This window comes from Streptomyces sp. NPDC005302 (genome assembly GCF_040607345.1).
In the GTDB taxonomy this organism is placed as follows: domain Bacteria; phylum Actinomycetota; class Actinomycetes; order Streptomycetales; family Streptomycetaceae; genus Streptomyces.
This window is the reverse complement of the sequence record NZ_JBEXGN010000025.1, coordinates 1-104,071: the sequence shown is the minus strand read 5'-3', so window position 1 is coordinate 104,071 and position 104,071 is coordinate 1. Positions and strand designations below refer to the sequence as shown.

The following is a 104,071-nucleotide window of genomic DNA, read 5'->3' as shown; positions in this document are numbered from 1 at the left end:
ACGCACCATGGTCCACTGGGCCATGGCTAACAAAACCAGCCGTGAACTCACCGGAGAATCCGCACCAACCTGGCGAATCGAAACCGGCGATTCCGACAATCCAGCCTGAACCTTGATCAGATGCTCTCTAAGGACCTCGGCGTGCACGGTGGAATCGGCGGACGCCTCAGATCGCCTGAGACGGGGGAGTGGATGCTGAGAGTGACACCGCACGTAGATGTGACGTTCAACGGTCAACTGCACTCGGTCGAGTGAAGACCACGCCACCACGGAACCCCTCTGAATGTCTCGGCGTGGTGCTGAGCATGGAATCGATCAACGGGACGCACGTGATGAGACTGCGGGGTGAGCCATGAACGGCTGCCCTGTGTGCACGGAGGTACGGAGCTCCAGTCTCCACCTGGCGTGGGCCGGTCTTTCGGGGTGGGTAGCAGCGGTTACTCCGGTCAGGACACGAGTTGATGCTCCTCTGCCAGTCAATCTGCGACCACTGAATTGACCGAAACCGCCCGACCGCTGCTGGCCGCAGTTCTACGATGACGGCCCGTTCTGGGTGCTCATCCGTCTCACCCCCCCCAAGCACTCCCGCACGTCACGCCCCTCCACCCAGGGGAGATTCGGAGCAGTTCGACCGTGTACCTCACTCGTTTCTCCGTCTGCGGTTTCCGCTCGTTAGCACTGGTGGAGAACATTCCCGTCAGCAGCCCGACGATCCTGGCCGGACGCAATGACGGTGGTAAGAGCGCTGTACTGACAGCGCTGGCCTTCCTTCTGGGGGAACATCGGTTGACGGACGAGGACCGTACGTACGTCCAGTTGGAGGGGGCCGCAGGCGGCCGCTGCTCCCCGACATGGGTCGAGGGCGTCTTTGCCCTTGACGCCGGAGAACAAGCGGCCACCGCCCTGCCGCAGACCGCCCGGATCCGACGCATTGCTGAAGAGGGCCAGACAGCCCGGTGGGAGTACTTCGGCTCCCGGCCCGCGGACAGCCGTCTCCATGACGTCGGGAGAATGCTGAAGGGCGAACTGGCCGAGCTGGCGGCCGAGTTCTCGCTGACCCCGGCCGGGTCCTTGAAGGAAGATCTGGTGCAGGCCCTCAACGCCTATGCGGCCACGGCGCCCCAGGTAGAGCAGTGGCAGCCCCTTGCCAAGGAACTCCAGGAGAGATTGCCCCGACTGCTGTCGTTCGGAGGCAGGGACGAGAGCCCGGACGCTGCCGTTCGCACCGCGCTGAACAGTTGCTACGAGACGTACCTGGAGGACGAGACCCTTCAGGGGCGGGTGCGGGAGATCGAAGCGGAAGTCACCCAGCGTCTGGAGAAGGAAGCAGATTCCCTGTGTCAGCACATCCGCCGGCACTGCGGTGAATTTGTCGGTGTGCAGGTCAAGCCTGAGGTCTCCTTCAAGGGCGGCTTCAAGCGTGCCCCGCTGGAGGTGTCCAAAGCCGACGGGGAACCCGTCGATCTCACGCGCTCCGGCCAGGGCAGCAACCGCCGGATCGCGCTTGCCGTGTGGGAGTGGACCAGCAATCTGCTGGAGAGCAGCGAACTGACGGCGGGGGAGCGGGGTGAGCAGGAGCCGACCCAGACCATTGTTGTCTACGACGAGCCCGACACCCACCTCGACTACCGCCACCAGCGCACCGTCATGGACATCATCCGCAAACAGTGCACCCTGCCCCACGTCAGCGTCGTGGTCGCCACCCACTCGATGAACCTCATCGACGGTGTCGACATCGCCGACGTGGTCCACCTCCGCCTCAGCGAGAGCGGCCGCACCATCGTCGAGCGCCTGGCGGACGAGTCCCACGACGGCGTCGACTTCCACCTCGGCCAGATCGCCGCCGCGGTGGGGCTACGCAACTCCGTCCTCCTGCACGAGCGGTGCTTCCTCGCCGTGGAAGGCCCCACCGAACAGCAGTGCCTGCCACTGCTGTTCCGCCTCTCCCAGGGCCTCTCCCTCCAGGCGGCCGGTATCGCCCTGTGGGCCTGCGGCAACAACGAGGGAGCCCTGCACCTGGCCGGCTACCTCGTCAAGAACCGCCGTACCGTCATGCTGATGGTCGATGCGGATAGCCGCACCAACAAGCACTTCAAGACCGAACGCCTCATCCGGACAGGACTCGACCTGGCCACCCAGGTCTCCTACGTCGGGGAGGCCGACGGATTCAACGAACTCGAGGAACTGTTCACCGATGCCCAGTGGGCCGCGGCCGCCAATACGCACTGGCCCCGGCCCACGGGTTCGGATTGGACCACCGGGCACTTCGCCGCGCATCGCGGCGGGAAGTTCAGCGGCGCTGTTCTGACCATGATCAAAGAGCAGGCGGCGCAGACAAGTCCTGACGGCAAGGACGACATGCTCTACGCGCTGGTGACCACGCTTGCCAAGGCCGAGGATGTCCCGTCACAGCTCAGGAACGCTTTCAGGAGCATCCAGGACCTGGCTTCCTGACCAGCCTGTCGGCGCGGCGCTGCAGCATGCGTTCCTTGCGCTGCTGCAGCGTCGGAGCCGTCCACGCGTGCCAGCCCGCCTCCGCCACATGCTGGCGGCCGTGACCGCGGGCCTCGATCCCGCACCAGCGGCAACCGTTCGGAGCCACAGCAGATCCAGCGTTGGTAGAACGCGATAACGACATCACATCCTCCTTCCCCCTGACGACCATCTTGCCCCCTGCCACTGACAATCACCCGGTGGCATCGCCCACGCCAGTGACCCTCGGCGAGGCCAGTGAAACACCACCGCCACCGGCCCCCCGGCTCACAGCCGAGACAGCATTTATCAGGAAACCCGCCCGCCACCGCCCTCCCGCTGGTTACGGTCTGTGCTCATGCGGTTCCTGCACACTTCGGACTGGCACCTAGGGCGCCGGTTCCACGAAGCCGACGTGATCGACGCGCAGCGCGCCTTCCTCACCCACATCCACGCCACGGCCCGGGACAGAGAAGTCGACGCCATCCTCGTGGCCGGCGACATCTATGACCGGGCCATTCCCAGCCTCGACGCCGTACGTCTCTTCGACAGCGCACTGACCCAGCTCGCCGAGCTCCACATCCCCATCATCATGATCAGCGGCAATCACGACTCAGCCCACCGGCTCGGCGTCGGCGCCAGCGTCCTGGCGCGGGCCGGCGTGCACCTGCGGACCGACCCGGACAGCGCCTGCACCCGCCCCGTCCTGCTCGAGGACGAACACGGCACCGTCGCCGTCTACAGCATCCCCTACCTCGAGCCGTCCCTGACCCACGAGGGCCTCGACGCCGACAAGAGCCACCAGGCCGTGACCACCGCGGCCATGGACCGCATCCGCGCCGACCTCGCCTCCTACCCGCCCAACACCCGCAGCATCGTCATCGCCCACGCCTTCGTCGCAGGCGGCGAGAGCTCCACCAGCGAACGCGACATCACCGTCGGGGGACTCGACTACGTCGCTGCCAGCACCTTCCACGACATCGACTACGTCGCCCTCGGCCACCTTCACGGCGCGCAGAACGTCAACGACCGCATCCACTACAGCGGTTCACCGCTCGCGTACTCCTTCTCCGAAGCCCACCACACCAAGACCCTGACCATCGTCGACATGGCCGCCGACGGCACCGTCACTCTCGACCGCGTGAACACCCCCGTCCCGCGCCCCCTGGCCTGCCTCAAAGGCACCCTCAAGGACCTGCTGACCGACCCCGCCCACGAGCCCTTGACCGGCAGCTGGCTGCAGGTCACCCTCACTGACCCTGCCTTGCCCTACGAACCGATGTCCCAGCTGCGCCGCCGCTTCCCCTACGTCCTGTCCCTGGTGCCACCCGACCCCGGCCAGCGGAGACGGACAGGGGAGCACTCCACCTACACCCAGCGCCTGCAAGGCCGCAACGACCTCGACATCGCCTGCGACTTCGTCACGAAGGTCCGCGGCGACGCCCCCACCCCCGCCGAACACGTCCTGCTGCGCCAGGCCGTCGAACACGCCCAGCACACTGCACACGAGGAGACGGTCTGACGTGCGCCTGCACAGCCTGACCCTGCAGGCCTTCGGCCCCTTCGCGGGAACCCACACCATCGACTTCGAGTCCCTCACCGGCGAAGGCCTCTTCCTGCTGCACGGAGCTACCGGAGCCGGCAAGAGCACCGTCTTCGACGCCATCTGCTACGCCCTGTACGGCAAAACACCCGGCGACAGAGACCAACTCCTGCGCAGCGACCACGCCGCCGACCATCTGCTCACCGAGGTGACCCTCGACGTCACTCTCTCCGGCCACCGCTTGGAGATCACTCGCAGCCCCCGCCAGCAGCGACCCAAAGCCCGCGGCGCCGGATACACCTGGCACAACGCCAAAACGCTCATGCGTGAGCTCAAGCACGACGACACCACAGGCCAGGACCGGTGGGAGTCCGCCAGCAAAGCCCACGACGAGATCGGCGACCACCTCCAGGCACTGCTGGGGATGAGCCGCGACCAGTTCTGCCAGGTCGTCCTCCTGCCGCAGAACCAGTTCACCCAGTTCCTGCGCGCCAAAGCACCCGCCCGCAAGGACCTCCTCAGCAAACTGTTCCGCACCAGCCGCTTCACCGACATCGACACCTGGCTGCTCAACCGCAGCCGCGAAGCGGAAAAAGACCTCAAGGCCGCTCGCAGCGACGTCATCAGCCTTGTCGACCGCATCCACCAAGCCGCCACCGGCCTCGACCACGAATCCGACGCTCCCGCCACAGACGACCCGCAGACCCTGCCCGACGCCGCCCCCACGTGGGCAACCGTGCTGATGCGGACCGCAGCCGCACACCTCGAGACGGCCGACACGCAGATGCAGACCGCGGCCGCAGACCTGACCGAGCAGCAGGCGCACGAGCGGACCGTGGACCTGCTGCACCAGCAGCAGACCGAACACCGCACCGCAGCCGAGCAACTGGAACAACTGGACCAGCAAGCACCCCGCCAGCAGTACATCACCGACCAGCGCCAGCAAGCACGCCGCGCCGCGAAACTCGCGGCGGTCCTGCACGCCGCCCACACCGCCGCCGACGAGCACACACGCGCGGAGATCCTCGAAAGACAAGCCCGCGACACGCTGCGCGCCCCGCACGCCACCGCATCCGCCGAGGAACTCGCCACCGCCGAACAGCAGACACGGGCCCAAGCCACACTCGTCGAGGCCCTCCTGCCCCAAGAAGCCGCCATACGGCAAATGGCACAAGACCTCCGACAGCTGGACACCGAACGCCAGGCACTGGCAGCCGACCAGCTCGAAGCCGGCGAATGGCTGGGCAACGAACCTGGCCGCCGTGCCGAACTGACCGCGCGCCTGCACGCCGCGCAACGCGCCGAAACCGACAACGTCCACCAGCAGACCTCCCTCGCGGACCTGCAGCGCCGCCTCACGGCAGCCCAACAGCGTGATGACCGCCTCGCCGACGTCGCCTCCCGCGAACAGCTCTGGGAGAAAGCTGGCAAGGCAGTCGGCGAGGCCGCCCAGGCCTACATCACCCTGCGCCGGCAGCGCACCGAAGGCATGGCGGCAGAACTGGCCGCAGACCTCACCGAAGGAACACCCTGCCCGGTATGCGGCTCATGCACTCACCCCGCCAAGGCCGCTCCTCACGCCGGGCAGCCCACCCGCGAGGACGAACAGAAGGCCGAAACCCGCCACCTCGAGGCCGAGAAGACCAAGGAAGACGCCGCAGCCGCACTCCACGAGGCACGGGAACTGCTCGCCCAGGCCCGCGCCCAGGCCGGCGACACCCCGCTGGACGACATCCGGACCCTCCTGGCCAACGCCCAGACCGACCTCGAAGCGACCCTGAAGACAGCCTCCGATGCCGGACCCGCGCGCGAAGCACTCGCGGCTCTCAACCGCGACCACACGGCCATGACAGACCAGGCCACCACCGCCGGCGAACACCTAGCCGCCCGCAACACCGCATACGACCACCTCGCGACCCAGCTGGCCGAACTCCAAAGCCAACTGGACCAGGCACGCCAGCAAGCCCCCTCCATCACCGACCGCCTGACCGACCTCCACCGCACCGCCGGACAGCTCAAGACGGCCACCGGCGCCGCCACCGCCACCCTGCGGCTGGAAGCGGAGCGCACCCTGCGCGCCGACGAGGCCGAAACCGCGGCACACGAGCAGAACTTCCCCACGGCCCGCGCAGCAGAAAAAGCTCTCCTCGACGACGACGCCCTGCACACCATCGAAGAAGAGATCAAAAACTTCAGTCACCAGCGCGCCGTGCACACCGCCACCCTTGATCGCCCCGACCTCGCCCAGGCAGCAGCCCAGCCACCCGCTGACCTCGAAGGCGCCCGTCAACTGAACAAGACAGCAGCCCAACGCCACACCGACGCTGTCGCCGCCACCGCCGCAGCCCGCACCCGCCACGACCAGCTCACCGAGCTCACCACCCGCCTCACCGACAGCATCCAGCGCCTGCACCCCCTCCAAGAGGCCTACGACACCGTCCACCACCTCCACGAGGTCATCCACGGCACCTCAACGAGCAACCGCGACCGCATGGAACTCGAGGCCTACGTCCTCGCCGCCCGACTCGAACAGATCGTCGACGCCGCCAACACGCGACTGCGCCTCATGTCCGACCACCGCTACACCCTCGCCCACAGCGACGACCGCGCCTCGAACGGCGCCCGCTCCGGCCTGGGCCTGAAAATCACTGATGCCTGGACCGGCCGGGACCGAACCACCGACACCCTCTCCGGCGGAGAGTCCTTCTTCGCCTCCCTCGCCCTCGCCCTGGGCCTGGCCGACGTGGTCACCTACGAGGCAGGCGGACGCGTCCTGAACACCCTCTTCATCGACGAGGGCTTCGGCACGCTGGACGACGACACCCTCCACCATGTCCTCGACGTCCTTGACTCCCTACGCGCCCACGACCGCACCGTCGGCCTCATCAGCCACGTCCCAGAACTACGCCGGCGCATCACCAGCCAGCTCCACGTCCGAAAGGGCACCGACGGTTCCACCCTGCACCCGGTCTCCCACACCGCCGAGTAATCCCCTGACTTGCATCGCACGTCAGCAGCCGAACGTCGCGGTCGCCGGAGCCCTGGATGGACGGTGGTGCTGCGCCGGGTCTTCAGCCGCCTTGCCTGACCCGCACCGGCTCCACACGCACAGACGGCGGGCACACCCGGTCCGGCCTCAACAGCCGTACCACGGCGCCGGGATGCTCTGCCTACAGCTCTGACAAATCCACGAAGGATCACTGCATGAGTGATGCGGTGAGCTGCTGATCGTTACAGGATTTCTGGTCGTCGTGCCGTATTGATCTGAGCTGGGGATTCCGTGGAGGTTCAAAAGTCGAAGAGCCCTCTGAAGTGCGAGTTCAGTGATCATTCCGGAATCTAGTGATCGTCAAAAAATTCTCGGCCGGTGTGCATGGACCACACAGCGACCTGACCGCTCGTCGATTTGAGCTCGGCCTCCGCCACTTCATCCCAGGCGGCCCGGTCCTGCTGGGGCGGCGGCCCGTCCCAGACCTCGACATGGACCGCGGCGGTGTGGGTATGGCCGACGCTGGTGATGTCCAGGCGCCCTGGGTGAGTGCTCAGGAAAGCGTGCCGGTCGAAGTCTTCCGGGAAAGGAACCGGCAGATCCGCGTCGTCGGACTCCTGCAACCCGAAGGCGTGGAAGCCCACGTACGCAGCTACATCCTGCTGCCGTACAAGTGCAGCCATGAGCATCCTTCCGCCATCACACACCACAGACCATCCCCGAGATCCTAGGCCGGTAGGCGGGGGCGCTAACCCTTCTCGTCAGCGCCGCTGAAGGACATCGGACCCTGAGTTCGGCACTTCAATGCAGGTCGGAAGGTAGCTGCAAGGCTGCGTGGGCACACGGCAGCCGCTGTCCGACGCCGTGTGACTTTACGGTTCTGGAGTCTTCGTGCTGTCTGCTTTGTAGCGTGAAGCTGCTGCCTTCTCTTCCGCGCCAGCTAGGTCGTACGCACTGGCGGATTCAGTCCACGCTTCGTGGATCTGGAGAGGGTCGGCGTCAACAGCAGTCAGGGTTCTAGCCAACTCACCCCACGCTTCACCGGAAAGGAACCGGTCCTGGGCCGCGGTCAACATGGCAACGGCCTGTCGGCCAGCTGTGATGGCCTCGTCAAAGCGGTCTAGGTCACGGTAAGCAGTGCCGAGGTTGTTCCAGACGGTGGCCTCAGGGTGAGATTCGCCGATCTGCTGGAACTGGTTGACGGCTGTTTGGTGTGCGTGGAGTGCCTCGTCGAAGCGCCGCAACTCCTTCAGCGTGAGACCGAGGTTGTCCCAGGCGGTGGCTTCGCCATGGATGTTGCTGATCTGCTGATGGAGGTTGACGGCTGTGTGGTGTGCATGGATTGCTTCGTCGAAGCGCCGCAACTCCCTGAAAGCGACACCGAGGTTGTTCCAGGCGGTGGCCTCGCCCGGGGGGTCATTAATCTGCTGGAAGTGATTGATGGCCGTTTGTTGGGCGTTTAGTGCCTCATCAAAGCGCCCCAATTCTTTAAGCGTAATGCTGAGGTTGTTTCCGGCCGTTGCTTGACCGTATGCATCGTTGATCTGTTGGAATTGGTTAAGGGCGGTTTCGTGTGCGTGGAGCGCCTCGTCGAACCGCCGCAACTCCTGCAGTACATTTCCGAGATTGGTCCATGCGCCCGCTTCGTTGTAGGTGTCCCCGATCTCCTGGCAGTGCTTGAGATCTTCCCGGTGTGCGTGGAGTGCTTCGTCGAACCGCCGCAACTTCCGCAGGGCAGTGCCGAGGTTGTTCCAGGCTTTGGCTTCGTTGTCGGAGTCTCCGAGTGCTTGGCAGGCGTCGAGGGTGAGGGAACGTACGACGAGGAGGTCCTGGAGGCGGCGCCGCCACTCCAGATAGAAACCTAGAGTGAAGCCAAGACGGAAGCTGGCTTGCGGGCTGGTGTGGGCGGTGGCGATGAGGTTTTCGCGTTCGGCGTCAAACCATGCCAGCGCTTGGTTCCGGTCGGCGTACCGAGGCGACAGTGTTCCGCCGTGCGGGTGGAGATGAGTGTTGGCCTCCCGGGCGTATTGCACGTAGTGGTCGATGAGCCGTTGGTGTGCCTGTTCGTAGCGGCGGCGTGGGATGCGGCTGTGGGCCATGGTGGCTTGGGCTTGTTCGTGGGCGTAGGCGCGGAGAAGGTCGTGCATCTGCCAGCGGTTGCGGATTACAGGGTTGCGTTCAATGAGGTGGCTAGCGGCGAGTCGTCCGAGGAGCCGTTCGGTGGCCAGCTGCGGCTGGTCGGCCAGAACGGCGGCGGCGGAGGAGGAGATGTCAGGCCCAGGGTTAAGGGACAACAAGCGGAACAGGTCCTGCTCCTGAGGCAGGAGGCGTTCAAGGGACTGGTCGAAGGTAGTTCGCAGGCTGCGTTCTCCATCGTTCAGCCCGTCCAGGACACCCTCTGCCTGGCCGAGGGCCTCGGCTCGCTCGGAGAGAGGCTGGCCGGGGTCCTGAGCCAGAAGCGCAGCGGTGATCTGTAGGGCCAGCGGCAGATACCCGCACGCTAGCGCGACCTGTTCGGCCGCTTCCGGGTCCTGCTCGACCCGCGTGTCGCCTGGGTCATTGTTCTTCAGCGCACTATCCAGCAGGTCGACGGCGTCTTCGGGCTGAAGACGGTTGACGGTTCGCAGCCGGCCGATCCCGGTAAGGCTGTTCCGGGACGTCACGAGCATCCCGTGATGCCCGGGCGGCAGTAGAGGCTGGACCTGGGCAACCGCGGAAGCGTTGTCGGCGACTACCAGCAACCGCTCTCCCGCCTCCTGACGGGCATTCAACTGCGAACGGTAGAGCGCCTCCTGGCCCGCCCCAGGTGGCGGCAGGTGCTCGGGCCGTACGCCGAGCGAGCGCAGCAACGCCTCCAACGCGTCCGCGGCCTGCGCAGGGTGAGCGTCGTAGCCGTGCAGGTCGACCAACAGAACGCCGGTGAACCAGCCCTTCTTCTGCGCGGCATGCCCTGCGGCATAGGCGAGTGTCGTCTTCCCGACCCCGCCCCAACCGGACAGGACGGCCACCGCAGGCCCGCTGCTGGGGCGGTCAGGATCCAGGACACCCTGGATGAACGCGATGTCCTCGTCACGACCGGTGAACCCCGCCGGCGGCTGAGGCAAGGCGTCCAGCGCGGTGGGCACAGGCGCGTACTGCTGCACATACGTCTTCACCGCCATGGTGCCGTGACCCAACACCTGACTGCCCCGGAACTCTGAACCACGAAAGTCATTCCGGGCTCCGCCGCTCACTCGCCCCTGTTTTTGCGAGTTCCCGCTCTTCTTGCCCTTGCGCTTGGCGCTGCCCTTACCCCCCACGATACTGACCTACTTGTCGTAGTTGTTCGTCACCGTCATACTCCCGCTGCCCTGAACCTGACTGTTCGTGAACGTCGCACTGCGGAAGTCGTTGTGTACGGTCTCCGCCGGCTTAGCAGCCTCGGCCTGCGCGACCAAGGCCTGCAGCTCGGCCACCACCTGCTGCTGCTCCGCCTCGGGCAGTTCCTCAAGGAGAGTCTCGAGACGGGTCTGCCATCTGGAGACCTGCGCGACCTGTACCCGCTCCGCCTCATCACCCTCCCGCGCCGCCTCGAGCACAGCACGCGTCTGGTCCAAACGCTCCAGCTCTGCCTGCTCGCGTCCGGCCTCCCCGCGCCCAAAGATGCGGGCGAACCCGCCCCGGATCCCGTTCCACGCGTCTGTCCCCGCAGCCTGCACAATCGCCCCTCCGCCAGCAGCGGCTACGGCGACAAGTCCCTCGACCAACATTGACGTCCCCCAAGATCCATCAGACTCGAAGCACCAGCGTAGTGCGGCACAGTCATCAGACTCAGTGAAATCACGACAACCGGCATCCTGCAGATCGAGTCCAAGGCGGGGCGATGCCCGTTGACCAAGAGCTCAGCGAGGCCGTGCGTCCGGTGGCCCGGCGATCCACACGCAGGTAGCCCGTTTCGTCCACCAGATCAGGCCCACCGCATCCCCAGTTCGTCGAGTTCCGCCCGACGCTCCGTGCTGAGCTTGTCCGCCCGGCGGCGCGTGTTGTCCAACCACCCCCCAAGCCGCAGGCCGACGACCTGTCCGTCGTCACCCGCCATCTCTTCCACGTGCTTACGCGGGACGCGCAGGTGGCCCTCACGGGCGTGGAACTGCCGGGCCGCGGCGAGATGGGTGGCCCACCGGTCCGCCTGCGACTTCCGCACCGGCTGCAGCTCACCCTCACCCGCGGGCTCCAGCCCGAGGACGCTGTCGAGCATCCACTGCTGGACCGGCGTCAGCTTGTCCCACCCGACCCGCTGCGCGATCGCCCAAGCCCCGAGGTCTTCACCCTGCACGATCACCTCGCCCGACTTCTCCGGCAGGACGCCGGCGGAGCGCAGGTACTGCAGGGTGAGGTGAAATCCGCGCTGCCAGTCAATCCCCCACCCCGGACACCAGGCCGGGTCGATGGCATCCAGCGCCTCCAGACGGCTCTCCGACAGCTCACCAGCCGCGGAGATGCCCGTTTCCCCGGCGGCACGCCGTTTGGCGTTCTCACGCGTCTTGCGAGCGGCTGTGTGAAGTGCCGCTCAAATGGCAGGGGATGCATGTCACCTCCCTGTCATCGTTGGGATCTTCGAGTCAGCCGTTCGAACTGGTGTAACTGTTCTCGATCTACTGGCGTCCAGTGACATCATGCAATGTCAGGAAGTGGCATCAGCCCAGGACAGCTTCATGGCACTTCCTATGGAGCCCACTGAGGCTTGATGGCCCGGGTGCAGGTCGTAGGCGGCATCAGCGGCTCTGAGTCTCGGGCGGTCCCGGCCGTGACGATCAAAAGCAATGAAGCGTGGCTGGTGCCGGTGGCGGGTTCCGCCGCCCGGCCCGAGGGGCCATTCGGCTCCGGTACCTCCGCACGTGGGTGTTCACAGTTTCGCTGTTCTGGGGAACTGTTCGGTGGCTGAGGCTGGCAGCGGTGCGGGGGAGGGGATAGTTCAACCTGCCGGTCTTGCTGGCGGGTGGGGTGTAGCGGTCCGACCTGAGCTGACGCGGATGAGTTGGCCCAGCCCTATCGGTAGCTTGCTCGGTAACTCGACCATTTCCATCTTCCCCTAGCCGATGGGGAGTGTCGGCGTCGGCAACGCCTGGACCCCGGGCTTCCTCGTCACCCTGGCGGGCCGGGTGGGATTGATCGAAGTCGGCGGCCTTCCCCAGTAGAAGCGGTTTGCTGCGGACGCTATGCGCGACCGGCAGTGGCGCATGAGCGGGATCGAGCGCATCCTGGTCGAGGAGACCAGCGCCGATGCCGAACTTGACGCTCTCGTCCAGCAGTTCTTCACACGGCGGAGCGTGTTTCGCTGGTAGCCGGACCGGTCACCGCGCGCATCACGGTGACAGGGTCCCGAACGCGGCATTGGCCGTACAGTCCTCTGTACGGCGGGGGAGCGCGCGATCGAACACGCGTTTCTAGGCTGTACGAGACCCGGTATCCAGGTCCTGCCGTGGGGGGCCGGGACTGTTCCGGCCCCCCGCACTGCTCAGGTGTCAGGCGACGTTCCGCATGGCCTGCTGCAGGTCGAACTGGCCCAGGTCGGGGCGGATGGGGCTGGTGAGGGGCCCGGCCGGGTCGACGCCCAGGTCGTTCAGGCAATGGGTGATGATGAGGTCCTGGCCCGGTACGGCACGGGGGAGCACGGGCCGCCAGCTTTCCAGATCGTAGGTGTCCCCGGTGATCCACTTGCTGCCTTCGCGGGGCAGGGCGAGCCAGGAATTGAGCTGGTGGCACTCCAGTTGGTCCCAGATGGTGTCGGCCAGCCCGCCGTAGAGCCCGGGCACGCAGGCCTGGATCGCGTGCCACTGTTCGACGACCGCGTTGCGGGGAGCCGGCGAGAGGGCTGCGTCCCAGCGGGCCTGCGATGTGGGGGTGAGCACGATCTGGAACTGATCGTTGCTCCATGAAGCGACTTCGATCTTCTCGACGTACTTGCTCGGGCCGCAGTAGGCGGGAGCAGCGTGGGCGGACGGCGCGAGCCCGATCAGGCCGATGGCGGCCGCCGCTGCGATGAGGGCTGCGGCCGGTTTGCGGCCGGTCCGGCGAAGCAGCGTTGCTCGTTTCACGGGATGGGTTCCTTCCGAAGGCCGGGCAGGGTGCCCTGGGGTGCGGAGTGGATGGATCCAGCATGGCGGCCACAGCCACTTCTGGTGAGCGGATACCGGGCAATACGTCCTGGTCGGACAGCAACTGGACGATTGTGAACAAGTGAACTCATGGGCATGGGCGGCTGTAGCCGCGATCGGCGGGCAGGTACGTGGCCCATTCCTCGGAGGTCAGAGGATCACCTGTCGTGCGGCAGATCAGTGCAATCGCGTCGTCGACGTCCGTGGTCCAGATCCACGCTTTCCTCTCGTCGCCGCCGGCGACGAGGATCCGTGTACGCGGCTGGTAGTTGATCGGATACATCGCGCCGGTGCTCATCCGCAGCGTCGCGTAGACCGTGGGGGGATCCTCGCCGTGCAGGTTCCACAGCCACACCGAGCCGTCGCCGGCCGTCGCGGCCAGGGCCGTGCCGTCGGAGGGGAAGGCGAGGGAGAAAACGTAGCCGTGTGGGCCTGACAGGGGCTTCCCGACGGCTTTCAGATGGCTCGGGTCGCTGATGTCGTACAGGCGGACGGTGCTATCGGCCAGGCCGACGGCCAGCCGCGTGCTGTCGGGGTTGAATACGGCCGCGTAGACGTAGTGCCGGGCGGGTGTGAGGGGTTCGCCGAGCGGCCGTGGCGTCCTGGGATCGCTGACGTCCCAGAGGCGGACCGTCTTGTCTGCGCTCGCGGCCACCAGAAGCCGCCCGTTGCGGCTGAAGCCGACGTCGGTCACCATGCCGCCGAAGGTGCCGGCTGTAGCCACCCTCTGGGGATGGCCGGGTTTTCGAACGTCCCACAGGTGTACGGCTCCATCGCGTGCGCCGGTGGCAAGGACGGTGCTGTCCGGACTGAAGGCCAGGGTCTCCACCTGCAGGGGATGTGCTTTGAAGGGTGGTCCCAGGCGGGTCAGGGGGGCAGAGCCGTCATGTCTCCACAGTTGAACCTTTCCGGATCTGCCGTGTCCCTGGGCGAGCAGCCGGCCGTTGGGTGCGAAGGCGACCGTGCCGGAGAACCCGTCGGGGTTGGTCAGAAAAGGCCCGAGTCGACGGGGGCTCTGAAGGTTGCCGACGTCAAGGATCTGCAGGTCGCTGCTGCCCAGGGCCAAGGTCTTGCCGTCCGGGCTGAACCTTGCCGCGCTGACGGTGTACGTCATGCCCTCCAACTGCGGGGACGTCACAGGCCACAGGCGGGCGATGCCGTCGTTCGCCCCGGTGAAGACGCGTTTGCCGTCGGGGCTGAACTTGACCGAGGTCACCGGGGCAGGGTGCGGCAGCGTGGCCAGGGTGCGGCGGCTGGCGATGTCGACGAGCCGCAGCCCTTTGCTGCTGTCAGAACTGGCGATGGCCAGGGTGGCCGCGTCGGGGGAGAAAGCGATGGCGTTGATGTAAGAGGCGGCGCCTGCGATCGCCTTCCCTTGTGGGCGCAGACGACGTCCATCGTCTGTCGACCACAGATGGACCAGGTTGTCGGCGCCTCCGGCGGCGAGGAACTTGCCGTTCGGGCTGAAGGCCAACTGGCCGATCGCCTTCCTCGTGCCGGGAACGGCGATCGGGCCGCTGGGACGGGCAGGATCGCTGATGTTCCACAGCTGCACAGTTCCGTCGTCGCCCCCCACGGCGAGCTGCTCGCCGCCGGGATGGAACGACACGGACTTGGCCGGTGACTTTCTGCTGACCCTCAGGACCGTGTCCAGGGGTTTCACCGACGAACCTTTCAGCGCCCACAGACGCACGCTGCCGGGGGTACGCCCCTTCGCCGGCCGATCCGCGATGGCCGCTGCCATCAGCTGGCTGTCCGAACTGAAGGCCACGGAGTAGACCTTCACTCCGAGCGAGGTGAGGGAGGGCAGCGGGCGCGGAACGGCCGGGTCGTCGGTGTCCCACAGATGGATACTGCCATCGGCACAGGAAGCGACCAGCAGGCTTCCGTCCGGAGAGAACGTCAAGGCATAGATCTTCCGGCACACCGTACCGGCCCGGTACGGCAGCGCCCGGGGGTGGCCTGCGGCGGTCAGATCCCACAGCCGCACCGTGTCTTCTACCGCTGCCGCGGCAACCGAACCACCCGGGTGGATGCCCACCGCGTACATGATGCGGGCGTCCCTGGCGCCGACCATGCGCACCGCTGGAGGAAGCGCCGTTGCTTCGATGAGGGCGGATCGGGCCTCGGGGGTCGGCGAGATACGGTACGCGACCAGCGCGAGCTGGCGCGCGACGTTGACGTCCTTGAGCCGCACGATGCTCGACTGGCTCGCCAGCATCCGTGACTGAGCCTCATCGCGCTGTTCACGCAGGTCGTTGGCTTGATAGGACACCAGGCCCGCCAGTCCGCCCGCCAACAAGACCAGGACAGCCAGCACGACAGCCGTCGTCTTCAGCTGGCGCGCCTTTCTGTGCCACTGCCTGACGGACGCATCGATGAATTCGCCCGCCAGCGCGCTGACATCGCTCGGGTGGTTCGCCCGCCAGTCCCTCGCCTGCTGGAGCCGGGTCGCGGAGTACAGATCCGACCGGGGCCGTTTGGCCTTGTCCCAGGCCCGCGCATCGGCGGCGATCTGCTGGGCGACCAGGCGGCTTCCACGGTCGACGTCGAGCCACCTGCGCAGCTGGGGCCATGCCGCCATGAGCGCCTCATGCGTGATCTCTACGTCGACCTCGTCAACGGTCAACAGCCTGCCGGCCACGAAGCGGTCAAGTACCTCTTCCGCTTCGGCCCTGCTCTGCCCGATGTCATCGAGGAGTTCGCTCTGCGTTACCTGCCGGCGGGTAGCGGTTCCAGAAGGCGAGACATGCACGAGACTCAAGAACATTCTCCGTGCGTCAGCCTGCTGGTCCGCCGACAGGCTCGCGTAGATGCTCTCGGCGGTTTCCCGCAGCGCGCCCTCCACGCCGCCCACGGCCCGGTAGTTGGCTACCGTCATTTCTCTGCCGCTGCCACGCTGCCAGGTCATCTGCAGTGCGTGGGAGAGCAGGGGAAGGACCCCTGCTTGATGCGCGAACCTGCCCCCGCGCGCAGAGATCTCGCCGAGCACGGTCTCGACGAAGCCGGCTTCCGGATGGACGTTGAACGCCCGGGCCGGCCGTCCGACGATACTGGCCAGGTCTTCCTCGCTCATGGGTTCGACCACGACAGGCGGTCTTCCGCCCGTCAGGGTGCGCGGCGCATCGCGCAGGATCGCCGCGTCGAGAAAGTCCAGGCGAACAGCCAAGACCACAAGTGCGGCCGTGGGTGCCGACGCCATCAGGCGCAGCACGGCAAAGAACGCGTCGAGGGTTTCCTCGCTGCCGGGACCGTCCTCGGCGCTGACCAGGGCGCGTTCGAACTGGTCGATGATGATCACGACCCGGCCCTCTGTCTCCGGCCGTTCCTGGCCGCCCGCGTCCGCGCCGTGATACACGTCGGTGATCTGGCGCAGCAGGCACTGCACGGCCTTCGCTCCGCCGCGCAGGCGGTCGGCAGTCTCACCGGTGTCCGCGTTCAGGTAGGCGGCCGCAGATGCGGCCAGGCCGTTCAGCGGATCCGGCTCGCTGCTTTCCGAGATGACACTCAGCACTGGCCAGCCGGCGCTGCCGCGAAGTCGGTCCTCGCTCAAGGCGGGGACGAGGCCGGCGCGCAGAATCGATGATTTGCCCGATCCGGAAGCTCCCGTCAGCAGGAGAGCGCCGCCATCCGCCTGCAGGTCCCCGAGTTCGTCCAGCAGACGCTTGATGATCGCGTTCCGCCCGAAGAAGACCTGGGCGTATGCGGTGTCGTAGCTTTCCAGGCCGCGGTAGGGCTCGGCGATGAAAGGCGACGGGCGCGGCCGGGCCCGCAAGTTGCGGGCGCTGTGCAGCCATGCGTCCACATTGGCCTGATCGGCCACCCCGAAAGTCTGGAGCACGTGTACGAATGCCGGCTCGTTGCTTTCTCTGACGATGCCGCCCTTTTCCCAGTTCTCAATGGTCGAATGAGCAATGGGATGGACGGCCGCGCATGCCCTCGATGCCTGACGCAACGAAAACCTGGCATGTACGCGTAATCGGCGGAGAGTGTCCCCGAAAGCGTAGGGATCTTGAAACCCGCCGGGCGGCGGGGATATCTGCGGCAGTAGTTCGCTCACGGGTCTCCTCGTTGAGCACCACAAAGCAATGGGCGTGACTGTACTGGGTCATACGCACCTCTGGCATCGCACGAGCGTCCAATCTCTGTCCGATCCACCGGCCACCCCGGTCAACACCACGAGAACAAGCAGCTGTGGATCAGAAGCGAGGACGGAGAAACTGCGCAGAACACCGCGGCATGACCACGGTCATCCTCGTGCCGATCCTGCCGACGCCGCAGGCCGCCTGAGCCCTGTTGCGCACGCCGGCGCACCGTCCGACATCTGTCGCCCCGAAGCGCTCAGCCAGACGGCGACTGTCCGATCCGGCCGGCACCGTCGCTTGGACAGCCATCTCTCTCCTCGACGGACGCCGGCACCCATACGGTGGCCTGGTCCCGCAGTTACCGGCCGTCAGTTCCCGTCATCTGCAAGGAGAATCACGGTGGCCCCTCTCTCACCGGCGCCGGGCCGTTCCGGCTCCGCCCGCCCCACGCCGCCGGCCGACACCGTTACCTGGCCGCACGTCGCCAAAACACTCGGCATCCTGCTCTTCATCGGCTGGATGCTCACCCACGGATACAATTGGTACCTGACCCTCGCGATCACCAGCGGCGCCGTCACCATCGCCACAGGCCTGCCGCGAATTCCTGTGCTTTTGACGCGCATCGTGCAAACCCTCGGCACAGACCCGCATTGACTTGCTCCTCGGGCTGAAGCCCGAGGATTCTGGCCTTCTCGATCGTTGGTGTGCCGCTACGCGGCACGGGCTTGGGTCGGGAATCCGTGGCTTCCTGTTTCTTCGCGCTGTGCCGGGATTGCTCCTGGTCTCACCGGTGCTCCGCAGGCTGATACCGCCAGTCCGGCGGCCGTCTTCACGTTGATCGCGGCATTCCGGTAGCAACTGCGACGGTCGTACACCTGTCCGCATTCGTTTCAGAGGGATGCCGCCGAGCGTGGCCCTGGTCCGTGTCCGGCGACGGCTTGCGAAGGAAGACCGGCGCGCAGGACGTCTTCGTTGATCCCGGCCAGTGGATTCACCGGGTCCGCTACAAAGACTGCATGCGTGGCTCGAAGGGCCTGCTGCTGGCGGCGAAATGAGTCAGTCAGCGGGATCCCGACGTAGCCGACGGCCGTTCCGTCCGGAAGGCAAGGATCGGCGACGCCTTGGTCGGTGAGACACCAGGCATGCTCGAAACAGCTGAACGGTGCCGCTGACGGCACGAGGACATAGCCCTCCACGTATGTCCAGCCGGCGCGCTCGGCCCACTGGCTTGCCGTGCTGAAGCACTGTCCAGGACGCTGCAAGCCGTCGTGAACCCAGGGCGAGGGCTGCTGGTAGAAGCCGTGGTCGCTCACCAGTTGCGCGAAGCTGCGGTACGCCCAGGAGGCATCTCCTACCTGAAGCTTCGCGTACAGCGCCAGCCAGCGGCGCAGTTCCCGCGCCCGGGCGGGCGAGTCCATCCCGGTCCCGTCTGCGAAAGCCTTCGTCAAGATCGTCTCTCCCGCTAGCCGCGGCCCTGCCCAGCTCCGGGACGGACAGCCAGATCGCTGCGGATTCTGCCGATCTTGTCCATCAGGCGGGTGGCGTCGGCCCCGGGCTGATGGACGTCTGCCTGCCCGTGGTCGGCGGCCTCGGTGCCTGAGTCGAACAGCGCCACAGGCGAGTGGTACTGGGCGGCGGCGCGGAAGGTGGCCTCGTCAATCCAGCCCCGGAGCAAGGCCACCCGCAGGCCCAGCAGCTCTTCTCCGTGACAGCCGGCCCACCCCGCGCAGATCCGGCCCGGCGAGCCGGCATCGTTCTGGTGGCACTGGAAGAGAGCGGACGGCTGTTCAGCAGTGACAGCGTCGTACCGGCGCAGCTTCTCGTATTCCTCGTGCGTCCACACGCCGGGCGGCACGTCGCGGCGATACGGGCAGCTGTCGCACGGGCGCGGCGCGGGAGGACGCAGAGGCGGAGGCACCAGCCGAGTATTCCTCACGGCCAGCCGGCCATGTGGCGCTCCATCTCCCGCCACTGGCCGCGGCCCCGGGCGGCATGGTCATGAGCCTGCGATTGGCCCGGCCGGGTGCAGTTCGTGGCAAGGTTCCCGCGCTGCTGCAGCCCCGTACGGCTTGCCGACGCTGCCATCTTTCACCAGTGTCCGATGCCGGCGCAGCCGCCCGATCCGTTCGTGGCGAGCCCCGCGCTGCGGTTGCCTGCCAGCCCCAGTGACCTCCCGCAGGTACCGGTCGTTTAAGCGGACGTGGCGCGGCGCGGGCCGGGAGAGCGGACGTGGGGGAGGTCCTCACGGCTCTCGTCCTCGGCGAGAGCGGTTTCGGGCAGGCGACGGTAGCGGTGCAGCAGGACAGTCAACTGTTCGGGCTGTGGGTCGGCGGCTGCCACCAGGGCGGCGAGCAGTTCGGCGCGCGAGGTGCGTTCACCGGCCGCTGTGGCGGCACGGACCAGGATGTTCAGGTGCCGGTCGATGTCCTCGGGCCACTGCACAGAAGTCGTGCGGCGCTGCTGCTGACGGTGCAGCAACTCCATGGATCCTCCTTCGTGACAGTTGACCTATAACGAATATATATTGCGTCCATGGTGACGTTGCTGCAAGACCGTCTGACGGCCGCCGGCCAGGACGCGCCGCCGGGACGGGTGCGGGTGGCCGGCCGGGAGCTGCGCCCGACGCCGGTGTTCGACACCTACTGGCGGTTCGCGGCGGCCCGGCAGTCGGTCTACGAAGCCCGTCTGGAGGGCCGGGAACAGCCGTGGACCAATGACCCGATCCTTGCCCGGCACCGTTTCACCAACTGCTACCGGGCGGCGGACCGCGTCAGCCAGGCGCTGATCGCTGACGTGATCTACAGCGGGCCGCAGGCCTGGGAGGACGTGTTTTTCCGCACCCTGCTGTTCAAGATCTTCAACAAGGAGTCCACCTGGCGGCTGCTGAGCCGCGAGCTGGGCGAAGTGTGCTGGAGCGGCTATACGTTCGCGGCGTACGACCGGGTGCTGTCAGCGGCATTCGCGCGGGGGGAGCGACTGTATTCGGCTGCCTACATCGTTCCGCCTCCGCAGCTGGGGGAGGGCCGCAAGCATCGCAATCATCTGCGGCTACTGGAGATGATGATGACCAGCGGGGCGCCCGAGCGCGTCGCCGAGGCGGTGACGATGCAGGACGCCTACGAAGTGCTGCTGAGCTACCCGGCACTCGGCCCGTTCCTCGCCTACCAGTTCACCATCGACCTCAACTACGCGCCGCAGCTTGCGTTCTCGGAGATGGACTTCGTGGTGCCGGGTCCGGGAGCGCGCGACGGCATCCGTAAATGCTTCGGTTCGGCGGCCGACGGGATCGAAGCCGACGTCATCCGCTACATGGCCGCTTCCCAGGAGGAGCAGTTCGCCCGGCTGGGGCTGTCCTTCACGGGGCTCAAAGGCAGAGCGCTGCAACTGATCGACTGCCAGAACCTGTTCTGCGAGGTCGACAAGTACGCGAGGGTGGCCCACCCGGATATCGCCGGCATCAGCGGTCGCACCCGTATCAAGCAGGCCTACCGCCGGGACGCCGCCGCGGTGCGAGCCGCCTGGTTCCCCCCGAAATGGGGCCTGAACACCTAGGGTCCGTCGTCCCGCCCCCGGCCGGAACGGCTGCGGCTAGGCTCCCAGGCCGAACAGTGGTGTGGTCACAGCGTCCTGGAGGGCGCCGAGCTCCGACTTGGTGCAGTCCAGGCGGGCGCAGCCAGACATGACGCTCACCGTGCCGGGCGTGAGGCCGGCATGGCGGGCGACCCAGGCGCACAGATGTCCCAGGGCCAGGTAGTTTCCGTAGGCACGGTCGAACATGTAGTGGCTGCGGTAGTAGGCGGCGAGATGGACGGTGTTCGTGGCGCTGTCGAACTGGAAGGAACAGTGGCTCAGGCAGGGGAAGTCCCGGGGCTGCGTGTCCAGCGAGGCGGCCCGGATGACAGCCTCGGGTCCGGCGTCAGATGCGTCCGCCCCCTCCAGCATGCCTTCGTCGCCGTCCCCGACGTGGGCGGTGCCCGCCTCATAGACGGCGCTCCACTTCGCCGTGGTGCGCAGCTTGTTCAGGCGCCTGATCACGCGGGCGAGCTGGTCCACTGGCTCGGGCTTGTCGGGAGTGCCGGGGTAGGAGACGAGTCGGCCGAAGTAAGTGCCGTGAACGTTGCGCCGGACCTCCCTCTGCAGACGTGGGTAGAGGGCCCGGTAGCGTTCGCTGAGCTGCTCGTGCGTCGTACACGTGGCGGCGAGCGCCACCGGGAACAGTGTGTTGACGACCGTGTCGACGGGATACAGCGGCGGTGTGGTGCGAGCTGCGCGCAGCCGGTCCAGTTCCGCCCGCAGATGAGGATCCTCCTGCAGCGGGCGGGCGATCCGGACCATGGTGTGGAAGGCCTTCTTGCCGGGGATCTCCGACAGGCGGGTGCAGGCTTCCAGCCAGGCGCGGGAGATGTCGGGGGCGTCGACGGTGATCGTGTGCATCGGCTCGCTCCTTGATCGACAGTCGTCGGGGGGTGCGGCAGGGTGCGTTCACGCCCAGAAGGCGTCGGAGCCCTCGCGCCCTGGGGTGCGCCGCAGCGTCACCCGGAACACGTCGGCGGCGTGCGTTGTGGCGGTGACGCGAGTGTCGCCCGCCATGTCCTCGTCCACCCATGCGACGGCCCGCTGCCGGGGGACAAGGTCCGGCAGCGGCAGCTGGCTGCCGTCACCGGGCGGCACGGGCATCAGCCCGCAGGGCAGCGGGTCGAACACCGCCGAAGGGACGTCCAGCAGCAGGCAGTCACCGGCGGCCACGTGCAACAGCGCGTCGTGGGCGGCGGCGGTCAGGACGTGGGCGTGCGCATGCGGCCCGAGCGGCAGACCGCTGGTGAGGTCCGCCTTCAGCGACGCCGGAGAGTGCTTGAGCCACATGGCCTCAGCGGACCGGTCGATCATCTTCAGCCGGACCAGATGGCGGACCGTGGTGGCATACGGTGTGCCCAGCCACCGTGCCATCCGGTAGACGTCCACCGGGGATTCGGGGCGCCGCAGTCCGCACTGCGCCAGCGCGGCGCGAGCGGCAGGGCGCGGCATCAAAAACCACGAGGCGAAGGCCTCGGCCTCCTTCTCGTGCTGCGGCCAGCCCTCGCCCCAGCGCCCCGACGACTGCTCCTCGTGATCGATGCTGGTTCCGTGGCCCATCCGGTGATGACCCAACTCGTGGGCGACCGTGTGCCGCATCGCCACCTCTTCCAGGCCCGTGTTCAGCAGACACGCAGGCCCCCCGGCAGAGCGGTCCACGTACAGACCGAGCAGGCCGCCCAGTGCGCGCCCCACCACCTCCACCCCCGCGCTGCCCATGGCGGCGAAGACGTCGACGTACTCACCGCTTGCCGTCCCCAGAGCCGCATGGGCCTGGGCAGCCGCGATCATCGCCGCACCGTGTGCGTCGTTCCAGCTCACGCACGGCCCTTGGAGGCCGGGGACACCGCACTGGTCTGCTCTTCCTCGGCCTGGCGCCGGGCCTGCAGGTACTGGATGAACTTCGTCACCTCGATGCGGTCGCCTTCGCTGAGCGTCCGTCCCGTGCGGGGAAGGCCGGCCAACGCGTGTTCTCCAGCGTCGGCCGAGTCCTCCTCGTCCAGGAAGTAGGAGGCCGGCAGCCGGTAGAGCCGGGCGAGCTTTTGGAGCTCCATCACCTCCACTTTGCGCATGCCGCGCTCGATGTCGCTGACGGCCGAGCGCACGATGCCGGTGCGCTCGGCGACCTGCTGCTGGGACAGCCCGAGGTACTCGCGGGTGGCCTTCAGACGCTGGCCCAGTCGGATGCGCTGGTCGGCATCCTCGGCGGGGGAGGGGGCTTTGTCGTTCATGGCTGGTGCTCCTTGGCCTGCTGCATGGTGTCGTGCACGGTCTCGGCGAACGCCCACACCGAACGCAGGGAGCGCCCGGCTTCGGCATCGGCGGGAACACGGACACCGAAACGTTCCTCGACGCGCGCCAGTATCTCCATGACCAGCACGGAGTCGACCGGCAAGTCCGTTCCCCGGGCCGCCAGTTCCTCGTACACCTCTTCAACTGGCCTGTCCTGGTACTCGGCCAGGAGATCGATCACGATGTCCACGATCTCCTGAACGCTGTGTGACGGCATGCTCTGCTATCCCTCCCTTCACACAACTCCCGGACAGCCAGCCCGGCATGACTTACTGTAGAGCGATGTCGGGAAATCCGACAACCTTGTTGGAAGATCCTTCACGGGAGTGTGAGTGCATCTCGCCCGCTATCAGCAAGCAGCCCTCAAAACCCTGCAGCCTCCCGCCGACGGCACCGACCCCGTCCTCATACCGCTGCTCGGACTGGTCGGTGAAACCGGCTCCGTCGCCACCGCCTACAAAAAACGCCTACGGGACGGAGCCGACGCCAGCCCGTCCAAACAACAACTGCGCGAGGAACTCGGCGACGTCCTCTGGTACACCGCCACCCTCACCCACCTACTCGGCCTCGACCTCGAAGACGTCGCCGCCGCCAGCCTCGAAAAGACCAAAGACCGCTGGCGCGCCACCCCAGGCGACCAACGCCCCCGCTTCGACACCGACTACCCGACCCACGAACAACTGCCCCGACGCACCACCGTCACCTTCACCCCCACCCGCCACACCGACGGCCGCACCGTCATCAAACTGACCCGCGAAGACGGAACCCCCGCCGGCGACCCTCTGACCAGCGCCAGCCACATCGAAGACGACTACCGCTTCCACGACGCCTTCCACCTCGCCCACGCCACGGTCCTGGGATGGTCACCCGTCAGCCGCTTCCTGCTCGACCGCAAACGCCGCAGCCGTCCCGCCACCGACGAAGCCGAGGACGGCGGCCGCGCCATCGCCATCGAAGAAGGCATCACCGCACTGGTCTTCTCCTATGCCAGCCGCCACCAGTACTTCGAGAACCTCCGCCACGTCGACCACGAACTACTGATCACCATCGACCACATGACCGCCCACCTCGAAGTGAGCGTCCTGCGAGCCGCCGACTGGGAACACGCCATCATGACCGGCTACGCCGCCTGGCGGCAGCTGCGCAAACACGGCGGCGGACACCTCGAACTCGACCTCGACGCACAGACACTGACCTTCATCGAACCCTGACGGCGGTCCTTGCTGCACCAACCCGCACGCGACGCCCCTCCTGCATAGCGCGACCGTGCCAGAGCGTGGACGGCAGGCCAGGGGGCGTCGCACGCGGCCACCTTCCCGAGAACCTGGCAACCGCGGCGTCCTGGCGCGAGGAGAGCAATGGGCACGGAACAAGCAGAGACGAGACCATGCGGAACCGCACGACACGTCCCCACGGGACATCCTGTTTCCCAAGCTCGGACGCAGGCCACGCCCGCGACCGCAGCCCCGTTCCCGCACCGCGGGGCTCGAGCTCGTACGGCACGTGACGCGCAGCCGGGGCCGCGGAGGAAACCCGTGCCGCGGGATCCCATCTTTCCGCCGTTCGACAACACCACCCTCAAACCCGTGACCATCGTCGTCACCTCTGACGACGATCCTCAGTTCATGCGCTTGGCGTTGGCATCCCACCAGCCCCGCTACCACATCACCGTGCATCCCACTCCCCGCGGAGGAGACGCAGTTCACCTGGCTCACGACCTGATCCGGAGCTTGGGCAAGCACCTGCCGCTGCTCGACGACCAGAACAGCGGGATGTCGGTGTTCAGCGGCACATATGCCAGTTGGCGTATCGCCGCCGCCTGGTGCCTGGCCCTGAGCATCGACCGCCTGACTGTCTGCCGAGCCCATTTGCTCCGTCTGCCGAATTGGCAGCATCTGCTGGCATTCAGCGCCCGCACAGGTACCCATCTCACCCTGCTGTGCAATGGCCCGATCCCCCGAGAGGTGCTCCTACTGCTGAACGCTGTTGAGCATCGAATCCTGGACACTTCAGGTGCGGCAGCAGAGCACTGGCGAACGACCGCTGGTCTCGAAGAAATGGAAGGCCACCCCTGGTGGCAGCATCAGGCGGTATTTCCGCCACTCGACGACGAACCGTGGTTTCTGCCGCCGCCCCAGCCACGGCGCCGCCTGACGGCAAGGCACAGGTTCCAGCAAGCTCCGGCAGCACGAAGACCGCAGGAACCGGCCGTTGAGCACGGACACTGCGACATCACGGTGGTCGCAGACCGAATCCACACCCGCATCGCCCACCCCGTGTTCGCCGCGTGCGTTGCCATACATGCCCTCACCGGCCACCGACCCCATCAGATCCCGGCCTTCTACGAAGACGCCAGCATCCGATTTCCCTTCATCCCGCCCTGGGCAGCCCTCCTCGTGGACGCCGCTCGCTGCCTGCAAGACGTGGGAGGACCTCCCGGTATCTCCTCCAGTTTCCTTAGCGCCACCCAGGAAGACTCGGACATCAGCAAGGCACTCCTTGACTGCCGCCTCGTGACCACCTAAGGACGGTGTTCCCCTGCCGGCTACGCAGTCCCGGCCGGCACCCACGCCTCCCGTACCAGCTGCCTAGAGGCGCAACCCGCGAAAGGAATCTGAGCACGCGACGGCAGCGCCCCGGCCGATGCTGGCCGGCAGTTGCCCGCACGGCCCACTCTTCGTCCCTGCTCGCTTGCCATCGAGGCCTGGTTAGTGGACGTTGCGCAGCGGTGACTGCTTTGACGGTGGTGTTGTTCTCCTGAAAGCCACTGGCCGCGTGGCCGAAACTCAGGGTCCGGTAGATGCGTTGGCCGCATGCCAGGGTGCAGCGGCGGGTTCACGGTTTCACAGATGGCGTGGCGGTGCAGAGATCAGAAGGCGACTGGGTCGGTCAGGGGATGGCCTTCGCCGAGTGGCTGTGCCGCTACATGGTCGGCCAAGAGGCGACCGGCTGGGGCAGCGCTGTCTTCTATCCGGGTCCCGTTGACCTGGAGTTCCCGCGTGTAGGACCGGGCCAACGCACCGAGGTGACCGACGGGCCAGAGCGTGGAATGTGAGCAGCACACCAACCGAGACGGTCTTTAGGTACCGCAGTGTCTCGCGGTGAACCTATGCGGTCACAGCGCTAGGTAATACATCTAAATCGGTGCATTTTTCGTATATGTGGCAGGGGTCAAGCCTAGGTAAATGATCAACGCGGCCACACGTGTTGGATGGCTGAAACTCGCCCTTGCCGCGTGGCGATCCATCCGTTTATGCGCGCAATGAGTCTACTCAAACCAAGATATTTGCTATTTGTATTGAAATGCTCCTGTTGGCTGAATGGTCATCTCTCGCCAATCCGAGGCCGAATGCTCACAGTTTCCGCTCTTGACGTGCACAAGTAATGCTCAGTTAAAGTCCGATCACTTTTTGTCATAGATGTGGCTCCGGGGCGGGGACTCGTGGAGTCGGTAAGGCGGGGGGATGGGTGCGTTCATGCTGCCTGTTGGCGGCAGAGCTCTTCTTGTAGCGGTTGCGAGCATGGTCCTGGCGGGTGCGCTACAACCTGCTGCCGTTGCGGCTCCGGACGAGAAGGCGACGACCGGAGCCACGGGTGGACGGCAGGCATCCGTGGCAACACGAACCCTGCAGGGGGCCCAGAAGGCCGCCGAAGCAGGCGACACGAATGTCGAAGTGACCTCGCTTCGCAGTGAAGCGGGCGAGGTGTACGCCACACCGGAAGGCAACTTTGAGGCTGTCCAGCATCTGCGACCGGTACGCACGCGGGTAGACGGCGAGTGGAAATCGATCGACGACACCCTGGCCAAGCAGTCCGACGGCAGTGTGGCGCCCCGCGCCTCGGCCGTGGGCATGGAGTTCTCCGGAGGCGGAACGGATCCGCTGGTGACGCTCGAACGCACCGGCAAAAGGCTGTCGTTCTCATGGCCGACATCCCTTCCTGCTCCGACGCTGGACGGTGACACGGCCACCTACGCGAATGTCCTTCCGGACATCGACCTCAAGCTACGCGCGTCCACCGACGGCTTTTCGCAGCTGCTCGTCGTGAACAGCGCTGAGGCGGCGAAGAACCCGAAGCTGGCAGAACTCAAGATGGGTGTCGAATCTCCGGGGCTCGATCTGCAGAGCACCGCCGCCGGCGGGATCGAGGCTGTGGACGAAACAGCCGGCGGCGTCGTGTTCCAGGCCGCCCAACCCCTCATGTGGGACTCAGGGCAGGCAGAAGGAACGAAAACGCAGCTGGTCCGAGGTCCGCGGACGACAGCCGCAACGGCCGCGGACTCCGCGTCCGATGGCGACGAAGGCCCCGGGGACGGCGCGAACATCGCCCCGATCGGCGTCGAAGTGGAAAACAGCGGAACCGAGTTGAGGCTGACGCCGGACAAGGACCTGCTGACGGACCCCGCAACGACCTTCCCCGTCTACATCGACCCGCAGACCTACACCCCTAAAGCGGGGGAGTGGACCATGGTGTCGCGGTACTGGGCCAATACCCCTCAGTGGCGCTTCAACGACGCTTCCGACGCCGGCGTCGGCTACTGCGGCTGGGACTACTGCGCCCCCTACGACCTCAAGAGAGTGTTCTACCGGATCCCGACCGGCACCTTCAGCGGTAAGACGATCCTGAAGGCGACCTTCACCGCGCACGAGACGCACTCCGCCTCTTGCGACGCGCGATCGGTGCAGTTCTGGCGGACGAAGGGGATCACCTCGTCGACGACGTGGAACGACCAGCTGGCCAGCGGCTTTTGGATCGACAACATCGACTCTCGGTCAGTGGCCAAAGGGGCCTCCGGCTGCCCCGCCGGTGACGTGGAGTTCGACGCCACGGCAGGCGTGAAGTACGCAGCGTCGCACAACTCCTCCTACACGACGTTCGGGCTTCGGGCCGCCACGGAGGACGACAAGTACGGCTGGAAGCGGTTTTCGGACGACGCTTCCCTGCGCGTGACGTACAACCTGCCGCCCAAGCAGGTCGCAATGTCGCAGCTCACATCCACGCCCGGCACGACCTGCAGGAAGCCGGATAAGAAGGTCAGCATCCGGTCGCTCCCGAAGCTGGAAGCCAGCAGGGTGAAGGATCCTGACAACGACAAAGTGAGTGTGCAGTTCCAGCTCTGGTGGGACGCCGGCAGCGGCTTCAAGAGCCAGTGGACCTCGGACAAGATGACGCCGAAGAGCTCCACAGGGGATGGAGGGGATTTCAGCACGCAGCTGACGGAGACTCTGTCCAACAAGAAGACGATTCCCCAGAACAAGACACTGGCCTGGTACGTGCGGGCCATCGACTACGAAGACGGCAAGTACTACAGCTACTCCCCGTGGTCGGGGGCAGGATCGGCGACCGGCTGCTACTTCGTCTGGGACAAGAGTGTGCCCGAAGGGCCGAAGATCACCTCTGGAGACTATCCCGCAGAGGACGACAACAATCCGGACGACCCCGTCTACGACGGAGTCGGACGCTACGGCACCTTCACCATCGACGCCCCGAACCCTGACGTCACCAAGTACTGGTTCGGAGTCAACGAAGACCCCTCCGACGACAACGAGGTGTCCACCTCCGCAGGCGCCGCCCGGACCGTGAGCTTCCGGCCGACCAGAGCCGGCACGAACTTCGTGACCGCCCAGGCATTCGACGCCGCGGGCAACGGCAGCGAACCCGTCACCTACAAGTTCCGCGTAAAGACCGGCCAACCCACCCGCGCAGAGTGGAAACTCGACGAGGCGACCGGTACGCGCCAGGCAGCCGGAACGTCCGGGACACGCACACTCGACCTGAAGGGCACCCCGACACTCGGTGCGACAGGAGTCAAGGACACCGCGGTCTCTCTGGACGGCGTGGACGACTACCTAGTCTCGGAGATTCCAACAGTGGACACGTCCACCGGGTTCTCCGTGTCCGCCTGGGTGAAGCCGAGCAAAATCCCGGACGGTGCTGCCGTCATCGCAGCCCAGCCAGGGAACAACGCCCCGGGCTTCGAGCTGTACTACTCCAAGACGTACGACCGGTGGGCGTTCAACCAGTACACATCCGATACAGCGTCCGCGACGCCGGTCAGGGTCATGCAAGCGGCCGCCGGCGGAGTCAAGGCGGGAGAATGGGTCCTTCTCACCGGCACCTACAGCTCCTCAACCGACCTGTTGTCGTTGTACGTTGACGGCTCCCTCGCGGGATCTGCGGCATACTCCACGCCGTGGGATGCCCGGCGCGGTCTGCAGATCGGTGCCGGATCCTACGGCGGAGCGCCCGGCAGCTTCTTCCCCGGCACGATCGACGATGTCCGGATCTACGACAAGCCGCTGGCGGCAGGCGAAGTCATCAACCTCTTCAACAAGCAGCCGATCGGAACGGGCCGCCCGGCTCGCGCCGTGTTTCCCCTCGACGAGCCGCCCACCGATACGGACGGCAAGGCCACCACTGCGGTGTCCGGGCACGCCGACGTGAACCCCGCCGTGCTCAAGGGCGGTGCGAAACTCGGAGAAGCGGGCAGGGCGGGCAAAGCCCTGAGCCTGGACGGTGTCGACGACTACGCCACCACCACCCCGCACGTGAACAACCAGCGCAGCTTCTCCGTGGTCGCCTGGGCGAAGCTGCCCAAGACCAAACCCACCCACGCCGCCGTCATCGCCACCCAGACCAGCACCGTCAAGCCCGGCTTCGAGCTGTACTACTCACCCACCTACGGCTGGTCGTTCAACCAGTACTCGCAGGACAACGCGAACGGCACACCGATGCGAGCCGCCCAGGGCGACCCCGGGCTTGCTCCCGGCGGTGAGTGGACACAGGTGGCCGGAACCTACGACGCCGTGGACAACTACCTGCGGCTGTATGTCCAGGGCACCTACGTGTCACGGGTGAACTTCGATTCTCCGTTCTACGGCGGGGGCCCCGTACAGATCGGTGCCGGCAACTACAGTGGTGCTGCCGACAGCTTCTTCCCGGGCCAGATCTCGGACGTGCAACTCTACGACCGGGCCCTGTCCGCCGGGGAGATGGCCGACATGTTCGACAGCAGACCGACCGTGGAGGGCCGTTGGCGCCTAGACTCCTCATCTGGCAGCCCCGCCGTCTCCCCTGACGACCTGGCCCGCGAGGACCACACCACTCACCCGTTGACCCTGGGCAGCGGCGCGAAGGTCGATGTCACGGGCGGCAGCAACATGGTCGGCGACGGCGGACTGCTCCTCAACGGCACCAGCACCGGATACGCCCAGACCGGGCCCTCGGCCAGTCCCTCGCCGATCGACACCAGCCGCAGCTTCACCGTCTCAGCCTGGGCAACGGCCCCCGCGCGGCCCCAAAAGCCAGTCACCGTCATGAGCATGGCCGGGGCGAACCGCAACGGATTCGCGGTCCGCTACGTCCCCGACGAAAGCAGTCCGGCGACTGCCGGACGCTGGCAACTGGTGACGGTGAGCGCGGACTCGTCCACAGCACAGGTCTCCACGGCAGAGGACACCCTTTTCCAGAACACCGATGCGTGGAGCCACATCGCAGTCGTCTACGACGCCTACGCGGGACAGATGCGTCTCTACGTCGACGGAAACCTACAGGTCAGGCCCTGCCTCGATGACGATGATGACGGCGAGCCCGACGTTCCTACCTGCACCGAGCAGGTGTCCTGGGACTCGTCCGTCGTGCCCTTCGCCGCGGCCAAGGGCCTTCAGCTGGGCAGGCTGAAGACTGGCTCCAGCACGTGGGGCGAGTACTGGAGTGGAGCCATCGACGACGTCTGGGCCCTTCAGGGCGCAGCCAGCGACACCCAGATCGCAGCACTCGCTGACAGGAGCGGTACGGGTCTGTCCACCATCCCAGGCCCCTGAGTTTGGCCCGGTGGGGCCATCCGTTTACGGATGGCCCCACCGGCCGGCCAGCGACCAGGACTAGAAGTACATCCACAGCGGGACCCCACACGGCGGTGCGAGCAACACGTGCGTGGCGCAGGACGGGCAAAATGATGAGGCGAGAAATGACAGCGAAGGTACACAGACGCGTGCGGGCACGCATCGCCGTAACAGTATCGGCGGTATTGGTCGGCACTCTGCTGCAAGCCACGGCCGTCCAGGCCGTACAGGCCGCGAGCACGCTGCCGAAGGTACCGGCTTCCGAGAAGCCTGTACCCACTCATCAGGTGAAGCCGACGCCTCGCAAGGGCGATCACGCGCCCAAGGTGCCCCGGACCCCGCCAAAGACGGCGTGGCCAGGCGCGGGCTCTGCCACGGTGACGCTGCCGTCCAAGGCCACGGCGAAAGGCGTTCGCGCAGGCGATCTGCCCGTCTCGCTCACCACCACCAAGCAGTCCAGCAACGCCAAAAGTGCCCGTGTGCCGCTTTCCGGACAGGCCACTGTCCGGGTGCTCAGCCACCAGACAGCCGACCACGCCGGGGTAGACGGCCTTCTGCTCTCCGTGCAACGCAAGGCGGACACGCGAGGCAACGCCTTCGGTCTCACAGTGGACTACACAAAGTTCGCCCAGGCAGGCGGAGGCGCGTACGCGTCAAGGTTGCGTCTGGTGAAGCTGCCTGCCTGCGCACTGACGCAGCCCAAAGCCACCAAATGCGCTACCGGTACACCGATTCCCACGGACAACGATCCGAAGGCGAAAACGCTCAGGGCAACCGGACTGTCACTGCCGACCGCCGACAGCCCCAAGGCAACCGGGATGTTGCTCGCCGTGACAGCGGGCACATCAAGCGACCACGGCGACTACAAGGCCACACAACTCTCCGCGTCCTCCGCCTGGAAAACCAACCTCAACACCGGTGACTTCGCCTGGTCCTACGACATGCCGGCACCCGACGTGCCCGGCTCCTTCGTCCCCAAGGTGAGCTTGTCCTACTCGTCCGGCGGAATCGACGGGCGGACCGCCAACAGCAACAACCAGGCATCCTGGGCTGGCGACGGATTCGACCTCTGGCCCGGCTTCATCGACCGCAGCTACAAATCGTGCGCCGATGAAGGAGTCAAGAACTCAGCCGGCACCAAAGTAGGCGACCAGTGCTGGGCCTACGACAACGCCACCCTGTCGTTCAACGGCCACTCGGGCGAACTCATCGCCACCGGCACGAACTCGTTCCGGATCAAGGGAGACGACGGCACCAAAGTCGACCGCCTCTACGGCTCGGACACCAACGTACGAGCCAACGGAGCCCTCAAGGACGAGTACTGGCGGGTCACCACAACGGATGGCACCCGCTACTACTTCGGCTACAACCGGCTCACCGGATGGGCAACCGGCAATCCGGAAACCAACTCCACCTGGACCACGCCGGTCTTCGGCAACGACGACAAAGAGCCCTGCCACGCCGCCACCTTCGCCGACTCATGGTGCCAGCAGGGATGGCGCTGGAACCTCGACTACGCCGTCGACGCCCACGGCAACAGCATCGCCTACTACTACAACAAGGAAACCAACTACTACGGCCGCAACCTGAAGGCTTCGGACGAGACCGTCTACGTGCGTGGTGGCTCCCTGGACCACATCGAGTACGGCCTGCGCAACACCTCGAACTACTCGGCCAAGGCACTGGGCAAAGTCGACTTCACCACCACCGAGCGCTGCCTGCCCGAAACCGGGGTGACCTGCGCGGCCTCCACCATCGACGACAAGTCGTTCTATTGGTACGACACTCCCTGGGACCTGAACTGCAAATCCGGTGTGGACTGCGTCAAGACGGTCTCACCCTCCTTCTGGACCCGTAAACGACTGACCGGCGTCGCCACCAGCGTGCTGAAGTCGGACGGCACCTACACGCCGATCGACTCCTGGAAGCTCGAGCACCGCTGGGGCACGTCCGACATCGACTACCAGCTGATCCTCGACTCCATCCAGCACACCGGCTCCTCCGCGAGCCCCGCCATCACACTGCCCAAGGTCACCCTCGGCTACGACCAGCGCGCCAACCGTCTCAAGATCAGCGGGGACGACACAGCGCCGTTCATCAAGGAACGGCTGTCGTCTATCACGGACGAGTCCGGCGGAGAGACCGACGTCAACTACTCGACGTCCGCCTGTGATGCCTCCAGCCTGCCCACGGCGGAGACGAACACCACACGCTGCTACCCGGTGTACTTCACCAAGGAAGGGGACGCGGATCCGACGAAGCAGTGGTTCAACAAGTACGTGGTCGACTCCGTCACCCAGACCGACCGCACGCTGTCCTCGCCGGACATGGTCACCCGCTACAGCTATCTGGACGGCGCGGCCTGGCACTACGACGATGACGACGGCCTGACCAAGGAGAAGTACAAGACCTGGTCGACCTGGCGCGGATACGGCCATGTCCGGGTGCATACCGGCGGCCAGGACCCCGTCGGCATGAAGTCCCAGACGGATCACTACTTCCTGCGCGGCATGAACGGCGACCGGGCCACCCCCAGCGGCGGGACCAAGACCGCGACCGTCTCCGACGACAACGGCGGCACCATCACCGACGACGACGCGGTGGCGGGCTTCGAATACAAGACCGAGAAGTACAGCGGCCCCAGCGGCAAGGTGCTGGAAAAGACCGTCAACACGCCCTGGCTCCACGAAACAGCCAAGCGCACCCGCTCCTGGGGCACCACCGCCGCCGACCTGACCGGAACCGCGGCCACACGGATCTGGACCTCCCTCGACGCGGGGGCCGGCAGCAAATGGCGCCAGACGTACAAAACCAACAGCTTCGAGAACGTCGCAGGGCGTGTCACCCAGACGGATGACTTCGGCGACAACACCACGTCGGCCGACAATCAGTGCACCCGCATCACCTACGTCGACAACACCGCGGACTGGATACTTGACCTGCCCGCGCGTGCCGAGGCCGTCGCCGTGAAGTGCGCCGACACCCCCCACCGGTCCACGGACGTCCTGTCCGATGTCCGCACCGCATACGACGGACAGGCCTACGGGACGGCACCGGCCAAGGGTGACGTCACCCGCACCGCCACGCTGCAAAAGCACGACGGCACCACCGCCACCTACCTGGAGTCCGAAGACACCTACGACACCTACGGACGCCAGCTCACCGACAAGGACATCTCCGCGGTCGTTACCGCAGTCGAGGGCGCCACACCCACACGCACCGCACGCACCGACGGCCGCACTACCACCACGGCCTACACGCCCACCACGGGCTTCCCCACCACCTCCACGGTGACCAGCCCACCCGCCACCCCTGGGACGGCGTCCAGCGCACAAACCACAACGACGACCTACGACACCACGCGCGGGCAGCCCCTGACCGTCCTCGACACCAACAACAAGCGCACCGACACGACGTACGACGCCCTCGGCCGCAGTCTGAAGATCTGGCTGCCCAACCGATCCAAGGACAACAGCGACACACCCAACTACCAGTACGTCTACACCATTGACGGAACCGGTTCCCCCACCGTCGCGACCAGGGCGCTCAACGTCGACGGCTCCCAGCGAACCTCCTATACGCTGATGGACGGCTTCCTGCGGACCCGGCAGACCCAGGACCCCGGCCCCTCCGGCGGCACCCTGCTCACCGACACGTTCTACGACGAACGCGGCCTCACCTCCAAGACCTTCGCGCCCTACTACAGCACCGCGGCCCCCTCAGCCACGCTGCTCAAGCCGGACAACGCGCTCGCGGTCGAGAGCCAGACCTGGAACAACTACGACGGCCTGGGCCAGATCACCAAAACACAGCAGATCGCTGGCAACGGCGACGACACTAAGGTCCTGAACACAACAGCCACCGAGTACGGCGGTGACCGCGTCACCGTCACCCCGCCCAGGGGCGGGACCCCCTTCACCACCCTCGTGGACGCCCGCGGCAACAACACCGACCTGCGGCAGTACAAGACGTCCACGGCCACCGGCGCCTACGACCAGACCCACTACGACTACACACCCGCCGGGAAGCTCTCCAACATCACCGACCCTGCTGGCAACGCCTGGTCCTTCCAATACGACCAACACGGCAACCAGATCCTCGCCAAGGACCCGGACAAGGGCCAGACCGACTCGAAGTACGACGACCGCGACCAACTGCTGTTCACCTCCGACGCCCGCGGCAAGAAGATCACCCACGTCTACGACGGTCTCGGCCGCGAGACCGAGACCCACGACGGAGACGCCTCCGGGCCCCTGCTCACGCAGAACGTGTGGGACCCCACCGGCTTCGAAGGTCAACTGGCCACCGCGACCCGCTACGTAGGCGGCGCAAGCGGAGCGGCCTACAAGACGACCTACAGCCTCTACGACAACCTGTACCGGCCCCAGCGCACCACCACCACCATCCCCTCCATCACCGGAGAGGAAGCCCTGGCAGGGTCCTACCAGAGCAGCATCAGCTACAACCTCGACAACACGATTCGCTCGACGAGCTACCCCGCCGCAGGCGCCCTGCCCAGCGAGACCCTGACACCCACCTACGACGAGGTACTGCGCCCCAAGAAACTCACTGCAGGCAGCGGCACCACCTACATCGCCGACACCGTATACAGCTACACCGGCAAGCCACTCCAGTACCTCTACCAGGGCGCAACCAAAAAGACCCAGATCAACAACACCTACGAGTGGGGCACCCAGCGCCTGGCCAACACCAGCGTGAACCGCGAAGACATCGCCGGCACCGACAAATCCTCCACTTTCAGCTACGACGAGACCGGAAACGTCACCTCAATCTCCGACGTGTCCCGCTCAGGCACCGACAACCAGTGCTTCCAGTACGACTACCTGGCCCGCCTCACCGAAGCCTGGGCCCAGAACACCACCACCTGCGCCACCACCCCAACCTCATCCGTCCTTGGCGGCCCAGCCCCGTACTGGCAGTCCTACACACACGACGCCGTCGGAAACCGCAAGACCGAAACCCTTCACGACACCACAGGCGACACCAGCAAGGACGTCGTCCGCTCCTATGACTACTCTCCAGCCGGCGGGCCCCGTCCCCACGCCGTAAGCCAGGTGCAGACAAGCAACCAAGGCAGCACAGCGCTGGACAGCTACACCTACGACGACGCAGGCAACACCCACACCCGCACGATCGGCGGCGACGAACAGACACTGGACTGGGATACCGAAGGACACCTCAAGCAAGTAACCGTCCCCAGCGCCGGCAGCCCGAAGACCACGTCCTACGTCTACGGCGCCGACGGCAGCCGACTGCTACAGCGGACTAACACCGAAACCACCCTCTACCTCGGCTCCACCGAAGTCACCCTCACCAAGGGCGCCACCACCGCCAAGGCCACGCGCTACTACGACCTCGGCAGCGGCAACCAGGCAATACGCACCAACGACAACAAACTCAGCCTCCTCGTCGGCGACCACCACGGCACCTCCGAACTCGCCATAGGCACCGCTGACCAGACCATCCAGCAGCGCCGGTCCACACCCTTCGGCGCCCCCCGCGGGCCTCAGCCCACTGCGTGGCCCGGCACCAAGGGCTTCATCGGCGGCACCCAGGACGCCACCGGCCTCGTCCACCTCGGCGCCCGTGAATACGACCCCGACACGGGCCGCTTCATCAGCGTCGACCCGGTCCTCATCCCGACCGACCCCCAGCAACTCAACGCGTACGCCTACGCCAACAACAGCCCCGTCACCTCGTCCGACCCCTCCGGACTGTGCCGCCGAGACATCTGCGGCGACGGATACCCGATCGCCGGCGACGGAAAGCGAGCTGGATACACAGGCCAGCACAAGAGCGATATCCCCTGCACTTCGTGCAATACGCAAAACGTGAGCTACTACAACCCGGATGAAATATTCCCAGGAGTCTTCGTCCCTGCAAAGTGGAAGGGACGAAAGGCCTTCATCGAGCGCTTCTACTCCAACTACCTGGACGGCGTTCGAGGGACCAACGGTTGGTTGCCCGGCTACCTCACCGACGGAACAAACCCGGAAGCTGCACGCCAGCAGCTGGGATACTGGGCGCTTCAGGTCTGCTATGACATGCGGTCTTGTCCGCAGAGTCTGATGGGCGGCTTCCGGGACATGCAAATGGGATTCGGTGAAAGGGTCTCTTCCATTGCCGGAGCTAGCCATGACGGTCGTGGAGTTAGTGCAGAGCTCCCCAAAACCGGTTCGGGTGAATCGGGCGAATTGCTCAAGGGTGCATGTAGTTTTAGCTCGGATACACCGGTTCTTCTGAAGAGCGGGAAGACCAAAGAAATTGGTGATATCGAACTTGGTGACAAGGTCGTAACCGCTAATCCTGAGACCGGGAAACGTCAAGGATCCCGGAGTGTTTCGGCCCTTCTCGTACATCATGATGACGATCTCATCGACCTGAAAATTATTGAAAAGAACGGTGATGTCGGTACACTTCATACGACGTCTCGTCATCCTTTCTGGGACAAGTTGGCGCGAGCTTGGGTCCCTGCCGGCAAACTGGTTCCTGGCCGCCGACTCAGTACAGCTACCAACGATGACGTCGTGGTCAGCGCGGTCCGGGTTGTCGGTGGTGCTGCCGACATGTACAACCTGACGGTGGAACAACTCCACACGTACTATGTGCTGGCGGGGGCTACGCCGGTCCTGGTTCACAATTCCGGCGGGTGGTGTGGTCCAGGCATTAGAACTGCGCCAGAGGCGGGTATCGCACCCAATGATGCGAGGCGAATCCAGAATGCTGCCAACAAGACACGTCAGACGATCATCGTGGTCGGAAGTCGAGCGGGTAACGGGAACCTCAACCCAACTTCTGACTGGGATTATATATTGACCGGTCCGTCCCGGGCTCGTAGTAGCGTCAAGAACTCCCTGCCTCAGGGGATGGGTGATGGAGAGGGTGGAAGTGGGCGTGGCCGGGACTTCTATCAGAGCTACAATCCAAACGCCAAGCAGTACACGGAATTGGATAGGGATAGGCCTTACGTGGTCTTCGAGCCCAGGGGGTAGGTGACGTGACCGAATTGCGGGCCTCGGAACGGATGATCAACGAGGTGGCCCAGGAGTTGCACAGTCTGGAGGAAGGCGTGGAGTGGTTCTCCGCGTTCGCTCCAGAGGAGCAGAAGTCCGTTCTGCACGAGATAGCCCTCTATCTGATGCAGGCGCATGTCACTGTCGAAGATGGGCGTAAGGGCCTCGAGAAATCAGGGGTGAAGGCGACCATGACCCCTGCGGTTCTCATTGTTCGGGAGCCGATCCTCGAGCAAATTGGGAAGATTGAAAGGTTGCCGCAGCAGGAATACTCGAAGGCGTTCCGTGTCCTCATGTCCACGTTTGCGGTGGCTGATACGCGACGAAGAGAAACGGAGTGCCGAGGAACTTGTAGCCACGCCTGGCACAACCTGTCGTAGGCGCCGACGTCCCCGGTGCCTCAGAGAGGGCGTTGCCGGGGATTCCTGAGTCCGCTTGGACGCACATTGAGAGCCCCCGCCGAGTCGGTACTCGGCGGGGGCTCCTGGGCATTGACGGCAACGCTGACGGCAACGTCGGCGGACGAGCGCCGCGGCAGGTGAATCGTAAGGCGGCTCCTCGGTGCCGTTCAGAGCGTTGTTGAGGCAGTCGACGGCTTGGCGTTGGAGGCGGAGGCGTACGTGGGCGTAGAGGCCGGCCGTGACGCCGATATGGGCGTGGCCGAGAAGTTCCTTGATGACGACGAGATCGACGCCTTGTTCCAGGAGCAGGGTGGCCGTCGAGTGGCCGAGGTCGTGGAAGCGGATCGTCCGGAGTCCTGCCTTGTGGAGGAGGCGGTGGAAGCGGCGGGTGAGGTTAGGGGCGTCGTCGTCTGCGCCCTCGGCTCCCGGGTGAACTGTCGGCTCGGTCTGGTCCTTGAGGCCCCGGTGGCGGGGTCCGCGCGTACTGCCTGGCCTGCCGGACCAGCTCGAGCAGGGGAGTGACATCTGCCCCAGGGCTCTGCAGATCACGACGACGGTGTCCGCCGTCGGCACCTTCGTTCCCTTGCGGGCGTTGAGCGCGTTGCTGACGGTCGTCCGAGCCAGGCGAGAGCCGCACCTGTTGACCAGCTGGTTGACGTTCCAGCCCTTCGCCAGCCTCAACTGGGTGAGGCGCGCCTTGAGTTCCTCCAGCGGATCCGTCGCCATACCTTCCTCCCCGCAGCTGTTGCTTGTTCACCTCTGTGCAGCATTGAACACCGTGAACAAAAAGTGCCGATCTTGGAGGGAGTCTGGAGCCCAGAAATCGACGAAGGAGGTTGTGGTGGCGCACGCGTATGTCGTCATCTGGGTCCTGAGCGCGGCGGTTGCACTGCTGCTGGCCGTGATCTGCGGAGTGACCGCCGGAATCCTGCACCATCTCGACGGCAACCATCTGCCGTCCGTATTGATGAAGGCCGGTGCAGCGTTCGGGTGCTGCCTCACCCTGAGCATCGCGCTCGTCGGCCTCACGACGCGACGGCGCGGGGTGCCGGCTCGAGCCCTTGAGCAACCTGTCCTCCAAAGCCCGGTCGTGCAGAGCCGTCATCCCTGACCGCTTCCAGGCCGCGCAGTACGGAGCACGGTGTGTATGTCGTTCGTCGGCGCATCGCGCGCCCTGGCACGGTCTGCCCGTCGCAGTGTGCTCAAGGGCCGCCATGGGCGGAGAGGTGCAGACGGCGTGCAGGCGGCTTCGCCGGTACCTGGAGTGTGAAGTGCTGGGCGTGGATGCGATCCAAGGGCCGGGAATCCGGGGCGCGTTGGGCTTGCAGCTCGTTCGTGCTCGCTGCCTCAGGACTCGTACAGGTGACCGGTGACGGTCTGCTGGTGAGAATCAGCCAACCCGCATCGCTGTCACGCTGCGGTCGGGAGAGTTACCCCTGGTAGTCGCTGAAGAAGCGAGGCGCATTGTCAGACCCCGCCGCTAAACTTCCCGACCCGGTTCGCGGTCCGAGCGCGGGATGGATTCACCGACAGGGTTCACGCGCACGCCCGGGCGGGGGTGGAGGCGGGGGAGGGGCTGGCCGGTTGGCCTGCGGCGCGCACGAGCATCTCCCCTCGGTCCGGCCGGGCGGACACGGCAGGTAAAGGTGCAGGAACCTGCCCCCTTGCTGCGCTCTTTCGCCGGATGACCCCCGAAGTGCCACGGCCCGCCCGGCGTCTGGACCGCCTGTATACGCCAGAGGCGCAGCCGGTCCTCCCTTCCCCCCGCAGGCAGAGCCGGCGCGCCTCCGCGTGGTAGCTGGTGCAGACCATTCCGATCGTCGACGAGGGCGGTAATAGGCAGTTATGTCCCTCCATTGCGGTGACGACCGGAAGTTGTAGTGCCAATGATCCAGCCGCCCTAAGTTGCCATGCACGAAGCCTCACCCTCGGCCTTCGAAAGCACCCGTCATGTCTCCAACTCTCCAGACATGCAAGGCGTGTTGCGGCTCCAGCATGCGCCACCCGCGCTGCCCATCCATCGATGCCTCAGGCCCCGCGACCGGATGAGAACCCACACCGCCGGCACGGCCCCCTTCCGCCGCGCCAAGGACTACCGGACGACAGCACAGAACATCAGGAGACGACCGCCATGGGATTCGGACGACTCGGAGCCCAAGGAGTACCCGGGGAAGTGGCGCTCATCGCCACCCTCGACCAGATAGCCCAGGTCACCGCCCCCTACAACACACCGCAGGCACGCTTCAGCCGCAACCTGCTCTACCTGACCCGCTCACCGGACGGCTACACCCTGATGCGCGACTGCGGGATCCGTCTCGACAGACGCAAGATCACCGCCTGGCTTGCGGGGGAGCGGGCCCCCACCCCCCAGCAGCAGGCGCGCCTGGAGGAAGCCTTCCGCAGACTGCGCCGACGCAACATGCGGCCCAGCCTCACCCACCGCCTGAACGCAGACGGCGGCACGCGCGTTGAGATCTACCCCGCCGACCAGGACGACGTCGAGCCTCAACATCAGCGCACCGCCCGTTGGCGTCACAAGAACATCTACCGCTGGGACCCCATCGTCGCGGCCTGGTCCCGCAGCGATCTCCAGGACCTGAGCCACCAATGGCGGTACGTCATCACCGAACTGGGATCGGACTGGCGCCGCTACGAACACGTCACCCACCTCGGCTTCTGGGCCTGAGCCCCCGCACAGCCCGATCACGCAAGGAGCCTTCCAACGCCGTGCACGCCGAACCACACCCACCACTCAACGCCCAGGACACGGCCCGCAGACGCCGCGAACGCGAAGAACTCATGGGGCCCGCCGTGCGAGCGCTGCTGCAGCTCGCCGAGCGCGGCGAACTCACCACCGCCCACGTCGAACTGTCCGCCCACACGCTCGGCGTCCACGTCCGTACCGTGTGGCGCAACCTGGCCCGCGCCCGCCGCGGCGAGCTCCTGCGACGGACCCGGCAGCGGTTCGAAGTCAACGACGAGATCCGTGTCCTCCTCGCCTACTACCGCGGCAACGTCAAACGCGTCCACGAAGAACTCGAACGCGACGCGAAAAAAGCCGGTCACGAACCGGTGAGCCTGTCGACCCTGCACCGCGCCATCCGCAAGGACCTGCCCCCCGGCGACCGAGCCGGTCTGCGGGCGGGCCTGCCCGCCTCCCGGAGCCACGACCCACACCTGCGCCGCCCGCCCACCACCCGCAACGAGGAATGGGAAGGCGACCACAAACAAGCCCCCGTCTGGGTCTGGGCCGGTAACCAGCTCGTCAAACCGTGGGTGACATGGTTCTGCGACTGCCACACCGGCATGATCATGGGCTGGGCCGTCACCCCGCACTACCCGCACCGCGGCTCCATCCTTGCCGCCCTGCGCGCCTGCATCCTGCCAACCGGCACCCACGGACCGGCCGGAGGCCTGCCCACACGCATCCGCATCGACCGCGGCAAAGACTTCCTGTCCAACGCCGTCAAGGAAGCCCTCGGCGCCTTCGCCGTCCACGTCGACGTCCTACCGCCCTACACCCCCCACCTCAAAGGCAGCATCGAAAACCTCAACCACACAGCCACCAGCAGGTTCTTCTCCACGCTGCCCCGCTACACCGGCGCCCAGAAACTCAACACCCGCCGCAGGTCGGGCGAGAACGACCCCGCGCTGACCTTCGAAAGCTTCACCGAACGGTTCGCCACCTGGGTCACCGCCCACAACGCCGAACATCCCATGGCCGCTGACGGCGATCTGACCGCGCTGGAATGGTGGAACAACGACCCCACCCCCCTGCGCGAGGTTCCGGCAGAGGACCTGCACGCCTTCCTCCTCGAAAGCGACCGCTCCACCCGGGTCATCACCGGCCACGGCATCCGCTTCAAAAGCCGCGACTACATGGCCGGCTGGATGACCGGCCGCTCCGGCACCCGCGTCCACATCCGCTTCCAGCCCCACCAACTGGAAGAGATCCACGTCTTCGACGCCGACAACCGGCAGCACCTGGGCACCGCCTACCTCGCCGACCAAGCCAGCGAGGAACAGATCGAAGAGGTCTACCGCGCCCGCGGCGAACGGGCCGGCCGCCTGCGCCGCGACCTGCGCCGGGCCGAGGCCCTGCGCAGGCGCCGCTTCAAGCCGTCCACCACCGCCGGCCCCGCCCGCACCACGGAAGTCATGACCCGCAAACAGGCCACCAGCGAACTACGCAGCCAGCGTTCGTCCCGCCACGACGATGACCTGCCCGCCAACTACATGCCCCGCCGGATCACCCCCTCCAGCCGCTGGGCCGTCCCCGATGCCGCACCCACCCCACCCGAGGAACGCAGGTGACCACCCGCTCAGGCCCCCCGGGGCCCGCCCACCGCTGCCACGCGGACCATCCGAGGCCAAGAGGGGTGACGAGGCCGCCCCCGCACGGCAGCCCGGATGGCCGCACACGCCCAGTACCAAGGGCTCGCAGTGGCCGACGTACACGCCACCGCCACCAGCCATCCGCTGAGCACCGCCCACGCCGTACCGCCCACACCTGACGGCACCCCTGCCGCCCCGACGACCATGAGGACATGCGCATGACCGACACCGACGCCCCGACACCCCGTCCCGACCAGGACGACGTCGTCGGCGAACCCGACTTCTATCTCAACCTCGCCGGCGCCCGCATCGTCGCCACCGAGGCCCTCCTCGAAGCCAGCGAGAACATCGCCGACACCATCGAAGCCCGCGCCATGTCCTGCATCTACGGAGACGCCGGCCTCGGCAAGACCTTCTCCGTCCTGGCCGCCCTGAAAGAGATCTCCGCCGACCGCGTCCTACTCCTTCAGTTCCGCTCCCGCCCAACCCCCCGCGACATCCGCCAGGAACTGTTCAACGAACTCAACCTCGAAGGCGAACCACCCTCCCACCCCAGCGAATTCGACCGCCTCCTCAAGCGAACCCTGGCCCGCAAGCCCTACGTCCTGGTCTGCGACGAAGCCCAGCAATTCAGCCGGGAGTGCTTCGAGTTCGTCCGCCACCTGTGGGACACCGGCAACGGTAAGAACCGCCCGGCCGTGCTCTTCGTCGGCGGCGAAGAGGCCTACAAAACCCTCTACAGCGAACCCGCCCTCGCCTCCCGCATCTACATCTGGCAGGAGTTCGCCCCCATGGAGATGGACGAGGTCCAGAAAAACATCCCCCTCTTTCACCCCATCTGGGCAGACGCCTCGCCCGAACTCATCGAGTACGTCTACGACGAAGGAGCGGGCGGCACCTTCCGCGTCTGGTCCAAGATCACCTACCACGTCATCGAAGGAATGAAGCGCCGCGGCCTGGAACACGTCGACGAGACCGTCGCACGCTGGGCCCTGCGCCGTGCCCTGCCCCACCGGCGCGGATCCCGCCGCCAGCACCAGGACGCCGGGTGACCCAGCCGCCCAAGACCCCAGAGGCGCCCCACCACCTCAACCTGCCCGGCGCCCGCACCGTCACCACCTCGGCGGTGAGGGGCGCCGCCCACACTCTCGACCAGGCCCTGAGTACACAGAGCATGATCTGCCTGACCGCAGACCCCGGAGTCGGCAAGACCTACACCCTGCAGCTCCTGTGCGAACAGCGCTCCGACCTCCCTGCCCTGAGGCTGCTACCGCGTCCCCAGGCCCGCCCCGACGATCTGCGCCACAGCCTCTACCGCGAACTCGGCCTGCCCGCCGACCCACCCGACGACCCCGGCATCTGCGACGACTACCTCCGACACGCCCTGGCCCGAACCCGCCACCTCCTGGTCATCGACGAAGCCCACCAACTGTCGGCCGCCTGCATCGAATACGTGCGCTACCTCTACGACGATCCCGGCCCCCAGGTCACCATCGTGCTCCTCGCCAGCCGACCTCGCCTCAGAGCCCTGCGCTCCCAGCCCACCCTGATCAACCGGGTCACCACCTGGCACCACATGGAGCCCCTCGACGTGAACGAAGTCCCCACCGCTCTGCGCACCTTCCACCCTCTGTGGTGCGACACCCCAAGCCGCGCCCTTACCCGCCTGGACAGCCTGTGGGCACACGGCAACCTCCGACGCTGGGCCGCCCTGACCCACCAGCTCCAAGCCACGCTGCACCGCCACCCCGACCGCCCGGCCGACCCGGAAACGCTCCTGCGCCGCCTCCGGCCCCGACTGCCCCGCCCCGCATGACCCCGACGCCCCCCGCCGCCGCGCCGGAAACCCGCGCCCGGTGGCAGGCCACCTGGTCACCGGGCAAGACCGACCCCGGCCTGCCGCCGATCACCCTGATCACCGACCCCCACGACCACCCCGACTACACCATCACCGCACTCGCCGCTCACCAGCCCGCCGCAGGCCGGATCGCTGTCCACCCCACCCCCCTGGCCACCGCACCCGCCTACCTCGCCCAGGACCTCATCCGCGCTCTGGGCAAACACCTCCTGCTCCCGGACGCCGAAGCACCCTGGTGGACCGGCAACGCCGACGAATCCTGGCGTGTGGCGGTGGCATGGACCCAAGCCCTCGGGATCAGCCACTACGTCATCTGCCGAGCACACCGCATCACCGCCCGCCACCTCGAACACCTCATGGCCCTGCGCGAACACACCCGCATCCAGCTCACCCTCGTCGTCAGCGGACCGACACCAGCCGCTCTGGCCTCCGTCCTCAAGACCGTCTCCCACCACCACACCGACACCCTCGAAAGCGCCCGGCTTCATCTGCAGACCGGCCAGCAGCAGACGCTCACACCTGCGGGCGACTACCCCTGGTGGCACCCTGCCCCGCTCCCTGCCCCCGAGGACGAGCCCTGGTACGAACTGCCGCCGCGCCCCCGGCGCCCGACCGTCGTCACCCCCCGCCAGGACGCGCCTGCCCAGCCCTCCGCCAACCGCCCCCACCCGACCGTGATCGCCTTGCCGGCCTTCACCCATCCCGACTACCCGGGCACCAGCCATCAGGCCGTGGCCATGCGCATCCACACCCGTATCGCCCACCCCGTGCACGCCGCAGTCGTCGCCGCCCGCGTCCTGACCGGATACGACACCGACCAGCTGTCCAAGATCACCCTCCCCACGCCACAACGACCGACCGCCGACCTGCCAGCCACCCTGCCCGCGTGGATGCTCCCTCTCAAGGAAGCCGCCCAAATCTTCAACGAACTGCAGGGCTACATCCGCCCCGACCTGCCTGCCCACCTCTCAGGAGCCGACCAGCCCTTCAAGGTCCCCTCCTGGGAGCAAGACACCGTCGCTCACGCCACCGAAACCTGCCGCCTCATCCCCGCCCCCACCCGCAAGCGCCCCAGCAACCCCAGAAAGAAGAGACCATGAATGTCTATCCAGCCCTCGACGCGCTGCTCGCCGCGCACACCCCCCTGCCCGCCCACCCCGAACGCGCCCGCACACGCAGCACTCTCGGCATCAGCCTCGAACACCTTGCCCACGCCATCGGGACCAGCACCAGCACACTGCAGGCATGGGAAGAAGGGTTAGCCGAACCAGACGGCCATCTGCGCAACGCCTACGCCCACTTCCTCCTCTCTGCGCACACAGTGACCGACTACCGTGCCCGAGCCGTCACCCCCACGCATCCCACGCCGGCGCCCGACACCACACCCCGGCCCGCGCTGTGCGTCCTGTGCGGCAAACCCGCCACTGAGCAAGTTGCCGGCTATCCGCAACACCTCACGGCCGAGGAGTGCACACAAGCAGACGCTCCCGCACCAGCCTCTCCGGCCACCGAGTTACAGCCCCAGCACACCATTCCCCGCCCCCGCCGTCACAGCTCCCCGGGCCAGGACCCGATCCGTGATGCCGTCGTCGCCGCGCTGGACGCACACGACGGCGACCCGCAACAAGCCACCGCAGCACTCACCGCCAGTGCAATTCCCGACGCCATGCGCCTCCTCAACACCCTGCGCGTCGGCGGCCGCTACGACATCGTCCACCACCCAGCCCTGCCCGACATGCTCCGCAAGCCCTCCCCCCAGGCCCCCAACCTCATCTGGGAGGCCCGCCCCAACTGGCAACGCGCGACAGATCCCCAGCAAGCCGACCTGGTGGTGGCCCTCGACATCAACGGCGCCTACCTGTCCGCCCTCAAAACCCACCTGCCCCTGGGACAACTCCAGCCCACCCCACCCCAGCCCCACGACAAACGCCGCGCAGGCATCCACCTCATCACGCCCCCGGCCTGGGAGCACGACGCCCACCTGCCCAACCCCCTGGGCCCTCGACAGGAATTCGGCCCCCTGTGGATCACCGAACCCACCCTGAGACTCCTACTGCGCCTGTCAGGGCCCCAACACGCACTGTGCGACCCTCCCGTCGTCCACGAGTCCTACACCTCCGGATCCACCGAGAACCTGCTCGAAAGATTCCGCACCACACTGCGCGACGCCCGGGCACGAGCCCTCGACGAGGACGACGCCGTAACCTTGGAGTATGTGAAAGCGCTCTACTCCAAGTTCGTCTCCACCTTGGGCGAATCGACCTACAACAGGGAACTGCGCCGACCCGACTGGATGCACATCATCCGCGCGCAGGCCTTTGCCAACCTCTGGTCCAAGGCCCACAAAGCACACGCCGAGGGCCTGTCCCTGCTGCGCGTGTGCGGCACCGACGAACTGCACCTTCAAGGAGACTGGCAACGAGTCTTCCCCGAAGGCCGAGACCTGAGCCAGGTCAAGTGCAAGGACACCTACGACATCGGCGTCCTCTTCCCGCAAGCCCAGCCCGAGCCGCAGTCAGAGTGCGCCGACCCGTATCCGGACAACCGACGCCACGAATACGCCGGTGGCCGCTACCTGTTCTGCCGCATCTGCGGTCGAGATCTGTGCACGTCATGCCGGATCACCCATCTGGCTCCAGCCCGCGTTCACTTCCAGTACAACGACGACAACCGCTGCCCGGCCTGCCAGTAAACAAAGCCACAGGCAACCCGCCCTGGCCACGACTAGGGTCCCGTCATGATCAGTGAACCTGCACTGCGCGGATACATCCTCGAAGAAGTCCTCGCCTGGATGCTGCGCTCCAGCGGATACGAGGTACTCACCGCACAAGACGACCAGGACAAGGCGCCTTGGAAGGTGCTCGAGGAACGCAACCACGGCATGGTGGTACGCGGTCGCGGAGCCTGGCATCAAGCCGACACACTGGGCCAGTTCCGCTACGTGCCACCGTTCTCCCTACCGATCCGCCTCTTCGTGGAGGCCAAGTTCACCCAGCCCAAAGTAAGGCTCCCCACCGTCCGCAACGGGCACGGAGTCGTGCACGACGTGAACGAGAACGTCATGACCACCGTGACGGCAGGGTCCGGGCCGCGCAGACCACGAACCCGCTACCGCTACAGCTACGCGATCTTCTCCACCTCCGGATTCAGCCAGGACGCCCAGGAGTTCGCCCTGGCCCACCAGATATCGCTCGTCGACCTGTCCATGCCCGACTTCCAGAAGCTGCGCGGCCTGGTGCGGACCGCCGCAAAAGACGTCCACGCCGCCCTGCAGGCACTTCCAGCAGCGGAACTCCCGGCGGTGCGCGAGATCCGCAACTACCTACGCCGGCCGCTTCTGAACCTATGGGAAGAGCCGGTGGTCACCGACCCGTCGGTGACGAATCCCCTCGACGTCCTGGCCGACAGCCTGCGCAGCCGATCCACTCTGGGAATGATCCTGGCCTTCCCTGCCGCACCGTTCGTCCTCGGGCTCGCCTCCGACGACCTGTACAGCTTCGTGACCTACGCGCTGGAACAGCCCACGCACTCCGTCCGGCTGCGTCGACTGCGGCAACCAGCACCCCACTCGGTGTGGGAAATCCGCCCGCGGGAACACCCGAACGCCTACGCCCTGACGTTCGGTCTGCCCGAGCAGGTCGAAGCATGGATCCTCGACCAGGAGGCCGGAAGCCCCTCCCGTACTCGTTGGGTGAAGGAGAGCATGCTCTCCGCCATGACCCTGTACTGGATGGACGGCGACCACGCTCATACCTTCCAGCTCCGCTACACGGCAGCCGAATTCCTCGAGGGGGCCGGATGACCCGGCCACTGCTAGGCCCCCTCGCCAGAGCCAGGACCGGGCTGACAGCGGCGCATCGCGTTGGCCCTGCCTCGTCCACCGCGAAGCAAGGGGTGAGACGTCGGTTCGGAGGGTGGGAGAGCTCCCCACGCGATGTCGCCTCCTGCGCTTCGGGCGCAGGGGGGGGCAAGCATCCGGGTCGACGCGATCGGCGAACCGAGCCGAAACCATGTACCGGGAAGGCGCCCTACTTCCATCAGCCTGTCCTCCCTTCCACCCTGGGCGACGAGCCGCGGGCGTCGTCGAGGCAGTCCGTGAGAGCGGCAGTGACTTCTACGGCCTGGTCTCGGCTGTCTCGGCTACGGCGCGCCACACCTCGGTAGCCAGGTCGAGCATGCCCGAAGACTGGACTTCCACGGCCAGACGCTGGAGACGAACCGCTGCATCGGAATCACCCTGCTTGATGCGGATCTGCTCGCGCAGCATGGTCAGCCGAGTCCGGTCGCGGAACGCGAGCGTGATCTGAGAGTGCTCGGCTACCTCGGCGCACAGTCTGGCAGCCTGGTCGATGTCTCCGTCGGCAGTCCAACGTCGCTGGAAGCTGAGCACCGCCATGAAGACCCCCAACCCGGCCGCCTTCAAGCGGCTGCTGAACGCCCGCTACAGCTACGGCACAGACGACGTTCCGCACCGCGACCTGCTCAACGACATACCGCATGAAAACGGGAGCCTGCTCCCCCCGGCCACGTGAGAGACGAACGTGCGAACAGACAGGCCAGGTGGCAGCGGCGCCGGGCTGTCTGATCGGCTTCCTGCATACGACGCCGGCGCTTATGGCGCAGCGGGCCCCGGCACACCGTCGGGAACGCCCACAAACGGCTGTGCTCGGGTGAAGCATTGTCTGAGCGGCGCGCACCAGGTCTGCGGGATCTTTAATCTGGCAACAGGAGCGGACACGGGCAGCAAGGGAATCTGACGATGATGGCGACCAATGAGGCCGGCGGCGCAGACCATACCCAGGCGCTCTTGTGGTCTGCCCCCGAAGGTCCACTGCCGGCGCCGCCCATCGACACCAGGGCGCAGGTGCTGCCCGTCGGCGACCTGGAGTGGCCCGACGCAGAGCGTCTGTTCCTCAGGCTGCTGCACACCGTCCGGCCCGTCCAGTACGCCAAACTCTTCGGTGTGCCGGGTCAAGCCCAAGGCGGGATCGACGCTTACGCGCGGCTTCCGCTCGATCTGGCGCACGGCGAATCCGGCGGCCGGGACTACATCACCCTGCAGTCGCGGCGGATCAGGACGCTGACCGCGGCCAAGATCGAGAAGGCCGTCGACGACCTCCTGGCGGGGGAGTGGGCGGACAAGACAACGAGGTTCCACTTCGCCACCTCCTTCGACTTGCAGGACACCAAGCTGGACACGGCGCTCCGCGACCAGACGGACCGGCTGGCCGAGCTCAAGATCACCTTCGTTCCGTGGGGGGTCCAGGAGGTCTCCAGCCTCCTTAAGGACCAGCCGCGCATCGTTGATGACTTCTTCGGCCGGCCCTGGGTGGAGCGCTTCTGTGGTGCGGACGCAGCCCAAGGCCTGGCCCACAACCTGCCTCAGCAGGACAGCCGACAACTCCGTGCCGAGCTGCGCGAGCTCTACCATGCTGTCTTCTCCGCTCAAGGCGGAGCCCACCCGGTCGACGACGCCGAGTCTGACGGCACGTTCGTCGTCCTGGATGTCGATCCCGGCCGACAGCGGCCTGACCGCTTCGATGCTGAACAGCCCGAGCCGGCCGCCGACGACCAACGGCCGGCGCAGGATCCCGGGGACGCACACACCCACATCGCCTCACGCTTGGGCGGCTCGCGGCAGTCGTTCAGATCCGCCCACCAGCTCGTCGGGCGCAGCAACCAGGCAGGACCAGCCACAGGTGCCCTCATGTCGGCCGACGAGTGGCTGGCCGGCGGCAAGTACCGGCTGCTCATCGGCCGCCCAGGAGCGGGAAAGTCCAGCCTGCTGCGGTTCATCGGAGCCGACTTGCTCTCCGCTCAGCCGCAGTCGGTCACGCTGCAGCGGGAACACGGCATGGACCTGCCTGTCTGGCTGCCGTTCGGATTCCTGTGCCGCCACCTGCAAGCATCGACAGAAAACTCCCTCGTCTCGGCCTCTGAAGCCTGGCTGAGGTCGCAGAGCGCCGCCCACCTGTGGCCGCTGGTCGAGCGTGCGCTGCAGGACGACCGCCTGCTCCTGCTCATCGACGGCATCGACGAGTGGAGCGACGTCAGCGCAGCCGAACGTGCCCTGGGGACCCTCGAGGCGTTCCTTGGCCGCACGGCGGCTTCAGCCATCCTTTCCACACGCCCGTACGCGGTCGACCGCCTCAACTGGAGGCGTCCCTGGGCGCAAGCGGAGATCACCCCCCTGACCGACCAGCAGCGCCGGACGATCGCATCTGCCGTCCTGCGGCCAGGCGCACCACCGCTGGACGCAGCAGCCAGTCCCCTGATGTGGAGCGGCGGCATCGAGACGTTCCTCGCCCAACTCGAGACTATTCCGGAGCTCGCCGAACTCTCCCGGTCGCCCCTCTTTCTCACCCTGCTCGCCGCAACCTGGCAAGGCGAGCCCCTCCCACGCCAACGGTTCAAGATCTACGCCCGACTCGTCGAACTGCTTGTGGAGAAGCACCCCCAGATGCGCCAGCGTGCCTCACACGCTCACGGGGCTGTCCTGACAGGGGCTGAGGCCATCACGCTGTTCGCTGCTGTGGCCTACCGACTGCGCGTCAAAGACCCTGCCGGCACTGTCACCAAGGCTGAGATGCGCACGCTCGTCGTCGAGTCGATGACCGACGACCAGGTCCTCGGCTATCCGCAGCCAGAAGCCCGCCGCGTCGCCGATGCCGTCCTCGCCATGGCAGAAGACGAATTCGGACTGATCGTGTCGCACGGCGCCGGCTCCTACGGCTTTCTGCACCGGGTCGTGCTTGACCATCTGGCCGGCCAGTACCTGGCCACCCGCCCCGCCGAAGAACAAAAGACAGCCGTCCAACGAACGGTGCAGGATCCGGCCTGGCGCGATGTGCTCCTGGCACTGCTGACCGCACAGATCAGCTCTCACACCACCCAGCCCCTGCTCGCCGCGGCCCTGGACACCGGAACGCAACGATGGGCAGACATCGATGGATACGAGCTGCTCGCCGAAGCCCTCGCTGCCGGTGCCAGGCTCTCTCCGAGAGCACAGAGCGTCTACATCAACGAGCTCGTCGAACGAGTAGAGACCCATCCCTCGCTGCGGCATCGCGCCAACCTCATCACCGCGCTCACCGGCATGCTCGCGAGCCATGCCACACGCACAAGCCTGCTGCCGGTCATGAAGCGCTGGCTCACAGCACCCCGCCCTGACCCTTCGCCGACCATGTGGACGCTGCGCGATCTGGACATCGACGACGACAGGGCCGCCGAGTACCTGCTCTGGGGCATGCGACACCCAGACGAGCATGTGAAGATCAACGCGGCAGCAGCCATCGCCCGCCGATTCGGCGGCCAGCCGCACATGCTGAAACAGCTGATCATGTTCACCGAAACGGGTCCGTCCTCCGCCACTCAGGCCGCTGCCCTCCTCGCCCTCGGCCAGGGCTGGCCCGACACACCCGAGACCGCACAACTGGTCGACTGGGCGCGGCGCCAGCCCTCCAAGCCGCTCCGGCTGGTCGCTCTGCAGGCCCTGCAGCGCACCACCCCGTCAGGCGATGTCACGCTGTACCGGCAAGAAGAGCGAGACTGGCTGCTGTCCCTGCTGCACAGGGAAGACTTCCGCTCAGGCCCATGGCCCACAGCGGACCTCGTCAACATCGCCGCCACCGCGGATACACAGGCAGCCGACTTCGCGCTGAAGACCCTGACGACGAATGGACGTAACGGCGGTGACCGCAGCCTTGCATGGATGCTGGCCTGCCACACCTTCGCCGACGACAACCGCTTCAAGACCTGGGTAGCCGAGCAGCTCTCGGCCCCAGAAGACAACGCGCTGATCTTGTATGACACCAGCATGATTCCCCAGCAGTGGCGCGACGACCCGGACTTCGCCCAAGCTCTGCGCCCCTATACCGACAACGAACTGGGGGGTGTCATGCCGTACCGCGGAGCCGCTCTGGTCACCGCACTTCCGCCCGCAGAAGCTCAAGCCCTGCTGCTGCGCAACCTGGACGGACACCGCCCCTACGCCGCAGCCCGCACACTGATCGGGCAATATGGCGACCACGAGCACGTCCGCACTGCTCTCACCCGCAGGCTTCGTGGCGACTTCGACCAAGCGGCTCCAATGGCCGGCGTAGCCGTAGATGTCCTCGGCCCGCAGGAGGGCTTCGCCGTCCTGGTGTCCCTGCTGCGCCAGCCGACCACCGATCACCGGTCTGAGAAGCATGTCGTCGTCGCCGAGGCCCTAGCCGAAGCCTGGAAGACGCTCGAACGCACCGCTTCAGAACACCATGCGGAAGCTGAAGCCGCGCGGGAGGTGCTCGCCGCCTACGATCCAGCAGAACTGGCAGCGCTGTGCACGGCCGTGAGCCCTCACCCTTTGATGTGGCATGTCCCTGCGGTCATCAGCGCCTGGCCAGACCAACCGGCCGTCCAGGATTTCGCCGACCGGCTCATCCATGACACACGGCCCATTGTCTCGGGAATCGCGGACACCATTCCGGTCGCCATCCTCAGGGCCTACAGCAACAGGACCGACGTCCCCTCCCGCCGCATCCTCGACAAGACCCTGACCCTGCTCAAGCACATCGGCCCAGAACTGCGCGAAGTCCTGGCGTTCGAACTCGCGCACAGCGCAATCTCCGTGGCCGAACTCGTCGACGTCATGACGGAATGGAAGAACGAGCCGGACGCCGCTATCCGCCGCACCGCAGTCATCGGGCTGACCCAAGTGATCAAGCGCCACCAGCAGGCTCACAACGACCTGGCGGGCTCAGCCGCTTGGACAGCCCAGATGCAGTGGCTGCGTGGCGAGATCAGGGATGAGCTGTGCGCCTACGGTCCCGAACTCGAAGAGCGCCGTCAGTTGGCATGGATCAGCATGCTCATGCTCGGAGATCTCACTCTGATGGACGGCATCACGGAAACCATCGGGCGCCCTGATCCGCCCAGTGTCACCCTCGATGTTCTCTACGGCCGTGACGTGGATCAGATCCTGGTGGACCTCGTCGCCGAGAACTGGGAGCAGCTGCGCTCCTATTTCGGCGACCAGGTCTTCGAGCGGCTGAGCGGAAGGACCGGCGACCGAACAGTGAGTAAGCAACGGCGCCACGTCATGTCGGCCCTGGCAACAGTTGCCTCCCGCTACCCCGCCATCGCTGAGCTGCTCCGCGATGAGGCAGACAATGACGCCGCGCTGCGACAAGACGAGCGCTTCCTTTCGTGGGCCAAGGAAGAGAACAGGGGCGACGAGGGGGTCTTGCGCGCCGTCGTAGCCAAGCTCGACCGGACGCACCACCGAGAGAGCCACGGCCTTGACTCCCTGCTGGACCGAGACAGCTGGAATGTGTCCGACGAACTGTTCAAGGCCATTCTCACCGAAGACACGATCAGTGCTCGGCCAGGCTTCGCTCAGGAAGGTGACGGGCTGGCCACCTACACGCAGCTGTTCCCTTCGGACCCCTTGGCTGCCGCCGCCTTCCACGACCTTGCGACGTGGTTCACAACAGGCCGTGAACCTCGCGAACCTCGTGAACGGGGCAGCATCCTGGCCATCGCGTTCGGCGCAGCCCCGCCGAGGGATCTGCCAGCCTTGGCGATCCGCGCGCACACCCGGTTCCGTCTGGATGCCTTCGACTGGATCCTGCCGATGTTCACCAAGCCGCTGATGCGACGGCTCCGCACCGATCCGGACGCCATCGAGGCGTTCAGGGACGCGCTCAGCGACCCCATGCGGATTTGTGAAGACAGCCCCATCATGGCGGACCCATGGGACCCAATTGCCCACGCCTACCCGGAAGTGCAAGCCCTTCAGCGCAGGTACCTCTTCGCGGTGGTGTTGCGGCAAGCCGGCGCCCTGCCGCAGGCAGGCGCGGCAGTAACCACCCGCATCCTCGAATCCGCCTCACCCGACACCGTGGTGCACAACCCTTTCACCCACCACGAGGGCCCACTTTGCCTTGCCGTACTCGATCTCACCGCGCACTCCGCTGCCCCGAGGAATCTTTGAGGCAGTGATAAATCGTGATGACCGTTCGTCGTCTAAATGAATCCTTGACGTAGTCATTTACCACTCACGCGGCAGGAGCCCTCGGGACGACAGCGGATGGGGTGCGGGCTCTCGGCTGAATTCCACGTTGCTGGTATGCGCATCCGCATAACCCGTCCAGGACCCGGGGCTCCGGTGACCGCGCAGAGGCACTTCGACGGGAGAGCCCGGCACAACGCCGCGCGCCTCCGGCGTGCCGGAGGCAGACACAGCGCTGCCGCGGCAATTAGTCTTCGGATGCCTCCAGACGCTGCTCGTCCAGGTCGAAACCCAGCCGCTCAGCCTCGCCCAGGACATCCGTCCACAGCGCCAGGCTCGTCACGACAGTCCACGGCTCGTCGCGCTCGGCGTCAACGAGGACCACCGTCTCCGTGTAACCGTCACTCCACCGCTCCCCGCGGGCCCGCCCGTTCTTCCAGCCGCGCTCGTCGAACCACAGCCGCTTGACGGCCCCCTCCACCAGCCGCGCATGGAGCCCCACCCTGAACGACCGGGTGTAGACGACCTCCCAGCCGTTGCCCACGTGGACCTGCAACCGTGTATTGCGCGCGGCATCTTCGCAGATGCCGACCTTCGCTATGGCGGGATCGGACGTCCGCTGCAGCAGATACACCAGCCCCGGCTCACTGTCCTTGAACCCAGTGACCTTGCAGGCACGGGAGTTACAGGCGCCCTGCCCACGGTAGAGGTTGCCCAGGGACGGGTTCACCGGACCGCGGCAGTTCAGACAGGTACCTGCCCACGCAGTGGTGGTGTTCTTGAAGGCCTCCGGATCGCTTGGACGGAACCGGTAGGCGAGCGCACGCTCCCACGCCTGCTGCCTGGTCAGCGGAGTGTTCGGAGCGCAGTGCCGACACGCGCCCTGGCCCTGGATCACGTCGTGGAGGCGGGGCTGCACCCGCTGCCGGCAGCGCAGGCAGGTACCCGGCCACGGATCGTCCACCCGGACGTAGGCGGTGGCGGGTTCCACGCGGCCCTTTGCCCGCATGATGGCGAGGGCCTCATCGGGGTGGATGGCCCGCCGCGCGCAGTACTTGCACGCCATGGCGCCCTGCCGGACCGCCTTGATCAGTACCTTGATCGGTTTGCCCTCGCGCGGGCAGCCCTCATTGAGGCAGATGCATTCCATCCGGCTGCTGTTGTTCGTGTACGGCTCCAGCGGCTTGAAATTGGCCAGGGCGATCGTCTTCGCCAGTTCCCCTTCGTCCAGCCTGAATTTCTCGGCCAGCGTGCGGTCTGCGCAGTCTCTGCAGCCACGTGGTGCGTCACCGAACCGTCGTGCCTTGGAGGCGATGCTGTCGTAGGTCGGATCGATGTCTGCACCGCAGCGCTCACACGTGCTCGGCCAGGAATCCTTGGCTTTGGTGAACGCGGTTTTCGGTCTACACCCGTTACGCAGCATCAACTGCCGTGCCTCTTCGGGGTCTACCGGCCGTCCCGACACCAACGTGATCATCTCCAGCGGTACGTGCGGACCTGATGCTGCGCGGCGACTGTACGCGCTGCCTCCGAGGACTGACGCCGACCGTGTCAGGCCTCGATGGTGATGCATAGGATGGTCCGGGGACGCCGCACGTGTGGGGGAGCGGCGGCCGTCTCTGTACGCGACAGGTGAAGATCCGCCTTTGGTTGTCAGTGCCTGCCTCTACTCTGCTGGTTGGGCAGCGTACGGGAGGCGTAATGGCGGATATGACGACGGGGATGCACAAGTTCTGGCCTGACGTTCTGGAAGCGGTCAAGAACCGGCGACGGTTCACCTGGATTCTGCTGGAGCAGCACACGGAGGTGCTCTTCTACGATGGCGCCACCCTGACGCTGAGCACACCGAACCAGGGGCTGTACGACCACCTCGTCAACTCGGGCGGCTGTGATGTGCTGGACGAGGCCCTTGACTATGTGCTCCCAACCCGGCCTGTCGTCGAGCTGGTGGTGGGGGGAGGGGCGCCGTTGGTCCTTCCGCGCTCCACGCCGAAAGGCCCGGCGACCGAGGTGCGGGTGTCCGTCGCCGTAACCACCTCTGAAACGTCAAGCGATTCCGACGAGGCAGCGAGACACACGCTGCATCGCGTCCTGGCCCAGACCGCGTTTCTCATGCATGAGCAGGGCAACAGCCAGGCCGCAGCCCTGCTGACGGACGTCGAGGATGTGGAACTGGTCCCCGGCAACCGGTTCGGTGAGTGGCAGGACGCTGTACTCATCGTGCCGCCCTATCTCGTTCCCCGGTTCACTGAGACCGTGTCTGCAGTCATCCAGCCGGTGTTCGAGCATGTGGCGGGACGGCATGGTCTGGAGATCGGCGGGGTCACCGCCGCGCCGGCGCTGCCCGACATCGGTGACGACTGGCGGCGGATACTGCAGGAGCGGCTGGCCAAGGGAGCGGCGTCCAACCAGGCCTCGAGGACCCGCGCCAAAAAAGTTGCCCCCGGGTTCAGCAAGGAAGGATTCGTCTTCGACTCCCGCGAAGAAGTGCTTGTCTACGAGGCGTTGAAGAGGGTGCAGGCAGCGCTGCCCGGGGAGTCCACCATCTCCATCTTCCCGCTGCCGATGGGACGCGTCGGTGTCGGCAACGCCTGGACGCCGGACTTCCTCGTCACTGTCGCGGGCAGGGTGGGGATCATCGAGGTCGACGGACCTCATCACCACAAGCGCTTCGCCGCAGACACCACACGCGATCGGCACTGGCGCAACAGCGGGATCGTCCACATCGAACGCATCCTGGTCGAGGAGACCAGCGCCGACACCGACCTTGACGCCCTCGTCCGGGAATTCCTGACCCGGCTGCGTGAGTACCGCTGAACGTGAGGAGCACGTGAGCTTCGAACAACGAGTTGTGCGGGCCCTGGGCAGGCAACGGGCCGACCGAGTCCAGGCGTCGGCCCGGCAATTGGCGAGGCTGGCCGACGACGACGCCCCCAGCACAGAGGCGGTGGCCCACTTCAACATGCCGCTGCACGCGCACAACGTCCATGACGCGACAGTCGAACTCGCCAACCAGCTCAACGCGGCCGCACCGGAGGAGACCTGGACGTTCGTCACCATCGCCCATCCCGACGGCACCTGGTCGGGCAAGGCAAGCCCCTTCATGCAGGACACCTCCAGACTCGGCTCACGGGACTGGATCGCCCACTTCGCCCTGTCCGACCTGCACATGAGAATGGGCGCCTGGCGGCTGACCCAGCTGTGGCGCGCGGCCGAACTGGCCGAGCAGACCGTCGAATCCCTTGGCCGCTGGCAGCTGCTCGTCGCGGCGGCATGCTCCCGCTCCCTGCTGGAGGGCGCAGCCGCACTTACCCACGAGACGACCCTCCTCCACGAAGCGTGGGACACGTTCAAAAAAGCCGGCCCGCCCACCACGGCCTCCCTCACCCGGTTCAGCACCGACCTCAACAACCGCCTGGCGAAACTCCAGTACGCCTCACGCGTCGGACAAAGCTCCGGCCGGCCGCCCGTGCTGCAGAGCACGAACGTGATGACCTACATCAACAAACTCGCCAAGAACACCACCACCGTCGACGTGCTCGACCTGTACGAATGGCTGTGCGACGCAGTCCACCCCAGCTTCGGCTCCGCTACCACCTACACCGTGCTGCGAGCCTCGGACCGGCCCAAATCCCACGCCATCGAGCAGTACGCACGCCACCCCCTGCAACCGCTCGCCGACTCCGGCTACGCCGTTGCACCGACCGTCGCCCACGCTGCCGCTGATGCTCTCATCCTGGCCGCCGAGGTGGTGCAAAACAGTCTCTCGCTCGCGAAGTGGATCATGGACGACATCGGGCTGACCGTGGAGATCCTGGGCCTCAACCGCCTCTCCTACGCAGGCGGCAGCGACCAGTCGCCCCAGCGCAGCGACCCATGCCCGTGCGGCAGCGGCCGCAAATACAAACGATGCGTACACCGGTGGGGCCAGCCCAGCAGCCCGCCCCCACCAGCCGCCGAGCCGTGAGAGGCCGTCCTGACAGGCGGAACACGCCCGCATCTGTGCTGCTCCTTCGGCCCGGTCCTTACGGCACCGCTACGGCGGACCGGGGCCCTCGAGCGTGCAAGGGACGCCCGTGCCGGTGGAGGGACGGGCGGTCGAACGGCTCCTCGATCACACCCGCGACGCCTTGGGCGCCTCCTACTTCCACCGCACCAGGCCCGCCCACACGGCGGAAACTGTGACCCTCGAGCGCATCGACTACCTCGAGTTCTACTTAGACCGTGTCCTACGTGGTCAGCTTGAGGAGTCGCTTGTAGCAGCACATGGCCGCGGCGAGGCCGAGAAAGGCCAGGTAGTTGCGGGGATAGCGTTCGTAGCGGTGGTTGAGCCGGCGGTAGCCGGTCAGCCAGGACATGGTGCGTTCGATGACCCATCTGCGGCGTCCCAGGCGTTCGCTGGACTCGATGCCCTTGCGGGCGATACGGACACCGATGCGCTTGCCCCACAGCCACTTTCGCAGGTGAGGGACGTCGTAGGCCTTGTCGGCGTGGAGACGCCGGGGCTTGAAGTACCGGCCGCGATGGGGGTCGTGTCTCGTTTGGTGACCCTGGATCATGGGCTTCAGGGCGACGCTGTCGTGGGTGTTGGCCGCCGAGATGCCGACGACGACGGGCAGTCCGTTCGCGTCCGACAGGACGTGCATCTTGGAGCCCGGCCTGCCCCGGTCCACGGGGCTCGGACCTGTGAGGTCGCCCCCTTTTTCGCCCTCACGTGGGCTGAGTCGAGGACTGCTCGGGAGAGGTCGAGCAGGCCGACGTCGTCCAGGCGGTGCAGGATCTCCTCGTGCAACCGGCCCCACACACCCGCCCGCGACCAGATCAGGAACCGGCGGTGCGCGGTCGACTTCGATATCCCGAAGCACGGCGGCAACGCTCTCCAGGCGCACCCGCTGACCAGCACATAGACGATCGCAGCGAACAGCGTCTCATCAGGCGTGTCCTGCGTCCCGCCGCCCTGCGGCCGCACCTTCGACGGCGGGATCAGCGGCTCCGCGATCTCCCACAACCCGTCCGGAACAATCCAACTCCACGTACCCCGCCCCATAACCAAGCCCAACGACCCAACCCCACGTAGGACACGGTCTTAGGACTACATCCGTCAGCGCCGCTGCCAGTCGAGCTCTGGATTGGCAACGGCAACAGGAGGCTTTCCGCTCCATGGCCCAGCAGTGCGGATTAGTCTTGAGCAGCTCCTTCAACAGGGCATGCTCACGGATGAAACTGCCTGACCGCCTCCAGTACAGCGGTGGCGACTTCGAAAGCGAATGGCTTGTTCGCGCCGTTCGACCTTTCCCGACGGAAACGACCACACCAGTGAACCCGCGGCCACCGACGACGGATCAACAACACCCGACCGCCGTCCACGATCACCGCACCCGCGACCAACCCGTCGTACGCCGTCGACAACCTCAACTCCACCTCTGAAAAGCTCCCTTCCTCGCATGCCGCGACAACAGCACGGACATCATGCCGAGCATGAGCGACGAGCATCCCGCCAAGAAGCCGCGCCCCTGGTGGCACTGGGCCCTAGCCGCAACAGGCACAGCAGCCTTCATCGTGCTCCTCATCTGGGGCCCCTGGTGGATCGAAGGCCACCACCTCCGAGACGGCAAAGGCAACCTGGTCTCCAGCGCCGGGATCATCGTCACCGGCTTCCGCACCATGCTCGTCGCCATCGCCGCTGGCGGCTTCACCGCGGCAGGCCTCTGGTACACGCACCGTAGCCACCAACACACCGAGAAGCTGTTCGAGCACACAAGGGAAAAGGACAGAGAGCAAACTGAACTAACACGCGAAGGCCAGGTCACCGGACGCTACGTGGAAGCTGTCAAGCTTCTCGCGTCCGACAAGATCACCGAGCGCCTCGGCGGCATCTACGCACTCCAACGAATCATGGGCGATTCGCAGAAGGATCACGAGACCGTCATCAAGGTACTCGCCGCATTCCTGCGCGAGCCGCCCAACGACGACGAGGGGATGATCTCCGGCGACAGGCAGGCCGCATTCACCGTCATAGCCCACCGGCCTCCGTACAGCGGTCCGGGCTCCTACGGCATAGACCTGCAAGGGGCGTACCTCGAAGGGGCCATTTCGGAGGGCGGCAACTGGGAGAACGCCGACTTTAAAGGAGCCAACCTCGCAAGCGCCTCGCTCGTTGACATCTACGCCAAATACGCCAACTTCAGCGCAGCAAACCTGGACGGCGCAGACCTGCACAATTCGGCGATGTACCACTGCCGATTCGAAGTAGCGTCACTCGTCGGAACGATCCTGCCCGGCAGCATGGACGGCTGCTCCTTCAACGGAACCGACCTGCGGAACATTGCCAACCCCAAGGTGTTGCTCAACCAGAGGTTGTACACGGATGAAGGAACCAAGCTACCGACCGGGAATCCGTCCTTTGGCGAGGCCAACCCTGGATAGCGAGCCATTCCCTCACACAAGCCGGAACGGCCGAGGATCACCGCCCGGCCGCTTGATCATTGGCTTGCCGCGAGACATCAGGCCGCCAGCTCGGTCACGAACGGCTGCGGCAGATCCGGCAGATCCACCGCGAACGCCTTCGCCGGCAGATACCGGGCCACCGTGTCGTGCTCCCGCTCACTCGGCCCCCGTCGGCACGTCTCGCGGCACTGAGCCCACTGATTTCGCCTGCGCCATGCATGCGTCGATCCACGCGAAGTCCCCTATGAGGCAGACTGCGTGGCCATGGATGCAGGACTTGCAGCACTCCTCGGGGCTGGCGTCGGAGGCTTACTCGGCGCGGGCGGCACGCTCGGCTCCTCCTACCTCACTGGCCGGCTCCAAGGGAGAGGTCAACATGCCCAATGGCGCAGGCAAGGAAGACGCGAGGCCTACAGCAACTTTATCGCCGCCCTCACCGCCTTCCGTCACCAAGTCGACAGGTGCTTCTTTGCAGTCGAGAGCGAGCAAGGCCTCACCGTGGAGATACCGCAACTCGAAGCCCTTTGGCCCGCGGTTCGAGCGGCGCTCCCCGTCGTCGCGGTAGAAGGCCCACGCTCCGTCGCCGACCAGGCAGCTAAGCTCGAACGCCACGCTGAAGAGTTAGTGGTCCTGCTCGACATGTCGCGAGAAGAGCAGGGCCCGTACCTCGGTAATGCTCACGGGCACCTGGTCGAAATCAACAGGGGGCTACCGGTCTTTGCGGATCTCGCCCGACAAGCCCTCGACCAGCCTGACTCCTCGACCCTTCAAGGATTTCCCGCTGCACGGGAAGGCCGATAGGGGTCGGACTGATCCCGTGGGCCGGACGGTGAACCGCCCGGCCACTCGGTGGTTCATACGTCGCAGGGCGTCAGACGTTCGTCCGCTGCATGTACTCGGCGCGCACCTCGACCAGGCGGCGGTGCGTCTCCCGCATCTGCTCCACCCGCCCAGACAGGGTGCGGATCACCGTCTACAGCCCGTCTGGGTCGAGGTCCTCAATGAAGTGGTCGTCGACCAGCTCGACGACCGCGAACGGCAGACGCTCGGCGATCTGCGGCGACGCAGGCTCCACCTTGATCACCGCGGAGAGAACCTGATACTCCTCGGGGTGCCGTTCTCGTTCACCGGTAGGGTCAGGCCTTCCGCCCAGAACCAGCACCAGACGTCCTCCAGGTACATCGGTGTGGCAATGTCGCGGGAGTGGTCGATCGTGCAGCCGGGCATGCACGTGTACGACGTCGGCACGCCCGTCCGCCGGTTGATGAACGCCCACGTGCGGGGGTGGTGGGGTCAATCACGGACGAGACGGACTGCTCGGGTACCACAGTGGATGTGAGACCTCTTTCCGCACGGCGATCGCCGTGCTGTGTCGCGAGGGCGCCGATAAGGAACGTCCGGGACGACCCTGGAGCCTGTCCCTTGCGGACCGGGTTCTGCTGATCGCCGCATACTGGCGGACAGGTGGTTCGGCAACCGCTGCCCGGTCCTCACCTGGTCGAGCGAGTGGCCCACACCGTATCCCCGGCTCCTGCAGCGTCGTTCGCGTAGGCCGACGTTGCTGGAGCCGGGGATCACCTCAGGGTTACAACATAGGCAATCGGCCACACAATCACCCCGACGCTGCGCATGATGCCCACCCGAACGAAACGTCTAAGGGGGATCATCATGTTCAAAAGAGACCCGGAGAAGGCCGCCCAACGAGAAGTCCAAAAGGCCGAGAAGCGCAGGCTCCGTGACCAGGCCGCAGCCCAGCGTCAAGCAGAGAAGGACGCCCTCAAGGAATGGCGGCGCGCTCATCCCGCCGAGTCCACCTTGAACATGGCGGCTCTGCTCAAAACCTGGCCGTCGTCCAAGTTTGGTGAGACGAGCCTTGGCCCCGTCCGCGGCGGACACGCCGAGTTCGTCAACGCAGGGGCCCACAAGGGCTGGACCGCCACACGCCTCGTCGCCGGCGCGGCAACCCTCGGTACCGCAGCAGCCGTCACCGGCCGGAAGAACAAGGGTGCGGCCGTCATCAACATCACGCTCGGCAACGGAGCGGCCCAGACCTACAACGTGACGCCCGAGAACGCCAACCTGCGAGCGGCGAACCAGTACGTGAACGCCTTCAACGCCCTCGCCGCCCAACTCGAGGCCGAAGCGACCCAATAGCGGTCCACAGCAGCGGCGGGAATTCGAGGCTACCCTCCGTCAACGGGCGCCCGCACCCGCCGCGCTGCCCGGCAGAAGAGACAGGCCTCAGCTCGCCAACCTCAGCGTAGTACTGCTTACCGCGATCCAGCCATGCCGTCAGGGAGTGCGGGCCCGGCTGGCGTCGCTCAGCTGGAGCAGCCTTTGCGATCAGGGCCGCGAGTGGCTTCTGGGCGAGGTAGCCAACGGCTGAGTGCGGTTCGGCGACACCGTTGCGAACAGGGACGTCGTGCACGCCGATTGCGGCGTGCGCCAGGCCGCGGGACTGTGCGACGACGTCGCCTTGACTTCACGAGCAGCCTCGCCCGCTACCCGGATACAGCCCCGCAGGACTGGCATTGGCTCTTTGACAGGGGCCTTCAGCCCTCCTAACATGATGCCTCATCAGATATTTGATGACGCATATATTAAAGGGGAGGCGCATGCTGCTGACAACCGGACAGGCAGCCGAAGAGCTGGGGTGTGCGGTAACCACCTTCCGCCGCCTCGTCCATGCCGGACTGCTGCCCGGGCTGTCCCAGCGCGGCGTCCGCGTCATGACCCCCCTTCCCGCAGTCCACGCCCTCAGTACGCGCCAACGCGCCGTCCTCCACCGCCTGGACGCCCCGGAGATCGCCGTGCTGCGCGTCGACGCTGCCCAACGCTCCGACGAACCGGACCGGGACTGGATAGGCTTCTCCACCGCACTCACCCCCGAAGACCTCCTCAAGGCGCTGCGCGGCTGGTGGCGCTGCGATGCACCCAGCGTCGCCGCCGGGGGAGTGCTGCCGGTAACCCTGTCCGGCTACGTCGTGGCGGTCCTGACCGGCCTCCACCGATGGGAGAAGGGCAACGGCGGCCGTCACGCCTTTCCCGACGCCCGCCTCGCCGGCTACGTCACCGACCTCGTCACCCCCCGAGTCGTCATCCCTGACGGCCTGGACGACGACCGAGAACTCGCCGACCTCCTGCTGGGCAGACGGCTCGCTTCGCACTCCGGTGGAGCGATTGCCTACGTCGCCACCCACTCCGCCAGCTGAACCGCCCTCCAAAGGAACTCCCGATGGACGCACAAAGCCACAACGCCGCACTCGCCGAGCTGCGCACCGTGCGGGACGAGATCAAAAAGACCCGGGCCGCGCTGGCGAAACTGGAAGCCGACCGCGACCAACGCATCGTCCACCTAGCTGCATACGGCAAAGCAAAAGCAGAGCGCATCGCTCCGGCCGCCGGGCTGAGCGTGGCTGACATCGTCACCCTCGCCCCCGCCCTGGCTCCGGAAAGCCTCACCGCACCCGCACCCGCACCCACCCCACCCCTGCCCGAGAGCGACGCTCCCCAAAGCGGCCCCCGCCCCGCCGACGCCGTCCCGGAGCCTGCACCTCAGGCCGCAACCGCAGCGCCGCCGACGCCGGGCAACCAGACGCCGGCTGCAGAGCTCCCTGCAGTGGACGGCACTCCTGGAGAACCCGTCCCGGTCAGGCCTGCGGCCCTGAACGCTCCCCGAGAGCTGCCCTCGATCCCCGAAGGAACCGAAGGGGACGGCTGGTTCTCCCACACGCCGAAACTCCTCTCGCAGCACCCGAACTTCACCCAGCAGGCCCGCTCCATGGTCTTCCTGGACACCGACACTGGCGTGCTGGTCCACCGCCAGCAGGTTCACCACCTCGACCTGTCCGACGCCTCGGTCGCCGCCATCCTGAACGCCGTCTTCCACATCCTGCCCGAGGGGGTGGAACGCATCTACATCACCGGAGGCGATCCCTGGCACCGGGACGCCGACCGCTACCCCTACCTGCGCGACGCGGTCGCCGCCTGGCTGAACGCACCCACCCCCGGCTGGCGCACCGACACCGGCCGCGGCCGCGACCGGATGGCCGGACACTTCGTCCACGCCCGCAACCCCGTCGGCCGCTACCAGCGCGACAACGCAGACCAGCACGTGGAGATCCGCTCGGTGGGGGAGTGGTTCGACGTCGACGGCGCCGACCCGGCCACCGTCCGCGACGCGTTCGTCCTTCTGTGGCAGGCCCTGCGCCGCCACTGGGACGACGCGGTCATCATGGGCTCCCCGTCCCAGACCGGCAGGGACCTGTGGACCCGCACCATCCCCCAGCGCGGCCAGCACGCCGACGGCTTCCCCGTCCTCTCGGAAGAGCTGCGCGGCCTGCTGCACGCCACCGCGGGCCAGGGCCGCAACGAACTCCTCCTCCCGCCCCGCGTGCCGGAACAGCTGCCGCAACTGGTCGAGTACGACCGGACGTTCGCCTACGCCAAGCACACCTGGAAGTCACCGGTCGGCACCCCCCGCCGTATCACCGCCCAGACGTTCGCCGCCTGGTCGGAGAAGGAACAGACCCGCGCCCTGTACGGCTGCGGACACTGGCAGATCCGGGTCACCGTCCCCGACACCTGGAACCACGTCGGCATCCTCCCCGCCCCCGCCCCCGGCGACCGCGCCTGGCACTACCCGGCCGCCCCTGGCACCACGTTCACCACCTGGGCCGGCGGACCCGAGGTCCACACCGCCCTCACCAACCCGCTGGCCCCGTGGAAGATCGAAATCCTCGACGGCATCCTGTGGGACGACGGCAAGCCCCTCGACGACTGGGCCAAGAGACTCAAGGAAGCCTGGACGAACCTCTCCGCCCAGGCCCACTTCCAAGGCGACCCGCAGCAGTCCCGCGCCGCGCACCTCGCCTCCCGCGCCGTGCGCTCCATCCTCCTGTACGGCATCGGCGGCTTCGCCCAGCGCCCCCGCATGGTCACCGGAACCACCCCCCGCACCGCGGAGCGCGACGTCCCCCCGGACGCCGAAATCATCGGCTTCGACGACGAACTGATCACCTGGCAGAAGCCCACCGGCTTCAGCCGCGACCCCAACGCCCACCCCGAATGGGCCGCCTCCATCTGGTCCGGCGCCCGCGCCGCCCTCCTCACCCAGCGCCACCGCGACGACAACACCTACGCCGGCGCCCTGCACACCGCACCCGGCACCGTGGTCGCCTTCCGCACCGACGCCCTCTACCTCACCGCCCCCCAGCACTGGCCCCACCACAACCAGCCCGGCGACTACCTCCTCAAGGGCCACCTCACCGGACCGGTCACCGCTCCCACCACCGAGGAAGAACTTCTCGCCCTGCGCGACGCCGGACGCACCGCTCTCACCCAGAACGGGGGACAGGCCTGATGTCACCCCACCGCCGCACCCCTTCCACGCAGCAGAGCCAGTTGAACGAGGCCGCCCGGCTTGCCGACCAGCTCCAAGCAGCCGGCTACACCAAGCGCGACATCGGCCGCATCATCAACCGTGACCCCTCCCTGGTCTCCCAGTTCTACACAAAGAACAAGGGCGCAGCCTTCGTCCCTGCCCTGCAGCAGGTCCTGGCCGCCGTCCAGACCGGCGGCATCACCGACCTGCCCGAACTCGCCTCCCTGGCCGCCCGCCACACCACCCGCCGCACCACAGCCAGAGGAACCAGAGCCCGCGTCCGCAGCAAGGCCGTGCTGATCACCCCCACCGGCTCCGGCACCGGCCGCGTCGGCGCCCAGGCCATCGCCTCCGGCTCCTCCCGCCTGCGCCCCCTCATCGCCGAAGCCGCTCGCCAAGGCCTGCGCCTGGCCTTCACCGTCCGCCTCGCCAAAACCGGCTACCTGCACCCCTCCGGCAGCCGCACCGACTCACCCGGCATCCGTCGCGACGTCATCCAGCGCGCGGACCACACCGAAGAACGCGCCTACGGCTCCGCACAGACCGGAGGCCACGACGCCGCCGACTTCGCCCGCCGCGTGGACGCCGCAGGCGGAGACGTGACAGCCGCCGTGCACCAGTGGCTCGTGGAGAGCGGACGCATCCACCCCGACGCCCACATCCTGCACCTGGAAGTTCGGACCTGGCGCCCACGCTGACGCCAGCGGGACAGCGACGCACCCGCGTGAAGCTCCGCAGGCCCGCACGACGCACACAGCCTTCCCAGTTCCTCCGCCCCGAGCACTTCAGAGCCGCTCCGCGCCCGGCGCCGTCGCCCCAGCCGCCACACGTATGGCGATCACACTGCACTGCCACAGACGGGTGAGCCGCCGCGGAAAAACCGACCGACCATCGACAGAACCGCTACGAAGATCAAGACCAGTTAGCGATCTTCGAAGGGGTCCGCCGTGCGCTTCACCCGCGCCGCTCTGTCTGTCGTTGCCCTGCTCATCACCCAGACCGGCACCGCCCATGCGGCGCCCGCAGCACCCGACCGCACCACAGCCCCCGGCGACACCATCGTCATGCCCGTGCGTGACGCGCTGAAGGCGCTGCCCCTCAGGGGCGAAAGCCGAGCCGGCTACGAGCGTTCCAAGTTCCGGCACTGGACCGACGCAGACCGAGACGGCTGCAACACCCGCATGGAAGTGCTCCTGGACGAGGCCGTCAACGCGCCCGAGCAAGGCCCGAACTGCGCACTCGCCGGAGGGTCCTGGTACAGCGCCTACGACGACACCCAGTTCGACAACGCCAGGAAGCTCGACGTCGACCACCTCGTTCCACTCGCGGAGGCATGGGACAGCGGCGCCTCGGCGTGGACGCCGAAAGAGCGCGAGGCCTACGCCAACGACCTCGACGATCCCCGCGCGCTGATCGCCGTCTCCGCAGCGTCCAACCGCTCCAAGTCCGACCAGGACCCCGCGAACTGGATGCCGCCCTTCGTGGGCTATCACTGCCGGTACGCCGGCGACTGGGTGGCTGACAAGACGCGCTACCAGCTGTCCGTCGACCCCGACGAGAAGGCCGCGCTCTCGCAGATCCTCAGCAACTGCCCGGACAGTCCGATCGAGATCACGCTCGCTCGCTGAGGCGCCGTACGCTGCCGAACCGCCTCTGGCGCAGGGACAGTACCTCCCTGTCACTGCCTTCGGGGCGTTCAGGCCTGCCCATGACCACAGGGAGACGACGTCTGGGGAGTGAAGAGTACGGACCGCCTCACGGCGACCGAAGCCTTTGCATGTGCATGGCATGCGCAGTTGTGCGCCGGTAGTGGGGGAGGGGCGCGGGAGCATACCCGATCCAGCGACCCGCACCACCCACCCTGTCTCCGAAGTGGAACACCCATGCGCGGGCGCACGAATGCGCCCCAGTGACTTGAATCCGACGCCTGGTAGTCGGTGTGAAGCGAATGTGGCGCCTTCGGGCTGAGATCTGATCGGTTCCGATCATTTCCAGGGTGCCCCTGAGCCCGCTGCAATTGCATTCGAAGCGCGCCGTGCAGGGGCGCAATCCCATTCGTCTTTCTGGAGGCGCAAGGTTTGCTTAATGAACTGAACCGGATGGCGGAAGGTCACGCCGAGCCGCTAGCGTCCATGGGCACGAGAAGACCCCGGGCGGGCTAGCAACCAACTCCGGGGCCTCTCATATGCGTTGACCAATCAGCAAGAGAACAAGAGGTCCCTCAGTGATTCGTCATCATTCCGACTACGGCTTCCTTCAGAAGCCGCAACCGGGCTACGACGCTAACATTCCGCACGGTCTGGACGCCCAAACCCGCCGCCTCAGTGCCTGGGCTGGCACGCTGCAGCTCAGCGCCTTCCTTGCACTGCTTGTGCTTCCTCTCATCCTCATCACCGGCACCCGACACGCCCCCGAAACGGCCGGGGTGCTTGCTCTGCTCTGGACCGCTGTACGGCGTTCTCACCTCCACTACCTGCGCGTTCGCGTCAGCTGAGGACACCGCGGCGGCCGGCCTGCGCCATCTGGCCGGCCGGCCGCCGCGGTGCGGAGCACTGCCCACCGCAGAGCCCGACGGTGCTCCCGCACTTCACCGATGAGTGATGAAGGTCTGCGGTGGCCCGGAGAGAAACGCCCCTCGTGCCTCCCTGGAGGAAGCAATGCCGAACAGCGGCCCTCAGTACGGCAAGTGCCGCCACTGCCGGCAGCGATTCGAACGCTCTGGCAAGCCGGGACGACGGCAGGAGTACTGCACGCCCCAGTGCCGTCGCCGAGCGCAGCGGAAACGCAACCCTGCCACCACACCCGCGACCGTGAACCCCCTGCCCTTGGCCCGCAACATCGCCGAATCCGTGCAGGCCCTGGCACAGACGCTCCTGGCCTCCGAATACGCAGAACAAGACCTCGAGTCCCTTCTGCGCCAGGCCGGCGAACTGACGAGGGAAGTCGAGTACTACACCTGCGCCGCAGTACAGGACGCCCGCCAGAAGGGCACCAGCTGGGAGACGGTCGCGGCTGCGGCCTCGGTCAGCGCCGCCACCGCGCGCTCCCGCTGGGCGGAGAAGACCGTGCGCCGCAGACTCGAAAGGCGCGCCGCTGAGCAGCTGGCACTGCGGCAGCGCGATCCGATCACTCCGCCCGCGCCCCTGCGCACGGACGGGCAGAGCGGCGCACAGCCAAGTGACCGCGCCGCCAACAAACTGGCCGCGGCGCTGTCCCACCTGCACCGCAGCAGCGGCCTAACCATCCGTCAGGTCGCCGAATCGACGGATCTTTCACCCTCGTTCGTGTCCCGGATCATGTCCGGCGAACGCCTGCCGAACTGGCCCGCCGTGGAGACACTCGCGGACCTCTTCAAAGGGGATTCGGACGAACTCGCGGTTCTCTGGGAGAACGCCCACGGCATGACCCCGCCGGCCCGCCAACCGCTCCCCGATGCGGCCGCACGCCTCAATGCAGCCCTGCGCGGACTGTACTTGGCCGCGGCCTCACCCTCGCCCCAGCGCATCCACGAGGCCAGCGGCTGCACGCTCGGCGTGCCCATGATCAACGACATCCTCGAAGGGCGCACCATCCCGGACTGGAGGACCACCGCGTCCTTCGTCCAGGCCGTCGGCGGTACCCCGACGGACCTCCGACCCCTGTGGGAATCCGTGCACTACGCCTTCCTCGTCTTCCTCGACCCGGTCGACGGCGACGCTCCGCTGCCCCCGCCCCTGAGCGCAGGAAACGACCGGACGACGCCCGATGGACAAGACCCGGACCAGGACCAAGAACAAGGCGACCCGTCATGAGACGGCCTGGCCCACGATTCAGGAGCGCTGCGATGGCCCCCAGGCCGTCCCCCCGGCACACGCCCGCATCCCCACCCCAGCCCCGGTGCGCCTCGGCGCCCGCCGGGCCGTCCGGCCTCCAGGTCAGCCTGCCTGCGGACTACGTCGCCTTCTGCATGCACTACCAGGACCGCTACCTGCGCTACACCCGCGTCCGCGTCGCCGATCCGGCCCTCAGCCGTGAACTCGTCGAAGCGGCCCTGGGAAGCGTCGCCACCAACTGGGCTGGTCTTCTTGCCAGCCACTGCCCTGCGGCGGAGGCGTGGGACATTCTCGGTTCCTTCATCGCGCAGGCCGTACGCTCGCGTGCCGCCGCGCGTCGCTGCAGCGTCGTCTACCGCGTCCTTCCACCCCTACAGGCCGACGTCGTCATCCTGCGCCATCGCCTCTGTCTCAGCGACGAGCAGGCAGCTGACCTGTTAGGAGTCGAGGAGTCCGTCGTGACCACGCAGCTGCGCATGGCCCACCGCACCGTCTCGCGCAATCTGCAGCAATCCCAGATCACTGCGAAAAGAGGCATGTGAAACCAGGATGCCGGTGCGACAGTACGCACTGCAGCGAAGGCAATTTCCCAGCCTAGCGCTCCGGCCGTCGCCCTCGCCGGACAATGGCCCAGGCCATCAGTTCCTCCCTACGATGGACACCGCACAGTCCGCGTGCCGTGTTGACACGGCGGTGAGGAGCCGGATGGAAGACAAACACCGAACTCCGCTCTCTCACACCATCGACGTGACTCGGCCCAACGTGGCCCGCATGTGCAACTACTACCTCGGCGGGAAAGACAACTACGCGGCTGACCGAAGCACCTGCCGAAGGCTCCTCGAGCACGCCCCCACCACACAGACGTTGACCGTCAACAACCGCCGCTTCCTCGAACGAGCTATCCGCACAATGGCGTTAGACCACGGGGTCAGCCAGTTCCTCGACATCGGGGCCGGGCTGCCCACGCAGGACAACGTGCACGAGATTGCCCAGAGGTACACCCCTCGTGCCGCGGTCGTCTACGCCGACAATGACCCCATGGTCCTCGCCTACGGCCGGGTACTCCTGGAGGGCAGCGAGCAGACGGCCGTCATCCAAGCAGACCTGCGCGACCCTGACGAACTCCTCGCCCAACCCCGCCTGACGCGGTTGCTCGACCTCAAGAAACCCGTGGCTGTGCTGTGCGTATCCGTCCTGCACTGCATTCCGGACCGCGACGATCCCGCAGCCCTCATCCGCCGCTGCGCCGCCCGCCTGCCGGTCGGCAGCTTCCTGGCCATCAGCCAGCTCGTCAGCGAAAACCCGGCCACCCGCCAGGCCGTCACCGACCTCATGCACGAGAGCACCGCCGGCCGCTGGGGAGCCGTGCGCCGCCCCCAGGACGTCGACGGATTCTTCGAAGGGCTGGACGTCCTCGCTCCTGGCCTCGGGGACGTCGCCACCTGGCGAGCGTCCGCGAGTTCACGGACGCGCAGCAACGGCCGGGAGTGGATCGAGTACGGAGGCATCGGCCGTGTCGTCTGACGACCGCGCACCTGCGGGCCTCCGCGCAGGCTGCCCTTCAGGCATACCGTTCGGCCGCAGCCTGAATCCGCCGGGCGGAGGCATCCGGACACTCCGCCGCATTCAGCAGCCGGTCCAGGATGGAGCGGTACTGCTCGGCATCCTCGGGCTTGTCCAGGTAGACGGCGTCCGCCACGTGCTCCAGATACACGATCTCGGGCAACTCCGGTGGATCAAAACGCAGATGAGTGATCGGAAAGCCGCCGGTCACGCACGCCGTGGCGTCGAAGGGAATCACCTGCACCCGAACGCTCGGACGCTGAGCCATGTCCGCCAGGTGCCGCATCTGGCCTTCCATCACCTCACGCGGTGCGATGCGCCGATGCAGGACGGCCTCCTCCAGCACCACCCACAGGGTCGGCGGGTCCGGATAGTCCAGAAGCTCCTGTCGCGCCAGCCGCAGTTCGGCCCGCCGGTTCGCCAGCACTTTGTCGTGCTCCAGATCGCTGCATTCGCCGACAGCCCGCGCATACTCCGGCGTCTGCAACAGCCCCGGAACCAGCAGCACCTCGTAGCTGCGGATGACGGACGCTGCCTCCTGCAGTCCGATGAACTTGTCGAACCACTTGGGCAGCACGTCCTCGAAACAGTGCCACCAGCCTGCCTCGTTGGACAGCCGCACCAGATCGAGGAACTCCTTGCGTTCCTGTGGGCCTGCACCGTACAGACGCAGGAGATCTTCGACGTCCCGTTCCTTCAGCTGCACCTCCCCGCGCTCCAGCCGGCTGATCTTGGAGTCGGAACAGCGCAACGCGTCCGAGGCCGATATGGGGCTCAGCGACGCTGCCAGCCGCATCCGGCGCAGCTGCGAAGCCAGAATCAGGCGAAGCGCCGTCGGGTTGTGCCGGGGAGAAGAGAGATACCGCTCCAGCTTGGGCAACCGATTCTGCTCGGCAGCGAACATGCGGGCTCCTGCAGGGGACCGTGAAGACGAAGACCAGTTTCCCACCCCGGAGCCCGCAATGTTCCCCAAGTTAGCCATGTTCCCGTGGAGATCAGCCCACCAGATCGTCGAACTCGCCGCCTCGCGCGCCCTCCAGGAACGCGATCATCTCGGCGCGGGTGTAGATCAGCGCGGGGCCCTGTGGCTCCCGCGAGTTGCGGATGGCCACACTCCCGTCCGGGAGGGCAGCGAGCTCCACGCAGTTCCCCTCGATCGCACTGCGCCTGCTCTTGACCCAGGTGACGTCCTGGAGCGTGTTCGCGGAAACCCCGTTGACGGTCTGCTGCATTGCCGCCTTCTTTCGCTAACGCGTCCGAATCCGTTCTAGCTGACGATCTGTTGAAAAGTCACCGTGGGTACATGCGTTCCTCCTTCATCGTGGGGATGCAATTTCAGAAGCAATTGCATCCACCGGGGCGGAGCGACAATACTGGCTTGGGCCAGGCATTCTTATGGCCGCCGAACAGGGCGGCTCCGGGGAGATGAGTAGTGCCGACACATGCCGCAACTACAGCGTGTCACGTCAAGAATGTTGACGATGCATCTAATCCGGTCGAACCAGCAGCCTCAGCAGGATCGATGCCAGACATCTCCGACGACGGAGACTGGGGCCTCTTACTGGGCATCAGTGCAGCCGAGTTCAGCGTCCACCGCTTCAGCGCAGACTCGGCCGGCCTGCACCGCGCCCGGTTATTCGCCCGGAATGTCCTGGAGGAATGGGGGCTTTCCTGCTGCGCTGAGAACGCGGTCATCGTGGTCGGCGAGCTGATTGCCAACGCCGCCCGACACGCCCTCGAGCCAGAATCCCGCGACGGCGACGCCGCGACCGCCTGGCTAGGACTCGTCCGCAGGCAGCAGGCCGTCATATGCGCCGTGGCGGATCCGAGCCCTTGCGCTCCCGAGCCCCAATGGCCCGGAGACCTCAGTGAATCCGGCCGGGGACTGCGCATCGTCGAAGCCGTCAGCTCATCCTGGGGCTGCACACCCCCGCAACGCTCGGGAAAGATGGTCTGGGCGCGTGTATTGGCCGCACCGGACCTCTGACGCACCTCGCAACGTCACCAGGGACGTGCGGACTCGGAGCGAAGAGACCTCGCCCCAGTTCCCTGCGTGAAGATCCTCCGCACGCCGTTCTCCGCGGGGCCGACCGGCAGCTCGCCGGACGGAGTGAGCTGGTCTTCGCAGGCCCCGATCCGGGACGCGAGCACGGCCGTCACACCGGCCCACGCCATGCGGGGCCGCATACTCCGCCATCGCTGTGTACACGTTTTCGGCGCCATTTCCCTCTTCCTGGTAACTGCACTGCCGAGTTCCAGGAGGCCAACACCGTGACAGCACTGTGGGGTTGGCTGATGGCAAGCACGGGAACCGGCGCGGCGGCGGGAATCCTGGTCCGCACGTCCGGGTATTTGCTCAGAGAGCACATCCGTTCCCGGGCTATGACCGCCATGGCGCGTGAACTCGCCGTGCGAGGGGGCCAGGCCGAGGTGAGCGATCAGGACGGCACCACCTGGAGCGTCCGCCTGGATACCCAGGAACCCCAATGACACCGCCCACCGACGAGGCCTTCGACTCCCTATACCGCCAGTGGTACCGGCCACTGCTCGCACAGGCCATGTTCATCTCCGGAGGACGCCGCGCCGTAGCCGACGACGCCGTCCAGGAAGCCTTCCTCCAGTGCTGGCAACGCTGGCACGCCACCCACCTCGAACCGGTACGGTCCTGGCCGCCGTGGCTGCGCACCACCGTCGTCCACGAAGTCCTGCGCCTGCAGAAGGAGGTCGGCTCGGTCGGCTTCGACACCGACGCGCACGACCACGCCGGCCCGGAGATCGATCTAGCATCCTTGATGGACGCTCGCGGCGCCTACCGCACAGTCCTAGAACGCATCGTCCTGCTCAGCGACAAGCAGCGCGAAGTAATGGGCCGCTGCGCGATTGCAGGACAGCCGCTGGGGGATGCCGCCAAAGAGATGCACATCCAGGTAGCCACGGCGCGCGTACATCTCCACCGGGCACGCCAGGCGCTGGAAGACGTACGCGGGCAACTGCGCGAACTGGGCGTCATCGACGCGAGCGAGGGGAGGCAGTGATGGACGACCGGCAACGCGATGACACTGCCGCACGCGACGAGGCCGCGACGGCAGCGATGATCAACGACAGGCAGGATCAGGACGACGCTGCCGCACTCGCGCAGACCCTGATCGCGTCCGAGCAAGAAGTGGGCTCGGCTCTGGCCACGGTCCAGGACGTCGAATCCTCCCTTGCCCAGCTCAAACACCGCGTGAAGAGTCAGCCGACGGTCCAGCACGCGCCCAGTGCCCCGAACATCCGGCACGACCCGCAGGACCGCAGCGCGACCCGGTTGATGTTCATCGAGCTGCGCAAGATGCAGGAAGGCAGCGCCGAGTACGCGGAGCTGCGCAACCAGATGGTCCGTATGCATCTGCCGCTGGTGGAGCACCTCGCGCGCCGGTTCCGTAATCGCGGTGAGCCGCTGGACGACCTGACGCAGGTCGCGACGATCGGCCTGATCAAGTCGGTCGACCGCTTCGACCCGGAGCGCGGCGTCGAGTTCTCGACGTACGCGACGCCGACGGTGGTCGGCGAGATCAAGCGTCACTTCCGGGACAAGGGGTGGGCGGTTCGTGTCCCGCGCCGTCTCCAGGAGCTGCGGCTGGCCCTGACCACGGCCACCGCGGAACTGTCCCAGCTGCACGGCCGTTCCCCGACGGTCCACGAGTTGGCGGAGAAGCTGGCCATCTCGGAGGAGGAGGTCCTGGAGGGCCTGGAATCGGCGAACGCCTACTCCACGCTGTCCCTGGATGTTCCGGACACGGACGACGAGTCGCCAGCGGTCGCGGACACCCTCAAGGCGGAAGACGAGGGGCTGCAGGGTGTCGAGTACCGGGAGTCGCTCAAGCCGCTGCTGGAGAGTCTTCCGCCGCGGGAGAAGCGGATCCTGCTGCTCCGTTTCTTCGGGAACATGACGCAGTCGCAGATCGCGCAGGAGGTCGGCATCTCGCAGATGCACGTCTCCCGGCTGCTGGCCCGCACCCTGGCCCAGCTGCGGGAGAAGCTCCTCGTCGAAGAGTGATAGCAACGGTGAACGGTCTACATACGTGACTTCGATGCAGGCCGGCCGTTGGCCTGGTCATGAACGACTACGAGCAGTTCGACCTCGATGAGGTGGCCTTCGCCTCGATGGAAGACACCGCCGAGCGGCTTGCCCTGCTGACCCTGGAAGAGGCGCACGACCTGCTCAGGCTGCTCCTCGTCGTTGCCGAGAAGAGCGAGGAGCCCCTGGCCGGGGAGGCCGAACGGTTCGTCCGCGAGGTCGCCGCCCGGATCCCGTCAAAGCACTGAGCCAGCTACGGCCGGCCGTCCCTCCCCGGCAGAGACAGCCACCAGAAGACTTCGTCGCTTTGCCGATTGTGGCGCCAGCTGGTCAATGCATGCGAGGCGACGAGCCGGTCGAGGAGTTCCACGGTCTGTGTTGGTGAGTGGCCGCACAGACGAGCGAGGACCTCAAGATCGGTGCTGCTGGCGTCGCCTGTCGTCTGCGCCGCCAGGGCGAGTGAGACCAGCGACACGGCCGATGGTCCACCGGGCGCGGCGAGCGGTGCGGGGCACAGTGCCCAGTGGGCGGCCCGGGCTCGTGCTCGGCTATCCGGCTGCTGGGGCATGAGCACGGTGTCCAGCAGTTGTGCTTCCACGTGGTGTCTGCCTGCTGCACGCCGCAGCCAGTTGGCGTGCTCGAGTTCCTCCCACAGCTCCGTGCGACCGTGCAGGCGCATGCCGCGGAGCAGTCCCGCAGCCAGCCGGACATGGCTGTTGGTGTCGGCGCGCAGGGCGCACTGCAGCGCGAGGAGCCGGGCAGCGGGTGAGGTGAACTGGGGGAGTGCAGCGGACAGATAGCTGAGCATCTCCCGCACCCGGGTTCGATCGTCAGGACCGCCCACCGGCCGGTGCCTGCGGCTGGCGCGCGCCGCCGGGCGGGGTGCGGCCAGGGTGGAAGGCACCACGGCGGTGTGGCTAGTGGCGGCCGCGCAGGCTGCGCACGTGTCCGACAGCCGCCAGGTTCGTCCACTGCGGTCCCTGGTCAGAGCGAGCAGCACAGGACCGGCACAGCCGCGGTGACGCAGGTGCCAGGAGCATCCCTGGGCCCGGCACTGGCAGGTCCGTAGATGGGATGGCAGCGCGTCGCTCTGTGCGTGGCGGGCGAGATGTGCCACCACGGCGGACCGGGCGGAGGCGGCCTGGAGAGGAGGGGAGTGCACGGTGCAGTGCGGACAGACGAGCCTGGGGCCGCCTGCCCGTGAACGCAGTTCGACCGTCCAGATACGCCGCATCGCGGGATGCGCGCCGGCAAGCCTCATCCGCCCGTCGTCCTCCAGTCTGTCCGCACCGTCTCGTGGAGGCCCAGGCAAAGACGCCCCCACAACGCACGCACCGTAGTGCAGATCTCTGCACTGCGAATGTCACTCCCGTGCACGCGGATAGTGCAGAAGTCTGCACTGACAGGGCAGGGTCCTGCACCGTCGGATGGTGGAGTGACGATCTTGCCGCCCGACCCCGACCTCGGCGCGCTGCGCATGACGCTGGCGCGGCTGAGGGACGAGCGCGGCTGGACCTTCGACGAACTCGCCGCTCGCAGCGGTCTGGCCCGGCGCACTCTGATCGACCTCGAACACGGCCGCACCACCGGCAGCCTCACCACCTGGCACGCCCTCGCCCATGCCTTCCACGTGCCGATCGAGAAGCTGCTCAACACCCTCTGCGACGACCACACCCCGCCCGGCTCCCCGGACGTCTGACCACGCCGCGTCAGTCACACCCCGGCCGCGAATCACCCGAACCGGCGAGTCGCCATCGAACAATCCAGCGCCGACCAGATCGCATATTCGACCCCGATCGGCCGTCCGGGGGACACCCGGCCGCTCCACCCCGCCATCGAGCCGGAACAGCTGACACGGTCCCGGCCATGCACCCCCACACCGCTTCCCTCCGATGCCACTGGGACAGCGCCCCGCACACCGCACGCCCCCAGCGTTCCCTGCGCGTCACCACCACCAGCCCCACCCGCCTCCTGCGCACCGGTCAGAGCGACCGCTGCCACGGCTGTGGCCACCGCATCGACTGGTACCAGCGCTCCGATCAGCGCCTCATCGCCCTCCACCCGACAGAACTCGACGCCTCACAGGTCCCCCCACCAGCCCGCTGGCACCTGAGCGGCGGAATCGCCCATCCCCGCGGCGACGGCAGCCCGTGGTGCCGCATCCCACACCGCACTCTCTGCCCGGCCCACGCCTCCACCGACCCGACCAGCCGGCACATCGAATCCCTGCGTCGCCACCTTGCCGTCCGCACCCGCCGCCTGATCGACACAGGCCGATTCACTCCCGCCCCACCCACCGTCTGCGAACCCCACGCCGACCGCGGCCAGCCCCCGCGACCCGTCGTGCAACTCTTGCTCGGACGCTACCTCGCCGACGCCGCCCTCGAAGACCTCCAGTGCGTCGCACAGACCCGCCAACGCACCCGCTGCCCCCAGCGAGTCCTCCACCCCACCCTGCCCCAAGGCGCATGGACACTGCTGCCCGTCAGCCCCCAGCGAGGCCAACTCGCCCTGCCCGCAAAGCTGATGGCCCTTTACGACCTCAGCCGCCTGCCCTACGCCGAGCAACTGCGCTGGCGCACCCAGCGCTGCCCAGCCCACGCCGCAGCCCCCGGCGCCGCAGATCTCACGCCGGCCGGATGGCAGGTCTTCGACCCCCTCCTTCACGCAGCGCACCTCCACACCCGTCTGCCCCACACTCCGTCCACCCAGTGCAGGCCGGAATGACGACGATGCCCCTCAGCGCACCCGCCGCCCTGCAACCCCCTCACCCCACAACCCGCGGAGCCACACCGTGCTGAAACCCACCGACGAACAGCAAGCCGCGGCCGACGCCTTCCACTCGGGAGACCACCTGGCACTGCAAGCCGGAGCGGGCACCGGCAAGACCACCACGCTCGCCCAGCTCGCCCACGCCACCAAGCGACGCGGCCGCTACCTCGCCTACAACCGGGCCATCGCCCAAGACGCCAGCGCACGCTTCCCGCCCACCGTCAGCTGCAAAACCGCCCACGCCCTCGCCTTCGCCGCCGTCGGCCGCAGATACACCCGCCGCCTCAACTCCCCACGCCGCCCCGCCTCGCAGACCGGACAAACCCTCGGCATCACCCAATCCATCCGCATCGGCGAACGAGACCTGTCACAGAAGACCCTCTCCAACGCCGCACTGCGCACGGTGACCCGCTTCTGCCACACCGCCGACGCCACCATCACCCCACACCACGTTCCCCGCCTGCGCGGCCTCGAGGATGTGATCCTTCACGCTCAACTCGCCGACTACATCGTGCCGTTCGCCCGCAAGGCCTGGGCCGACCTTCAACACCCCGACAACGGCGCCGTCCGCTTCGAGCACGACCACTACCTGAAAATCTGGGCCCTCACCCAGCCCAAAATCGACGCCGACTTCCTGTTCCTGGACGAAGCCCAGGACACCAACCCCGTTGTCGAAGACATCTTCCTCGCCCAGCGCGACCACGCCCAGCTCGTCATGGTCGGCGACTCCGCCCAGGCCATCTACGACTGGCGCGGCGCCAAAGACGTCATGACCGCCTTCGACGGCACCCAGCTCGCACTGTCCCAGTCATTCCGCTTCGGCCCCAGCCTCGCCGAAGAAGCCAACCGCTGGCTGACGCTCGCAGCTGCCCCGATCCGCCTCACCGGAACCCCCGACGTACCGACAGAGATCGGCCCGGTCATCTCCCCGGACGCTGTCCTGTGCCGCACGAACGTCGGAGCCATGGCCCAGGTCATGACCCTCATGCACACTGGATTTCGCGTTGCCCTGGCCGGGGGAGGGGACAGCCTTCGCGCACTGGCTCTCGCTGCCAACGACCTGAAGGAAGGCCGTCGCACGCACCACCCCGAACTCGTTCTCTTCCCTCACTGGGCCGCCCTGCAGGACTACGCCTCTCACGACGCGGCAGGACGCGACCTGCAGCCGCTGGTCAACCTGGTGGACTCCCACGGCACCGAGGCCATCCTCGCCGCCGTCGCCCAACTCGTCCCCGAGCCGCAAGCGCAGATCACCGTCTCCACCGCGCACAAGGCAAAAGGCCGTGAATGGCCATGCGTGCTCATCGCAGACGACTTCCAGCGCCCCAAGACCAGCAGCCCTGATGGCGGCCAGACAGACCCCCCGACACGGCCCGAACCCATCGACGACGCCGAGGCGAGACTGGCCTACGTAGCAATCACCCGAACTCGCCAACGGCTCGACTTGGGGGGCCTGTCCTGGATCCACGAGCACCCGGACGGCACGCCGGGGGCACCAACCGCCTGGATGCAGCCTTCGTCCGCACACGGGCACGGCCGGCCCCAGCCGGCTGGCTGAACGCCCGTGAGGTGCATCGGTAGCTCCAGGTGACCTCTTTCGCCAACCACTCCGCCTCACCCACGACGTGCTGCAGGAACTGTGAGCGGATCGGAGAGATCATCACGGCAACTTCGTGCAACGCTTAAGGGAGGAGCCGCCCGTCGGCCATCGCACCCAAGGGTCTGCAACGAGCCTCGCTGTTCTGCACACCAGCTCTCGATGCGGTCAACTCATGCCCCCTCCGGATCGGTTGGGGGACACGACCCGATGCCTGGGGCACAGTCCCCATCGCAGCGCAGCGGCCCGCCGGACCTCAGAGTCACTCACGTGCTTCACGAAAGGGAAGGCCGCACGATGACCAGGGGCGCCACCCGCGCACGGATCAAAGAGACGGCCGTGGAGCTTTTCACGGGACAGGGGTACGACAGGACCTCTCTCCGTGCGATCGCCGAGCATCTCAACGTCACGAAGGCCGCGGTCTGCCTGAGCGAACGGGCGACACTCCACATGGTCACCACCATTCCGCAAGTTCGCAGGATCGGCCCCACCGTCACCAAGGGTGGCGGCCCACAGGGCGTGAACGAACAGGATTGACACGTCGTCCGGGAGCGCCCGGGAGCCCTCCGCGGGCGCAGAGCTCATGGGTGGTTCCGTTTTCCGGGGAGAAATAGCCATGAATTGTGGGTGAGTTGACACGAGCAAGTGCTGAAGTCGGCTCACCCACAACTCACGGCTATTTCTCGCAGCTGGGTCGCCGACGGCGCTTTGCCCGTCAGCCAGCCCGCGGCCGATGTCTCTGGCAACTGTGTGCTGCCGCGTCAGAGGAGCCGTAGTCGTTGAAAGTCGGGCAGGTCACCTGCTGCAAGTTCCTTCTCGAGCTGCCGCAGCCGTTCCTGGTTGGGGGGATCGAAGTCGAGGTATCCCGGGTCGTCTGCCGACAGCGGCTCCGGTAGTTGCGGGATGGCGAGCGCGTGGGACTTGGTGCCGGCCTCGGAAAGATGACCCTCTAAAGCTGCCGCTGAAGTAGTTGCGAGGCGCAGGCGTCCGTCGGTCAAGGTGCTCCACACGTCGTTCTGCACGGACGCGTCATCCGTGAGTTTGCCGTGTTCTGTGTGCGTGTAGCGGGTCTCTCCGACGAAAGGGAGCATCGCGGAGGCGAGTGGGACGCGTCCGTCGCTGTCTCCGTTGGGGAAGTGGGGGGTTCTTTTCGTTGTCCGGTCCATGTGGTGCCACATGTAGCCCAAGCGACGCTTATAGGCGAGCCGGAAGAGGGTTTTGTAACCGGTGCCGGCGATAACGGTCATGCGGTCGCGTCGGCTCTGGTCAAGAGCGTGGTGCCACTCGTTGAGGTCGTGATGGTGTTGCGCGCTGGCGTGGAGGATGTTTTGCAGCGCGATTTCCTGGGCGAGGGGCAGGTCTAGGTGCCAGGCGGCTGCATCATAGAGGTTGAAATTGGCGCAAGGGTGGTCGTAAGCGGTGCCTTGACTGGTCCCTTCGGTGCTGGGGTATACCCCAGCGGGTGCGGGCAGCAGACTCAGCACACCGTGGAGAGTGCGGAAGGTGTCGCGGGTCAGGTAGCGGCCGAGGAGAGCCAGCTTGTCAAAACCCCACAGGTGATTCTTTAGGTACCCGCCGATGGAAGGCGAGCCATAGTGGGGTGTACCGAGGAACACGACCTTCCCGATCCGCTCCCATAGGCTGGGATGCCGCATCAACGCGGTCCGGACGACAAGGCCGCCCATGCTGTGGGCGACAAGATGGATGGGCCCTCTGCCGAAGCCATTGGAGATCGCGGTGAGACGCTCGTGCAGTGCATCGGCGCTGACGTGCAGTGGCTTGCGCCAGTCGTAGGCGAAGGCTTGGTGGGTGAGATCGCGGTGCCGTAAGGCGGCCGCGAGGAAGCCGGTGTAGGTAGGCGCCACGGTGACTGGTTGGACCTTGAACCTAGGGTCGACGTCGGTAAGCCCATCCGGAGCGAGAGCCAGATCGTTGATCTGGTTGCGGCTCATGACATCGATCCACCAAACACCCCCGAGCGGCTCGCTGGCCAGATAGCTACCCATGACGCCCGGAACAAAGACCATGTTGACGGGGCCGCCGTCGGAGAGATGAGCCCCCTCTGCTGGGCCGGCTATCTCTCGCAGCTCCTCGAATGGTGCGTGTCCCAGCAGGCGGCGTAGAGGGTCGGCTGCTGCCGGATCGCGGGCGAGGTCGAGCCGGACAGCGGTGTCGCCGCGCAAAAACTGGGCGGTGACAGGGTCTTGGTGAGGCTGAGTTGTCATGCCTGCTGCCTTACATCGTCGTGGCTCGTGTAACGGCGGGTGCTTGGTGCATCTGTTCAACTTCGCCGAGGTCGCCGAAGCACAGGTTGTAGTCATTGACATAGCTATAGAACAGGCCGCCAATGCTGCGGTATTCGTCCCAGAAAAACTTGCGGCTCTGGCTCATTGCTTCGCCGGCTGTATTGGGAATATTGTCTGGACCGCGAGTGTAGAGAAAATGGAAGAATACTGATGCGAAGCGGGCTGCAAAATCTGCGGGCACCCGGCATTCGCCGCCGATATATGCACTACTGCCGCGTTCCATGAAGTTATGCTGCAGTGTGTTGCTGAAAGGATGAACGACAGCCGAACTGTCACATGCATTGACGAAGATCAGCGGGTGATCTTTTAATTCTTCCATGCCAATATCGGCCAGGGCCAACGCATCTTCTGGTGCGCTTGTGGAGCCGAAACGTAGCGGAATCTCTTCCTTGTTGGTTCCCTGGCAGAAGATGTAGATGAGGGGCACCGGTGTCGGCTTGGGGGAGCAGAGGAAACTCGACAACTCCGCTCGCTGATCGTCGCCGACAGTGGGCAGGAAGGTTGGCGACCAGGGCAATAGCTCCTGCCGATGCTCGCGGACGGTCTGCGCTGTGTCGTCGCCGACACCCCAGTACAGCAGGTGAGCTCTGGTCGCCTTCGGGTCCATGGCCCGGGAGTGCTCCTGGGCATAGGGAAGATTTGACAGCCGTAGGCGCAGCCCCAAAAAGTCCTCAGCGTTGACGGCCTGACCGACGCCGGGTGGATTGCCGCGATAAAGCAGCTGCCAGGGAATATGGGACACTTGCTGGTCTCGGCTGCGCCAGTCGACGTGCAGCTTATTGCCCGGGCCTAGGTCAAGGATGCGCTGGTGCAGTTCATGGTCTCGGGGAAAGAGAGCACGCAGCAGGTTGTGGCCTGCATAGGCTAGGTTGCGAGCGGCATCGTGTTTCGACATCTCGACCCAGAACGCTGCGTCCTGCTCGGAATAATGCAGGCTCTGTTCTGACCACTTCTGGCTCGGTTGGAATCGCTTGAGGCGGTCTGAGATGTCCTGGGGTGTGATGGCGTTGGAGCGAGGGCCGCATAACTCTCGAATCGCGTCCAGAGCGTCCTGACTTCTGGTGACCCATTGGCCGGTATCGTTTCCGGGAGTCCAGTCGATCCAGTTGCTCTGGTTTCCTTGCCCATCGACTTCTAATGTCCATTTGGCCCGTGGGGGCATGAGAGTGAGATTCAGGGTCGTGCCGGGGCGTTGCCAGGAATGAACGGGGCGCAGCGCCGTCTGCCCTAGCGGCAGCAGTTGCTTTTCTCGCAGCCGCGGACCTCTTCGCTCGCCGCTCGCTGCAGACGGAGCGCGCACTGCAGAATCCAGATCAAAGCCCTCAGGCACGGTCGTTGGGCTGGCGTCCGCTGAGGGACGTGCGTGGGGGACCGGGCGAGGAGCGGCAGTTTCCTCTGCTGGACCGGGCTGTGGGTCCGAGGCTGCACCGGGGGGAGAGGGCGGCTCGTCCGCAATGATATCGATGCTCAGCTGGCGGTACAGATCTTGTCCCACGAACAGGTCGGCCGTGATTCGAATCTCGCCCGCAGACTGCGGGGTGATAGCGATCAGACGTTCATCCGATTGACCGTCAGTAGGAATGATCAGCTCGAACTCGACAAGCCATTGAGGCTTGTCACCCGCCAGCGATGTGGACACGTGAGCCGTGAAGTCGGCGTCGGTAGGCACTTCGAGAGCCGCCGTGGTGGAGTACACGATCCATCGGGTTACCAACCCGGAGGGCGGGATGTCTTCTGCTGGGATCAGACGTTCGCCCGCTACACGATTCCGCGGGTCGTCAGGGCCGACCTGAAAACACCCGAGGTACCTACGTCCCACCTGCAGCGTGTCCGCATCATCCGTATCGGCATCGCTGAACCAGAAGTTGACGTGCTGACCAGTGATGGCCTCTCGCTCTTCGGGAGACAGGTGCTGTGGTGCACCCGATGATTCCGCGGCGTCTCCTGCGACACATCCATCCGTGGAACTCGTCTCCGCGTGGCTTGGATCGTCATCCTCGTCGAACGGCCCGTGGGTGCCCTCTGGTCCTAGAGGGCCGCCGCCCCCTCCGCCGCTTTCATCACCTCCGTCACCGCCTCCACCAACCGCTTCACGGGCAGGCGTAATGGCAGCCGGATGGTGTACCACCGTGCCCGGCAAGGTCACCCAGGTCGGGCCGGCCAGGTCGGCGAGGTGTGGGGGTGAATCAGCCCCAGTGCTCAGCCGTTCCGTCAATTTCCGCAGCTGATCGGCCCAGTCCCTTGGCAGACCGCGCGCCGCAGAGGCGCCCTTCGGCGAGGATGCTGCACTGCGGTAGACGGTCTGAGCTCGTTCGAGTAGTTGTACAGCCTCCCCTACCTGCCCCGAAGCTGCCTGCACCGCACCGGACTCGTACAACGAGTTGGCCTCGTCAAGGTCGGTGCCGAGTTCGTGAAACAGATCTGAGGCGCGGGCGAGATGACTGACGGCCTCTTTGGTGCGTCCTGCAACGTGCTGAGCGAGCCCCAACCCGTAAAGGGCGCGGGCCTCTCCGGTCTTGGTCCCCTCTGCCTGGTGCAGAGCAAGAGCACGGCTCATCTGGTCGTTGGCAGCCTCGGCCTCGCCCGCCTCAAGGGCCACCAGGCCCAACTGGTAGCGGAATACGGCTTCCGCGTAGTGGCTCCCGCTGTCTGCGAAATGTGCCACCGAGCGTGCCAGCACCTCGCGCGCGAGATCCAGCCCACCACCCTGCAGCAAACCGGCAGTCAGAAGCTCGGCCAACAATGTGGATGTCTCGCCGGCTTCGGCCTGGGCTACCGCCGCGATGTTCTCTGCCTCTTGCCTGAGCCACCCCGTCGCTTGCCCGGCACCAAGCAGTTCAGGCGCAGGGTCGGGAAGCGTCGTAGCGTTCTCCCCAGATCCCAGAACGTCGAACGCGGCGGCAGTGGTGTCGTGGTAGAACCGCGCGAGGCGCGACACCGTCCTCAGAAGCGCGGCGCTGTCCGATACCGAGCGAAACTGACGTCCCGCGAACGACTGCACCAGCTCATGCATGCGAAAGCGTCCGGGTTGTACTTCGCTCAACAGGCTTCGCAGGTAGAGGCTGTTGAGATGCTCACGGGCCAGCTCGACGCTGACCTCGGTGAGCGCGGCTGCCGCGTGCGGCTCCAGGTCAGTGCCCGGGTGCATTGACAACTGGGCCAAGAATTCCTGTTCCCTCTCCGCCAACTGCCGGTACGAGCTCCTGAAAACAGCCCCGACCTCTGGAACCAATGGTGCAAGCGAGGGTCCGGAGGAATGCGAAATGCTGCTCAACTCACGCAGTAAATCACTGGGGGCCCAGGTCGGATGACGAAGCAATTGACTGGCTGCCGCAGTGATCGCAATGGGCAGATGTCCGCACGAGAGAGCGACCGCCCGAGCCGAGGAGTGGTCGACCTGCCTTGAACGGCGGACCAATCGCTCGAACATACCTGCAGCAGAATCGGGGTCCAAAGAGCCCAGATCGATCGATTGTGTCAGCAGCGGTGTCTCCAGGCGAAGCCTGCTCGTAACGATAGTCAAGCAGTCAGAATCCCCAGGAAGGATCGGTTCCACCTGGGGCAGGGCTGCTGCATCGTCAAGAACCAGCAGCACTCTTCTTCCGGAAAGCCAGCTGCGCCACATGGAGGCCCGGCCGTCCGTACTGCGGGGGAGAGCAGACCTAGGCACGCCGGCACTTTTCAGCAGCGTTGCCAGCACGAGTGAGACAGGCAGGGGGGCACCGGCGTCCGGGCTGTGAGCGGCCAGGTTGATGAAGATCTGCCCATGAGGGAACTGGTCTGCCAGCTTGTGGGCCACGTGTACTGCCAGAGCCGTCTTTCCGGAACCCGGCATGCCGTGCACGAGGCAGACCGGAGCCCCCTTGGCTCGGCGGTTCGAGGCCGCAGACAGTAATTCCGTCAGTTCCCGGTCCCGACCCGACAGGGAAACGTCCCTGGGTAATGTCCGCGCATACCCGAGGCGCACTCCGTCTGATGAAGTGCGAACCCATCGGACATCCGGTGCCGCGGTTTCGGTGACGGATTCCACGGCGGCCGCACCTCGTGACAGGTTGGCCACTTCCGGAAGCCTGTAGATCCATTCGTCGGGCCGTGGATAGTCACGCACGGACGACAGCAGAGCGAGAGTCAGGTCGTGCTGGGAGGCCGTGTCAAGGGCCTCATCCCCGGCGAAGACACGATTCAGGCGCCCCACCCAGCGCATGGTCAGTTCCTGCTCGCGCCGACTGTTACCGGCGTTCCGGGCTGCCACCACCTCTAGGCGGGTCTGGTCGAGTTCCGCCTCGACGTCGCGCGCCTGCTCGGGACGGACACTGCGGACGAGGGCAACCACGTTGTCGCGGACCTGCCGCCACGCTTCTGTGCCCAGGGAAGATGTCAGGGATGACGAGATGACTGCAAGGACTACCGGATCCAAGGTTCCCCCCCATCGTCCAGCGGCTTCCACTGTACGAGCAACCAGCCCGCCAGGGGCCTGCTTTGATAGGTCGAACTCCCTCACAACTCTGCCCATTCCCCCGTCTCATACCCAAAGCGGACCTGCCTCCATCACTCCGACCGGATGGTGACCCGCCCGAGGGTTGCGAGACCCTAGCTGACGACGTCTCAGGTATGCCTGAGCAGCAGCAGGCTACTCGTTGTGACGAGCCATATCTCGGTGTCAACGGGGAACGATGAACGACCGCAATAGTGTGCTATTGGCATATCCGTTCGCTTGCCCTGTCCCGAACGTAACGCCATGGTTGCCGCCGGGTGACTCGTCCCGCTCTCAGTACTGGCTCCTCGACGAGATTCGCAAGCTCTCGGCACAGCCACTGGCCGGTGGTCGGCACGGGCAACATATCCAGAAGGGGCTGCTGTCAACGGCCAACCCGTCTGCGGTTTTACCGATTGACCCGGTTCGTCGAGGAGATCGCGAGGAGGGTCGTGGGGTGGCGGCCGTCGATACTGCTCTTCCTCGACGAGGAGGGTGAGGAGGTGATGATTTCGGCGGCAGGAGCCTTGGCCAGGAAAGTTCGGCGCCGATGTTGCCGGGCTGGTTGGCGCTGTACGTAGAAGCGAAGACGATGCCCGGAGCCCCTGCTGCAGGGTGGTGCTCGGTGTGCGTGGCATTCGGACCCGCTCGGCGGCCCTGTCAGCAGCGTGAAGCCGCGCGCAGATGACGTATGTGATACAGCGCTTGCTGTAGAAGCTGTGCCACATGATCGCCGTAGAGGGAGTAGATGGCGGATTTGCCGTGGCGCTCCACGGTCACCAGACCGAGGTTGCGCAAGAGGCGCAGCTGGTGGGCGCAAGCCGACTGCTGCATCTGCGAGGCGGCAGCGAGTTCACTGGCCGAGCATGGGCCCGCTTGGAGGCGCGCCAGGATGCGCAGTCGGGACGGATGCGCCAGTGCCTGCAGCGTCGTGGCCACGGTGGTGGCGCCAGTTCTCTCCAGATCCTCCGCAGCTGTCATGCCTGAGGTTTGCGCGTCCGGTGCATGGCCCATGACCTCATGATATTGCGACGGTTGAGCCCTGGATCTCTGCATGCGTCACGTAAGGATGCCCTGTCCCGGGCAACTCCCTGCTGCGACAGTGCGCTGCGGCTCGCCGTGTACAGGGCTGGAGCGATAAACCTCACAAATCCTTCAACGAATGAAGAAGTGATCATTCGTTTGCATATGGTGTCGCCACTCCTGGATCACCCGGCCGTGTCCCGTGTCCGTCTCCGGGGCCAGCTGTTCCGCACGAGAGGAAACCGCCATGCCGCCCGTCAGCCACGGTGCTGATGACGTGAGTCTGCACGAGACCCCCGCGGAACCAGGCGACGGCCAGATGCCCCTGGTCCTCTACCTCGTGCTCAAAAACGCCCGCTACTACCGGCTGATCGTGGACGTGCTCATGGAGGAAGAAGCCCGGCTGGGTATCCACCTACCCGTCGCCGTCATCGACGAGCGCGTCAGAGCCCAACTGGCCGCCTCAGGTCACACAGGCCACCTCCCGCCGGTCGAGACACTCTTGGCGGACCTGTATGCGAACGGCAACGTCGACCGGATCTACAGCACACGGCGCAAGAACACCGTCCAGGAGTACATGCGCAAGGACCACTACTACCAACTCACCCCGCAGGGCGCGCAGCTGCACCGCGAAGTGCTCCGCATCGACCGCGAGCTCGGCACTGCCGGCGCACTGCAGAGCGCAATGCTTCCCGCGGTGCTTCAAGCCCTGGACGAACTCACGGCGCTCCTGGCCCGCGAGCCCTTCGACCCATCCCGCACCTACGCTGCCTACCGCCGTCTGACCAGCGGCTTCTCCGACTTGTCAGAGAACGCCAAGCTGTTTGTCCAAGGCCTCAACCGGTCCCTGGAGACCAACGGCACCCTGCAGATCGATGCGTTCCTTGCTTACAAGGACGTGGTCGTGCGCTACCTCAACACCTTCACTATCATCCTGGAACGCTATACCCCGCACATCACCGCCGGTATCGAAGCCGCCGAACAAGCCGGCCTCAACGAACGGTTCGCCGAGTTGGCCGCCGTCGACGCCAGCCCCGTCCTGGGTCAGAGCCCCGAGGCACTCACCACCCGCCACAGCCAGGACCTGGCCCGCCAATGGCAGGGCCTGCGCAGCTGGTTCCACGGTGACGCAGAACGCCTCCCCGTCACCGAGATCCTCCAGGAACGCGCCGCTGAGGCCGTCAGCCAGATCATGCAGATCGTCCAACAGATCAACGATCGCCGTTTCCGCCGCGTCAACCGCGCCGCAGACCTGACCACCCTGGCTCGCTGGTTCGACAACGCACCCACCGAGCAAGACACCAGCACCCTGTGGCGGGCGGCCTTCGGCATGAACCCGGCCCGCCACCTGGGCCAGACCCACCCCCTCGACGACGATACCGACCACCTGCCCCGCGCCACCTGGTGGAACGACACCCCAGCACCAGTCTCCGCACGCGTGCGCCATCACGGCCCCCGTGCCGCGGCCGGCGCGCCACCGCGCATCGCCGACACTCGGGCCGCCAAACGTCACCTCGCAGCCCGACGCGCGCAGAACCAACAAACCCGCAACGACGCCGAAAACGCCCTCGCAGCCCGCGGCGCCATGCGGCTGTCCGCCCTGCCCGATCTGCCCGAGCCCGAGGCCGTCCTCCTGCTGGCCTGCCTGACCACGGGCCTGTCCGCTCGCCCTGGCAAAGACGGCATCCGACGGGCCCGCAGCCGCGACGGACGGCTCCTGATCGTCCTGGCCCCGCCCGCCACCCCCACAGCCGCCGCGACACTCACCCTGCCTCACGGCCAACTGGCAGTGGCCGACTTCGAACTGACCATCCAGCCCCGCACCGGAGCGCACACATGACCGCCTGGAACGGGCCCGACGCCGCCGAACGGCAGGAGGCCCTGCGCGCCCTGCTCGCCCGCCCACTGCTGACCCGCACCCACCGCCCCTACGAACTGGCCCTCGTGCGCCGCCACGACACCGCGCTGCGCACCTGGTGCGAGACCCAGCTCGGCTGGCGCCTGCACGTCGACCGCGACCACGCCCGCCTCTACAAAATCCCCGCCCCCGGCCCGCGCCACCCCGCCGACGCACCCACCGGACGCCAGGCCGCGCTGTACTGCATGACCCTCGCCGCTCTCGACGACTGCGACGAACAGACCGTCATCACCGAACTGGCCCAGCGCATCACCGTGAGCACCACCGCCGAACCCGCCGTGCGCACCTTCGACGCCACCCAGTACCGCGACCGCGCCGACCTCGTCGCAGCGATCCGCCTGCTGTGCCACCAACGCGTGCTGACCCCCGAAGAACGCGCCGAGAACGCGGCCTACGAACGCGACTACCTCGCTGGCACCGGTAACGCCCTCTACCAGGTCCACCACGCCACCGCCCGCCTCCTGCTGGCCAGCCCCACCGCCCCCAGCCAGGCACCCGGCCCCGACGCCCTCCTCGACGCCGACACCCCCCACACCCCCGATGCAGCCCAGGACCACCTGCGCCACCGCCTGCTGCGCCGCCTGGTCGACGACCCCGTCCTCTACCTCGACGACCTCACCGCAGACGAACACACCTACTACATGCAGCACCACCGCGACCTGATCACCACTGTGGAAAACGCCCTCGACACCCGCGTCGAGACACGAGCCGAGGGAGCCGCCGTCATCGACGACACCCTCACCGACCTGCCCTTCCCTCACGGCTCCACCCGCCCCTACGCGGCCCTCGCCCTGGCCGACGCCCTGTGGCACGAAGAAGCCGCCCACCCCCGCCGCCGCGCCATCCCCCACACCCGAGCCCTCGAACTCTCCCAGACCATCGCTGACCACCTCCTGCACGCCGTCAAGAACATCAACAACCGGCCCGTCACCGCCGCCACAGTCCTCGACGAAGCCCAGCACTACCTCGCCCGCCTCCGCCTGATCGACGTCCTGCCCACCGGCATACGGCTGCTGCCCGCCCTGGCCCGCTACCGGTCCACCACCGCCCCCGCCCGCCTCGACGCCGAACAAGGACTGCTGTACGGCATCGCCCCCAGCACCGCCGACAAGGACCCCCATGACCACTGAGCCGCGCTCCACACCACCGGTCGGCGCACCTACCGCCCGCCAGCGCCTGGACCGCCTCCTGGCCGGCCAACTGCCCCTGCCCGGCCGCCCCCGCTTCCAACCGCTGCGCATGGGCCTGATCGGCATCTGGCAATACGAAGAGGAAGTCTTCGTCTTCCACGACGGCCGGCTGATCCTCACCGGACGCAACGGCGCCGGCAAGAGCAAGGTCATCGAGGTCAGCAGCCCGTTCCTCCTCGACGCGAACCTCTCCGCACACCGCCTGGATCCCTTCGGCACGTCCGGTCGCACCATGCGCGACAACCTGCTCTACGACGGCCTCAGCCAGCGCGTCGGCTACATCTGGTGCGAATACGGCCGCATCACGGACACCGGCGCCTGCGAGTACCTCACCATCGGCGCCGGCCTCAAAGCCACCGAAGCCAAGAAAGGCGCCCCCGACTCCTGGTATTTCGCCACCCCGCAGCGCGTCGGCGGCGATTTCAGGCTCTACAACGGCCGCCGCCAGCCCCACAGCGCCGCCGCCCTCAAAGACCTCCTCGGCCCCAACGCCGTCTTCGACAGTGCCGACCTGTACCAAAAGCACATCAGCAAGCATCTGTTCGGCTTCGGCTCCGTCACACAGCTGCGCTCTCTGATCAACCTCCTGCTGACGCTGCGCCGCCCCAAACTCAGCGAAGGCTTCAACGTCGACAAACTCACCGGCCTGCTCACCGACGGCCTGCCGCCCGTCAGCCACGCCATGCTGGAGGACCTCGCCCGTCGCTTCGACGAGCTGGCCCGCGAGCGCGACGAAATGCAGCGCCACCTCGACAACCGCGCAGCCCTGCAGCGCTTCAGAGCGGTGTACTACCGCTATGCCCGCACCATGGTCGCCAACAGCGCCCGGAGCATGACCGGCACCCACGCCGCCCACGCCGATGCCACCACCCGGCACACCGCAGCACGCCGCGCACTGGAAACACTCGACGGCCACCTGGAGGAACTGACCCGCCGCCAGGGCGACCTCGAGGCCCAACGCGCCCGACGCGCAGCACGTGTCCAAGCGCTCGAACAACGTCCCGAGGTGGACCAGGGCCGCGTCCTGGACATGCTGGGCCAGAAGGCACAGACGGCCCGCCAGAACGCCGACGCCGCTGACAAGCGCCACCACGCCGCGCGCGTTGCCTCCACCGAAGCCCGCGAAGACTGGACCCGCGAGCAGCAGGGCCTGGCCGCCGCAGTCGAAACCGTCACCCAGGTCGAAGACCATGCCCAACTCCTGGCCCGCACCACGGGCATGACCGACGAACACGACCGCCAGCGCTTCGGCCTGCGCAACACGCCCGCCCAGGCCGCCGCGACCCTCGAAGCCGTCTGCGACAACCGCCAGTACCACCTGAACCAGACCATGCCGCTCATCGGCGACGTCGAGACCGCCACCAGCCACTACACGGCCGCCGCCGACCACCACGACCGCCTCACCGAGCGCCGTGACCACGCCCTGGAACAGACCGACAACTGCCGAAGCGCCCACCGCAAAGCTGCCGACCTCCTCCACGAGGAACTCACTGCCTGGACGGACAAGCTCACCGAACTGGAACTGAGCGACCAGCAGATCACCGCTCTGCACACAACGGTCGACACCCTCACCGCAGACGGCAGCACCCCCGTGCTGCGCACCGTCGTCGACCAGGCGGCCCGCCCCCAGGAAATCAGCCTCGAAGAGCAACGCGCCGAACGCCAGGCCCACCGCAAGCATTTGGGCAAACAGCACGAGCGTCTCCAGGCCGACCGCACCCGTATCGCCCAGGAAGCCGATCCCGAACCGGCCGCCCCAGTCACCGCGCGCCGCGCACGTCCCGGCCCCGACCACGGGGCCCCGCTATGGCAGTTGGTCGACTTCACCGTGGGCAGCCCCCGCTCCGCCCGGGCACACCTGGAGGCTGCCCTGCAGGCGGCCGGCATCCTCGACGCCTGGGTCACCCCCCGCGGCGAACTGCTCGCCGCCGACACTCTGGACACGGTCCTGGTGGCCGGGCCTCCGTTGCCCGGCCCCACTCTGAGTGCCGTTCTCACCGCGACACCCCACCCGCACGTCGCCCAGGACAGCGTCCAGCAAATCCTCGACAGCATCGCCCTGCACCCCGCCGGCGCTGCCCCCGACACAACCCCGGCGGCCGACACCTGGATCGGCACCGACGGAAGCTGGCGCATCGGACCGCTGCAGGGACGCACCCGCGCCGAGCACGCCTCCTACATCGGTATCGAGGCCCGCAGGGCGGAACGTCTCAGACGACTCGCCCGCATCGACGACCAACTGCACACCCTCGATCAGCAGATCGCGGCCGCCGACCAGGCCCACACCGACAGCCTGCGCCGCCTGGACCGCATCTTCGACGAAAAGAGCCGCCTTCCTCCCAGTCGGCCGGTGACCACCGCCCTGACCGATCTGGCCACCGCCGAACGACGCGTCGGCCAGATCGAAACCGACCTCACCCACGCCCAAGAACGCCTGAACACGTGCCTGCTCGAAAGGGAAGAAGCAGACCGGACACTCGCCTCCTACGCCCGGACCCACCGCACTGCCACCAGCCGTGACGAGCTGAACGGGCAAAGCGAGGCACTGCGGCGCTACCGAAACGCCCTCACCCGCCTGAGCGTCGCCGCCGATCAGCTTCTGCAGCGACAGGACGCAGATGACAAGGCCCGCCGTCACCACGACCAGCGGGCCGCGGAACTTAAGCTCAGAGAACGCGAGCACCACGACGCCGAGACCGCCGCACAGGGAGCCGAGACCGAACACCGCACGACCGCCGACAGCGCAGGCCCAGACGTCCAGACCGTCCTGGCCGACCTGGAAAGAGCCAGAGCCGAACTGAAGGACACCGAAGCCGCCCAGAAGACCCTGCACGAGGACAAGGTCGATACCAGCAACCGGCACGGAATCGCCCAGGGCAGCCTGAACAGCACCCACGACGACGTCGCCCGCACCCAAACCGCGCACGACACCGCCCGCTCCGCCTTCCGCCTCCTCGACAGCCTCGGTCTGTTCCACCTGGCCGACCTGCCCGCCCCGCCACCCGAACCGGACACCACGCCAGAGACCCGCGCCGCCCACGCCCACCAGCACCTGTCCCACCTGACCGGCCGCGACACCGACCAAGACCACGCCCAGACCGAACTCCACAAGGCGTTCACCCGCCTGGAGAACGAGGTCATCGGAACGGACTGGCGGTGCGCCCTGGAGACCCGCGACACCGTCCAGTACGCCTGCGTGTTCCACAACAACGTCCCCTTCGGCGTCCTGGACACCCTGCAGACCATGGACCACGAGATCGACACCCGGCGCACCCTCATCGACGAAGAAGAACGCAACCTTTTCGCCGAAGTACTGCTCGGGCGGATCGGCAACCACCTCAGCCAGCGCCGCGCCGAAGCCAAAAGCCTCATCGAACGCATGAACCGCCTCCTGGCCGAACGCCCCACGGCCACCAACCTGCTCATGCGCCTGCGATGGGGCCCCGACCCCGAACAGAACACCGACGTCCACAACGCGATCCACGCCCTCGACGGCCGCCACACCCGCAACCTCGCTGACACCGACCGCGACCGGCTGATCGACTTCCTCGCCGCCCGCGTCAGCGCGGCACGCAACCACGACGGATCAGGGGATTGGAAAACCCACCTGTCCCAGGCCCTCGACTACCGGCGTTGGTCCCGCTTCACCATCGAGTACAAGAAGGACGGCCAGCACGCCTGGACCGAGCTCACCGACAAAAAGCACCAGAAAGGATCGGGCGGGGAGAAAGCCGTCATGCTCCAGCTGCCGCTGTTCATCGCCGCCGCAGCCCACTACCGTGCCGCCCGCCCCCACGCCCCCCGCCCGGTCTACCTCGACGAGGCGTTCGCCGGCATCGACGCCGAGATGCGCGGCGACTGCATGGGACTGCTCGCCGACCTCGACCTGGACGTCCTCATGGCCAGCCACGACGAGACGGGATTCCACCCCCAGGTCCCCGCCGTCGCCACCTACCAGCTCTACCGCGACCCACAGGTCAAGGGCGTGCTCGCCACACCGCTGCTGTGGGACGGCGCGGAGCAGCGGGAGTACGAACTCACCGACTCGGCCCTGTACACCGACGGCACCGACGACGTCCTCTTCGCCGACGACGACCTCTACGATCAGTTGCCATACGACCCCTTCGAAAGCGAAGACGACGCCAACGGTGACGACCCCGCATAACCCCGGGCCGCCTCCCGCCAGGCCCGCACCCCTGCCTGTAGGCCTGGCGGAATGGGCATCCACCCCCGGAGGCGCCCTCTTCCTGCGCACCGCACGCAAGCACATCTACCGCGGCGGCAAGCTGCAACGGCCGCTGCCCCTGACCATGACCGCCCGCGAACGCGGCGACCTCATAGAGCTGTTCGGCAGCGACGCCCTCACACCCGGCCGCCTGAACCCGGCCAAGGCCGAGGCAGCTCTCCTGGCCAGCCGCTACCACATGACCCTGCGCGCCCTCCTCATCAGCGCCGGCGGCCCGCTGCGCACCGGCAAGGGCCGCGCCCGCTACCAACGCCTGATCCAACGCGACGAAGCGCACACCGCACGCCACAGCCTGCTCACCGCCATCCACACGGTGTCCCCCCTGGACGAGGAACGCGCCCTGCTGCGGGCGCTGCCCGCCGACCGCAAACGCGTCCCCAACCAGAGCCGCACCCACACCACCAGCTGGAGCGTCTACGAAGCCGCCCTGCGGGCCGCCGCCGTCTGGTGGCAGGGCCAGGACCGCGGCTGGACCTTCGCCGAACGCGAACTGTCGGTGCGCGCGCTGGGCGGAAGCAAACGCTGGACCCCCGCAACCCAGGAAGCCTTCTGCCGACTCATCGGCAAACGCTTCGACGAGGCCGTCCGTACCACCGACACTGCCGTCCGCATCCAAGGCCCCGGCGACTGGCAGCTGGACAGTCTCGTCGCCAACTTCGACCACGACATCCCGTTCCTGGAGATCCCCGGACGAACGGCCGCCGAACAAGGCCGCTTCACCCACACCGCGACTGGCATCCTCCTCATCGAAAACCAGGAAACCTTCGAGGCCATCCGCCACCACACCGACATCCCCGAAACATGGCTACGCATCTGGCTCGAAGGATTCGTCTCCGACGCCCTGGTCGACGTCGTGAGCGCCTTGCCCGACCTTCCCCTGGCTATCTGGACCGATCTCGACCCGCCCGGCATCGACATCGTCACCAACCTCGCCCAGCGCCTCAACCGCCCGCTTCACCCCGTAGCCATGGATCCCACGACCTACTCCCACGGCTTCTACCTTGACGAACCGGCCGACAAGCTCGCCAAATGGCAGCGCCATGCGGTCGCCCAGGCCCGGACCGGTCCGGTGAGCCTGCGCCCCCTGGCAGCGGCCATCGCTGCCAACGACGGGCGGCGCTGTGAACAGGAGGGTCTGCACGAGGACGTGATGCCCCGGCTCGGCGCGATGCTCGCCAACATCGCAGCACCGCGCCGCTCTGGCAGCGCGGCTCCTGTGCCTGCAGCCGGGCTGTGAACCCTCCGCACGCAGCGCCTGCCCAAGCGCGTGCACCCCACGCAGAGGCCGTCCCGGCTTGGCGGAGCTTCGAGTCGGCCCGGGCACGGCGGACCGGCCGGCAGCGATGGGGGAGAGCAGAGTGCCGCGAACGCAAGCGCAGCTCAGCACCCGACACCTACACAGGCTTGTCGCGTCGCTGCACCCGACAACCGCCGCCCGGCGCCCGTTGCGTCGAGCAGGTCACCAAGCGTGCGACCTGAGGTCACACGCAAAACCAAGATCTATCCAGAAACCGAATTGAATTCGCAGATCTTATTTAGGAACTCCAGAAGAGCTAATCGCCGCGCAGATAATTTGGCTGCCCTGAGCGACGAGCGGCCAAATCCGCCAGGAAATGAATGCAGCTCTACGGAGAGCCGCTGCGCCCACGCCAGCGGAGTGACGTCGAGGCCTCTCACTGGCCGGGGTGGCCCAGCAACTCAACGAGATCACCAACCCAGCCTTCGCCGAACGGCGTCGGGCCATTCAGACCGCCGGCTGACGACCACCCAGGAGGTAGGCGTGGTTGAGTAAACAGGCGCCACGAACCAGAGTTGAGGGCATGGCCTTCCTGGTGCAGCACGCGACGTGGGGAACCATCGACGCAACTGCTCGCGACTTGGGATGCGGTAGATCGTGGGACGCCGTGCACCGTGCCCGGCCGAGTGCCCCGCTGGCCTGCAGGGAGTGTCAGCACGGCATGGTGCCGGTCCGTTCACCCCGCGGACTGCGCTTCTTCCGCCATGCCCCTCGCGCTCCGCGATGTTCCATGGCCGGGGGCGAGTCTCTGGAACACCACCTGTTGAAGCTCGAGCTTGCTCAGGCGGCCCGCTCCGCGGGCTTTCACGCTGAGTACGAGGTGAGCGCTCCGGACGGTTCCTGGCGGGCAGACGTGATGGCAACAAGCGCTGACGGCACGCGGAGAGTTGCCCTGGAGGCGCAGCTTTCGCCGATTACCGCCGAGGACGTTCAGGTCCGCACGGGCCGGTACGAGAGCGAGGGCATAGCAGTCTGCTGGTTCGGTGTTGCCCCGCGGCCGTGGATCGGGAGTGCCCCTTCGCTTCTGCTCGACAGCCCGCAGCAGGCCGGAGCGCCTTGGACGGTGAGGGCCGGAATCGCGCGCATGGCTTCCGTCGGTTCCTCGCACCAACACTGGGTCCCCGTTCATGGTGTGAGCCTCACTGACGCAGTCATCTGGATGGCGAACGACAGAATGCGGCCACACCGGCCGGTGTGGTTGGCCCTTACCGTCCAAGACGAGGACGGTAGGGGATGGGCGCGAGAGTGGATCGGCCCCAACCTTGGGAAGTGGCAGGTGTGGTGGACGGCACCGCGTTACATCGAAGCCGATGTTCAGCAGGAGCGCGAGTTCCGGGAGCAGGTTGAGTACGCGAGACTTGTGTCGATCTCGCCCATGGATGCATACCGGGAGCGCACCGGAATTGAGTATCTCGGCACCCTGGAATCTCTGATACGTGGTCAATTCAGTAACAACGTCACACGGACGCCTGCAGATTTTTCCATGAGGTTCGCGCCTGGCTATGAGGACGGTATGGCCTTCTATGGTTTCAGCTGGGCCCACAGCACGGGCAGAACCCGAGACCTGAAGCCCTTCATAGTGGTCTACCCCAATCTACGCGGCGGGCAGACCTGGACCCACGACGTCCCCGTAGCATTTCCGGCATCCATGATCGACCAGCTCCCAAAAATAAAGGAGCTCTGGCTGTTCGACCTCGCCGAGAGGCGCATATGGCCTGCTGAGCCCAGAAAGTCGGTTGTGTCGGCTGCCATGGAGAGCTGGAACCTCACGACGACAACCGATGCACAGCAACAGGGCGCCGACACCGGTGCAGAGGAAACAACCACTCCAGATCAAAGCCCCTAGCGCGCTGATCATCTGGGCTCAGTGGGCTTCGGGAGGCACCGCAGGCATCGCACAAGCCGGGCGGCAGCCACGTCGAAAAAGGCGGTGAACGAAACGGCCGGGACCGGCTTGCTTAAGTTGCACGGTGAGCAGACAAAGCCCAACGTTGCGGGCGACCCCAGTCCTTTTCAACGCAGGCGTCAGCAGTTCTGGTGCCATCCGTATTGGGCGAGGACGATGAAGTGCCCGACCGGTCGTCGGCGCAACTGTGCTCCCCTTGTCCCCGCATCGCAGACTGATCCATGCGTCAGCAATGCGCCGGCCCAGGAATTTCCCGCCAGCACTACCTGCCTTCGGAGCCTCTTCGCGGCGCCGAAGGCCCAAGCGGGCACTTCGCCCTCATCGGTCCTGCACCCACCCGGCATTAACCAGCCGAAGTGGACTCCGTGCGGCCGCTGCTGCTGACAGCATCGACCATGTCGGGGAATGAGAGGGGCGGGATGAGTAACCAACAGCGCCGTGTGCGCGTGCGCCTGGCACAGCGGAGGCCAACATCACGGCGCCTGCACCTGCGCCTGAGACGAGGCCAGGCGGAGCCGGCCGCTGTAATTCCATGGGCCACCATCGGAACCGCTGTCGCTGCAGTGGCCGCGATCGGGAGCCTCCTGTTTACCGGCATCGCGACGTACTACAGCGCTGTGATCGCACGGCAACAGCTCGACCAAGCGCGAGAGGACAGTGAGAATGACGCGAGAAGCCAGGCAGCACGCATAACGTTCTGGATGGAGGAAGGCTCCATGACGGAAGGGCGGGCCGTCCATCTGGTGAACCGATCACCAGACGCCGTCACCGACGCAGACATACTTCTTGGGACCACCTATAAAGGAGGAGAATACGAGCTCCGCCTTCCGAGCTCCGGTATCCCCCCGTGTACTGAAGCGATCTTCAAGAGCGCTGAGATGAGTGCCCTGATCACGAGCAACGCCATTGGCGAGGTTGATCTCGCAGACTTCACATGGTGGGAAGCCGACTTGCTCGCCTTCACCGACCGCGCTGGACAGAAATGGGTGCGGACTGCGACCTCTCTCCAGGCTCCAGAAGAAGCACGCAAGAATCTCCTTGAGACCAAGACCGACGGCCTCGTCCTGGCGGCAGAGCCATCCAACACCGCGGCGTTGAAAGAGTGCGGCTCGGACAGGTAGCCGAGAGAAGCAGAACGGCAGCGGCACCCGACCGGCACCGCCGGTCAGTGGCCCAGCCACCGCGATGCCTGAGCCAGCGAGGAGCCCACGATCCGCCCCGCTGCGCAGAGCATGAACTGCTGGTGATTCCTCGCCAGCTACTCCGAGTCCCGCCACAGCCTTCGAAACGTAAGTACTCCCGCCGAGCGCGGTTAAGAATGAAAGGCCTACCACCCGGTTGGGTTCCACTATCGACAAGCCTGCTCAGGACCTCGTAGCTCCTCCTTCCCCTGGAAGAGCTATGTCGTAGGCCGACCGGCAGGCGTCAGCGAGAGCGCGTCCTGAGGACGGACGAAGACGACACGGTGCCGGGCGCGGGTGATGGCCACGCGCAGCAGCCGACGGTTCGCCTGGATGCGCTCCTCGTCCCAGTCGGCGTCCAGGAACCGACTGTGACGGTTGCCTTCGACGATGACGACGCCGTCGAACTCCTTGCCTTTGGAGCGGTGCATGTTCATCAGGCTCACCGGCAACGTGTCTTGGTCGGCCTGGGCGAGCTGGGCGTCGGCAAGCGCGCGCCGTACCTGCGCGGCCGCGTCCTGGTACGAGCCGTCCGGGCTCCAGGCCTGGGTAAGGGTGAGTGAGATCAGGTCCGTGGCGTGCAGCAGCCTCAGTACGCGGACCTGCTTGAACAGCTCGTCCAGTTCCGCGGACCCGCTCAGCCGAGAGCGTGCTTCGCGCCAGTCGGCGACCGGCTGCCCAGCCAGCTTGAGCCCGTCGTCGTACGCCGCTGCGAGCACCTTGGCCGCCTTGGTCCGCGGCGGCTTGCCCTCCCGCAGCTGAGCGAGGGACCGATCCAGGGCTGTCACAGTGGTGCGTGTGGTCTTGGCAGCCCGTTTCGCGAGTTTCGTGCGGTAGTAGTCGGCCATGGCTTTCAGCGTTCGGGAGAGCGCCTCCAGACGCTCCAAGCCGGGCCATTCGAGGATGGAGGCGACGACGTAGCCCGCGGACGCGGCCAGATCGGGATCCCAGTGCAGGACGTGTTCAACTGGCTCCAGCACATGCCGCAACGTCACATTCTGCTCGCTGATCGCCTCGGAGACGCTGGCGACGAGCCGGTTGGTGGTCGCCAGCACCGCGATCGTCGGCTCGCGACCCAGCTCGGCTTCGAGCTTGCTCTGCAAGGCGAGCAGCGTCTCGTGCACACGCACTTCACAGGAGACGGCTCCCCACATCAGCGAGTACAGCATGACGCTGACGCCTTTTGGGCGGGGATGGACTCGGCGGTGCAGGACGGCGTTGGCGTAACTGAGCAGTCCGCCATCGGGGCTACGGTGGTTGTCCGCCGACAGGTCGAAGCAGTCCGGCTGCAGATGTGCGACGGCGTGGTCGATGCGCTCCTCGTCTACCCCGGGCAGATGTCCGAAGATCCGCTGGTCTGGGTCAGCCAGGCAGATGACGGTCGATGTCTGGCTGAGCGCCTTGACCGCCTGCCACTGATCCGTGCTCGTGTCCTGGAACTCGTCGACGATGACCACCGGATAGATGCTGCTGTAGAGATCGCGCACAGCGCGGCTGCCGTCGAGCAGTTGCGCGGCGCTGGCGGCCAGGAGGTCGAAGACGTAGCGCCCCTCCTCGGCGGCCATCCGGCGGCATTCGGCCTCCCAGGTGTCCTTGTCGCCGTCAAAGTCAGCGCGCATCTCCCGTTCCCGGTCGGGAGTGATGAACACGCCAGGATGCCCGGCCAGCAGCCGCCCGTGACTGCGCACGAGTTCGAGGAAGAAGGCGTGGAAGGTCCGCACCTCCAGCCGTGCGCGCACGCTGCGCGTCAGCAGGCCCTGCATCCGGTCGGTGATCTGCCGGACGGCCGCGCGCGAGAAGCTCAGGAACAGCACGCGCTGCCCCTCGTCCAGCGCCTCGATCGCTTTGAGGGCCTTCAGCAGGGCGATGGTCGTCTTGCCGCAGCCGGGGCCGCCCTCGATCAGGAGATGTCCGGTGCTGTCCAGGATCGCTCGGCGCTTATCGTCCAGCTCTAGGTCACTCGGCTCCACCGGTCACCTCCCCCTCACCGAGGGTGGGGGAGTCCAGGCTGCTCGCCAAAGGCGTGCGCAGGTCCGCATCCACCTCCAACAGGAAGTCCACGATCGAGGCCGGCAGCTCATGACGGCCGACGCACTGAGAGATGAGCAGGGCGGCGTAGCCGCCTGCCTTGTGCTCCTTGAGTACTTCCCAGACCAGCGCGGTCACCTCAGCGTCGTCCATGTCCTCCCGCGGCCGCGCACACTTACCCGGGTAGTCCGCCCGCTCACCGGCAGCTGACAGAAACCGGCGCTGCACCTTCACGGGCACCTCGGCAGCCAACAGATCTTCGATGCCCTTGTAGGGGATGACCTTGTAACGGGTGAAGTCGTCCGCCTTGGCCAGCGTGTCAGCCGACAGAGGCTTCACCGGCGTGTCATGGATGCCGTAAACCGGTTTGCCCAGGCTTTTGAAAAGCGGTGCGAACGCCGGCACGGCGTTGTCACCCTGGGCATTGAACACCGACACCCCCGCCAGATCAGGATGGACGTAGTCCACGGAGGGATCCTGCTCCAGTACGTCAGCGACAGCGGGTACCAGATCGGCCTCCGTGCTCCCCTCCACGACGAGCACAGCACGGGCCAGCACCGCCTCGGCAAACTGCCGTCGGTTGTTCGAGTACTGCTTCGGCTTGAACCCCGGAGGAAGAAGCACTGGCGAACTGCTGAGCACGCCAGTCTCATCGCGCCCCAAGGCGACGATCTGCGCAGGATCGAACTTGTCGATCACATAGGGGGAGTGCGAAGTGACGATCGCCTGACCCATTCGCCGCGTCACAAAGTCGACCAGCCGCCGCTGCGCATGCGGAGGCAGCGCGATCTCCGGCTCCTCCATCGCGAAGATCACGGAGTCCTCGCCCTTGAGCTCGGCGATGTAGGTCAGCAACGCAAACACCAGGAGGTTCAGAGTGCCGGTACTGAGCCGATTGAAGGGCACCGCGTGCGTCCCCGGCTGCGTCGCGACAAACAGCCGCAGTGTCTCCCGCAGGTGCTCGCGTGTGGCTTCCGACAGATGAAGGTCGACCGGATCCGAGTGGGCCGCCAGGCCCACGAAACGCCCGATCCGCTCGGTCACCTCTGCCCGGATCTTCGAGAAACCCGAGTCTTCGTCCGCTACCACCACGGCGGCGACGTCTGCCAGAGCTTTCTCCCACAATGGCCCGCCCTGGTCCGCCTCAAGCCGCACGATGGTGTCCAGCAACGATCCCCGCTGGAACGACAGAGCCCGGTTCCCTGTCCGGTTGGGCCGCAGGTACAAGAACCCGCAGTGCCGCTTGTCCTCCCGGGTGAACGGCCGCAGCCCCGCACCGAGTTCGCTGCTCTCCTCGCCCAGATCGTCCCGAGACTTCGCAGGGTGAGCGAAGAACGTTCCGCCGAAGAAGTCGTCCTCCTGCGGATCGTAACGACCCAAGAAAACGACCGGCAGACACCACTGACCGGCGTCTGCCTGTTCAAGGACACCCGACTCAAGATCAGCGAAGTCAACGGTCTCATCCGACCAACGACGCAGATGAGGCCCGAACTGCCGCTCCGCGGCCGGTGACAGCTCGGTCAGCACGGCCTCAAGCCCTATCTCAGGCAGCTCCTCACCTACAGGCTGGTAGCACCCACCGTAGAAGTCGTGCTCGTCCACCACAGGCCGGCGAAACATCCGCTCCGGTCCCAGGATCAGCTCAAGAGCCTCGCAGACAGTGGACTTACCCACACTGTTCGAGCCCACCAACAAGGAGTGCCCGTCCAGCAGAACCCTGCCGCTACGGACACCGCGAAAATGCTCCAGCGAAAGCCGACGAACCTTCACAAAAACAGCCCTTCTGTCCCCACCCCAAGAGCGTCGGCATCACTACACAGCGAAGCCCTACACCCCCGTGCACACCCATCTACCAACCCAAAACAGGGCAACGCGCACGGCCGATAAAAGACAGCACCCGCAACCGTAGTCCTGAAAACACACAACCAACACTAATCCCTCACCCTTTCACAGCGCCGCCAGGCGCCCACACCCCAACAACCCCGCGCCGCCAGGCGCCCGCGCCTCATCCACCCGCGCCGCCAGGCGCTCCACCAACACCCCACCCACACAACGCACATGACAAACCATCACCCCACCAAGGCCGCGCCAGCGGCCCAACAAACCAGCAAAAAGAGTTTTTGCCGCCAGGCAAAAACAAAAAAGCCCCCAACACAAAACAACCCGGAATTTGCCGCCAGGCAAATTAACGCGCAAAACAAAGGGCCGCGTCAGCGGCCCGACATAAACCACAGAGAATTCGCCGCCAGGCGAATTCCGGGGCGGGAAATTCCGCCAGGAATTTCTTTAGGGGCATTTATGCCCCTCCGCCCCC

General features: G+C 66.4%; 73 protein-coding genes and 3 pseudogenes. 50 read left to right on the top strand and 26 right to left on the bottom strand.

The genetic code is table 11. The features are described 5' to 3' along the window. Positions 1-633: 633 nt before the first annotated feature. The 3 genes from ABZT74_RS29355 (at position 634) to ABZT74_RS29345 (ending at position 7,004) form a co-directional block, all read left to right on the top strand. Entirely contained in the window at positions 634-2,454 is a 1,821-nt protein-coding gene (locus ABZT74_RS29355) for a hypothetical protein (protein WP_356439666.1), read from the top strand. Positions 2,455-2,830: 376 nt separating this feature from the next. Further along, the gene (locus tag ABZT74_RS29350; RefSeq protein WP_356439663.1) at positions 2,831-3,994 is read left to right on the top strand and encodes an exonuclease SbcCD subunit D; all 1,164 of its coding nucleotides are present in this window, start codon (positions 2,831-2,833) and stop codon (positions 3,992-3,994) included. A 1-nt stretch (position 3,995) separates the two neighbouring features. Further along, positions 3,996-7,004: an SMC family ATPase gene (locus ABZT74_RS29345; protein ID WP_356439660.1), complete on the top strand. Its 3,009-nt coding sequence runs from the start codon at positions 3,996-3,998 to the stop codon at positions 7,002-7,004. A 350-nt stretch (positions 7,005-7,354) separates the two neighbouring features. On the opposite strand, the gene ABZT74_RS29340 is transcribed toward ABZT74_RS29345, so the two are convergent. From ABZT74_RS29340 to ABZT74_RS29315, 6 genes are all read right to left on the bottom strand, one after another. Continuing rightward, positions 7,355-7,687 carry a hypothetical protein gene (locus tag ABZT74_RS29340; protein ID WP_356439657.1) on the bottom strand — a complete coding sequence of 111 codons (333 nt, stop codon included), beginning with the start codon at positions 7,685-7,687 and terminating at the stop codon, positions 7,355-7,357. A 189-nt stretch (positions 7,688-7,876) separates the two neighbouring features. After that, positions 7,877-10,303 carry a tetratricopeptide repeat protein gene (locus ABZT74_RS29335; RefSeq protein ID WP_356439654.1) on the bottom strand — a complete coding sequence of 809 codons (2,427 nt, stop codon included), beginning with the start codon at positions 10,301-10,303 and terminating at the stop codon, positions 7,877-7,879. Positions 10,304-10,312: 9 nt separating this feature from the next. Next, on the bottom strand, positions 10,313-10,753 hold the full coding sequence (locus tag ABZT74_RS29330) for a hypothetical protein (RefSeq protein WP_356439651.1): 441 nt from the start codon (positions 10,751-10,753) through the stop codon (positions 10,313-10,315). Between the two features lie 197 nt (positions 10,754-10,950). Next, positions 10,951-11,319 (bottom strand): helicase associated domain-containing protein, encoded by a 369-nt coding sequence (locus ABZT74_RS29325; protein WP_356439648.1) that lies wholly within the window; start codon positions 11,317-11,319, stop codon positions 10,951-10,953. Between the two features lie 1,189 nt (positions 11,320-12,508). Continuing rightward, on the bottom strand, positions 12,509-13,081 hold the full coding sequence (locus ABZT74_RS29320; RefSeq protein ID WP_356439645.1) for a hypothetical protein: 573 nt from the start codon (positions 13,079-13,081) through the stop codon (positions 12,509-12,511). Between the two features lie 148 nt (positions 13,082-13,229). Then, positions 13,230-17,201, bottom strand: a complete 3,972-nt coding sequence (locus ABZT74_RS29315; protein ID WP_356439642.1) for a hypothetical protein — start codon at positions 17,199-17,201, stop codon at positions 13,230-13,232. Positions 17,202-17,625: 424 nt separating this feature from the next. Between ABZT74_RS29315 and ABZT74_RS29310 the strand changes: the two genes are divergently transcribed. After that, entirely contained in the window at positions 17,626-17,880 is a 255-nt protein-coding gene (locus ABZT74_RS29310) for a hypothetical protein (RefSeq protein ID WP_356439639.1), read from the top strand. Between the two features lie 236 nt (positions 17,881-18,116). Here the strand turns inward: ABZT74_RS29310 and ABZT74_RS29305 are convergent, their stop codons facing one another. The 3 genes from ABZT74_RS29305 to ABZT74_RS29295 all read right to left on the bottom strand — a co-directional run bounded on the left by ABZT74_RS29305 (position 18,117) and on the right by ABZT74_RS29295 (position 19,710). Then, positions 18,117-18,674, bottom strand: coding sequence for a hypothetical protein (locus tag ABZT74_RS29305; RefSeq protein WP_356439636.1), 558 nt, complete (start codon positions 18,672-18,674; stop codon positions 18,117-18,119). 14 nt (positions 18,675-18,688) lie between these two features. Next, positions 18,689-19,144 carry a DUF6283 family protein gene (locus tag ABZT74_RS29300; RefSeq protein ID WP_356439633.1) on the bottom strand — a complete coding sequence of 152 codons (456 nt, stop codon included), beginning with the start codon at positions 19,142-19,144 and terminating at the stop codon, positions 18,689-18,691. Positions 19,145-19,416: 272 nt separating this feature from the next. Continuing rightward, positions 19,417-19,710, bottom strand: coding sequence for a hypothetical protein (locus ABZT74_RS29295; protein WP_356439630.1), 294 nt, complete (start codon positions 19,708-19,710; stop codon positions 19,417-19,419). 48 nt (positions 19,711-19,758) lie between these two features. On the opposite strand from ABZT74_RS29295, the gene ABZT74_RS29290 reads away from it, so the two are divergent. Next, complete coding sequence (locus ABZT74_RS29290; protein ID WP_356439627.1) at positions 19,759-20,778, top strand: nucleotide kinase domain-containing protein; 1,020 nt, start codon at positions 19,759-19,761, stop codon at positions 20,776-20,778. Between the two features lie 36 nt (positions 20,779-20,814). Here the strand turns inward: ABZT74_RS29290 and ABZT74_RS29285 are convergent, their stop codons facing one another. From ABZT74_RS29285 to ABZT74_RS29270, 4 genes are read right to left on the bottom strand one after another with little or no spacing between them, the layout of a single operon-like run. Further along, entirely contained in the window at positions 20,815-21,660 is an 846-nt protein-coding gene (locus tag ABZT74_RS29285; RefSeq protein WP_356439624.1) for a hypothetical protein, read from the bottom strand. A gap of 48 nt (positions 21,661-21,708) precedes the next feature. Beyond that, positions 21,709-22,620, bottom strand: coding sequence for an ImmA/IrrE family metallo-endopeptidase (locus ABZT74_RS29280; protein ID WP_356439622.1), 912 nt, complete (start codon positions 22,618-22,620; stop codon positions 21,709-21,711). Next, positions 22,617-23,030, bottom strand: a complete 414-nt coding sequence (locus tag ABZT74_RS29275; RefSeq protein ID WP_356439619.1) for a helix-turn-helix domain-containing protein — start codon at positions 23,028-23,030, stop codon at positions 22,617-22,619. The genes ABZT74_RS29280 and ABZT74_RS29275 overlap by 4 nt, the downstream gene beginning before the upstream one ends. Further along, positions 23,027-23,308 (bottom strand): acyl carrier protein, encoded by a 282-nt coding sequence (locus tag ABZT74_RS29270; RefSeq protein WP_356003095.1) that lies wholly within the window; start codon positions 23,306-23,308, stop codon positions 23,027-23,029. The genes ABZT74_RS29275 and ABZT74_RS29270 overlap by 4 nt, the downstream gene beginning before the upstream one ends. 115 nt (positions 23,309-23,423) lie before the next feature. Here ABZT74_RS29270 and ABZT74_RS29265 point away from each other — a divergent pair, with 115 nt between their 5' ends. The 5 genes from ABZT74_RS29265 to ABZT74_RS29245 all read left to right on the top strand — a co-directional run bounded on the left by ABZT74_RS29265 (position 23,424) and on the right by ABZT74_RS29245 (position 38,349). Beyond that, complete coding sequence (locus tag ABZT74_RS29265) at positions 23,424-24,302, top strand: nucleoside triphosphate pyrophosphohydrolase family protein (protein WP_356439615.1); 879 nt, start codon at positions 23,424-23,426, stop codon at positions 24,300-24,302. A gap of 375 nt (positions 24,303-24,677) precedes the next feature. Continuing rightward, positions 24,678-25,616: a hypothetical protein gene (locus ABZT74_RS29260; protein WP_356439612.1), complete on the top strand. Its 939-nt coding sequence runs from the start codon at positions 24,678-24,680 to the stop codon at positions 25,614-25,616. Between the two features lie 939 nt (positions 25,617-26,555). Then, positions 26,556-30,914 carry a LamG-like jellyroll fold domain-containing protein gene (locus tag ABZT74_RS29255; protein ID WP_356439609.1) on the top strand — a complete coding sequence of 1,453 codons (4,359 nt, stop codon included), beginning with the start codon at positions 26,556-26,558 and terminating at the stop codon, positions 30,912-30,914. A 170-nt stretch (positions 30,915-31,084) separates the two neighbouring features. Continuing rightward, on the top strand, positions 31,085-37,948 hold the full coding sequence (locus ABZT74_RS29250; protein WP_356439606.1) for an RHS repeat-associated core domain-containing protein: 6,864 nt from the start codon (positions 31,085-31,087) through the stop codon (positions 37,946-37,948). A gap of 5 nt (positions 37,949-37,953) precedes the next feature. Next, on the top strand, positions 37,954-38,349 hold the full coding sequence (locus ABZT74_RS29245; protein ID WP_356439603.1) for a DUF5958 family protein: 396 nt from the start codon (positions 37,954-37,956) through the stop codon (positions 38,347-38,349). Between the two features lie 138 nt (positions 38,350-38,487). Here the strand turns inward: ABZT74_RS29245 and ABZT74_RS29240 are convergent. Then, positions 38,488-38,766, bottom strand: a pseudogene (locus ABZT74_RS29240) (tyrosine-type recombinase/integrase); the annotation flags it as partial. Between the two features lie 445 nt (positions 38,767-39,211). Here ABZT74_RS29240 and ABZT74_RS29235 point away from each other — a divergent pair. The 8 genes from ABZT74_RS29235 (at position 39,212) to ABZT74_RS29200 (ending at position 48,365) form a co-directional block, all read left to right on the top strand. Then, on the top strand, positions 39,212-39,481 hold the full coding sequence (locus ABZT74_RS29235; protein ID WP_356439600.1) for a hypothetical protein: 270 nt from the start codon (positions 39,212-39,214) through the stop codon (positions 39,479-39,481). A gap of 1,020 nt (positions 39,482-40,501) precedes the next feature. Then, positions 40,502-41,056 (top strand): transcriptional regulator, encoded by a 555-nt coding sequence (locus ABZT74_RS29230; protein WP_356439597.1) that lies wholly within the window; start codon positions 40,502-40,504, stop codon positions 41,054-41,056. Positions 41,057-41,097: 41 nt separating this feature from the next. Further along, on the top strand, positions 41,098-42,684 hold the full coding sequence (locus ABZT74_RS29225) for a transposase family protein (protein WP_356439594.1): 1,587 nt from the start codon (positions 41,098-41,100) through the stop codon (positions 42,682-42,684). Positions 42,685-42,923: 239 nt separating this feature from the next. Further along, on the top strand, positions 42,924-43,757 hold the full coding sequence (locus ABZT74_RS29220) for an ATP-binding protein (protein ID WP_356439592.1): 834 nt from the start codon (positions 42,924-42,926) through the stop codon (positions 43,755-43,757). Further along, on the top strand, positions 43,754-44,521 hold the full coding sequence (locus tag ABZT74_RS29215; protein ID WP_356439590.1) for an ATP-binding protein: 768 nt from the start codon (positions 43,754-43,756) through the stop codon (positions 44,519-44,521). Before ABZT74_RS29220 ends, ABZT74_RS29215 begins: the two co-directional genes overlap by 4 nt. Continuing rightward, entirely contained in the window at positions 44,518-45,663 is a 1,146-nt protein-coding gene (locus ABZT74_RS29210) for a hypothetical protein (RefSeq protein ID WP_356439587.1), read from the top strand. The genes ABZT74_RS29215 and ABZT74_RS29210 overlap by 4 nt, the downstream gene beginning before the upstream one ends. After that, positions 45,660-47,255, top strand: a complete 1,596-nt coding sequence (locus ABZT74_RS29205) for a transcriptional regulator (RefSeq protein ID WP_356439585.1) — start codon at positions 45,660-45,662, stop codon at positions 47,253-47,255. Before ABZT74_RS29210 ends, ABZT74_RS29205 begins: the two co-directional genes overlap by 4 nt. Positions 47,256-47,300: 45 nt before the next feature. Next, entirely contained in the window at positions 47,301-48,365 is a 1,065-nt protein-coding gene (locus ABZT74_RS29200) for a hypothetical protein (protein WP_356439582.1), read from the top strand. A 312-nt stretch (positions 48,366-48,677) separates the two neighbouring features. Here ABZT74_RS29200 and ABZT74_RS29195 read toward each other — a convergent pair whose 3' ends face one another. Next, the gene (locus ABZT74_RS29195) at positions 48,678-48,959 is read right to left on the bottom strand and encodes a hypothetical protein (protein WP_356439580.1); all 282 of its coding nucleotides are present in this window, start codon (positions 48,957-48,959) and stop codon (positions 48,678-48,680) included. On the opposite strand from ABZT74_RS29195, the gene ABZT74_RS29190 reads away from it, so the two are divergent. Next, positions 48,958-49,095, top strand: coding sequence for a hypothetical protein (locus ABZT74_RS29190; protein ID WP_356439578.1), 138 nt, complete (start codon positions 48,958-48,960; stop codon positions 49,093-49,095). The genes ABZT74_RS29195 and ABZT74_RS29190 overlap by 2 nt on opposite strands. Positions 49,096-49,322: 227 nt before the next feature. Next, positions 49,323-54,536, top strand: coding sequence for an NACHT domain-containing protein (locus ABZT74_RS29185; protein WP_356439576.1), 5,214 nt, complete (start codon positions 49,323-49,325; stop codon positions 54,534-54,536). Between the two features lie 265 nt (positions 54,537-54,801). Here ABZT74_RS29185 and ABZT74_RS29180 read toward each other — a convergent pair whose 3' ends face one another. Beyond that, entirely contained in the window at positions 54,802-56,031 is a 1,230-nt protein-coding gene (locus tag ABZT74_RS29180) for a hypothetical protein (protein WP_356439573.1), read from the bottom strand. A 224-nt stretch (positions 56,032-56,255) separates the two neighbouring features. On the opposite strand from ABZT74_RS29180, the gene ABZT74_RS29175 reads away from it, so the two are divergent. Together ABZT74_RS29175 and ABZT74_RS29170 are read left to right on the top strand one after the other, a co-directional pair. Continuing rightward, a complete protein-coding gene (locus tag ABZT74_RS29175; RefSeq protein WP_356439570.1) occupies positions 56,256-57,371 on the top strand; it encodes a hypothetical protein in 1,116 nt (371 codons plus the stop codon). Between the two features lie 13 nt (positions 57,372-57,384). Then, a complete protein-coding gene (locus ABZT74_RS29170; protein WP_356439568.1) occupies positions 57,385-58,521 on the top strand; it encodes an SEC-C domain-containing protein in 1,137 nt (378 codons plus the stop codon). Positions 58,522-58,783: 262 nt separating this feature from the next. Here ABZT74_RS29170 and ABZT74_RS29165 read toward each other — a convergent pair. Next, positions 58,784-59,601, bottom strand: a protein-coding gene (locus tag ABZT74_RS29165) for an IS5 family transposase (protein ID WP_356439565.1) whose coding sequence is annotated in 2 segments (ribosomal slippage) — positions 58,784-59,259 and positions 59,259-59,601 — 819 coding nt in all. Because the reading frame shifts where the segments join, the coding sequence is not laid out codon by codon here. 431 nt (positions 59,602-60,032) lie between these two features. Between ABZT74_RS29165 and ABZT74_RS29160 the strand changes: the two genes are divergently transcribed. Together ABZT74_RS29160 and ABZT74_RS29155 are read left to right on the top strand one after the other, a co-directional pair. Further along, complete coding sequence (locus tag ABZT74_RS29160) at positions 60,033-60,980, top strand: pentapeptide repeat-containing protein (protein WP_356439563.1); 948 nt, start codon at positions 60,033-60,035, stop codon at positions 60,978-60,980. Positions 60,981-61,265: 285 nt separating this feature from the next. Then, positions 61,266-61,802: a hypothetical protein gene (locus ABZT74_RS29155; RefSeq protein ID WP_356439561.1), complete on the top strand. Its 537-nt coding sequence runs from the start codon at positions 61,266-61,268 to the stop codon at positions 61,800-61,802. A gap of 172 nt (positions 61,803-61,974) precedes the next feature. On the opposite strand, the gene ABZT74_RS29150 is transcribed toward ABZT74_RS29155, so the two are convergent. Beyond that, positions 61,975-62,163 carry a hypothetical protein gene (locus ABZT74_RS29150; RefSeq protein WP_356439557.1) on the bottom strand — a complete coding sequence of 63 codons (189 nt, stop codon included), beginning with the start codon at positions 62,161-62,163 and terminating at the stop codon, positions 61,975-61,977. A 196-nt stretch (positions 62,164-62,359) separates the two neighbouring features. Here ABZT74_RS29150 and ABZT74_RS29145 point away from each other — a divergent pair. The 10 genes and pseudogenes from ABZT74_RS29145 to ABZT74_RS29100 form a co-directional block, all read left to right on the top strand. Further along, positions 62,360-62,464 (top strand): annotated as a pseudogene (locus ABZT74_RS29145) (IS5/IS1182 family transposase); the annotation flags it as partial. 205 nt (positions 62,465-62,669) lie between these two features. Beyond that, positions 62,670-63,155 (top strand): hypothetical protein, encoded by a 486-nt coding sequence (locus ABZT74_RS29140; RefSeq protein WP_356439555.1) that lies wholly within the window; start codon positions 62,670-62,672, stop codon positions 63,153-63,155. 461 nt (positions 63,156-63,616) lie between these two features. Beyond that, a complete protein-coding gene (locus ABZT74_RS29135) occupies positions 63,617-64,213 on the top strand; it encodes a DNA-binding protein (protein WP_356439552.1) in 597 nt (198 codons plus the stop codon). Between the two features lie 23 nt (positions 64,214-64,236). After that, complete coding sequence (locus ABZT74_RS29130; protein ID WP_356439550.1) at positions 64,237-66,363, top strand: hypothetical protein; 2,127 nt, start codon at positions 64,237-64,239, stop codon at positions 66,361-66,363. Further along, positions 66,363-67,082, top strand: a complete 720-nt coding sequence (locus ABZT74_RS29125) for a helix-turn-helix domain containing protein (RefSeq protein ID WP_356439547.1) — start codon at positions 66,363-66,365, stop codon at positions 67,080-67,082. Before ABZT74_RS29130 ends, ABZT74_RS29125 begins: the two co-directional genes overlap by 1 nt. Positions 67,083-67,331: 249 nt before the next feature. Continuing rightward, positions 67,332-68,012 (top strand): HNH endonuclease family protein, encoded by a 681-nt coding sequence (locus tag ABZT74_RS29120; RefSeq protein ID WP_356439545.1) that lies wholly within the window; start codon positions 67,332-67,334, stop codon positions 68,010-68,012. Between the two features lie 596 nt (positions 68,013-68,608). Further along, entirely contained in the window at positions 68,609-68,878 is a 270-nt protein-coding gene (locus tag ABZT74_RS29115; protein ID WP_356439542.1) for a hypothetical protein, read from the top strand. 316 nt (positions 68,879-69,194) lie between these two features. Next, the gene (locus tag ABZT74_RS29110) at positions 69,195-70,175 is read left to right on the top strand and encodes a helix-turn-helix transcriptional regulator (protein WP_356439539.1); all 981 of its coding nucleotides are present in this window, start codon (positions 69,195-69,197) and stop codon (positions 70,173-70,175) included. A 155-nt stretch (positions 70,176-70,330) separates the two neighbouring features. After that, entirely contained in the window at positions 70,331-70,738 is a 408-nt protein-coding gene (locus ABZT74_RS29105; RefSeq protein WP_356439537.1) for a hypothetical protein, read from the top strand. A gap of 163 nt (positions 70,739-70,901) precedes the next feature. Then, positions 70,902-71,720 (top strand): SAM-dependent methyltransferase, encoded by an 819-nt coding sequence (locus ABZT74_RS29100; RefSeq protein WP_356439535.1) that lies wholly within the window; start codon positions 70,902-70,904, stop codon positions 71,718-71,720. A 37-nt stretch (positions 71,721-71,757) separates the two neighbouring features. Here ABZT74_RS29100 and ABZT74_RS29095 read toward each other — a convergent pair whose 3' ends face one another. Beyond that, positions 71,758-72,663, bottom strand: coding sequence for a helix-turn-helix transcriptional regulator (locus ABZT74_RS29095; protein WP_356439533.1), 906 nt, complete (start codon positions 72,661-72,663; stop codon positions 71,758-71,760). 91 nt (positions 72,664-72,754) lie between these two features. After that, complete coding sequence (locus ABZT74_RS29090; RefSeq protein WP_356439530.1) at positions 72,755-72,991, bottom strand: DUF397 domain-containing protein; 237 nt, start codon at positions 72,989-72,991, stop codon at positions 72,755-72,757. Positions 72,992-73,281: 290 nt separating this feature from the next. On the opposite strand from ABZT74_RS29090, the gene ABZT74_RS29085 reads away from it, so the two are divergent. From ABZT74_RS29085 to ABZT74_RS29065, 5 genes are all read left to right on the top strand, one after another. Next, positions 73,282-73,746, top strand: coding sequence for an ATP-binding protein (locus ABZT74_RS29085; RefSeq protein WP_356439527.1), 465 nt, complete (start codon positions 73,282-73,284; stop codon positions 73,744-73,746). 308 nt (positions 73,747-74,054) lie between these two features. After that, a complete protein-coding gene (locus ABZT74_RS29080) occupies positions 74,055-74,249 on the top strand; it encodes a hypothetical protein (protein ID WP_356439523.1) in 195 nt (64 codons plus the stop codon). Beyond that, the gene (locus ABZT74_RS29075) at positions 74,246-74,794 is read left to right on the top strand and encodes a sigma-70 family RNA polymerase sigma factor (protein ID WP_356439520.1); all 549 of its coding nucleotides are present in this window, start codon (positions 74,246-74,248) and stop codon (positions 74,792-74,794) included. The genes ABZT74_RS29080 and ABZT74_RS29075 overlap by 4 nt, the downstream gene beginning before the upstream one ends. Continuing rightward, positions 74,794-75,798 (top strand): RNA polymerase sigma factor SigF, encoded by a 1,005-nt coding sequence (locus ABZT74_RS29070; protein WP_356439518.1) that lies wholly within the window; start codon positions 74,794-74,796, stop codon positions 75,796-75,798. The genes ABZT74_RS29075 and ABZT74_RS29070 overlap by 1 nt, the downstream gene beginning before the upstream one ends. Before the next feature lie 59 nt (positions 75,799-75,857). Further along, on the top strand, positions 75,858-76,067 hold the full coding sequence (locus ABZT74_RS29065; protein ID WP_356439514.1) for a DUF6417 family protein: 210 nt from the start codon (positions 75,858-75,860) through the stop codon (positions 76,065-76,067). Between the two features lie 5 nt (positions 76,068-76,072). Here ABZT74_RS29065 and ABZT74_RS29060 read toward each other — a convergent pair whose 3' ends face one another. Further along, on the bottom strand, positions 76,073-76,627 hold the full coding sequence (locus ABZT74_RS29060; RefSeq protein WP_356439511.1) for a hypothetical protein: 555 nt from the start codon (positions 76,625-76,627) through the stop codon (positions 76,073-76,075). Between the two features lie 627 nt (positions 76,628-77,254). Here ABZT74_RS29060 and ABZT74_RS29055 point away from each other — a divergent pair. From ABZT74_RS29055 to ABZT74_RS29040, 4 genes and pseudogenes are all read left to right on the top strand, one after another. Next, positions 77,255-77,518 (top strand): helix-turn-helix transcriptional regulator, encoded by a 264-nt coding sequence (locus ABZT74_RS29055; protein ID WP_356439508.1) that lies wholly within the window; start codon positions 77,255-77,257, stop codon positions 77,516-77,518. Between the two features lie 167 nt (positions 77,519-77,685). Continuing rightward, entirely contained in the window at positions 77,686-78,546 is an 861-nt protein-coding gene (locus ABZT74_RS29050) for a DUF6083 domain-containing protein (protein WP_356439506.1), read from the top strand. Between the two features lie 70 nt (positions 78,547-78,616). Continuing rightward, on the top strand, positions 78,617-80,149 hold the full coding sequence (locus tag ABZT74_RS29045) for a UvrD-helicase domain-containing protein (protein WP_356439669.1): 1,533 nt from the start codon (positions 78,617-78,619) through the stop codon (positions 80,147-80,149). 336 nt (positions 80,150-80,485) lie between these two features. Then, positions 80,486-80,611, top strand: a pseudogene (locus ABZT74_RS29040) (helix-turn-helix domain-containing protein); the annotation flags it as partial. Between the two features lie 338 nt (positions 80,612-80,949). On the opposite strand, the gene ABZT74_RS29035 reads toward ABZT74_RS29040, so the two are convergent. The 3 genes from ABZT74_RS29035 to ABZT74_RS29025 all read right to left on the bottom strand — a co-directional run bounded on the left by ABZT74_RS29035 (position 80,950) and on the right by ABZT74_RS29025 (position 87,982). Then, complete coding sequence (locus ABZT74_RS29035) at positions 80,950-82,413, bottom strand: alpha/beta fold hydrolase (protein WP_356439503.1); 1,464 nt, start codon at positions 82,411-82,413, stop codon at positions 80,950-80,952. Positions 82,414-82,423: 10 nt separating this feature from the next. Continuing rightward, complete coding sequence (locus tag ABZT74_RS29030) at positions 82,424-86,911, bottom strand: AAA family ATPase (protein ID WP_356439501.1); 4,488 nt, start codon at positions 86,909-86,911, stop codon at positions 82,424-82,426. Between the two features lie 717 nt (positions 86,912-87,628). Continuing rightward, on the bottom strand, positions 87,629-87,982 hold the full coding sequence (locus tag ABZT74_RS29025; RefSeq protein WP_356439498.1) for a metalloregulator ArsR/SmtB family transcription factor: 354 nt from the start codon (positions 87,980-87,982) through the stop codon (positions 87,629-87,631). A gap of 256 nt (positions 87,983-88,238) precedes the next feature. Here ABZT74_RS29025 and ABZT74_RS29020 point away from each other — a divergent pair, with 256 nt between their 5' ends. From ABZT74_RS29020 to ABZT74_RS28995, 6 genes are all read left to right on the top strand, one after another. Further along, entirely contained in the window at positions 88,239-89,831 is a 1,593-nt protein-coding gene (locus ABZT74_RS29020) for a TIGR02677 family protein (protein ID WP_356439495.1), read from the top strand. Beyond that, positions 89,828-91,039 carry a TIGR02678 family protein gene (locus ABZT74_RS29015; protein ID WP_356439492.1) on the top strand — a complete coding sequence of 404 codons (1,212 nt, stop codon included), beginning with the start codon at positions 89,828-89,830 and terminating at the stop codon, positions 91,037-91,039. Before ABZT74_RS29020 ends, ABZT74_RS29015 begins: the two co-directional genes overlap by 4 nt. Continuing rightward, positions 91,029-95,264, top strand: coding sequence for a TIGR02680 family protein (locus tag ABZT74_RS29010; RefSeq protein WP_356439489.1), 4,236 nt, complete (start codon positions 91,029-91,031; stop codon positions 95,262-95,264). The genes ABZT74_RS29015 and ABZT74_RS29010 overlap by 11 nt, the downstream gene beginning before the upstream one ends. Continuing rightward, complete coding sequence (locus ABZT74_RS29005) at positions 95,248-96,582, top strand: Wadjet anti-phage system protein JetD domain-containing protein (protein ID WP_356439486.1); 1,335 nt, start codon at positions 95,248-95,250, stop codon at positions 96,580-96,582. The genes ABZT74_RS29010 and ABZT74_RS29005 overlap by 17 nt, the downstream gene beginning before the upstream one ends. A 583-nt stretch (positions 96,583-97,165) precedes the next feature. Beyond that, entirely contained in the window at positions 97,166-98,488 is a 1,323-nt protein-coding gene (locus ABZT74_RS29000) for a competence protein CoiA family protein (protein WP_356439483.1), read from the top strand. A gap of 623 nt (positions 98,489-99,111) precedes the next feature. Further along, a complete protein-coding gene (locus ABZT74_RS28995; protein WP_356439480.1) occupies positions 99,112-99,669 on the top strand; it encodes a hypothetical protein in 558 nt (185 codons plus the stop codon). Between the two features lie 278 nt (positions 99,670-99,947). Here ABZT74_RS28995 and ABZT74_RS28990 read toward each other — a convergent pair whose 3' ends face one another. Both ABZT74_RS28990 and ABZT74_RS28985 read right to left on the bottom strand, forming a co-directional pair. Next, a complete protein-coding gene (locus tag ABZT74_RS28990) occupies positions 99,948-101,699 on the bottom strand; it encodes an ATP-dependent helicase (RefSeq protein WP_356439477.1) in 1,752 nt (583 codons plus the stop codon). After that, complete coding sequence (locus ABZT74_RS28985) at positions 101,686-103,527, bottom strand: AAA family ATPase (RefSeq protein ID WP_356439474.1); 1,842 nt, start codon at positions 103,525-103,527, stop codon at positions 101,686-101,688. Before ABZT74_RS28985 ends, ABZT74_RS28990 begins: the two co-directional genes overlap by 14 nt. A gap of 288 nt (positions 103,528-103,815) precedes the next feature. Here ABZT74_RS28985 and ABZT74_RS28980 point away from each other — a divergent pair. Continuing rightward, positions 103,816-104,071, top strand: a 256-nt coding sequence (locus tag ABZT74_RS28980; protein WP_356439471.1) for a hypothetical protein, incomplete at its 3' end; no start/stop codon positions are given.

Bases quoted from the DNA above. Each gene is read 5' to 3' on its own strand.
- ABZT74_RS29350 (WP_356439663.1), top strand. From the start codon at position 2,831: ATGCGGTTCCTGCACACTTCGGACTGGCACCTAGGGCGCCGGTTCCAC.
- ABZT74_RS29340 (WP_356439657.1), bottom strand. From the start codon at position 7,687: ATGGCTGCACTTGTACGGCAGCAGGATGTAGCTGCGTACGTGGGCTTC.
- ABZT74_RS29330 (WP_356439651.1), bottom strand. From the start codon at position 10,753: ATGTTGGTCGAGGGACTTGTCGCCGTAGCCGCTGCTGGCGGAGGGGCG.
- ABZT74_RS29295 (WP_356439630.1), bottom strand. From the start codon at position 19,710: ATGGAGTTGCTGCACCGTCAGCAGCAGCGCCGCACGACTTCTGTGCAG.
- ABZT74_RS29290 (WP_356439627.1), top strand. From the start codon at position 19,759: ATGGTGACGTTGCTGCAAGACCGTCTGACGGCCGCCGGCCAGGACGCG.
- ABZT74_RS29285 (WP_356439624.1), bottom strand. From the start codon at position 21,660: ATGCACACGATCACCGTCGACGCCCCCGACATCTCCCGCGCCTGGCTG.
- ABZT74_RS29275 (WP_356439619.1), bottom strand. From the start codon at position 23,030: ATGAACGACAAAGCCCCCTCCCCCGCCGAGGATGCCGACCAGCGCATC.
- ABZT74_RS29270 (WP_356003095.1), bottom strand. From the start codon at position 23,308: ATGCCGTCACACAGCGTTCAGGAGATCGTGGACATCGTGATCGATCTC.
- ABZT74_RS29255 (WP_356439609.1), top strand. From the start codon at position 26,556: ATGGGTGCGTTCATGCTGCCTGTTGGCGGCAGAGCTCTTCTTGTAGCG.
- ABZT74_RS29230 (WP_356439597.1), top strand. From the start codon at position 40,502: ATGGGATTCGGACGACTCGGAGCCCAAGGAGTACCCGGGGAAGTGGCG.
- ABZT74_RS29220 (WP_356439592.1), top strand. From the start codon at position 42,924: ATGACCGACACCGACGCCCCGACACCCCGTCCCGACCAGGACGACGTC.
- ABZT74_RS29210 (WP_356439587.1), top strand. From the start codon at position 44,518: ATGACCCCGACGCCCCCCGCCGCCGCGCCGGAAACCCGCGCCCGGTGG.
- ABZT74_RS29205 (WP_356439585.1), top strand. From the start codon at position 45,660: ATGAATGTCTATCCAGCCCTCGACGCGCTGCTCGCCGCGCACACCCCC.
- ABZT74_RS29200 (WP_356439582.1), top strand. From the start codon at position 47,301: ATGATCAGTGAACCTGCACTGCGCGGATACATCCTCGAAGAAGTCCTC.
- ABZT74_RS29190 (WP_356439578.1), top strand. From the start codon at position 48,958: ATGAAGACCCCCAACCCGGCCGCCTTCAAGCGGCTGCTGAACGCCCGC.
- ABZT74_RS29195 (WP_356439580.1), bottom strand. From the start codon at position 48,959: ATGGCGGTGCTCAGCTTCCAGCGACGTTGGACTGCCGACGGAGACATC.
- ABZT74_RS29185 (WP_356439576.1), top strand. From the start codon at position 49,323: ATGATGGCGACCAATGAGGCCGGCGGCGCAGACCATACCCAGGCGCTC.
- ABZT74_RS29180 (WP_356439573.1), bottom strand. From the start codon at position 56,031: ATGATCACGTTGGTGTCGGGACGGCCGGTAGACCCCGAAGAGGCACGG.
- ABZT74_RS29175 (WP_356439570.1), top strand. From the start codon at position 56,256: ATGGCGGATATGACGACGGGGATGCACAAGTTCTGGCCTGACGTTCTG.
- ABZT74_RS29160 (WP_356439563.1), top strand. From the start codon at position 60,033: ATGAGCGACGAGCATCCCGCCAAGAAGCCGCGCCCCTGGTGGCACTGG.
- ABZT74_RS29155 (WP_356439561.1), top strand. From the start codon at position 61,266: ATGGATGCAGGACTTGCAGCACTCCTCGGGGCTGGCGTCGGAGGCTTA.
- ABZT74_RS29140 (WP_356439555.1), top strand. From the start codon at position 62,670: ATGTTCAAAAGAGACCCGGAGAAGGCCGCCCAACGAGAAGTCCAAAAG.
- ABZT74_RS29135 (WP_356439552.1), top strand. From the start codon at position 63,617: ATGCTGCTGACAACCGGACAGGCAGCCGAAGAGCTGGGGTGTGCGGTA.
- ABZT74_RS29130 (WP_356439550.1), top strand. From the start codon at position 64,237: ATGGACGCACAAAGCCACAACGCCGCACTCGCCGAGCTGCGCACCGTG.
- ABZT74_RS29125 (WP_356439547.1), top strand. From the start codon at position 66,363: ATGTCACCCCACCGCCGCACCCCTTCCACGCAGCAGAGCCAGTTGAAC.
- ABZT74_RS29105 (WP_356439537.1), top strand. From the start codon at position 70,331: ATGCACTACCAGGACCGCTACCTGCGCTACACCCGCGTCCGCGTCGCC.
- ABZT74_RS29100 (WP_356439535.1), top strand. From the start codon at position 70,902: ATGGAAGACAAACACCGAACTCCGCTCTCTCACACCATCGACGTGACT.
- ABZT74_RS29095 (WP_356439533.1), bottom strand. From the start codon at position 72,663: ATGTTCGCTGCCGAGCAGAATCGGTTGCCCAAGCTGGAGCGGTATCTC.
- ABZT74_RS29090 (WP_356439530.1), bottom strand. From the start codon at position 72,991: ATGCAGCAGACCGTCAACGGGGTTTCCGCGAACACGCTCCAGGACGTC.
- ABZT74_RS29085 (WP_356439527.1), top strand. From the start codon at position 73,282: ATGCCAGACATCTCCGACGACGGAGACTGGGGCCTCTTACTGGGCATC.
- ABZT74_RS29080 (WP_356439523.1), top strand. From the start codon at position 74,055: ATGGCAAGCACGGGAACCGGCGCGGCGGCGGGAATCCTGGTCCGCACG.
- ABZT74_RS29075 (WP_356439520.1), top strand. From the start codon at position 74,246: ATGACACCGCCCACCGACGAGGCCTTCGACTCCCTATACCGCCAGTGG.
- ABZT74_RS29070 (WP_356439518.1), top strand. From the start codon at position 74,794: ATGGACGACCGGCAACGCGATGACACTGCCGCACGCGACGAGGCCGCG.
- ABZT74_RS29065 (WP_356439514.1), top strand. From the start codon at position 75,858: ATGAACGACTACGAGCAGTTCGACCTCGATGAGGTGGCCTTCGCCTCG.
- ABZT74_RS29060 (WP_356439511.1), bottom strand. From the start codon at position 76,627: ATGCTCAGCTATCTGTCCGCTGCACTCCCCCAGTTCACCTCACCCGCT.
- ABZT74_RS29050 (WP_356439506.1), top strand. From the start codon at position 77,686: ATGCACCCCCACACCGCTTCCCTCCGATGCCACTGGGACAGCGCCCCG.
- ABZT74_RS29035 (WP_356439503.1), bottom strand. From the start codon at position 82,413: ATGACAACTCAGCCTCACCAAGACCCTGTCACCGCCCAGTTTTTGCGC.
- ABZT74_RS29025 (WP_356439498.1), bottom strand. From the start codon at position 87,982: ATGGGCCATGCACCGGACGCGCAAACCTCAGGCATGACAGCTGCGGAG.
- ABZT74_RS29020 (WP_356439495.1), top strand. From the start codon at position 88,239: ATGCCGCCCGTCAGCCACGGTGCTGATGACGTGAGTCTGCACGAGACC.
- ABZT74_RS29015 (WP_356439492.1), top strand. From the start codon at position 89,828: ATGACCGCCTGGAACGGGCCCGACGCCGCCGAACGGCAGGAGGCCCTG.
- ABZT74_RS29010 (WP_356439489.1), top strand. From the start codon at position 91,029: ATGACCACTGAGCCGCGCTCCACACCACCGGTCGGCGCACCTACCGCC.
- ABZT74_RS29000 (WP_356439483.1), top strand. From the start codon at position 97,166: ATGGCCTTCCTGGTGCAGCACGCGACGTGGGGAACCATCGACGCAACT.